Annotated in this window: 111 protein-coding genes, 8 tRNA genes, 1 other RNA gene and 1 pseudogene (2 of these 121 running past the window's edge); 55 read left to right on the forward strand and 66 right to left on the reverse strand. The window is 71.0% G+C overall.

The window, feature by feature from the left end; all coding sequences use genetic code 11:
• The 3 genes from AB5J54_RS20605 to AB5J54_RS20615 form a co-directional block, all read right to left on the reverse strand.
• Positions 1-453, reverse strand: the beginning of a protein-coding gene (locus tag AB5J54_RS20605) for a DUF5926 family protein (RefSeq protein ID WP_369145383.1). It extends 525 nt beyond the left edge of the window; only the first 453 of its 978 coding nucleotides appear in the window; its start codon is at positions 451-453; its stop codon lies off the left edge, out of view.
• 336 nt (positions 454-789) lie between these two features.
• Positions 790-1,392: an ATP-binding protein gene (locus AB5J54_RS20610; protein WP_369145384.1), complete on the reverse strand. Its 603-nt coding sequence runs from the start codon at positions 1,390-1,392 to the stop codon at positions 790-792.
• Between the two features lie 115 nt (positions 1,393-1,507).
• Positions 1,508-2,329, reverse strand: coding sequence for a glycerophosphodiester phosphodiesterase (locus tag AB5J54_RS20615; protein WP_369145385.1), 822 nt, complete (start codon positions 2,327-2,329; stop codon positions 1,508-1,510).
• A gap of 183 nt (positions 2,330-2,512) precedes the next feature.
• On the opposite strand from AB5J54_RS20615, the gene AB5J54_RS20620 reads away from it, so the two are divergent.
• The 14 genes from AB5J54_RS20620 (at position 2,513) to AB5J54_RS20685 (ending at position 15,267) form a co-directional block, all read left to right on the forward strand.
• Positions 2,513-3,973: a S1C family serine protease gene (locus AB5J54_RS20620; protein ID WP_369145386.1), complete on the forward strand. Its 1,461-nt coding sequence runs from the start codon at positions 2,513-2,515 to the stop codon at positions 3,971-3,973.
• 167 nt (positions 3,974-4,140) lie between these two features.
• Positions 4,141-4,227 (forward strand) — tRNA-Ser (locus AB5J54_RS20625).
• A 287-nt stretch (positions 4,228-4,514) separates the two neighbouring features.
• Positions 4,515-4,931 (forward strand): hypothetical protein, encoded by a 417-nt coding sequence (locus AB5J54_RS20630; RefSeq protein WP_369145387.1) that lies wholly within the window; start codon positions 4,515-4,517, stop codon positions 4,929-4,931.
• A 183-nt stretch (positions 4,932-5,114) separates the two neighbouring features.
• A complete protein-coding gene (locus tag AB5J54_RS20635; RefSeq protein ID WP_369145388.1) occupies positions 5,115-5,309 on the forward strand; it encodes an antitoxin in 195 nt (64 codons plus the stop codon).
• Positions 5,310-5,451: 142 nt separating this feature from the next.
• Positions 5,452-5,970 (forward strand): O-acetyl-ADP-ribose deacetylase, encoded by a 519-nt coding sequence (locus tag AB5J54_RS20640; RefSeq protein WP_369145389.1) that lies wholly within the window; start codon positions 5,452-5,454, stop codon positions 5,968-5,970.
• A 406-nt stretch (positions 5,971-6,376) separates the two neighbouring features.
• Positions 6,377-6,682, forward strand: a complete 306-nt coding sequence (locus AB5J54_RS20645) for a hypothetical protein (RefSeq protein ID WP_369145390.1) — start codon at positions 6,377-6,379, stop codon at positions 6,680-6,682.
• 206 nt (positions 6,683-6,888) lie between these two features.
• The gene (locus AB5J54_RS20650) at positions 6,889-8,055 is read left to right on the forward strand and encodes an acyl-CoA dehydrogenase family protein (protein WP_369145391.1); all 1,167 of its coding nucleotides are present in this window, start codon (positions 6,889-6,891) and stop codon (positions 8,053-8,055) included.
• Positions 8,052-8,984: a bifunctional MaoC family dehydratase N-terminal/OB-fold nucleic acid binding domain-containing protein gene (locus tag AB5J54_RS20655; protein ID WP_369145392.1), complete on the forward strand. Its 933-nt coding sequence runs from the start codon at positions 8,052-8,054 to the stop codon at positions 8,982-8,984. The genes AB5J54_RS20650 and AB5J54_RS20655 overlap by 4 nt, the downstream gene beginning before the upstream one ends.
• Position 8,985: 1 nt before the next feature.
• Positions 8,986-10,014, forward strand: coding sequence for an acyl-CoA dehydrogenase family protein (locus tag AB5J54_RS20660; protein WP_369145393.1), 1,029 nt, complete (start codon positions 8,986-8,988; stop codon positions 10,012-10,014).
• Between the two features lie 5 nt (positions 10,015-10,019).
• Positions 10,020-10,403 (forward strand): MaoC family dehydratase, encoded by a 384-nt coding sequence (locus AB5J54_RS20665; protein ID WP_369149411.1) that lies wholly within the window; start codon positions 10,020-10,022, stop codon positions 10,401-10,403.
• Positions 10,400-11,566 (forward strand): lipid-transfer protein, encoded by a 1,167-nt coding sequence (locus AB5J54_RS20670; protein ID WP_369145394.1) that lies wholly within the window; start codon positions 10,400-10,402, stop codon positions 11,564-11,566. Before AB5J54_RS20665 ends, AB5J54_RS20670 begins: the two co-directional genes overlap by 4 nt.
• A gap of 52 nt (positions 11,567-11,618) precedes the next feature.
• Positions 11,619-12,746 (forward strand): DUF1906 domain-containing protein, encoded by a 1,128-nt coding sequence (locus tag AB5J54_RS20675; RefSeq protein WP_369145395.1) that lies wholly within the window; start codon positions 11,619-11,621, stop codon positions 12,744-12,746.
• A 184-nt stretch (positions 12,747-12,930) separates the two neighbouring features.
• The gene (locus AB5J54_RS20680; protein WP_369145396.1) at positions 12,931-13,476 is read left to right on the forward strand and encodes a SigE family RNA polymerase sigma factor; all 546 of its coding nucleotides are present in this window, start codon (positions 12,931-12,933) and stop codon (positions 13,474-13,476) included.
• 138 nt (positions 13,477-13,614) lie between these two features.
• Positions 13,615-15,267 carry a long-chain fatty acid--CoA ligase gene (locus AB5J54_RS20685; protein WP_369145397.1) on the forward strand — a complete coding sequence of 551 codons (1,653 nt, stop codon included), beginning with the start codon at positions 13,615-13,617 and terminating at the stop codon, positions 15,265-15,267.
• A gap of 34 nt (positions 15,268-15,301) precedes the next feature.
• On the opposite strand, the gene AB5J54_RS20690 is transcribed toward AB5J54_RS20685, so the two are convergent.
• Positions 15,302-19,159 carry a PAS domain-containing protein gene (locus AB5J54_RS20690; RefSeq protein WP_369145398.1) on the reverse strand — a complete coding sequence of 1,286 codons (3,858 nt, stop codon included), beginning with the start codon at positions 19,157-19,159 and terminating at the stop codon, positions 15,302-15,304.
• A 114-nt stretch (positions 19,160-19,273) separates the two neighbouring features.
• Complete coding sequence (locus AB5J54_RS20695) at positions 19,274-19,699, reverse strand: SSI family serine proteinase inhibitor (protein WP_369145399.1); 426 nt, start codon at positions 19,697-19,699, stop codon at positions 19,274-19,276.
• A gap of 236 nt (positions 19,700-19,935) precedes the next feature.
• Between AB5J54_RS20695 and AB5J54_RS20700 the strand changes: the two genes are divergently transcribed.
• The 4 genes from AB5J54_RS20700 (at position 19,936) to AB5J54_RS20715 (ending at position 21,354) form a co-directional block, all read left to right on the forward strand.
• A tRNA-Ser gene (locus tag AB5J54_RS20700) sits at positions 19,936-20,026 on the forward strand.
• A gap of 321 nt (positions 20,027-20,347) precedes the next feature.
• A tRNA-Arg gene (locus AB5J54_RS20705) sits at positions 20,348-20,420 on the forward strand.
• A gap of 512 nt (positions 20,421-20,932) precedes the next feature.
• The gene (locus tag AB5J54_RS20710) at positions 20,933-21,172 is read left to right on the forward strand and encodes a DUF2188 domain-containing protein (protein ID WP_369145400.1); all 240 of its coding nucleotides are present in this window, start codon (positions 20,933-20,935) and stop codon (positions 21,170-21,172) included.
• Positions 21,173-21,177: 5 nt separating this feature from the next.
• A complete protein-coding gene (locus AB5J54_RS20715; RefSeq protein WP_366697423.1) occupies positions 21,178-21,354 on the forward strand; it encodes a hypothetical protein in 177 nt (58 codons plus the stop codon).
• A gap of 117 nt (positions 21,355-21,471) precedes the next feature.
• Here the strand turns inward: AB5J54_RS20715 and xerC are convergent, their stop codons facing one another.
• The 8 genes from xerC to AB5J54_RS20755 form a co-directional block, all read right to left on the reverse strand.
• On the reverse strand, positions 21,472-22,716 hold the full coding sequence (xerC, locus tag AB5J54_RS20720; protein ID WP_369145401.1) for a tyrosine recombinase XerC: 1,245 nt from the start codon (positions 22,714-22,716) through the stop codon (positions 21,472-21,474).
• Positions 22,716-22,898 (reverse strand): helix-turn-helix domain-containing protein, encoded by a 183-nt coding sequence (locus AB5J54_RS20725; RefSeq protein WP_369145402.1) that lies wholly within the window; start codon positions 22,896-22,898, stop codon positions 22,716-22,718. Before AB5J54_RS20725 ends, xerC begins: the two co-directional genes overlap by 1 nt.
• Positions 22,895-24,382 carry a replication initiator gene (locus AB5J54_RS20730; protein ID WP_369145403.1) on the reverse strand — a complete coding sequence of 496 codons (1,488 nt, stop codon included), beginning with the start codon at positions 24,380-24,382 and terminating at the stop codon, positions 22,895-22,897. Before AB5J54_RS20730 ends, AB5J54_RS20725 begins: the two co-directional genes overlap by 4 nt.
• Positions 24,383-24,528: 146 nt before the next feature.
• Complete coding sequence (locus AB5J54_RS20735; RefSeq protein WP_369145404.1) at positions 24,529-25,239, reverse strand: DUF2637 domain-containing protein; 711 nt, start codon at positions 25,237-25,239, stop codon at positions 24,529-24,531.
• Positions 25,240-25,285: 46 nt separating this feature from the next.
• The gene (locus AB5J54_RS20740) at positions 25,286-25,471 is read right to left on the reverse strand and encodes a hypothetical protein (protein ID WP_369145405.1); all 186 of its coding nucleotides are present in this window, start codon (positions 25,469-25,471) and stop codon (positions 25,286-25,288) included.
• Between the two features lies 1 nt (position 25,472).
• Positions 25,473-26,894, reverse strand: coding sequence for a cell division protein FtsK (locus AB5J54_RS20745; RefSeq protein ID WP_159312658.1), 1,422 nt, complete (start codon positions 26,892-26,894; stop codon positions 25,473-25,475).
• Positions 26,891-27,100, reverse strand: a complete 210-nt coding sequence (locus tag AB5J54_RS20750; protein WP_159312659.1) for a hypothetical protein — start codon at positions 27,098-27,100, stop codon at positions 26,891-26,893. Before AB5J54_RS20750 ends, AB5J54_RS20745 begins: the two co-directional genes overlap by 4 nt.
• Positions 27,097-27,456 (reverse strand): hypothetical protein, encoded by a 360-nt coding sequence (locus tag AB5J54_RS20755; RefSeq protein WP_159312660.1) that lies wholly within the window; start codon positions 27,454-27,456, stop codon positions 27,097-27,099. The genes AB5J54_RS20750 and AB5J54_RS20755 overlap by 4 nt, the downstream gene beginning before the upstream one ends.
• 188 nt (positions 27,457-27,644) lie before the next feature.
• On the opposite strand from AB5J54_RS20755, the gene AB5J54_RS20760 reads away from it, so the two are divergent.
• Positions 27,645-28,058, forward strand: a complete 414-nt coding sequence (locus AB5J54_RS20760) for a GntR family transcriptional regulator (RefSeq protein WP_369145406.1) — start codon at positions 27,645-27,647, stop codon at positions 28,056-28,058.
• On the opposite strand, the gene AB5J54_RS20765 is transcribed toward AB5J54_RS20760, so the two are convergent.
• Together AB5J54_RS20765 and AB5J54_RS20770 are read right to left on the reverse strand one after the other, a co-directional pair.
• The gene (locus AB5J54_RS20765) at positions 28,027-28,212 is read right to left on the reverse strand and encodes a hypothetical protein (protein ID WP_159312662.1); all 186 of its coding nucleotides are present in this window, start codon (positions 28,210-28,212) and stop codon (positions 28,027-28,029) included. The two genes, AB5J54_RS20760 and AB5J54_RS20765, sit on opposite strands and share 32 nt — an antisense overlap.
• A gap of 1,288 nt (positions 28,213-29,500) precedes the next feature.
• On the reverse strand, positions 29,501-30,409 hold the full coding sequence (locus tag AB5J54_RS20770; RefSeq protein WP_369145407.1) for a hypothetical protein: 909 nt from the start codon (positions 30,407-30,409) through the stop codon (positions 29,501-29,503).
• 119 nt (positions 30,410-30,528) lie between these two features.
• Here AB5J54_RS20770 and AB5J54_RS20775 point away from each other — a divergent pair, with 119 nt between their 5' ends.
• Positions 30,529-30,795, forward strand: a complete 267-nt coding sequence (locus AB5J54_RS20775) for a hypothetical protein (protein WP_369145408.1) — start codon at positions 30,529-30,531, stop codon at positions 30,793-30,795.
• 146 nt (positions 30,796-30,941) lie between these two features.
• Here the strand turns inward: AB5J54_RS20775 and AB5J54_RS20780 are convergent, their stop codons facing one another.
• From AB5J54_RS20780 to AB5J54_RS20800, 5 genes are all read right to left on the reverse strand, one after another.
• Positions 30,942-31,808, reverse strand: a complete 867-nt coding sequence (locus tag AB5J54_RS20780; protein WP_369145409.1) for a GNAT family N-acetyltransferase — start codon at positions 31,806-31,808, stop codon at positions 30,942-30,944.
• Positions 31,809-31,896: 88 nt separating this feature from the next.
• Positions 31,897-32,061 (reverse strand): hypothetical protein, encoded by a 165-nt coding sequence (locus tag AB5J54_RS20785; protein WP_164494953.1) that lies wholly within the window; start codon positions 32,059-32,061, stop codon positions 31,897-31,899.
• Positions 32,058-33,182, reverse strand: coding sequence for a radical SAM protein (locus AB5J54_RS20790; RefSeq protein WP_369145410.1), 1,125 nt, complete (start codon positions 33,180-33,182; stop codon positions 32,058-32,060). The genes AB5J54_RS20785 and AB5J54_RS20790 overlap by 4 nt, the downstream gene beginning before the upstream one ends.
• 193 nt (positions 33,183-33,375) lie before the next feature.
• Positions 33,376-33,705, reverse strand: coding sequence for a hypothetical protein (locus AB5J54_RS20795; RefSeq protein WP_369145411.1), 330 nt, complete (start codon positions 33,703-33,705; stop codon positions 33,376-33,378).
• Positions 33,705-33,905 carry a hypothetical protein gene (locus tag AB5J54_RS20800; protein ID WP_369145412.1) on the reverse strand — a complete coding sequence of 67 codons (201 nt, stop codon included), beginning with the start codon at positions 33,903-33,905 and terminating at the stop codon, positions 33,705-33,707. Before AB5J54_RS20800 ends, AB5J54_RS20795 begins: the two co-directional genes overlap by 1 nt.
• Positions 33,906-34,028: 123 nt before the next feature.
• Here AB5J54_RS20800 and AB5J54_RS20805 point away from each other — a divergent pair, with 123 nt between their 5' ends.
• A complete protein-coding gene (locus AB5J54_RS20805) occupies positions 34,029-35,375 on the forward strand; it encodes a hypothetical protein (protein ID WP_369145413.1) in 1,347 nt (448 codons plus the stop codon).
• Here the strand turns inward: AB5J54_RS20805 and AB5J54_RS20810 are convergent.
• From AB5J54_RS20810 to AB5J54_RS20830, 5 genes are all read right to left on the reverse strand, one after another.
• Positions 35,353-35,886: an NUDIX hydrolase gene (locus tag AB5J54_RS20810; protein WP_369145414.1), complete on the reverse strand. Its 534-nt coding sequence runs from the start codon at positions 35,884-35,886 to the stop codon at positions 35,353-35,355. The two genes, AB5J54_RS20805 and AB5J54_RS20810, sit on opposite strands and share 23 nt — an antisense overlap.
• Before the next feature lie 176 nt (positions 35,887-36,062).
• Entirely contained in the window at positions 36,063-37,556 is a 1,494-nt protein-coding gene (locus tag AB5J54_RS20815) for a hypothetical protein (RefSeq protein WP_369145415.1), read from the reverse strand.
• Positions 37,553-38,155 (reverse strand): hypothetical protein, encoded by a 603-nt coding sequence (locus AB5J54_RS20820; protein WP_362234951.1) that lies wholly within the window; start codon positions 38,153-38,155, stop codon positions 37,553-37,555. Before AB5J54_RS20820 ends, AB5J54_RS20815 begins: the two co-directional genes overlap by 4 nt.
• A gap of 916 nt (positions 38,156-39,071) precedes the next feature.
• A complete protein-coding gene (locus AB5J54_RS20825) occupies positions 39,072-40,265 on the reverse strand; it encodes an NAD(P)/FAD-dependent oxidoreductase (protein WP_369145416.1) in 1,194 nt (397 codons plus the stop codon).
• A 94-nt stretch (positions 40,266-40,359) separates the two neighbouring features.
• The gene (locus AB5J54_RS20830; protein ID WP_369145417.1) at positions 40,360-41,307 is read right to left on the reverse strand and encodes an RNA polymerase sigma-70 factor; all 948 of its coding nucleotides are present in this window, start codon (positions 41,305-41,307) and stop codon (positions 40,360-40,362) included.
• A gap of 122 nt (positions 41,308-41,429) precedes the next feature.
• Here AB5J54_RS20830 and AB5J54_RS20835 point away from each other — a divergent pair, with 122 nt between their 5' ends.
• Together AB5J54_RS20835 and AB5J54_RS20840 are read left to right on the forward strand one after the other, a co-directional pair.
• Positions 41,430-41,795, forward strand: coding sequence for a PH domain-containing protein (locus AB5J54_RS20835; protein WP_369145418.1), 366 nt, complete (start codon positions 41,430-41,432; stop codon positions 41,793-41,795).
• 124 nt (positions 41,796-41,919) lie between these two features.
• The gene (locus tag AB5J54_RS20840) at positions 41,920-42,747 is read left to right on the forward strand and encodes a BRO family protein (RefSeq protein WP_369145419.1); all 828 of its coding nucleotides are present in this window, start codon (positions 41,920-41,922) and stop codon (positions 42,745-42,747) included.
• A 26-nt stretch (positions 42,748-42,773) separates the two neighbouring features.
• Here the strand turns inward: AB5J54_RS20840 and AB5J54_RS20845 are convergent, their stop codons facing one another.
• Positions 42,774-43,175 carry a hypothetical protein gene (locus AB5J54_RS20845; protein WP_369145420.1) on the reverse strand — a complete coding sequence of 134 codons (402 nt, stop codon included), beginning with the start codon at positions 43,173-43,175 and terminating at the stop codon, positions 42,774-42,776.
• Between the two features lie 25 nt (positions 43,176-43,200).
• Between AB5J54_RS20845 and AB5J54_RS20850 the strand changes: the two genes are divergently transcribed.
• The 9 genes from AB5J54_RS20850 to AB5J54_RS20890 all read left to right on the forward strand — a co-directional run bounded on the left by AB5J54_RS20850 (position 43,201) and on the right by AB5J54_RS20890 (position 53,630).
• The gene (locus tag AB5J54_RS20850; RefSeq protein WP_369145421.1) at positions 43,201-44,067 is read left to right on the forward strand and encodes a DUF2797 domain-containing protein; all 867 of its coding nucleotides are present in this window, start codon (positions 43,201-43,203) and stop codon (positions 44,065-44,067) included.
• 85 nt (positions 44,068-44,152) lie between these two features.
• Complete coding sequence (locus tag AB5J54_RS20855) at positions 44,153-44,488, forward strand: antibiotic biosynthesis monooxygenase (protein WP_369145422.1); 336 nt, start codon at positions 44,153-44,155, stop codon at positions 44,486-44,488.
• Positions 44,475-45,398: an amidohydrolase family protein gene (locus AB5J54_RS20860; RefSeq protein ID WP_369145423.1), complete on the forward strand. Its 924-nt coding sequence runs from the start codon at positions 44,475-44,477 to the stop codon at positions 45,396-45,398. Before AB5J54_RS20855 ends, AB5J54_RS20860 begins: the two co-directional genes overlap by 14 nt.
• Before the next feature lie 73 nt (positions 45,399-45,471).
• A complete protein-coding gene (locus tag AB5J54_RS20865; RefSeq protein ID WP_369145424.1) occupies positions 45,472-46,215 on the forward strand; it encodes a response regulator transcription factor in 744 nt (247 codons plus the stop codon).
• Between the two features lie 6 nt (positions 46,216-46,221).
• Positions 46,222-47,709: a sensor histidine kinase gene (locus AB5J54_RS20870; RefSeq protein ID WP_369145425.1), complete on the forward strand. Its 1,488-nt coding sequence runs from the start codon at positions 46,222-46,224 to the stop codon at positions 47,707-47,709.
• 71 nt (positions 47,710-47,780) lie between these two features.
• A complete protein-coding gene (locus AB5J54_RS20875; protein ID WP_369145426.1) occupies positions 47,781-49,040 on the forward strand; it encodes a glycosyltransferase in 1,260 nt (419 codons plus the stop codon).
• Positions 49,037-51,256: an ArnT family glycosyltransferase gene (locus tag AB5J54_RS20880; RefSeq protein ID WP_369145427.1), complete on the forward strand. Its 2,220-nt coding sequence runs from the start codon at positions 49,037-49,039 to the stop codon at positions 51,254-51,256. The genes AB5J54_RS20875 and AB5J54_RS20880 overlap by 4 nt, the downstream gene beginning before the upstream one ends.
• Before the next feature lie 56 nt (positions 51,257-51,312).
• Positions 51,313-52,812, forward strand: a complete 1,500-nt coding sequence (locus AB5J54_RS20885) for an MFS transporter (RefSeq protein WP_369145428.1) — start codon at positions 51,313-51,315, stop codon at positions 52,810-52,812.
• Positions 52,813-52,847: 35 nt separating this feature from the next.
• Entirely contained in the window at positions 52,848-53,630 is a 783-nt protein-coding gene (locus AB5J54_RS20890; RefSeq protein ID WP_369145429.1) for a TetR/AcrR family transcriptional regulator, read from the forward strand.
• 81 nt (positions 53,631-53,711) lie between these two features.
• Here the strand turns inward: AB5J54_RS20890 and AB5J54_RS20895 are convergent, their stop codons facing one another.
• Together AB5J54_RS20895 and AB5J54_RS20900 are read right to left on the reverse strand one after the other, a co-directional pair.
• Positions 53,712-55,307, reverse strand: a complete 1,596-nt coding sequence (locus tag AB5J54_RS20895) for an MDR family MFS transporter (protein WP_369145430.1) — start codon at positions 55,305-55,307, stop codon at positions 53,712-53,714.
• Between the two features lie 14 nt (positions 55,308-55,321).
• The gene (locus AB5J54_RS20900) at positions 55,322-55,771 is read right to left on the reverse strand and encodes a MarR family winged helix-turn-helix transcriptional regulator (protein WP_369145431.1); all 450 of its coding nucleotides are present in this window, start codon (positions 55,769-55,771) and stop codon (positions 55,322-55,324) included.
• Between the two features lie 159 nt (positions 55,772-55,930).
• On the opposite strand from AB5J54_RS20900, the gene AB5J54_RS20905 reads away from it, so the two are divergent.
• On the forward strand, positions 55,931-56,164 hold the full coding sequence (locus AB5J54_RS20905) for a hypothetical protein (protein ID WP_369145432.1): 234 nt from the start codon (positions 55,931-55,933) through the stop codon (positions 56,162-56,164).
• Positions 56,165-56,323: 159 nt separating this feature from the next.
• On the opposite strand, the gene AB5J54_RS20910 is transcribed toward AB5J54_RS20905, so the two are convergent.
• Positions 56,324-56,920 (reverse strand): TetR family transcriptional regulator, encoded by a 597-nt coding sequence (locus AB5J54_RS20910; protein ID WP_369145433.1) that lies wholly within the window; start codon positions 56,918-56,920, stop codon positions 56,324-56,326.
• Positions 56,921-57,000: 80 nt separating this feature from the next.
• Here AB5J54_RS20910 and AB5J54_RS20915 point away from each other — a divergent pair, with 80 nt between their 5' ends.
• Positions 57,001-57,918 (forward strand): oxidoreductase, encoded by a 918-nt coding sequence (locus AB5J54_RS20915; RefSeq protein WP_369145434.1) that lies wholly within the window; start codon positions 57,001-57,003, stop codon positions 57,916-57,918.
• Here the strand turns inward: AB5J54_RS20915 and AB5J54_RS20920 are convergent, their stop codons facing one another.
• The 9 genes from AB5J54_RS20920 to AB5J54_RS20960 form a co-directional block, all read right to left on the reverse strand.
• Positions 57,919-58,707 (reverse strand): hypothetical protein, encoded by a 789-nt coding sequence (locus AB5J54_RS20920; RefSeq protein WP_369145435.1) that lies wholly within the window; start codon positions 58,705-58,707, stop codon positions 57,919-57,921.
• Positions 58,708-58,758: 51 nt separating this feature from the next.
• Positions 58,759-59,682: an RNA polymerase sigma factor SigF gene (locus AB5J54_RS20925; protein WP_369145436.1), complete on the reverse strand. Its 924-nt coding sequence runs from the start codon at positions 59,680-59,682 to the stop codon at positions 58,759-58,761.
• A 235-nt stretch (positions 59,683-59,917) separates the two neighbouring features.
• Entirely contained in the window at positions 59,918-60,766 is an 849-nt protein-coding gene (locus tag AB5J54_RS20930) for an RNA polymerase sigma factor SigF (protein ID WP_369145437.1), read from the reverse strand.
• A 214-nt stretch (positions 60,767-60,980) separates the two neighbouring features.
• The gene (locus tag AB5J54_RS20935; RefSeq protein ID WP_369145438.1) at positions 60,981-61,274 is read right to left on the reverse strand and encodes a Dabb family protein; all 294 of its coding nucleotides are present in this window, start codon (positions 61,272-61,274) and stop codon (positions 60,981-60,983) included.
• 9 nt (positions 61,275-61,283) lie between these two features.
• The gene (locus tag AB5J54_RS20940) at positions 61,284-61,448 is read right to left on the reverse strand and encodes a hypothetical protein (protein ID WP_177181689.1); all 165 of its coding nucleotides are present in this window, start codon (positions 61,446-61,448) and stop codon (positions 61,284-61,286) included.
• A gap of 461 nt (positions 61,449-61,909) precedes the next feature.
• Positions 61,910-61,994: transfer RNA gene (locus tag AB5J54_RS20945), tRNA-Ser, on the reverse strand.
• 55 nt (positions 61,995-62,049) lie between these two features.
• The gene (gene tadA, locus AB5J54_RS20950; protein ID WP_369149412.1) at positions 62,050-62,478 is read right to left on the reverse strand and encodes a tRNA adenosine(34) deaminase TadA; all 429 of its coding nucleotides are present in this window, start codon (positions 62,476-62,478) and stop codon (positions 62,050-62,052) included.
• Between the two features lie 101 nt (positions 62,479-62,579).
• Positions 62,580-63,116 (reverse strand): hypothetical protein, encoded by a 537-nt coding sequence (locus tag AB5J54_RS20955; RefSeq protein ID WP_369149413.1) that lies wholly within the window; start codon positions 63,114-63,116, stop codon positions 62,580-62,582.
• Positions 63,117-63,321: 205 nt separating this feature from the next.
• Positions 63,322-63,531, reverse strand: a complete 210-nt coding sequence (locus AB5J54_RS20960; RefSeq protein WP_051787381.1) for a hypothetical protein — start codon at positions 63,529-63,531, stop codon at positions 63,322-63,324.
• Between the two features lie 92 nt (positions 63,532-63,623).
• Here AB5J54_RS20960 and upp point away from each other — a divergent pair, with 92 nt between their 5' ends.
• Positions 63,624-64,259 carry a uracil phosphoribosyltransferase gene (upp, locus tag AB5J54_RS20965; RefSeq protein ID WP_017240523.1) on the forward strand — a complete coding sequence of 212 codons (636 nt, stop codon included), beginning with the start codon at positions 63,624-63,626 and terminating at the stop codon, positions 64,257-64,259.
• 8 nt (positions 64,260-64,267) lie between these two features.
• Here upp and AB5J54_RS20970 read toward each other — a convergent pair whose 3' ends face one another.
• Both AB5J54_RS20970 and AB5J54_RS20975 read right to left on the reverse strand, forming a co-directional pair.
• The gene (locus tag AB5J54_RS20970) at positions 64,268-64,894 is read right to left on the reverse strand and encodes a LytR C-terminal domain-containing protein (protein ID WP_369145439.1); all 627 of its coding nucleotides are present in this window, start codon (positions 64,892-64,894) and stop codon (positions 64,268-64,270) included.
• 112 nt (positions 64,895-65,006) lie between these two features.
• Positions 65,007-65,303: a type II toxin-antitoxin system VapB family antitoxin gene (locus tag AB5J54_RS20975; RefSeq protein ID WP_030209440.1), complete on the reverse strand. Its 297-nt coding sequence runs from the start codon at positions 65,301-65,303 to the stop codon at positions 65,007-65,009.
• Positions 65,304-65,400: 97 nt separating this feature from the next.
• Here AB5J54_RS20975 and AB5J54_RS20980 point away from each other — a divergent pair, with 97 nt between their 5' ends.
• Positions 65,401-67,014 (forward strand): helicase HerA-like domain-containing protein, encoded by a 1,614-nt coding sequence (locus tag AB5J54_RS20980; protein ID WP_369145440.1) that lies wholly within the window; start codon positions 65,401-65,403, stop codon positions 67,012-67,014.
• Here the strand turns inward: AB5J54_RS20980 and AB5J54_RS20985 are convergent, their stop codons facing one another.
• From AB5J54_RS20985 to AB5J54_RS21005, 5 genes are all read right to left on the reverse strand, one after another.
• Positions 67,015-68,568: a M28 family metallopeptidase gene (locus AB5J54_RS20985; RefSeq protein WP_369145441.1), complete on the reverse strand. Its 1,554-nt coding sequence runs from the start codon at positions 68,566-68,568 to the stop codon at positions 67,015-67,017. It lies immediately after the preceding gene.
• 115 nt (positions 68,569-68,683) lie between these two features.
• Complete coding sequence (locus AB5J54_RS20990) at positions 68,684-69,304, reverse strand: HhH-GPD-type base excision DNA repair protein (RefSeq protein WP_369145442.1); 621 nt, start codon at positions 69,302-69,304, stop codon at positions 68,684-68,686.
• Between the two features lie 42 nt (positions 69,305-69,346).
• Positions 69,347-70,282, reverse strand: a complete 936-nt coding sequence (gene pip / locus AB5J54_RS20995; protein ID WP_369145443.1) for a prolyl aminopeptidase — start codon at positions 70,280-70,282, stop codon at positions 69,347-69,349.
• Positions 70,283-70,310: 28 nt separating this feature from the next.
• Complete coding sequence (locus AB5J54_RS21000; RefSeq protein WP_369145444.1) at positions 70,311-70,880, reverse strand: RBBP9/YdeN family alpha/beta hydrolase; 570 nt, start codon at positions 70,878-70,880, stop codon at positions 70,311-70,313.
• 56 nt (positions 70,881-70,936) lie between these two features.
• Positions 70,937-71,587 carry a TetR/AcrR family transcriptional regulator gene (locus AB5J54_RS21005; RefSeq protein ID WP_369145445.1) on the reverse strand — a complete coding sequence of 217 codons (651 nt, stop codon included), beginning with the start codon at positions 71,585-71,587 and terminating at the stop codon, positions 70,937-70,939.
• 161 nt (positions 71,588-71,748) lie between these two features.
• On the opposite strand from AB5J54_RS21005, the gene wrbA reads away from it, so the two are divergent.
• Positions 71,749-72,357: an NAD(P)H:quinone oxidoreductase gene (gene wrbA, locus AB5J54_RS21010; protein WP_369145446.1), complete on the forward strand. Its 609-nt coding sequence runs from the start codon at positions 71,749-71,751 to the stop codon at positions 72,355-72,357.
• 76 nt (positions 72,358-72,433) lie between these two features.
• Here wrbA and AB5J54_RS21015 read toward each other — a convergent pair whose 3' ends face one another.
• Together AB5J54_RS21015 and AB5J54_RS21020 are read right to left on the reverse strand one after the other, a co-directional pair.
• Positions 72,434-72,721, reverse strand: a complete 288-nt coding sequence (locus AB5J54_RS21015) for a metal-sensitive transcriptional regulator (RefSeq protein WP_030685455.1) — start codon at positions 72,719-72,721, stop codon at positions 72,434-72,436.
• A gap of 80 nt (positions 72,722-72,801) precedes the next feature.
• On the reverse strand, positions 72,802-73,431 hold the full coding sequence (locus AB5J54_RS21020; RefSeq protein WP_369145447.1) for a TetR/AcrR family transcriptional regulator: 630 nt from the start codon (positions 73,429-73,431) through the stop codon (positions 72,802-72,804).
• A gap of 65 nt (positions 73,432-73,496) precedes the next feature.
• Between AB5J54_RS21020 and AB5J54_RS21025 the strand changes: the two genes are divergently transcribed.
• Entirely contained in the window at positions 73,497-74,894 is a 1,398-nt protein-coding gene (locus tag AB5J54_RS21025; protein ID WP_369145448.1) for a DHA2 family efflux MFS transporter permease subunit, read from the forward strand.
• Between the two features lie 12 nt (positions 74,895-74,906).
• On the opposite strand, the gene AB5J54_RS21030 is transcribed toward AB5J54_RS21025, so the two are convergent.
• Together AB5J54_RS21030 and AB5J54_RS21035 are read right to left on the reverse strand one after the other, a co-directional pair.
• Positions 74,907-77,012: a TerD family protein gene (locus AB5J54_RS21030; RefSeq protein ID WP_369145449.1), complete on the reverse strand. Its 2,106-nt coding sequence runs from the start codon at positions 77,010-77,012 to the stop codon at positions 74,907-74,909.
• 206 nt (positions 77,013-77,218) lie between these two features.
• Positions 77,219-77,635, reverse strand: coding sequence for a YciI family protein (locus AB5J54_RS21035; protein ID WP_369145450.1), 417 nt, complete (start codon positions 77,633-77,635; stop codon positions 77,219-77,221).
• Between the two features lie 145 nt (positions 77,636-77,780).
• Here AB5J54_RS21035 and AB5J54_RS21040 point away from each other — a divergent pair, with 145 nt between their 5' ends.
• The gene (locus tag AB5J54_RS21040; RefSeq protein WP_369145451.1) at positions 77,781-78,410 is read left to right on the forward strand and encodes a MarC family protein; all 630 of its coding nucleotides are present in this window, start codon (positions 77,781-77,783) and stop codon (positions 78,408-78,410) included.
• A gap of 9 nt (positions 78,411-78,419) precedes the next feature.
• Here AB5J54_RS21040 and AB5J54_RS21045 read toward each other — a convergent pair whose 3' ends face one another.
• Both AB5J54_RS21045 and AB5J54_RS21050 read right to left on the reverse strand, forming a co-directional pair.
• Positions 78,420-79,595: a winged helix DNA-binding domain-containing protein gene (locus AB5J54_RS21045; protein WP_369145452.1), complete on the reverse strand. Its 1,176-nt coding sequence runs from the start codon at positions 79,593-79,595 to the stop codon at positions 78,420-78,422.
• Between the two features lie 15 nt (positions 79,596-79,610).
• Positions 79,611-80,402, reverse strand: a complete 792-nt coding sequence (locus tag AB5J54_RS21050) for an alpha/beta fold hydrolase (RefSeq protein ID WP_369145453.1) — start codon at positions 80,400-80,402, stop codon at positions 79,611-79,613.
• A 225-nt stretch (positions 80,403-80,627) separates the two neighbouring features.
• On the opposite strand from AB5J54_RS21050, the gene AB5J54_RS21055 reads away from it, so the two are divergent.
• Positions 80,628-81,479, forward strand: a complete 852-nt coding sequence (locus AB5J54_RS21055; RefSeq protein ID WP_369145454.1) for a helix-turn-helix transcriptional regulator — start codon at positions 80,628-80,630, stop codon at positions 81,477-81,479.
• Between the two features lie 19 nt (positions 81,480-81,498).
• Here the strand turns inward: AB5J54_RS21055 and AB5J54_RS21060 are convergent, their stop codons facing one another.
• From AB5J54_RS21060 to AB5J54_RS21070, 3 genes are read right to left on the reverse strand one after another with little or no spacing between them, the layout of a single operon-like run.
• Positions 81,499-82,557, reverse strand: coding sequence for an aldo/keto reductase (locus AB5J54_RS21060; RefSeq protein WP_369145455.1), 1,059 nt, complete (start codon positions 82,555-82,557; stop codon positions 81,499-81,501).
• A 42-nt stretch (positions 82,558-82,599) separates the two neighbouring features.
• Positions 82,600-83,427 (reverse strand): alpha/beta fold hydrolase, encoded by an 828-nt coding sequence (locus AB5J54_RS21065; protein WP_369145457.1) that lies wholly within the window; start codon positions 83,425-83,427, stop codon positions 82,600-82,602.
• A complete protein-coding gene (locus AB5J54_RS21070; RefSeq protein ID WP_369145458.1) occupies positions 83,424-84,419 on the reverse strand; it encodes a DUF5937 family protein in 996 nt (331 codons plus the stop codon). The genes AB5J54_RS21065 and AB5J54_RS21070 overlap by 4 nt, the downstream gene beginning before the upstream one ends.
• 86 nt (positions 84,420-84,505) lie before the next feature.
• Here AB5J54_RS21070 and AB5J54_RS21075 point away from each other — a divergent pair, with 86 nt between their 5' ends.
• Complete coding sequence (locus AB5J54_RS21075) at positions 84,506-85,732, forward strand: MFS transporter (RefSeq protein WP_369145459.1); 1,227 nt, start codon at positions 84,506-84,508, stop codon at positions 85,730-85,732.
• Positions 85,733-85,742: 10 nt separating this feature from the next.
• Here the strand turns inward: AB5J54_RS21075 and AB5J54_RS21080 are convergent, their stop codons facing one another.
• From AB5J54_RS21080 to AB5J54_RS21090, 3 genes are all read right to left on the reverse strand, one after another.
• The gene (locus tag AB5J54_RS21080) at positions 85,743-87,998 is read right to left on the reverse strand and encodes an FtsX-like permease family protein (protein ID WP_369145460.1); all 2,256 of its coding nucleotides are present in this window, start codon (positions 87,996-87,998) and stop codon (positions 85,743-85,745) included.
• Positions 87,995-88,672 carry an ABC transporter ATP-binding protein gene (locus AB5J54_RS21085; protein WP_369145461.1) on the reverse strand — a complete coding sequence of 226 codons (678 nt, stop codon included), beginning with the start codon at positions 88,670-88,672 and terminating at the stop codon, positions 87,995-87,997. The genes AB5J54_RS21080 and AB5J54_RS21085 overlap by 4 nt, the downstream gene beginning before the upstream one ends.
• A 61-nt stretch (positions 88,673-88,733) precedes the next feature.
• Positions 88,734-89,147, reverse strand: coding sequence for a hypothetical protein (locus AB5J54_RS21090; RefSeq protein ID WP_369145462.1), 414 nt, complete (start codon positions 89,145-89,147; stop codon positions 88,734-88,736).
• 587 nt (positions 89,148-89,734) lie between these two features.
• Here AB5J54_RS21090 and AB5J54_RS21095 point away from each other — a divergent pair.
• A pseudogene (locus AB5J54_RS21095) lies at positions 89,735-90,930 on the forward strand (IS110 family transposase).
• An 8-nt stretch (positions 90,931-90,938) separates the two neighbouring features.
• Here AB5J54_RS21095 and AB5J54_RS21100 read toward each other — a convergent pair.
• Both AB5J54_RS21100 and AB5J54_RS21105 read right to left on the reverse strand, forming a co-directional pair.
• The gene (locus tag AB5J54_RS21100) at positions 90,939-91,265 is read right to left on the reverse strand and encodes a DUF1269 domain-containing protein (RefSeq protein ID WP_369149414.1); all 327 of its coding nucleotides are present in this window, start codon (positions 91,263-91,265) and stop codon (positions 90,939-90,941) included.
• 170 nt (positions 91,266-91,435) lie between these two features.
• Positions 91,436-91,523: transfer RNA gene (locus AB5J54_RS21105), tRNA-Ser, on the reverse strand.
• A 118-nt stretch (positions 91,524-91,641) separates the two neighbouring features.
• On the opposite strand from AB5J54_RS21105, the gene ffs reads away from it, so the two are divergent.
• The 6 genes from ffs (at position 91,642) to AB5J54_RS21135 (ending at position 100,139) form a co-directional block, all read left to right on the forward strand.
• Positions 91,642-91,740: signal recognition particle sRNA small type (gene ffs / locus AB5J54_RS21110), an RNA gene on the forward strand.
• A gap of 57 nt (positions 91,741-91,797) precedes the next feature.
• A complete protein-coding gene (locus tag AB5J54_RS21115) occupies positions 91,798-93,942 on the forward strand; it encodes a DNA polymerase III subunit gamma and tau (protein WP_369145463.1) in 2,145 nt (714 codons plus the stop codon).
• Between the two features lie 61 nt (positions 93,943-94,003).
• Complete coding sequence (purD, locus tag AB5J54_RS21120; protein WP_369145464.1) at positions 94,004-95,254, forward strand: phosphoribosylamine--glycine ligase; 1,251 nt, start codon at positions 94,004-94,006, stop codon at positions 95,252-95,254.
• A 280-nt stretch (positions 95,255-95,534) separates the two neighbouring features.
• Entirely contained in the window at positions 95,535-97,508 is a 1,974-nt protein-coding gene (locus AB5J54_RS21125) for a hypothetical protein (RefSeq protein ID WP_369145465.1), read from the forward strand.
• 182 nt (positions 97,509-97,690) lie between these two features.
• Entirely contained in the window at positions 97,691-99,151 is a 1,461-nt protein-coding gene (locus tag AB5J54_RS21130; protein ID WP_369145466.1) for a N,N-dimethylformamidase beta subunit family domain-containing protein, read from the forward strand.
• An 88-nt stretch (positions 99,152-99,239) separates the two neighbouring features.
• Positions 99,240-100,139 carry a phosphoribosylaminoimidazolesuccinocarboxamide synthase gene (locus AB5J54_RS21135; RefSeq protein WP_369145467.1) on the forward strand — a complete coding sequence of 300 codons (900 nt, stop codon included), beginning with the start codon at positions 99,240-99,242 and terminating at the stop codon, positions 100,137-100,139.
• 44 nt (positions 100,140-100,183) lie between these two features.
• Here the strand turns inward: AB5J54_RS21135 and AB5J54_RS21140 are convergent.
• From AB5J54_RS21140 to AB5J54_RS21155, 4 genes are all read right to left on the reverse strand, one after another.
• Positions 100,184-100,259: transfer RNA gene (locus AB5J54_RS21140), tRNA-Gly, on the reverse strand.
• A 133-nt stretch (positions 100,260-100,392) separates the two neighbouring features.
• Positions 100,393-100,465: transfer RNA gene (locus AB5J54_RS21145), tRNA-Gly, on the reverse strand.
• An 84-nt stretch (positions 100,466-100,549) separates the two neighbouring features.
• Positions 100,550-100,621 (reverse strand) — tRNA-Gly (locus AB5J54_RS21150).
• A 134-nt stretch (positions 100,622-100,755) separates the two neighbouring features.
• Positions 100,756-101,097 (reverse strand): Lsr2 family protein, encoded by a 342-nt coding sequence (locus AB5J54_RS21155; RefSeq protein WP_369145468.1) that lies wholly within the window; start codon positions 101,095-101,097, stop codon positions 100,756-100,758.
• A gap of 365 nt (positions 101,098-101,462) precedes the next feature.
• Here AB5J54_RS21155 and purS point away from each other — a divergent pair, with 365 nt between their 5' ends.
• Genes purS through purL form a run of 3 tightly spaced genes read left to right on the forward strand, consistent with a single transcriptional unit; the run spans position 101,463 to position 104,652 of the window.
• On the forward strand, positions 101,463-101,708 hold the full coding sequence (gene purS / locus AB5J54_RS21160) for a phosphoribosylformylglycinamidine synthase subunit PurS (RefSeq protein ID WP_015035032.1): 246 nt from the start codon (positions 101,463-101,465) through the stop codon (positions 101,706-101,708).
• Positions 101,705-102,403, forward strand: a complete 699-nt coding sequence (gene purQ, locus AB5J54_RS21165) for a phosphoribosylformylglycinamidine synthase subunit PurQ (protein WP_369145469.1) — start codon at positions 101,705-101,707, stop codon at positions 102,401-102,403. Before purS ends, purQ begins: the two co-directional genes overlap by 4 nt.
• A complete protein-coding gene (purL, locus tag AB5J54_RS21170; RefSeq protein ID WP_369145470.1) occupies positions 102,403-104,652 on the forward strand; it encodes a phosphoribosylformylglycinamidine synthase subunit PurL in 2,250 nt (749 codons plus the stop codon). Before purQ ends, purL begins: the two co-directional genes overlap by 1 nt.
• A gap of 60 nt (positions 104,653-104,712) precedes the next feature.
• On the opposite strand, the gene AB5J54_RS21175 is transcribed toward purL, so the two are convergent.
• On the reverse strand, positions 104,713-105,123 hold the full coding sequence (locus tag AB5J54_RS21175) for a nuclear transport factor 2 family protein (protein ID WP_369145471.1): 411 nt from the start codon (positions 105,121-105,123) through the stop codon (positions 104,713-104,715).
• A 68-nt stretch (positions 105,124-105,191) separates the two neighbouring features.
• Here AB5J54_RS21175 and AB5J54_RS21180 point away from each other — a divergent pair, with 68 nt between their 5' ends.
• The 4 genes from AB5J54_RS21180 (at position 105,192) to purM (ending at position 109,682) form a co-directional block, all read left to right on the forward strand.
• Positions 105,192-105,980 (forward strand): sterol carrier family protein, encoded by a 789-nt coding sequence (locus AB5J54_RS21180; protein ID WP_369145472.1) that lies wholly within the window; start codon positions 105,192-105,194, stop codon positions 105,978-105,980.
• Positions 105,981-106,018: 38 nt separating this feature from the next.
• Complete coding sequence (locus AB5J54_RS21185; protein ID WP_369145473.1) at positions 106,019-106,828, forward strand: META domain-containing protein; 810 nt, start codon at positions 106,019-106,021, stop codon at positions 106,826-106,828.
• 215 nt (positions 106,829-107,043) lie between these two features.
• Positions 107,044-108,570, forward strand: coding sequence for an amidophosphoribosyltransferase (purF, locus tag AB5J54_RS21190; RefSeq protein ID WP_369145475.1), 1,527 nt, complete (start codon positions 107,044-107,046; stop codon positions 108,568-108,570).
• A 44-nt stretch (positions 108,571-108,614) separates the two neighbouring features.
• Positions 108,615-109,682: a phosphoribosylformylglycinamidine cyclo-ligase gene (gene purM / locus AB5J54_RS21195; RefSeq protein ID WP_369145476.1), complete on the forward strand. Its 1,068-nt coding sequence runs from the start codon at positions 108,615-108,617 to the stop codon at positions 109,680-109,682.
• Positions 109,683-109,823: 141 nt separating this feature from the next.
• On the opposite strand, the gene AB5J54_RS21200 is transcribed toward purM, so the two are convergent.
• Both AB5J54_RS21200 and AB5J54_RS21205 read right to left on the reverse strand, forming a co-directional pair.
• Positions 109,824-110,078 carry a DUF3073 domain-containing protein gene (locus AB5J54_RS21200; RefSeq protein ID WP_041130340.1) on the reverse strand — a complete coding sequence of 85 codons (255 nt, stop codon included), beginning with the start codon at positions 110,076-110,078 and terminating at the stop codon, positions 109,824-109,826.
• A 312-nt stretch (positions 110,079-110,390) separates the two neighbouring features.
• Positions 110,391-110,621, reverse strand: the end of a protein-coding gene (locus AB5J54_RS21205; RefSeq protein WP_369145477.1) for a Leu/Phe/Val dehydrogenase. Its footprint extends 861 nt past the window's final position; the window shows 231 of its 1,092 coding nt (coding positions 862-1,092); its start codon lies off the right edge, out of view — the gene reads right to left on this strand; it ends in the stop codon at positions 110,391-110,393.

A 110,621-nucleotide genomic window follows, 5' to 3' on the forward strand; every position in this document is an offset into this window, starting at 1 on the left:
CGCGGGGACGGGGGTGCCCGGCTCCGCCTCCAGGGCGCGCTGGAGGGTGTCCGCGAGGTCGCGGGCCAGGTCGCCGGAGGTGGAGTCGTTCTGCAGGGCGAGCAGGACGGAGCCGTCGTCGCGGCGGAGCGCCGGCCACGCCATCGGCAGCACGGTCGCGAGCGTCACGGACGGCACGCCCTCGGGCAGCCCGCCCTTCAGGGTGAGCGGCACGGTCGCGGCCGGCACGAGCTCGCGCAGCGCGACCCAGTCGCACTCGCCGGGCAGCCCCTCGAAGGGGCGCTGGACGAGCTCGGTCACGGCGTGCGCGGCGGCCCGGCCGTGACACGCCTTGTAGCGGCGGCCCGAACCGCACGGGCACGGCTCGCGCGCGCCGACGACCGGGATCTCCCCGCTCGTGACCTGTGCCTGGCCGGCCTTGCCGGCCTTCGTCTGGGGGCGCTTCTTGGCCATGGTGTGGCTTTCTCCCGATCGCGGCTGTGCTCTGAGTGCGGTGCTGTACCGGGCGCGAGCCTAGCCGCACCGGCCGCCGGGGCCGCTCAGGCGGGGCGGCGGCCCGGTGCCGGCGGGGGCGTACGAACGTCCGCGCGCCCCGGTGCGGGAGGGGCGTAACGGGTGCCACGGGTACGGCCGGATCGGGGCTGTCGTACGGGTGCCACGGGTACGCCCGGATCGGAGGTGTTGTACGGGTGCCACGGGTACGCCCGGATCGGGGCTGTCGTACGGGTCGGGCGGGTCTTCCCCGGACGCCCGGGTACGGCGTACCCCGGCGCCCGCCTTCCCCCGCCGTCAGTCCAGATCGTCGTACGCGTCCAGGAAATCGAGGCCCGGGCCGCCTCCGACGCGTGCCGCGAAGTCCTCGCGCCGGTGTCCCTCGGTGACCACGACCCAGACGGTGACCTCGCCGGTCGCGCTGTCCCGTACGCCCCAGTCCTGGGCGAGCGCCCCGATGATGTTCAGCCCGCGGCCGCCCCGTGCGGTGACCGAGGGCGTCGACGGAACGGGCCGTGTGGGACCACCGCCGTCCGTCACCTCGACCCGCAGGCCGCCCGCAGGGTCGACCCGCCAGGCCGCCCGTACATCGCCTTCGCCCCGCTCCGCGTGGCCCAGCGGCCTGCCGTACCGACAGGCATTGCTGAGCAGCTCCGAAAGGATCAGTACCGCGTCGTCGACGACCGATTCGGCCACCCCGCTGCGGAACAGCTCGTCCCGCAGCCGGTGTCGCGCCTCACCCACGCCCGCAGGGCCATGGGGTACGGCCATGCTCGACGACGTGGGCACCTCCTGTGCCACCACCAACGCCACCCCCGAGACCTCCTTTGCCCCACGCCACCGTGTGGATGCCCCAATGGCCTGGACCGGAAACCGGCCAATCCACGTGTGATGAGGCACTCGTGACGATCGCGTACGCACGGAACGCGCCGGTGCACACCCTGTAAGGCCTGTTATCCCCTGTGACGGACGGGAAAAGTGGGACGCGGGAGGCGTTTCGGACCCGGCCCGGAGGTCAGTCGCGGCCCAGCTGGGCGAGCACCTGCTTCGGGCGGTTGGTGATGATCGCGTCCACGCCCAGGCGCTCGCAGAGCTCGACGTCCTCGGCCTCGTCCACCGTCCAGACGTGCACCTGGTGGCCGGCCTTCTGGAGCCGCAGGATCACCGCGGGATTGTGCCGGACGATCCGGATCGACGGGCCCGCGATGCGCGCGCCCGCGGGGAGCCGCCCGTCGCGCAGCCGGGGCGAGACGAACTGGGCGAGCGAGACCGTGGGCAGCGTCGGCGCTGCGGCGGCGATCCGGTGCAGGGAACGGGCCGAGAAGCTCATGACGCGTACGGGCGAATCGGCGGGGGACGCGGGCGCGTCCAGGCCGAAGCGCTTGAGGAGCTGGAGCAGCCGCTCCTCGACCTGGCCCGCCCAGCGGGTGGGGTGCTTGGTCTCGATGGCCAGCTCGACCCGGCGCCCGGCGTCGGAGACCAGCTCCAGGAGCCGCTCCAGGGTGAGGACGGAGGTGGATCCGGGGTCTCCCCAGTCGGGGATCTCGCCGGAGTCGTCCCGGCCCTTCCAGGTCCCGAAGTCGAGGGCGGCGAGATCGGCGAGTTCGAGCGCGGACACGGCGCCGCGGCCGTTGGAGGTGCGGTCGACGCGCCGGTCGTGGACGCAGACGAGGTGGCCGTCGGCGGTGAGCCGGACATCGCACTCCAGGGCGTCGGCGCCGTCCTCGATGGCCTTCACATAGGCGGCCAGGGTGTGTTCCGGTGCGTCCTCGGATGCTCCGCGGTGGGCGACGACCTGGAGGGGGACGCGGTTCGGGTGCTGCCGTGCGTGAGTCACCGCGTCATGGTGCCATTGGCGGGGTGGCGCGGGCACCCCGAACCTGTCCGTTCTGTCCGTATATAAAGGATGGGGGGTGAACGCACAGCTCCGCCTTACAGCGGCCTGACGTCCTGTGGGAAAAGCTGGTGCAGCACCCCGGAGCCACCTAGGTAACCGCGCCGTCGACGAGGAGAGCGAGCTGTGAGCACCGAGAACGAGGGCACGCCGGACCCGGCGGAGCAGGCTGCCCCGTCCGCCCCTCCGACGCCTCCCGTACCCCCGAAGGACGCGCCGCAGGAGGCGCCCCAGCCGGCCTCTGCGCCCCAGCCGGCCTCTGCGGCCCAGCCGACCCCCGCACCTCAGCCGGTCTCGCAGGCGGACGAGCCGACGACGGTCCAGGCCCCTGTTCCGGCCGCGCCCCCCGCCCCGGAGCCGCCCGCCGCCGTGGCCCCCGCCCCCGCCCCCGCCGGTGGCTGGCCGCCGCCCCCGCCGGCCGTCCCGGCCTGGGGCACCCCGCATCCCCCCGTACCCGAGGCGCCGCGCAGACGGACCGGCGGCCTCGTGGCGGCCGTGCTCGTCGCCTCGCTCGTCGCGGGCGGCATCGGCGGCGGCATCGGCTACTGGGCGGCCGAGCGCGGCGACAACGGCTTCAGCTCGACCACGGTCTCCTCCGGCCAGGCCCCCGCGTCCTTCAAGCGCGACCCGGGGACGGTCGCGGCGGTCGCGGCGAAGGCCCTGCCGAGCGTGGTCACCATCCAGGCCAAGTCCGGAGCCCAGGAGGGCGAGGGCGGCACGGGCACGGGCTTCGTCTACGACCAGGAAGGCCACATCGTCACCAACAACCACGTGGTGGCGTCGGCGGCGGACGGCGGCACGCTGTCCGTGACCTTCTCGGACGGCAAGACGTACGACGCGGAGGTCGTCGGCCGGGCCGAGGGCTACGACGTGGCGGTCCTGAAGCTGAAGGACGCCCCGAAGGGCCTGACGCCGCTGCCGCTCGGGGACTCCGACAAGGTGGCGGTCGGCGACTCGACGATCGCGATCGGCGCGCCCTTCGGCCTGTCCAACACCGTCACGACGGGCATCGTCAGCGCCAAGAACCGCCCGGTCGCCTCGGGCGACGGCTCCGGCGGCAGCAACTCGTACATGAGCGCGCTGCAGACGGACGCCTCGATCAACCCGGGCAACTCCGGCGGACCGCTGCTCGACGCGAGCGGTGCGGTGATCGGCATCAACTCGGCCATCCAGTCGACCAGCGGCGGCTTCGGCCAGTCCCAGGCCGGCTCGATCGGCCTCGGCTTCGCGATCCCGGTCAACCAGGCGAAGAACGTGGCCCAGCAGCTGATCAGGACGGGCAAGCCGGTGTACCCGGTGATCGGCGCGACCGTGAACATGAACGAGAAGGGCCAGGGCGCGACCATCGCCTCCCAGGGCACGGGCGGCACGGCCTCGGTCACGCCCGACGGCCCGGCGGCCAAGGCCGGGCTGAAGGCCGGCGACGTGATCACGGGCTTCGACGACCACCAGATCGACAGCGGCCCGACCCTCATCAGCGAGATCTGGACGCACAAGCCGGGCGACTCGGTGAAGATCACCTACGAGCGCGACGGCAAGACCGCGACGGCCACGGTCGTCCTCGGCGAACGCACCGGCGACAGCTGACACCCGGTGTCCGGGGCTGAGGGGGTACGGCGATGCCGTACCCCCTTTTCCCCGACGTGCCGTTCGTCGTCGGATGACCCCGCGGCCGGCCTGTGGTCGGGGCTTCCATGACGGGGGTGGTCAGCCGGTAGGCTGTAGCCGCTCCGCGCCAGGTGAGGCGGGGCGAGGGTGGGTTGCCCGAGCGGCCTAAGGGAACGGTCTTGAAAACCGTCGTGGCAGCGATGTCACCGTGGGTTCAAATCCCACACCCACCGCAAGGTGAAACGGCCCCTGACCAGGTAGATCGGTCAGGGGCCGTTCTCGTGCCCGCTGCACGTGGGTTCGGCGCAGCCGGGTAGGGACTCGGGGAAGCGGCGTGGCGCCGCAGCGGCTGAGAGGAACGGGCGCACATCCGCGTGTGGAGCCGTAGACGGAAGGCCGCGATCTATAGGTTGGGCGGGTGCACCGCCTTTTCCGATGGCCTCGCAGATCCGACCACACTCGGTCGGCATCGCGGGCGGACCATGCAGGAGCCGTCTACGGATCGCTCCTTGCGGCTTCGGTGATCGCCACGGCCAGCGCGGTCGGTGACTTCCCGCGCGTTCAACTCATCGTTCTGCTTCTCGTGACGGGCGCGGTCTTCTGGGCGGCCCATGTCTATGCGCATCTCGCCGGCGAACGACTGGTCGGTCTGCCCGTCGGCTGGCCCGAGGTCCGACGGGCCGGACGGCGCGAGTTGCCCATCATCGAGGCGGCCGTGCTGCCGGCGGCGGCCTTGGCGGTGAGCCCACTCCTGGGGCTCGGGCCGAGCGGCGCGGGGTGGCTCGCACTGTCGGTCGCGGCGGCACAGCAGTTCTCCTGGGCCCTGTTCGGAGCCCTGAACGCCGGTGCATCCCGCACCCAGGCGGTCATCGAGGGCCTGGTCAACCTGGTCTTCGTCCTGCTCATCGTGGCGGCGAAGGGGGCCCTCGCGCACTGACGGGGTCCGACCGGGGCCACGCCTGACCGCTACCGGCAGCGCCCGGGGGAGCGCTCGTGGAGTCTCTGCGTGGCGTGTGCGCTGGTCACAAGGGGTGCTCCTGACGAGGAGCGCCTCTGCGGATGCGGTTCCGGCGGTGCGCCGCGATGCTGGAGGGGCTGGAACAGCGGCTAGGAGGCCAGGATGTCTGTGCTGGACAAGCTCAAGGGAATGCTCAAGGGCCACGAGGACCAGACCTCCCGGGGCATCGACAAGGCCGGCGACATGGTCGACGAGAGAACGCAGGGCAAGCACGCGAAGCACGTCGACACGGCCCAGGAGAAGCTCAAGGAGCAGCTCGGAGGCCAGGGGCAGGACGCGCCGCCGCCGCAGCAGTGACCGCACATGTCAGGAGGGGTGCCCCGGGTCTTCCCGGGGCACCCCTTCCGGTTTCCGGGTCCGTTTTTCGGTGGCCGGCGGGGGCCCGGGGCCGCTTGAATCCGGCGATCGGAGACGGACGGCTTCAGGAAGGGCCCTTCTCGTGGTGCGCATCGTGCTGGTCCAGGGAGACATCACCGCCGAGGCGGCGGACGCGGTGGTCAACGCCGCGAACTCCTCTCTGCTCGGGGGCGGCGGGGTCGACGGGGCCATCCACCGCAAGGGTGGTCCGGAGATCCTCGCCGCCTGCCAGGAGCTGCGCCGCTCGCACTACGGCAAGGGCCTGCCGACCGGGCAGGCCGTGGCGACCACGGCGGGGCGGCTGCCCGCCCGGCATGTGATCCACACGGTCGGGCCGGTCTGGTCGCGGGACGAGGACCGCTCGGAGCTGCTGGCCTCCTGCTACCGCGAATCGCTGCGGGTCGCCGACGAGTCGGGGGACCGTACGGTCGCGTTCCCGGCCATCTCGACCGGGATCTACGGCTGGCCGATGGCGGACGGCGCCCGGATCGCGGTGGAGACGGTGCGGGCGGCCCGTACGGAGGTCGAGGAGGTCCGCTTCGTGCTCTTCGACGCGGTGGCGTACGGGGCGTTCGAAGCGGCCTTGGGAGAGGCCTCGTAGCGTCGAACACCTTGTCCCTGTTGGATTTTCTCTTCGATTTCTGCGGGGTGGGGACGCGCCGTGGCGTCCTTCCGGGAGAAGGATCGGCGGAAAATCTGCCGGAACGCTTCCTCCCTTGCCGCGCACCGGCCCTGCCGCCCCCGCACCGCGCGCGGGCCCCTCCACCCGTGTGAGCTGGGACTTTCTTCGTACTGCCGGGGTTTATCGGCTTGTCCTCACGCTTGCGGGGGAATCGGCCGCTCCGGGGTGGTTCGCCGGGGATTCGGTGGGCAACTCTGGATTCGCGACGTCGAGCACGACGACCGAGGCGGTCGGCCAACTGCCTTGGACATGGCCGTACTTCAGAGCAGTTCCATAGAGCAGTTCCGTGCACCAGCAGCAGCTTTCAGTTCCCGGAGGAACAGACATGGCAAGCATCCGTACCGCCCGCATCCTCGCCGCCGCCGCCGCCCTGCCCCTCGCCGCCGCGCTCTTCACCGGGGTGGCCCAGGCCGACAACGGAGGTTTCGCGGACGACGGATCGAACACGAGCGTCGCCACGATCATCGGCAGCGGCGTGGGCGGGGCCAACCTCGGCAACTCGACCACGACGCAGCAGGTCGCGACCGGTTCCGGTGCCTCCAACCAGAACAACACCGCGAGCGTGAACGGCTCCGCCTTCACGCACATCGACCAGGACAACAACGTGGTGAACTTCCACCCGTGGTGGTGACCGGCAGTGCGGACTCCGGCCCGACGGGGGGCGTGACCGTGGTGTGAACGACGGCCTGTGCGCCGGTACTTCGGTACCGGCGGGCGGGCCGTCGCGTTTTTGCGCGCGGGCGCGTGCGCGGCCCGGGGGCGTCCTCGACCTTGACAGGCGCACGGAATCTGACGGACAGTCAGAAACCTCAGTCGTCCCACCGGGAGGCCGTCGCCGTGCACCTCGCCCCGACCGAGCGGCAGCTGCGGCTGCGCGCCGAACTCCGCGCGTACTTCAGGGACCTGATGCCCGACGGCCCACCGCCCGCCACCGACACGGCCGCCCAGCGGCGGCTGCTGCGCCGGATCGGCGCCGACGGGCTGCTCGGTCTCGGCTGGCCCGAGGAGTACGGAGGGCAGGGCCGCGGCCCCGACGAGCAGTTCGTCTTCTTCGACGAGGCGTACCGCGCCGGCGCCCCCGTCTCGATGGTCACCCTCAACACCGTCGGACCCACGCTCATGGCGTACGGGACCGAGGAGCAGAAGGCCTTCTTCCTGCCCCGGATCCTGCGCGGCGAGGCCGTCTTCGCCATCGGCTACAGCGAGCCCGAGGCCGGGACCGACCTCGCCTCCCTGCGCACCCGGGCCGTGCGCGACGGGGACTCCTGGCGCATCGACGGGCAGAAGATCTTCACCTCGAACGCCCAGAACGCCGACTGGATCTGGCTCGCCTGCCGCACCGACCCCGACGCGGCCCCGCACCGCGGCATCTCCATCGTCCTCGTCCCCACCGACTCCCCCGGCTTCTCCTGGACCCCGATCGAGACGGTGGGCGGGCTGACGACGACCGCCACGTACTACGACGGGATACGGGTCCCCGCCGGCAACCTCGTCGGGCCCGAGCACGGCGGCTGGGGCCTCATCACCAGCCAGCTCAACCACGAACGGGTCGCGCTGGCCGCGATCGGCATGCAGGCCGAGGACTTCTTCGCGGCCGTCCTCGACCGGGCGCGTACCCCCGATCCGGTGACGGGCAGGCGTCGCATCGACGAGCCGTGGATCCGGATCCGGGCCGCCGAAGCGCATGCCCGGCTGGCCGCGACACGCCTTCTGAACTGGCGCCTGGTCGGTGACGTGGGGGCCGGCCGGCTGGCCCCGGGGGACGCGAGCGGCGTGAAGTTCGCGGGCACCGAATCGGCGGTGGAGGTGTACCGCATCTGTCAGGAGATCGCGGGCGGGCCGGGAACGGTGCGAGCGGGATCGCCGGGGGAGTTCGACGGCGGTGAGCTGGAGCGCATGAACCGGGCCGCGCAGATCAACACCTTCGGGGGAGGAGTGAGCGAGGTGCAGCGCGAGATCGTCGCGAGGATGCGGCTCGGCATGAAGGCGAGGGGCAGGCGATGAGCGGTACGGAGCGGACGGCGGAGGACGCGCTGTACGAGCGCCTCGCCGCGTACGAGGGCCGGCCCGCCGCCGTCGGGGGCACCGGGAAGGACCCGGTCAACCTGCCCATGATCAGGCACTGGTGCGAGGCGATGGGGGACACCCACCCCGCCTACGCGGGGCCGGACGCCGTCGCGCCCCCCACCATGCTCCAGGCGTGGACGATGGGCGGACTCTCCGGGCACACGGACCGGTCGGCGGCGTACGAGGAGCTGTTCGCCCTCCTCGACGGCGCCGGATACACCTCGGTCGTCGCGACCGACTGCGAGCAGGAGTACCTGCGGCCGCTCCGCCCGGGCGAGGAGATCGGCTTCGACACCGTCATCGAGTCCGTGTCGGCGCGCAAGACCACGAAGCTCGGCACCGGGTACTTCGTGACGACGCGGACGGACGTCCGCGCGGACGGCGAACTCGCGGGCACCCACCGCTTCCGCATCCTCAAGTACGCGCCCGCCGGCCGGCCGTCCCGGGAGCCGCGGAAGCCCCCGGCCCGGCGGCCCAGGCCCGTGGTCAACCGGGACAACGCCGGCTTCTGGGAGGGCGTGGCCGCGCACCGGCTGCTGATCCAGCGCTGCGGCGACTGCGCGAGCCTGCGCCTCCCCTGGCTGCCCGGGTGCGCCGACTGCGGCTCGCGGGAGTGGGACACGGTCGAGGCGAGCGGGGCCGGGACGGTCTTCTCGTACGTGGTGATGCACCACCCGTCCTTCCCGGCTTTCGATCCCCCTTACGCAGTGGGACTGATCGAACTCGCCGAGGGCGTACGCATGATCAGCAACGTGGTGGGCGTGCCGTACGACAAGGTGCGGATCGGAATGCCGGTGCGGCTCGAGTTCCAGCGGGTCGACGAGGAGCTGGAGCTTCCCGTCTTCCGCGCGGGAGGGGAGGACTGACATGGACTTCACCCCCACCGAGGAGCAGGAGGCCGCCCGGGAGCTCGCCGGGCGGATCTTCGCCGACCTCGCGACCCACGAGCGGCTCCGGGCAGCCGGTACCGGCACGGACGCCGAGCTCTGGAAGGCGCTCTGCGCGGCCGGACTCCCCGGCGCCGTCGAGGAGACCGGCCTGCTCGGCCTGGTCCTCCTCCTGGAGGAGCAGGGCCGCAGGACGGCGCAGGTGCCGTTCGCCGCGAGCTGTGCGTACGGGATCCTCGCCGTCGGCCGGCACGGTACGGAGGAGCAGCGCGCCCGGCTCCTGCCCGGCCTCCGCGACGGGACGACGGTGATGACGGGGGCGCTCCCGGCACCGGGCACGGTCACGTCGGGTCCAGGGGGACTGAGCGGCGTCGTCGACTGGGTGCCGTGGCTCAGGGACGCCACCCACGTCCTCGTACCGGACGAGGACCGCGCCCTGTGGCTGGTCCGCGCCGAGGACGCGGCCGCCGTCGAGGCCGTCGAGCTCACCGCGCCCTGGGCCGCCGCCCGGCTCGTCCTCGACGGGACACCGGGGGAGCGGCTCGGCGGCACCGGGGCCCACGACGACGTGCTCGCCGCCGCGCGGACCGCCTTCGCCGGGCTCCAGGTCGGAGTGTGCGCCGGGTCCCTCGCGAGGGCCGTGGAGTACACCTCCGTACGGGAGCAGTTCGGGCGGCCGCTCTCGACCCACCAGGCGGTGCAACTGCGGGCCGCCGACGCCCATATGGACACCGAGGCCATCCGGGTCACCGCCTACGAGGCCGCCTGGCGCTTCGACGAGGGGCTCGACGCCACCGGGGCGGCGCTCACCGCGGCCTGGTGGGCCTCCGAGGCGGGCAAGCGGGTCGTGCACGCCGGACAGCATCTGCACGGCGGGATGGGCGCGGACCTCGACCACCCCGTCCACCGGCACTTCCTGTGGGGCCGGCAGCTCGACGCCTACCTGGGCTGCGGCACCGAACTCCTCGCCGAACTCGGCGACCTGCTCGCGGAGGGGGACCTGTCATGAGCCCGGTGAAGCCCGGTGACGCACTGCCGCCGCTGCGGATCCCGATCACCCGCACCCTGATCGTCGCCGGGGCCCTCGCCTCACGCGACTACCAGGACGTGCACCACGACGCCGAGCTGGCCCGCGAGAAGGGCTCTCCGGACATCTTCATGAACATCCTCACGACCAACGGGCTCGTCGGCCGGTACGTCACCGACCACTTCGGTCCCCGGTCCGTCCTCCGCGGAGTCGCCATCCGCCTCGGCGCCCCCAACCACCCCGGAGACACCATGGTCCTGACCGGGACCGTCACCGAGGTGGACGGGGACACGGCGCGCGTCCGGGTCGTCGGCGCCAACGGGCTCGGACACCACGTCACCGGCACGGTCACCGTGGAGGTGACCCGATGAGCGTCCGCGGCAGGGACACGCTCGGCGGGCGGGCCGCCGTCGTCGGCATCGGGGCGACCGAGTTCTCCAAGGACTCGGGCCGCAGCGAACTCTCCCTCGCCGTCGAGGCCGTGCGCGCGGCCCTCGACGACGCCGGGCTCACCCCCGCCGACGTCGACGGCCTGGTCACCTTCACCATGGACACCAACCCCGAGATCACCGTCGCCCAGGCGTCCGGCATCGGCGAGCTGTCCTTCTTCTCCCGCGTCCACTACGGAGGCGGCGCCGCCTGCGCCACCGTGCAGCAGGCCGCGCTCGCCGTCGCCGCCGGGGTCGCCGAGGTCGTCGTCTGCTACCGGGCGTTCAACGAGCGCTCGGGGCGCCGCTTCGGCTCCGGGGTCACGCAGCGCGAGCCCTCCGCCGAGGGCGCCGCGCTCGGCTGGCAGCTGCCCTTCGGGCTGCTCACCCCGGCCTCCTGGGTCGCCATGGCCGCCCAGCGGTACCTGCACACCTACGGGCTGACCCCGGACGCCTTCGGGCACGTGGCGGTGACGGACCGGCGGTACGCGGCGACCAACCCCGCCGCGTACTTCCACGGGAAGCCGATCACCCTCGCCGACCACGCCGCCTCGCGCTGGATCGTCGAGCCGCTCCGGCTCCTCGACTGCTGCCAGGAGACCGACGGCGGCCAGGCGATCGTCGTCACCTCCGTCGAGCGCGCCCGCGACCTGCCGCGCCCGCCCGCCGTGATCCTCGCCGCGGCCCAGGGCGCCGGCCGGAAACAGGAGGCCATGACCAGCTTCTACCGGGACGAGCTGACCGGGCTGCCGGAGATGGGGGTGGTGGCCCGGCAGCTCTGGCGGACGTCCGGGCTCGCGCCCTCCGACATCGACGTGGGCATCCTCTACGACCACTTCACCCCGTTCGTGCTGATGCAGCTGGAGGAGTTCGGCTTCTGCGGGCCGGGGGAGGCCGCCGACTTCGTCGCGGCCGACGCGCTCCCGCTGAACACCCACGGGGGGCAGCTCGGCGAGGCCTACCTCCACGGGATGAACGGGATAGCGGAGGCGGTGCGGCAGATCCGCGGCACCTCGGTGAACCAGACACCCGGCGCGGCCCGGACCCTGGTCACGGCGGGCACGGGGGTTCCCACGTCCGGGTTGATCCTGGGCACGGACGGCTGAGGCGACGGCCTGAGCGGTGGCCGGGCGGGGCGGGTGGATCTTCACTCGCGCCATGAGCACTCGTACGCCGCCCGCATCCGAAGCCGCCCCCACGCACGTCCCGGCCCCGCCGTCGGTACCGGTCCGCCCACGCTCCACGCCGCCTCCCGGGGCGCGGACCGTGATCGCGGCGGTGCTGGTGGCGCTGGCCGGGACGACCCTCCTCCACACCCCGCCCGCGGCCACGGCGAGAGCGGAACGCCCACCCGCAACGACGACACCCGACACCACCGCGGTCCTCGCCGCCCCCGGGCCCGAGGCCGGCAGGGGCTCCGCCACCGCGCCGCGCGCCCTCGCCGCTCAGGCCGCTCCCGGCGCGCCCGCCCCGGCGGCTCCCGCGGCCCCCGCCCTGGCCGGCGCGCCCGTGCGGTTCGCGGGCAAGGCGTTCGACACCTGTGAGGCGCCGTCCCTCACCGTGATGAAGGCCTGGCGGGGGTCGCCGTACGGGGCCGTCGGGATCTACTTCGGCGGGCGCGGGCGGGGCTGCCCCGTACAGAAGGAGCTGACCCCCGCCTGGGTCGCCTCCGCCCACGCCATGGGCTGGCGGCTGCTGCCGCTCTTCGTCGGCTCCCAGGCCCCGTGCGTGGACTCCCTCGCCAAGCGCCGCTTCGCCATCGGCAGCGCGCCCGCGACCCAGGGCACCAAGGAGGGCGGCGACGCGGTACGGGCCGCGAAGGCCCTCGGGATCGGTACGAGCAGCCCGCTCTACCTCGACATCGAGGCCTACCGGCGGGGCGACGCGAGCTGCGCCGCGACCACCCTCGCCTTCGTCCGCGCCTGGAACCGGGAGGTGCGGCGGCTCGGCTACCTCCCCGGCTTCTACAGCAGCGCCGACACGGGGGTGCGGGACATGGAGACGCAGCGGAGGGCGGGGACGAAGGACCTGCCGGACGTGATGTGGTTCGCGCGCTGGCGGGGCCAGCCGGCGCTGCTCACCGAGTCGGTGCTGCACCCGGACGCCTGGACGCCGCACGCCCGGATCCACCAGTACGCGGGGAACGTCACCGAGACGTACGGCGGGCGCACCCTCGCGATCGACCGCAACGCGATGGACGCACCGGTCGCCCGCGTCACCGCCCCCGCCAGGTTCACCACCCGCGTCCCCGTCCCCCTGTCCTTCGTCGCGGGTGGACGCCCCTGAGGAGGACCGCCGCGCCCGGTGACCCTGCCGGGGAGGGCCTTCGACGCCCCTGACCCTGAGCCGGGTGACCCCGGGCCTCCACCCAGAGGAGGTGGAGCCATCCCCACCCCTACAACCTGAGGCGGACGGCGGGTCGGGACCTGGGGCCGATCCGCCGGGTCCCGTGCCCTCCTAGCGTGGAGTCATGACTCCGCCACCCTCTGGCCCCGTCTGCGCCGGTGCCTCGCAGTACGCGTCGTACCCGACCTTCACCTCGTACGTGCGGGCGCGTGGACCCGTGCTCCTGCGCACCGCGCGCTCCCTCACCGCCAACCCCTCGGACGCGGAGGACCTCCTCCAGACCGCGCTCGCCAAGACCTTCATGGCCTGGGAGCGCATCGAGGACCACCGCGCCCTGGACGGCTACGTCCGCCGCGCGCTGCTGAACACCCGTACGTCGCAGTGGCGCAAGCGCAAGGTCGACGAGTTCGCCTGCGAGGAGCTGCCCGAGCCCGCCGGTCTCCCGGAGCCGGACCCGGCCGAGCGGCAGGTGCTGCACGACGCGATGTGGCGCGCGATCCTGAAGCTGCCGGAGCGGCAGCGCCAGATGGTGGTCCTGCGGTACTACGAGGACCTCAGCGAGGCCCAGACGGCCGAGGTGCTCGGGGTGTCGGTCGGCACGGTCAAGAGCGCGGTGTCCCGGGCGCTCGGCAAGCTCCGCGAGGACCCGGAGCTGACGCCCGTACGGTAGCCGCGGAAGGACGACAGACCACTTCCGCCAGTAATCACTGGCAATTTACGTACTCTCGGGTAGTGACATACCGCGCGGTACGTGCGCAGAATCTCCACACCCCATCTGCCCACGTAGCGCCCACCGGGAGGACGCCCCGTGTACAGCACCATGCAGGACGTACAACTGACCGTGAGCCGCATCCTCCAGCACGGGATGACCATCCACGGAAAGTCCACCATCACCACCTGGACGGGCGAGCCCGAGCCGCAGCGCCGCACGTTCGCGGAGGCCGGAACACGCGCGCACCAGCTGGCCCACGCCCTGCGCGACGAACTCGGGGTCACCGGCGACGAGCGCGTCGCCACCCTCATGTGGAACAACTCGGAGCACGTCGAGGCCTACTTCGCGATCCCCTCCATGGGCGCGGTCCTCCACACGCTCAACCTCCGCCTGCCCCCCGAGCAGCTGGTGTGGATCGTCAACCACGCCGCCGACCGGGTCGTGCTCGTCAACGGCTCGCTGCTCCCCCTCCTCGCCCCGCTGCTCCCGCACCTGCCGACGGTCGAGCACGTCGTCGTCGCGGGCCCGGGCGACCGCTCCCTCCTCGACGGCGCCGCCCCGCGCGTCCACGAGTACGAGGAGCTGATCGCCGGCCGCCCGACCTCGTACGACTGGCCCGAGCTCGACGAGCGCACGGCCGCCGCCATGTGCTACACCTCCGGCACCACCGGAGACCCGAAGGGCGTCGTCTACTCGCACCGCTCGATCTACCTGCACTCCATGCAGGTGAACATGACCGAGTCGATGGGCCTCACCGACAAGGACACGACCCTGGTCGTCGTCCCGCAGTTCCACGTCAACGCCTGGGGCCTGCCGCACGCCACCTTCATGACCGGCATCAACATGCTCATGCCGGACCGTTTCCTCCAGCCGGCCCCGCTCGCCGACATGATCGAGCGCGAGAGGCCGACCCACGCGGCCGCCGTCCCCACCATCTGGCAGGGCCTGCTCGCCGAGGTCACCGCGAACCCCCGCGACCTCTCCTCGATGACCCAGGTCACCATCGGCGGCGCCGCCTGTCCGCCCTCCCTCATGGAGGCGTACGACCGGCTCGGCGTCCGCCTCTGCCACGCCTGGGGCATGACCGAGACCTCCCCGCTCGGCACGATGGCCCACCCGCCGCACGGCCTCACCCCGGAGGAGGAGTGGCCGTACCGGGTCACGCAGGGCCGCTTCCCCGCCGGTGTCGAGGCGCGCCTCGTCGGCCCCGGCGGCGAACGCCTCCCCTGGGACGGCGAGTCGGCGGGCGAGCTGGAGGTGCGCGGCACCTGGATCGCGGGCGCGTACTACAACGGCGTCGACGGCGAACCGCTCCGCCCCGAGGACAAGTTCAGCGAGGACGGCTGGCTCAAGACCGGCGACGTCGGCGTCATCAGCCCGGACGGCTTCCTGACCCTCACCGACCGCGCCAAGGACGTCATCAAGTCGGGCGGCGAGTGGATCTCCAGCGTCGAGCTCGAGAACGCCCTCATGGCCCACCCGGAGGTCGCCGAGGCCGCCGTGGTCGCGGTGCCGGACGAGAAGTGGGGCGAGCGTCCGCTGGCCACCGTCGTCCTCAAGGAGGGCGCGACGGCGGACTACGAGACGCTGAAGGCCTTCCTCGCCGACGAGGGCGGCGTCGCCAAGTGGCAGCTGCCGGAGCGGTGGGCGATCGTGCAGGCGGTGCCGAAGACGAGCGTCGGCAAGTTCGACAAGAAGGTCATCCGCAAGCAGTACGCGGAGGGCGAGCTGGACGTCACTCGGCTCTGATGCACCGAGGCCGGCACCAACTCGCCCGAGGGGGCTAGTTGGTGCCGATCTTCGCGAGCAGGTCGACGATCCGCGCCTGCACCTCGGCGCTGTTCGAGCGCTCGGCGAGGAACAGGACCGTCTCGCCGGACTCCAGCTTCGGCAGCTCCTCCTCGACCAGGTCGGCCGAGGTGTAGACGACGAGCGGAGTGCGGTTCAACTGGCCGTTCGCGCGCAGCCAGTCGATGATCCCGGCCCGGCGTCGGCGCACCTGCATCAGGTCCATCACCACCAGGTTCGGCCGGGTCTGGGTGGCCAGCATGACCGCCTCGGTGTCCGTCTCCGCCTGCGCGACCTGCATCCCGCGCCGCTCCAGGGTGGCCGCGAGCGCCTCCGCGATCGTCTCGTTCTCCTCGATCAGCAGGACCCGCGAGGGGTGCTGCTCGCTGTCGCGGGGCGCGAGCGCCTTGAGGAGTACGGCCGGATCGGCGCCGTACGCCGCCTCCCGCGTCGCCTGCCCGAGCCCGGCCGCGAGCAGCACCGGCACCTCGGCGGCGACGGCCGCCTGACGCAGCGACTGCAGGGCCGTACGGGTGATGGGCCCGGTCAGCGGGTCGACGAAGAGCGCGGCCGGGAAGGCGGCGATCTGCGCGTCGACCTCCTCGCGGGAGTGCACGATCACCGGCCGGTAGCCGCGGTCGCTCAGCGCCTGCTGGGTGGTGACGTCGGGCGCGGGCCAGACGAGCAGCCGGCGCGGGTTGTCGAGGGGCTCCGGGGGCAGCTCGTCGTCGACGGGACGCGGGGCGGGCCGGTTGGCGACCTCGACCGCGCCGCCGGGACCGTCGAGCGGCTCGGGCCCCTCGGCGGAGCCCTCGGCGGGCGCTCCTATGGCGTACGCGCGGCCCTCGGCCGGGGTGTCGTGCGGCGAGGGGGCCGGGGCGGTCGGCTGCGGATGCGGCCGGGCCTCGACCGCCGCGGCCGGCGGGTCGAGCTCGGGCGGAGTGGCGAGCCTGCGCCGCCGCCCGGAGCCGTGGGAAGGCCCGGCGGGCGCGGCCGGAGCGGGCGCCGGGGCCGGGGCCGGCGGGACGAACGGAACGCCCTGCCCGAGGGTACGGACGCTGAACGCCCGCCCCTGGGTCGAGTCCTTCGACACGGCCGCCGGCATCGGCAGCTCGGGAGGCAGCGGTACGGAACCGGTGCCGGAACCCGTGTTGTTCTGCGGCACGGGCTGGGGCGCGGACTGGGGCGTCGGCCGCGACGCGACCTCCGGCTGCGGGACCGCCACGGCCCGGCGCCGCCCGGTCGGCTCGACCGGGGACGCGGCCTGCGGATGGGCCTGCGGATGGGCCTGCGGGTGGGCCTGCGGCGGCGTGTGGCCGTCGCCCGGGACACCTCGTACGGCCTCGTGCTGTCCCTCGTCGGAGACGGGCAGCGGACCGGGCACGGCCGTCCCGGGATCACGGTCGGCATCGGCGGGCGGCAGCGCGAACGGCGTACGGGGCCCGGCCTCGGCCGCGGCGGCCCGCTCCTGCGCGGCGGCCAGCGCGCGCCGACGGCGCCCGCTCGGCTGCGCCGGAGCCTCTTCGGAGGCGACGGCTGGCAGGGCGCGGGCCAGGGCGGGAGCCCCGTTCGGCTCGACGGCGACGCCCTGCGGCGGCACGGCGGCGCCGAGCGCGGCACGCCCCTGCGCGCCCTCGGCGGCCGTCACGACGGAGCCTTCGGCGGGCCGGCCCCGACGGCGCCCGGTGGGCTCGACGGGGGCGTCGACGGCGGCGTTCTGCTGGGCGGGGATCAGCTCGGCGGCCTCTCCCGTACGGGCACGGCGACGCCCGCTCGGCTCGGCACCGCCCGGCACCTCGCCCTCGGGCGCGACGGCACTCTCCAGGAAGGCATCGGTGGACCCCCGCCGAGCCCGCCGCCGCCCGCCACCGGAGGCCTCGGGGGCGGGGTCGAGGGCGATGGCGGCACCGGGGGTCCCACCGGGAGCGACGACGGATGCCGAGTCGGCGGGGACATGCCCGGAGCCCGGAACGGGACCGGAGGAGGCACCGGGAACGGGCACAGCACCGGAGACAGGCACCGGACCGGAGACGGAGGCCGGGACGGGGCCGGCGGCGAGGCCGAGCCCAGCGGCCGTGCCCATGGCCGTCGCCGTGCCTGCCCCCGTGTCCGTCCCCGAGGCCGTCCCCAGGTCCGTCCCCGTGTCCGTTCCCGGGGTCAGGCCCGGGTTCGGGCCCCGGTCATGGCCCGGGTTCGGGCCCGAGGCCTGGGCCGGGAGGGCGAGGGCCTCGCGGCCGCCGGAGGGTGCGTCGTTCCGCGGCGGAGAGGGGACCGTGCCCCGGCCCGCGCCGAGCGGCACCTCGAGGACGTACGCGCCGCCGCTCGTCCCCGGTACCTCGTGGGTCTGCACGACGCCGCCGTGCGCCGCCACGATGCCGCGCACGACGGGCCCGTGCACGGGGTCGCCGCCCGCGTACGGGCCGCGGACCTCGATCCGTACGACGTCACCGCGCTGGGCGGCCGCGACGACGATCGTGGAGTCGCTCGGGGTCCGCTCGGCCTTGCTCTTGCCGGTCGCGTCGACGCCGGCGACGTCGGCGACGAGATGGGCGAGCGCGGTCGTCAGGCGGGCCGCGTCGACCTCGGCCTCGATGGGCGGCGCGTGCACGGCGAACTGGGCGCGGCCGGGCCCGATGAGCTCGACGGCGCCGTCGATGCCGCCGGCCACGATCCCGTCGAGCAGCACCACGGCCTTGTCGAGCTCCTCGGCACCGGCGTCGAGGCGCTGGTAGCCGAGGACGTTGTCGACGAGGGCCGTCATCCGGGCGTACCCGGCGGCGAGGTGGTGCAGGACCTGGTTGGCCTCGGGCCACAGTTGCCCGGCGTCGTCGGCGGCGAGGGTGCCCAGCTGGGTGCGGAGCTCGTCCAGGGGGCCGCGCAGCGACTCGGCGAGGACGGCGGTCAGCTGCTCGTGGCGGGCGGCGAGGGAGGCGTACTTCTCCGCCTGGGTCTCGCGCTCGGCGGCGTGCCGCTCGGCCCGGTCGGCGAGCTCCGTCGCGTGCCGCTCGGCGAGCTGGGTGAGCTCGGCGGCGTGTTCCTCGACGAGCTGCTCGTACGGCCTGCGGTCGGTGAAGGTCATCACCGCGCCGACGAGCTGGTCCCCGTCGCGTACCGGAGCGGTCGTCAGGTCGACCGGGACCCGCTCGCCCTTCTTCGACCACAGGACCTGGCCCCGGACCCGGTGCTTGCGCCCGGACTTGAGGGTGTCGGCGAGCGGGGACTCCTCGTACGGGAAGGGCTCGCCGTCGGCGCGCTTGGCGAGGATCAGCGGGTGCAGCAGCTGGCCGCCGAGCTCGCCGGCGCGGTGGCCGAGGATCTGCGCGGCGGCGGGGTTCACGAGGACGACCCGGCCCTCGGTGTCGGTGCCGACGACGCCCTCGGCCGCGGCGCGCAGGATCATCTCGGTCTGGCGCTGCGAGCGGGCGAGTTCGGCCTCGGTGTCGAGGGTGCCGGTGAGGTCCCGCACGACGAGCATGAGCAGTTCGTCGCCGGTGTAGCCGCCGTACGAGTCGTAGGCCTCGCGGCCGTCCTCCAGGCTGGCGCTGGTCACCTCGACGGCGAACTCGCTGCCGTCCGTACGGCGGGCGATCATCCTCGCGGGCTTGGTACGGCCCCGCTCGTCGGCGCCCTCGGGGCGGCGCATGGAGCCCGGGATGAGGCGCGAGTCGAAGCTCGGCAGCAGATCGAGCAGCCCGCGCCCGACGAGCGCGGTGCCGGGCGTCTCGAACATGCCGAGGGCGATCGTGTTGGCGTTGACGACCGTGCCGTTGCAGTTGACGAGCACGAGGCCGTCGGGGAGGGCGTCGAGTATGGCTGCGAGGCGAGCAGCGCCTCGGGATGGCCTGCTGCTCACGACGACGCTTCCTCCCTGACGCACTGCACGTGCTTGCCTATCGGCCGGCCGGCCCCATCTTGCCCCTCGGGCCGCAGCCTGTCACTGAGGGGAGTCTAAGGGAGCCTCCGGCCGTCATCCCCGGACAAGGGGAAGCAGCGGCTCCAGATTCTGCCAGCGGTCGATCTCGCACCCATTTGCCCGGGAGAAGCGGGCGTCGACCTTGCGGCCCTGCCAGGTGCCGGTGACGTGGGCGAGCGCGGGCCCGCCGTAGACCTGCGTACACATCTGGTCCTGGGGGACGGGCAGGAACGGGTCACCGCCTTCCTCCGCCAGCCGGTCCAGGCGCTTGCAGGCGTTCTCGGCGGCCGGGTGGTTGCCCTTGGCGCGGTCGCCACAGGTCAGCTCGAAGGTGCCGTCGGCGTCCGGATGGCCGCTCTTCTCGACCGTCACGGTCAGCGTCTCGGGCGACGAGAACAGGTTCAGCGGCGGAAGCGGGCCGAGGCCGGCGGTCCCGACGGCGGCGGTGGCGAGGGTCGAGAGGACGAGACTGCGCAGCATGCGGATCTCCAGAAGCACGGGGAGTACGACGGGCGCGGGTGCACAGCGCGCCCGCCCCCTCTAACGCTCCGGGCGCCCCGGCGTTGCGCAACCGGGGTGCGCCGGGAGGGGCGGACTCGGTCGGGCAGGGCTTTGCTCTGGACCCCGGAGGACTAGTACGGTGAGAATCGATTGGTGACAGCCGGTTCGCCTGTGTCATCATCTGCACGCACCACCCGCGTATGCGCGAGGTGCATGGAGGCGTCGCCTAGTCCGGTCTATGGCGCCGCACTGCTAATGCGGTTTGGGTCTTAAAGCCCATCGAGGGTTCAAATCCCTCCGCCTCCGCCCCACACCGAAGCCCCGGCCTCCAAGGCCGGGGCTTCGGCCGTTCCCGGACCACTCCACGGCCGAGCTCCCCGGCCGACTTCCACCTCCGAGCCCCGAAGGTGTGACCCCGGTCTCTTTCCCCGCTTTTTCACCCCGCACGCGGGGTCGGCGCCAGCCCGCCCCTCACCCCTCGCCGCGCCCCCATCCTGGCGTTTTCGCAGGTCACAAGGGGTGGGGGGAATGGATTTCACATGACGGCGGGACTCATGTAATGTTCTTCCTGTCGCCGGGACAGCGGGCCGAAAGGGCCGGGGGAACGGAGACAAAAACTAAAAACAAGCACTCGTAGCTTAACGGATAGAGCATCTGACTACGGATCAGAAGGTTGCAGGTTCGAATCCTGCCGAGTGCACAGCAGGCCAGAGGCCCTCAGGAGAGATCCTGAGGGCCTCTGTCGTATGTCGTGACGGCAGTGATTGACGGCAACCGTTCCGATCGCGCCGGTCCCCTCGCGGAGTGAGGGGTGATCCGCCGGTCGGCGTCATGTGGACTCCCTCCCCTCGTTTACGGCGCCCGTGATCGGCAAGGCTCCGGCGTTGTTGAGCCCGGGGCGGCCCTACTGGGCCATCCGGGTTGTCGGTGGGTGTCGGTACTCTGGTGTTGGGCTCTGCCGGAAACACAAGATGTTGTGGTGCTCTGACGTACTCCATGGCGCATGTTGGGGTGTCTTGCTTGCTGACGGGTCATCCGGGGTGCTTCACTTGATCCGCCAAACCAAAACAGGCCCCATCCGGGGCCCAACTTGGGGTTGGGCGCACGGCAATGGGGCCTGATGCGTTGGTCGCGCCTTGGGACCTTATCGCCCTCTCTTGGTTCCTCCAAGATGGGCAGCCCGGCGCGTCCGGCTCCGGAAACGGATGTGCCATGGCAGACCGGCCCAACACCCGGGATGTGTCCAAGCGAGACGATGGCTGGGCGGTGACGAAGCCTGGGGCCGAGAGAGCCAGTGCGGTCCTGCCGACTCAGGCAGCGGCAGTCGCTCGTGCCAAAGAGATCCTGGCCAACGACGGCGGCGGAGAGCTTCGCGTTCGCGGCAAGAACGGCCAGGTGCGGGAGCAGAACACCGTTCCGCCGGGGAGTGACCCGAAGAAGTCGAAGGGCTGATCGCGATGGGCAAGTACGTGATCAACAAGGACTTCAGCGAACAGCGTGAGGTTGAAGCCGCCGGCTTCAAGACCGTTGGCGACTTCATCGACTTCTACACGGTCGATGGCGACGGTGACATCGTCGTGACGCTCAGAATCCGGTCCGCTCGGGTGGAGACGATTGACCTGATCAGCGGCTGACTCAGGTAGGCCGTGCTGAGTCGGAGCCCTCGCCAACGCGGTGAGGGCTCCGACTCGGGATGTGCGAAACCACAATGGATTCCAGTGAGGGCCTCGGTTTCGCCTCCATCCACTCACTCACTTCATGTCATCGTCCTTCCGTAGGGCTTGGCCGAGGCGGTCGAAGGCGGAGCGCTGGGAGTCCAGCCGCACGAAGGTGTAGATGTCCATGGTCACGCGGATCGAGCTGTGGCCCAGAACCTCCATGATCATGCGGGCATCGGCACCCTGTTCGTGGAGCAGGGACGCGCACGTGTGGCGCAGGTCGTGGAAGCGGACCTTGCGGACGCCGGCGCGGACGGACAGGGCCTCGAAGGACCGGTTTAGATTGCGCGGCTCGATAGGGGTCCCGTTCTTCGTCGTGAAGACGAGGCCCTTCCCCGTCCCCTTCCAGTTGTGACCCGCGGCCTTCTGGTCGGCGATCTGCTGGACGCGCTGGGCACGGAGCGCGGTCACGCATTCGGCCGGCAGCGCCACGCGCCGGGCCGAGCGCTGGGTCTTCGGCGCGACGATCAGCAGCTCGCCGCCCACACGCTGAAGAGCCTGCCGGACGGTCAGAACCCCGTCGAGAAGATCCACGTCCGACCAGCGCAGGCCCAGCAGCTCACCCCGCCGGAGCCCGATACGGACCGCCAGCTCGTACGCGGCCCAGAGTCGGTTGTCCCGGGCCGCCGTCAGGAGCCGACGCCCTTCCGCGGCGGTGAGCGGTTCGATCTCGCGCTTGGTGCCCATGCTCAGCTCCACGTTCCGGGCCACGTTGCGGGGCAGCTCGTCCTCCCGCACGGCGTGCTGGAGGGCAGCGCGCATGATCACCAGCAGGAAGCGCACGGTCCGGTCCGAGGGGAGCTTCTTGCAGCACTTGCCGAGGGCGCAGCAGCGCCGCTTGTGATCCGGCCGCTTCTTGTCCTTCCCCTGTGCACAGCACTGGCAGGTGGCCGCCGTCTTCATGAGGAAGGCGCGGATGTCACGGGCGGTGAGCCGGACCAACTTCTTCTTCCCGAACTCCGGGGTGACGTAGTTCCGGACGAGGGATTCGTAATTGACGTAGGTCGTGGGGCGGACCTTGGTCTTGGCTACGCTCGCCAGCCAGTACGCCAGGTACTCGGCGATCGTCATCTTGTTCGTGGCCACCGGAAGGCCGCTGAGCGAGTCGGCCTTGAGCTTGGTCAGCTTCTCGTGCGCCTCGTCCCAGGTCTTGCCGTAGACACTGCGGCGCTTGTACGTGCCGTCTGTCGTGAGGACGTATGCACTGCCCTCCCAACGGCCATCCTTGCGCTGGTAGATGGTGCCCTCGTTGTTGGGGTTCTTCTTCGGCTTGGCCATCAGGCTGCTTCCTGTTCCGTGCGGAGGGATACGTAGGCGTCCAGCGCGGCTTCGCTGATGCGGCGGCAGCGGCCGATCTTGAAGGAGGCGAGTTCGCGCGAGCGGATCAGGTTGTGGACCTTCCAGCGGCTGATGCCGAGACGCTCGGCGACCTGGTCCACGGTGAGTACGGCGGTCGTCATGCAGGCACCAGCCCTTCGTGCTTGAGACGTGTGGTGTGGGCTATGTCGTGGCGGACCTGGGCGGCGAGGAGTTCTTCGCCGGGGCGGTAGCCGCTGCTGAGGTAGGTCCAGGAGGAGGTGGTGACGAGCGTGGTGCTCTCGGCAGTGGCGGGAAGGCCGGCGCGCGTGCGGGCGGCTTCCGCCTTGGCCAGTCGCCAGGCGCGGCGTACGTCGCGGAGGGCGCCGAGGGTGGTGGAGTAGGCGCGGGACTTGCTGGAGAAGTGGCCGCGGAAGCCGAGCATGTGGGCCCACTTCCAGAGCTTGAGGTGGGCGAACTCCGGAAGGTGGCCGAGGGCCCAGGCCGTACGGATCATCTGCCGTACGTGCTGCTGGATGGGCAGGTCCTTGATGGGTTCGGCCTGTCCGGTGCCGTCGCAGTCGGCGCACACGTCGTGGAAGCCGTCTGGGCCGCGTACGTAGCCGCGTCCGGTGCAGGGGCGGCACATCAGGGTGCGGTCCACGGTGCCCGTGCCTTCGGCGTTCTTGGTGGCGTACTTGGCGACGTATCCGGCGACCTTGGCGTCGGTGTACTCGGCAACGCGAGCGTCGGTGAGTTCGCCGTCGCCCAGCGCGGTGATGGGGTCGACCTTGAACCGGCGGCCCCAGGCGATGACGCGTTCACCGATGGCGTCGGACTCGACGGTAAGCCGGGCACGCTCGACGGCCAGGCCCACGGCGGCGCTCAGGGCGGCAAAGGTGGCCCAGGGTGGGGGCGGCGCGGTGTGGCCGGCGGGCCCGTCGAAGCGGATCACGGCGTGGAAGTGGACCAGGCCGCGCTTTTGGTATTCGGCGACCTTGGCGAAGGAGATACGCAGGGAGTCGTTCAGCGCCTTCTGCGTCATGCCGAGGTGTTCGGCCAGGGCGCGACGCATGTAGGTGGTGAAGCGCGCCCAGAGCTGCCCGGCGTGGGCGTTCCAGAGCACGGCTCCGGAGTAGTCGTAGGTGGCCGGGTTCAGCGGAGTGCCGAGTTCGGGGGCGTCTTCGGCGTGGGTGTCACCGCAGGCGCACGGGCGGGGCTGTCCTCCCTTGGCGGTGGGGCGGTTGTGGACGGGGCCGAAGGAGGGGGCAGTGAGGGTGACGAAGGCACGGGGATGGTCGCGGACGGTCTCAGCGACGTTCTTGCCACCGGACAGTCCGGCCTTGATCAGGTGGTAGGTGTCGGCGGCGTAGACACGGGAGCAGGCGGGGCAGCGGGAGGAGCGGCGATTGCCGCAGGTGGTCAGCAGGCGTCCGGACGGTTCATCTTCGGAGCGGTAGGCGCGGACCACTTCTTTGGTGGCCGGGTCGGTGGTGATGGTCCAGCCGTAGAGGTTGACGGGGCTGGTGCAGCCGCGCAGGTCGCGGACCTGCTGCTGCACGCGGTCAAAGTCATGGGTGTTGGCCAGTTCGATCAGGTCCCGCAGGCTGGGGCTGATGATGTGGCGCAGGTCGAGGTGGCGGCGCATGAGTGGCGGGGTCTCCCTTCTGGCGCGAGGGTGGGGCCTGCGGGCAGCAGTGATCAGCGCTCGGACTGCTGCCCGCAGGCATGACGGGTCGGCCCAGGGGCGGGCGAGGGCGGGAAGCGTCGGGAAGGCCGGCGGAGGGGACGGCGCTACAGGGCGGCGTGGAGGGCAGTGGCCATGGGCAGGCCGATGCCGAGTCGCCTCTTGAGCTGGTCCGCGGAGATGGGTTCGCCGTGTTCGGTGTGATGGGACGCGGCGATGGAGCGCGCTTCGGTCAGCAGCGGCTCAGGCACCTTGACCGCAGGCGCAGACACGGCTGGGGCCGGCGCCACGGGAGCCGGGGCGGTGACTGGGGCCGGGGCCGCAGGCGACGGGGCGGGTTCCGTAGCGACGGAGGCCGGGGCGGGCTCGTGAGCCGGTTCCGTGTCGTCAGCGGGAGCCTGGTCGGCGGCATCGGTGCCGACCGTGTGGAAGGAGCGCAGGAGCTGTGGGCCGACCGCTCCCCAGCCGAGGAGCAGCACCGGGGCCACCGCGTCGACAGCGGCGCGGCCGTAGTGCTGGGCGGCGATGGGCTCGGCGATGTTGAGGGCCAAGGTCAGCAGTCCGGAAACGTGCATGAGACGCGTGGCCGCCTTCATCTGCTCGGACGGGACGCCGCGCAGGGAGAGGTAGCGCAGGGCGACCAGGAGCCCGACCACGGACAGGTCGACCATGGGGGCGATGAGGGGCGCGATGGGGGCGGGGACGCCCAGGCGCAGGGCCAGGGCCCAGACGTTGCCGAAGGAGAAGACGAACGCCAGGGCGGCGATGATGCCCATGACCACGGTCACGGTGCGCTGGGTGATCCGGTCCTCAGACATGGGGAGTTCACCTCCTTTCGGGTGTTGGTGGGGAACCGGTGGGTGGTCAGGGCGTGGGGGCGAGGCCGGCCCGGCGGGCGACGCTCGGGCCGAGGTAGGTTTCCAGGACCCGCCGTTCGTGGGCGTTGGCGACGCGGTAGGCGGCGATGCCGATTCGCGCGGCGCGGTCGAGGTCTCCGGCGGTGATGGCCTTGCGCATGTGGCAGATGTAGATCCTCATGTGTCGGCGCATGTCAGGCCGCCATGGCGGGGGGTTCGGGGTCCTCCTTGGTGAGGTCCACGACCGTCCGTCCGGTCAGGTCCTCCAGGAGCCGGGCCGGGTGCTGCACGAGGTGGGCGGTGGCTTCGGCGACGCTGGTGGCGTCTCGGTCAGCGACGTAAGGGGTGCGGATGCGGATGAAGCCGGGGCGGCCGTGCTGGGACATGACCGCGACGCCGACGTAGGCGGGGTCCTGAAGGGTGACCGGGCTGGCGTCGGGCCATTCGCGGATGTCGTCACCGAGCGCGGCCACGGCGGCATCAGCGGTCTTCTGCGCGAACGACAGCCCGACCGGGCACACGTCGCGGATGAAGGTGGGGATCGCGTCTCCGGTGGTCTTCTGCGTGGTCAGGAAGGTCATGAATCCGACCGAGCGGCCCTTCTTCACCAGGTCCTCCACCAGGCGGGCGTTCTCCGCCGCGAGCGCGGCCAGCTTCTTGGTGGCCGGGTCGGAGCCCTTGTGGTCGCGGAAGTAGGTGTGGGCCTCGTCGATGATGACGACGATCAGCGGCCAGTCTTCCGAGGGACCGACGTGCCACATGTTCTTCACGCCCAGCACGCGGCGGATGCTCGCGGAGCGGGCACGGCGCAGCTCCACCAGCTCCTTCAGCTTCTTGTTGGCCTCCTCCAGGTCGTCCCCGCAGAACTCGAAGGCCCGCTGCACGAGGTCGGCGTAGTCGCCCTCATAGGCGTGGGAGACCTTGCCATCGAAGAAGACGAACTGGATGGCCGGCGAAGGTGCCCAGTCGCACACCAGCCGGTTCACGCATGACGTCTTCCCGAAGCCCGGAAGGCCGCCCATGGCCACCCCGGGGACCTCCTTCAGGGGCACGACCACGGGCATGCCGTACTCGTCCACCCCCAGTTCCCACACCGCGTACTCCTCCGGCGGGCGGCCGGTGGGCTCGTGAACGGTCGGCACGATCAGCGGATCCACCCGCACCCCGCGCAGGGTCACCTGCCCCGGCTTGTCTCCCGGCAGCGCGGACACGCGGGCCATGCGCCACGCATCCGCCAGATAGGGAGTGGCCTTCTGGAACTCCGCCAGGCCAACGCCCGGCAGACAGGTCGCCTGTGCGATCACCCCGTACTCGTCATGCGTGACCTTCAGAGCGGGGACCAGGACGCGGGGCTTGGGCGGCTTGCCGTCCGAGTTCGACAGCGAGGCCAGCGGGGTCGGCATCTTGTCCGTGGCGCACAGCTTCAGCATCTGCGCGAGCCGCTTCCAGGTCCGCCGCACGCGCACGGCCTGCCGGATGGAACGCCGGGTCATGGCATCGGCCCGCAGGTAGCGCACCACCCACCACACCGACCAGCCGACCAGCACGGCCAGCGCCATGCCGACCACCAGGGTGCCGTAGCCGAAGGCCCCTCCGGTCGGGTCGTTGTCCTTCATGTGTTGCTCTCCTGAAAGTCGTAGAGAAAGGCCGCGAGAGCCGTTTCGAGGGCCGCCCGATCCGAGGCGGTGAGGCGGGGGAAGCCGTAGCCGACGAGCACGGCTGCCACCGAGTTGATGAGGGAGTCACTGATCCGGGCATCCGGCCCGGCGCAAGGCAGTGGGTAACTGCGCTCGACGCCGGACCGGAAAGCAGTGCTGCTCACGCCGCCTCTGCGGCCGACTCCGGGACACCGACCAGGTTCAGGCGCTCCGCGCGGTAGGCGATGCCGTCCGAGAGCGATCCGTTGAAGATCCGGGCCCACGGCGTGGCGAACAGCTCCACCGGCATGACCGGCACACCCGGCTTGAGGCCGTTCGGGAGGCCGGTCTCCGGAACGGTGATCTTCATCGCCTCTGCGCGGTCCTCTTCCATGAAGAAGAGGGTGATCGTGAACAGCTTCGCGCCGGTCTCCCGGTCCACGGCGAACTGGGTCTTCTCGGCGTCCGCGTACTTCGGCACCGGGAGGTTGCCGGTCATGAACGACGAGGACGGGAGCAGGCCAACACGGATACGAGCCATGGGTGTTACGTCCCTTCGGTAGGTGCTCCACCGGGGTGGCGAAGCGAGATCAACGGTGCACTACCCGCCAAGAGTGCGTCAAGCGCTTAGCGCACATCGCGCCTAGGTTGGGGTGAGCCTCTGGGAAAACGAGGAGGTGCAACAGGGTCTTACTGCGGTAGACGGGCCAGGCCCGCTACCCTCGGGCTATGAAGCTGCCCAAGGACTCCGACACCCCGCCATACCGCTTGGTCGCCGAGGAGCTGCGGCGGCAGATTCGGTCCGGCCGGCTCAAGCCGGGTGAGCGAGTCCCTTCGTCTCGCGACCTAGAGGCGACCTACGAGATCGCGAACATGACCGCGCGATCCGCCCTGCGCATGTTGCGCGACGAAGGGCTGATCAACACCATGCCCGGCCGGGGCAATTTCGTCGCTGACCCCCTGCCGGAGGCCGACCCGAAGGCCGGCGCTCCCGAGGTCGCAACCGGCGGGCAGATGCCCACGCGGGAATACGTTGAACTGTCCGAACGGCTGGATGCCATAAATGCCAGGCTGGACGCTCTGTTCCAGGTCTTCGGGCAGCTCGGTGGCGTCACTGAGGCGAAGAAGCCGCCGAAGAAGTAGCGCGACCGCTTTCGAGCAGCCGGCGTGCCAAATCTTCGAGCCGCGCCACCTTGTCTTCAACTTCCTTGAGCTTCACCGCTATCAGTGCTGCCTCGTGCTCGTTCATTTCCACCCGTTCGCTGTCGTGCCGTTGTTGCATGTCGAGATCAGCCAACCGCCGGGGGCTTGCCCGAAGGCTTGCCCAGCGGTCATCCGCCACCGGATGAGGGCTTGCCCGTGCCGCTCGGCAAGCCGTCAACGCGGCTGTTGAGTCAGGTCTACCGACCGGACCGGACAGGTGCGAGAGCCCCGACTCAGCGCTCCCGCCGGGCGGGCAGAAACCTTCCTTCGCGTTCCGCCACACGGGACCGCGCCTTTTCTGTGCGCTCATGACGCTCGTCCTTCCAGCCGTCCGGGTAGTGCATCAAGGGTCTGGAGAAACGCCGGTTTGGGTAACCGGCGATCGTCGGCTATGTTTCGCCGCCCCGTCTTGAGAGGCACCCATAGAGGTCGGTTTTTCGGGTCGCGTGTGACCTGCAATCGATGTGACGCCGTTCACTTCTAGCCCCTTCTGTACCTAGCGCCTCCGGGTCTTCCGGAGCGCGCGAAGCAGATCACCGAAAGCGGACACCTTCGCCGCGACGAGCGACCCCCTCGCTTCCTACAGGTACGGAAAAGCCCTCCGGTGTGACGACGCCTCTTGTGACCTGCTCCATATAGGTCAGGTGCGCCGCCCGCTTTTCCGCAGGCCCCAACCATGCGCCAGTCACCCTGTGGATAGATTCTGCCGATCTCGCAAACAGACGGGTGCGAAACGGGCTATCGCTATGAGTACCGGGTGAAACGTGGCAAAACAGCTCACTCCCTGCTAGCCGAAGCGGCCGAAGGGGTGAGCTGTCCAAAGTTTCTTTACTGGATCAAGGCGGCCCGCTGGCGCGGGCCGCGCGGCGCGGCGGCCCCAGGCCGCCGCTGGCTCCATGTCTCCGCCACCGCCTGCGACGGCCCCCGCCCGCTCGCGCCGCAAAAGCCCGAGGAGCGGGCAGCCAGACCTGCGAAGAATCCCGCCAGCCGTCCCACGGCGAGCACGGCTGGCAGGAGCGAGGCGCTCGCCAAGTCCGCATCGGTCACTGCGGATTGCCGCCCCACCAGCTGTTCCCGGTGGCTGGCCTGCTGTCCATCCGTCAGGCGGGGCTGGTGACAGCGCTCAGGCTGCAACGTGGCCGAGACCGTAACGGATTGGGGAAGCGTGGCTGGGGCCGGTGGGGGGTTGCTGGAGGCACACGTGGCGGGTGCTTGTTCGGCGCACCCGCCGTCGTGGCTGATTTTCTGTGGCTGAGGTCGCCAACGGCATGGGTCGGCTGTAGGGGCTCGCGCTTCGTGGCACACGCCGGGCAGTAGCGGTCCTCCAGTGCAGTCGAGCACGCCCTTCCGCAGTACGACTGGGATCCGGTCCTACGCCGCGATCAGTCCGCTCCGGGAGGCTGTCCCATCGCCTGGGCGCTGACCGTAGCGGTGACCTTCGCCCCGGGATAGCGCCCCTCCAGCTCCTTGACCAGGCTCTGCACCCGGCGGGGGGTCTCCCCCGGGCTGACGCCCCGCAACACGGGAAGTGGCGGCGATTCCTCGCCGTTGGACCAGGACCCTTCGATGACCAGGTCCGGGCCGATCATCCGGGATCCTCGTTCCCGAGCCTCTTGGACCGCCCAGTCCGGCGGGGCCGTTCTCGACACCCTCAAGGTCAGGACGCGGCCGGCGTACCGTCCTTCTCGGACGGGCTCGGGAATCGCTGGCTGCGCGCGGCGCGGCTCCAGTGGGTGTCCGCGGCCGATCGGCCACAGCCTGGGGGCGTGAAGCTCGCTGATGTAGGGCTGGAGGTACGGCCTGCCGGTTTCTGGGTTGGTGGTCTTACGGGCCTGCTCGATCCAGCGCTCGTATTTGCGGGAGGGCTGCGCACGCTCACCCTCGGCTTCCACCAGAGGGAGGTCGTAGACCTCCGAGATAGCGCGCTTCGGGGAGAGGCCAAGCTTGAGCGCGTAGTTGTACATCGTGCCGATGGTGGCGGCCCGCAACTGCACACCGTCCGTCTTCTTCTTGTGCGGTGTTGGAAGGGCCAGGGAGACCACCCAGATCGAGCTGCGGGGGAGTTCCTTGGCCGCCTCAGCCGCCTTCCTGATGCGCCGGACCAGTTCGGGGTCGTCGGTCGGTCGCCGGGCGTTGCTCCGGGTCCGAGGAGGCGGGATGTCCCGGACGGTGCGCGCGCTCCAGGTCGACCAGTCGATGTCGACCTCTATCACCCACCCCGGCCACCCGTAGAGATTCCGCAGGGTGACGCCGGTCTCGGTGAGGTCCATCTCGATCTCACCGAACCCCATGCCGAATGCCATACGGCCACTATCTCGCAAGCCCTCGTTCAGCACCGTCCCGGTCGTCCGGAGAACACCCCCGATTTTGTCGGGCAGGATCTCCCGACGATCGCAACGATGCTCGTGCCATGACCAACAGCAGCTCCACTCAGACGCCTTCCGCCCAGCCCCAGCAGTCCTACCCGGCTCCCGCAGGCCCGGCTGCCGCGGCCCTGGTCCCTCTCCTGATCCTGCTCTTCGTCCTCGTCATCCTCATCATCGGAGCCGGCCTGCTCTACGTGACGATCGCGCACCCCTCGCTCGCGACCCCGCTCACAGTCGCGGTCGCCGGCGTAACCCTCGTCATCACGATCGTGGGTGCGATTGCCGCCTTCCTCGCCATCGCCAGGAGGTAGATTCCCGGCCCACAAATGGTGGGTTCTCACCACCACAGCAAACGAGCGAGCCCCTGGGACCGCGAACCGGTCCGAGGCTCGCTTCTGCTGCTTTGCCATCAGAGCGCCTCCTTCTCACAGACCAGAGAAGGCGGCGCGGCCCGGAGCTATGCGGCTGTGGTGTCGGTGAAGCCGAGGGAGGTGAGTCCTTCGGTCTGGCAGAGGTGGTCGGAGGGGCCGTCGACTTCGGTCTGGAGGAGTTGGTAGGCGGCGCCGTGGGATTGGCCCCAGTGCATGGCGGCCCGCCACAGGACACGCCCGAGGCCCTGGCCTCGGGCTTCGGGCAGGACGGCGAAGTACTGGGGCATGAGCTGGGGGCGTCCGATGGCGTCGGGCTGGATCTCCATGGGGCCGATCGCGCCCACGATGCGGTCCTCGACGGCGGCGGCGAGGACCGGGCCGCACCGGCCGGCCTGCATCTGGGTGTGGAGGAAGGCCAGGCCATCGCCCGCCATGGCCTCGGCGAACGGGGCGAAGGTCTCCTGCACGCTGGTCGGCCAGGCGGTGACGGGGTGGACCGGACTGTCCGGGGCGGGGCAGGGGCCAGCGGTGAAGTCCTTCAACTGGATGCGGGTACCGCGCGGGTGTGCGGTCCCGGGGCCGAGGGGGCGTACGACCCGGGCGTTGACCACGTCATGCGCGGCGGCGAGCTTGGTTGCCAGCTCGGCGGCCTCATCCACGAGGCTGTCGCGGAGCCCGTAGGCGAAGACCTTCACAGTGCCGCGTCCGCGCCGAGTCAGGGTGGGGATGAGGGTGTGCTCGGGCTGGTGGACCACATCCTCGCGGAGGACTTTCTCGTCCTTCTCACCACCCCAGCGCCGGTCCTTGTCGTAGGGCAGGAAGCCCCCGGTGTCGGCCGCTCGCAGGGTGTCCTCGAAGAGGTCGACGGTCAGGGTGTCGGGGTGGACGGGACCGAGAGTCGGCACGATCGGTGCGGCCAGTTGGGGCCGGAGCCAGTCCCAGCGGAAGAACATGAGCGGCACCCTAACGGTGAGCCGGTCAGGGCTCAGGCCCCGACGCGAGCACGCCGGGGCCTGAACGGAGTTGACCGGATCGTGTCGGTCAGTGGGGGTTGTCGTCCCCGGCGTCGCAGGAGCACTCTGCGCTCTCCACGATCACGTCGAGGTCCTGGACGGCGGTGATCGACGCGGTTGCGACGGGTGGGGCGGCGCGGCGGGCCGAGGTCGGCGGGCCGGGGAGGATGGTCACCGGTACGGGCGGGGTCATGAGGCGTTCTCCTTGTCTCCGTGCTGGCAGTAGCTGTGCAGCGGCGCCTTCGCCTCCTGGTAGTGCTTGGCCAGGGGGCGGCAGACCCGGCAGGTGCCGGACAGGGCGCAGCCTTCGCACCCACCGGTGCGAAGCATGAGGCGGTCGGCGATGGCGCCGAGCCGGGTGAGGCCGTCGATGCCTTCGGCCATCAGGTCGATCTGGTCGTCGCGCCCGACCTTGCAGATCGAGACCTTTGCGTGCGGGTCGGCGTGGAAGAAGGTGTGTCCCGCGTTGCAGCCGGCGAACGGCTTGCGCTGCCGCAGGTGGGCGGCGGACTGGGCGAGCAGCGGCTCTCCGCCGCCGTAGATCGTGGGCGTCATGTTCGTGTACGCGTGGTTCTCGACGTTCCACTCGTCGGCGAGGGCGGCCATCTCGTCGGCCTCGGAGGCGTTGTCCTCGGTCACCACGACGTTGATGCGCAGAGGAAGCCCCGCCTCTCGCGCCGCGTCCATACCGCGCCGGAACGCCTTCCACGCCCCACGGCGCTGGGTGAGCGTGTCGAAGGACTCCTCGCTCGCCCCGTACATGCTGACCACCAGCCGGTAGGGCGGGCAGTCGCGGAAGAGCTTCAGGAGGTCCGGACGCCAGAGCAGCGAGCCGTTGGTGGAGATGGTGAGCATCATCCCGGCCTGCCAGGCGTAACGGTAGGCGCCCTGGAAGTGGGGGTCCATGGTGGGTTCGCCGCCGGTGATCTGGAGCCAGAGGACGCCTGCCTCGCGCATGATGTCCAGCAGCCGCACCTTGTCCTCCCAGCCGAGGCCGGAGAAGGGCCGCTCGCCGAGGTAGCAGTGCCTGCAGCCGAAGTTGCAGCCGAGGTTGATCTCCCAGGAGGCCCGGCAGTAGCCGTACGGGGACGGCTCGCGCACCAGCACGGTGCCCTGTGCGGTCTGGCCACCCAGGTCCAGGCCCCACACGTCGGCAGCGGTCTGCACCGCCCAGACGGGAAGCGACTCACCGTCAGTGGCGGCCTGGCGCAGGCCCTCGTAGTGGTCGGGGGAGATTCGGGCGCCGGCCCTTGCTCCCGGTTTGAGGAGAAGGTGTCCGTCGAGGAACGGGGAGGCGATCAGAGCGTGGGCCATCGGTGGCCCTCCTTCCGGATCACGGAGCGGGACAGCGCACGGGGCCCCTGGCGGCCGGCGCGGCAGTGGATCTCGCCCAGCCCGTTGCAGGTGCCGCAGGTCTTGCCGGACGAGTTGGCGCCGCTGCCACCGCAGTCCCCGCACTGTTCGTTGCGAGGCGAGCGAGGGCGCCGGGGCTTGTGCGGGCTTGCGATTAGCTGGTGCACGAGACCTCCTCCAGGGCGTCTTCCCAGGTGTGCTGCTTGGCGTGGTCGGCGAACAGACAGCAGCCCTCGCCGTCGGGCCCCGGGGCGGCCACTGGACAGTCCGGCAGTACGACGAGTTCCGCCTCGTTCGTCCCGTGCCAGCGGAGCCACAGTGCGGTCCCGTACGCCCCGGCGTCGGTGAGGAGACCGAAGTGCTGACCCCCGTCGTGCGCGGACAGCTGGCACTGCACTGCCCTGTCGATGTACGGGGCGGCCGACTTCTCCCGCGCTTCCCGTGCCAGGTCGAGGGGCACCTGGCGCCAGTGCACGCACTGCATCACGACACCATCCGGAAGGACGCGACGGCGTTCTGGGCCTGCTTCGAGCACCGGGGACAGACGCACGGCGGGTAGCGGCCCGGGTTCTCCGGGACCGCCGGGTCCTCGCCCACGCGTACCTCTGTGCGAGGTCCCCACGTCTGGCCGGAGTCGCGGGAGACCCGCAACGTCATCCGTACGTCGTCCTGTCCGTTCGTCATGGCCATGAGCATCGCGATCCGCGGGACCGGCCAGAAAGGCCAAGCGGATTACCCAACTTGGGTAACATCACCCTCGGTTCACCAAGTGCAGCGATCCGTAGTCCTCATGCCGGAGCGTGCCCGATGCCCGAGCCATCTCGCTCGAAGGAACTCCCGGTCAGCCTGCTCACGGACCCAGTGATGATCGAGGCATGCCAGGCCAGAGACTTCGGCCGCATCTTTCAGCTGGTCAAGGCACGAGCAGGCATCTATCCGTCGATGGTCGCGCGCCGCTGCGACCTGACCCCGAGCCGCGTGGGCGAGGTGATTGCCGGACGGCGGCAGTTGCTGCACATGGACGTGATCGAACGGATCTCGGATGGACTGCGCATCCCCGGACATATGCTCGGACTTGCCCGACGCTCCTGGGAGACGCCGCCCAGCCTGACGGTCACGCCCCGTGAACCGGTCGAGGTGCCGACCTCAGCCGTCGAACCACTGGCCGCCGGACTACCGGGGGCGGATGTCGACAGCATTCTCGCCCTGGCGGCCGAGCGGGATCTCAGCCCATCGACACTGGACGCGCTGCACTCGTCGATCGCGGACTACTGGCGCCGGGACGACGAGCACGGCGGCGAGACCTTACGGCCGGCGGTCGTCGGCCAGCTCCGCTACGTTGTCGACCTCCTCAAGGAGCAGCGTCCGGCTCCTTTACGGGACGGCCTGCACAGCATCGCGGCCGAGCTGGCCCGGCTCACCGGATGGACCTATTTCGACGCCCGCCAGTACAACCAGGCACGCGCCTACTTCACCGAATCCCTCGGCCTGGCCAAGGCCATCGACGACCGCCAGTTCATGGCCAACGTCCTCGCCTGCATGAGTCTCCAGGCCACCTACCAGGACAAGCCCGGCGACGCCCTCGCACTCGTCACAGCCGCCCAGGATCAGGCCCGAACGGCTGGGGGGACGACACCGCGCGTGCTGGCCATGCTCGCGATGCGCGAAGCCTTCGCCCACGCCACCCTCGGCAACCACGGCGCGACCCACACTGCGATCTCGGAAGCCCACACCCAGTTCGGACGGATCGGTGCCGGCGATCCGGACCCGGCCTGGGTCGCCTACTTCGACGAACCGAAACTGATCGTGGACACCGGCATCGCACACGGCCGCCTGGGCGAAGCCGCCCTCGCCGAACCCCTCATCGCGGACGCCCTCCGCCGAGAACACCATACGAACCACCGAGGCCGCGCCTTCCACGCCTTCTGGCTCGCCCGCACCCAGCTCCAGCGCGGCAAACTCGACGAGGCATGCCACACGGCCATGGACGCCCTGGCCCCGGCGGCGGCCGTCAGCTCGCAACGAGTCGCCGGCCACCTCCGGGAGTTCTACGAACAGCTGGAACCCTTCCGCCGCGAACCGGCCGCAGCGGCGTTCGAATCCCGGCTCCGGGAAGTGCTGCCCCGTCAGATCAGCGGATCGCCTCATCCATGAGCACGTAGAGCAGCCCGACGAGGGAGCCGCTGCTGACGATCTCGCGCCGGTCGATCATGCCCCGCACGTCGGCCAGCGGGATCCACTCGATCCGATCCGACTCGTTCTTCTCGGTCGGCGGCCCCTCGTACGTCGCTCCATCGGCCCGGAAGACGTGGTGCTGGGAGTCGGTGATGCCGTTCGCCGGCTCCGCATAGATCAGCGGCTTGATGGGGCCGGGACGCCAGCCGGTTTCCTCCAGCACCTCACGGGCAGCCGCGTCGGTCGGCGTCTCGCCCTCCTCGACCAGACCCATGGGCAGTTCCCACGCCCAGGCGTCCGTGATGAAGCGGTGCCGCCACATCATCAGGACCTCGCGCCGCTCGTTCACGACGGCGGCCACGGCCAGATGCCGAAGCTTGACGACGTGGTGCTCCCAGCGGTTCCCGTCCGGCGTCTCGACGTCGGTGAGCCACAAGTTCACCCAGCTGTTCTCGTAGATCGGACGTTCCCCGTGGATCTTCCACTGCATCGCTGCGGCCCCTCTCGATCGACCTCCAGCATCGCAGAACGAACCTCGAGGACAGCAGAGTTCGGCGACTTAGCGTCGATCTGACCAATAGAGGTGGCGCCTACTCACAACTGCGGCGACCTTGGCTTTGATCACCCCACCGGGAGGCGTGTCTGATAAGTACCACTTCCTCCCGTTTACGGTTCAATATCAGGTCGTGCACCGTCGTCATCCCCGTGCTGAAGGGAACGCGGTGACTCGATGAGATCCTCCAATTCAAACAGAGTGGGCTCCCGTTGGTGTTCGAAGTAGCTCCGGGTGACTTCGTCCAGTTCTTGGCACTCTTCCGGTGTCAGGGAAGTGAGCAATGTGAGGGCGGCCGGGGCAAGTGCGCCCAACGGGAACTTGGCTGCTGTCCTTCCCTTTCCGGTTCTGCTGGGGAAATCGCAGACCAATGGGCGGGAGCCCAAGAGGGAAGCAACCGCGGTTTGCACGTAAGCGGTAGAGCTGAAAGTCCTTGAAAGGTTCAGTAGATCCTCGTCGTGGGAAATGTCATCCCTGTTGACAGTTGCATAGGAGACCGTGCGTGTAGGAGTTGCAAGCTCGAGCTCATTGATCGGGATTCTGCGCTGCTCTGCGCGACGCAATAGCTCTTCAAGGGAGATTCCATCCCCCTCTTGAGCCTCGATTTTCAACTCGTCTACTTTGCTTGCAAAGTAGGTTACAGATCGAGGGCTGCGCAGGCAGAGCATGTCTCGGTCGAGCGCCCAGCGGAACTCTCCGCCCTCAGTCTCGCTCAATTCATGCTGGCGATCTAGGATTCGGCATGCTCTTGCGTGCAGCACATCAAGGTTGCTTCCGATTAGGTACTGGAGGTTTTCGGAGTCTCCCTCTATGCGCAAGCGGGATACTGACTCCAGAGTCAATGGGCGTCCGATCCTGCGCCAGAACTCAAAGTCGTTGATCGGCGGCAAGTCGAGCAGAAATTCGAGAGCTGTGCCGTCGAGGTCTCCAGCTATGTCCTGTTCGCCAGGAAAATTCGCTGGCGTTCCCCCCGAGCCCACCCAGACGGCACCGAGGAAGCGCAGGAGGCGCGCAGTTCGGCGCTTGTCAAAGTGGCCAGAGATCTGGGCAACTGCGGCGCCGGTGGCTGCCGAATCGAGACGCTGTGCACCACTGAAGCCGGCCGCGACACTAGAGGCCATGACCTCCGCTTCTCTTTCTGTCAGAAGGCCGCGGCCTCCCTGGAGAACTGCGCTTGAAGCTAGACCAATTACCGGATCCGTACGGCGGCTCTGAATCAGCACCTCCATCCCGCGCGAGTCGGCCAGGAGGGTGTCGTCTGTTCGTTCAGCCGCTGCTTGAGTGCTAGCGCTGATTACGTCTTCGTTGACAGGGTCCAAAGCGAAAACGATTGGGTCATGCTTACGGATTGCGTCGACGTCGTCACGCAGGACATCAGGGCGAGTGTCTGACTTAAGGAAGACGAAGCGCTCGCGCTCGTTCGGCCAGGACAGTACTAGATCTGGAGCGAAGCTGTGGTTAAAGAAATCTGTCTTCTTTACGGTCGCGCGAGTGTCTGTTTGTGATAGTTCGTGGGCAACGACGCTCTTGATCCGGTTGACCGCATCGCGGGGGTCTGGGCTCTCGAATGCGGCATGCAGGGCGTTAGAGAATTCGCTGACTGTCACCGGATCCCCTCCAGTACCTCATTCTTCTGGATGAGGGAACGATGCTCGCGCGTTATCACGAGCTTCTCCTGCTTCTCCGACAAGACGATCATCCAGAGTCGGTCTGCGACCCACGCCACGACTTCGTCGTCGATGTGTGAGCTTACTTCCTCAGGTGGTATTTCTCCAAATACATCCGCGCTGTGCTTGTGGAGCGCTCGTTCTATCCATTCCTTGGAGAGGAGTTTGTTCCAGTCCTGGACGTTGAAAGGGCACCAAGTGATCCACATGAAATGATCGACGTAGCACTGTGGATTGCTGGCGATCACATAGCACTTGGCTAGGTAGCTGAGGTAATGGGTGCCCTGATCTCCTGGCGTTGAATATTTCTTACATTCCGCCATGAAGATGTCATTGTCGAACTCTCCACCGCACAGGAGGCCGCCAAGGTCCAGGGAGAACTGTGTCTGCTTTCCGCTGGGCCATTTGAACGTCATGCGACGGCTCCACTTGGGGTCCGTGTTGGTCCAAGACGCCTTGACGCGCGTGGTGGCCTCCAGCCACTCCTTCGCCCGTCTGGCGCCGTCAGCGCCGATTTCATGCAGATCCTCTCCCGGCATGTTGTGACCATACGTGCTGGCCGCTGCGCACGGCAGGGGGTTGGTTGCATCGCGTTGTCAGTTGGTCAGGTTGTTCTTTGATGACTTCCTATCGCTATGGCCTGTAACAGTCTCACTGTGGCTGGAAAGCGCCGTATGGCTGTGAACTGTTGCCTTCTCGAGGCGTCCTGTAGGTCAAGATCGACGCGAATCAGGATCGATCCCGTCGGCCACGCCACCATCGCCGGATACGGGCAGCCGGCCTGCGCCATGCATCGAAGAACTCGTCTACCTCGCGGCCGAGCTTTGTGCCGAAGCCGAGGGTCAAGCTGAGCAGGCCAAACACCGCCAGGGTTCCGAGAGTGAGCTCGTTCAACGCCTCGTCCTTCTAACAAGGCCGGACGGAACGGGCGTGCTCAGTCCGGCCACCAACAGGTGACGAACTGAGATCACGCCGGCGCAGCGACTCAGGGTGGTGCGCCCGGATGCAGACCGGGGTCTTCCCTTTATGCGTGGGTCACAGGCCCGTGGGTGCTCTCCCACAGAAGAGGTGCGGCAAACCCCTGGGCCGTCACCGGACAACCCCGAGCGGGCCCAACTGGGCCCCACCTCCAGCACCCTTGCGGGTGCCCACTGCCACCGGGCTGCCGCCCGGCAGCCAGCACTCTAGCGCCAACCTGCGGTTCGCAAAGGGGAGTCGTATGTTTGGGGGTGCCTCAGGACACTTGTGACTTTGCGGCGTGACGGCAGCGGTGACGGCAACGACGGCACACGGCCGCGGGTGACCACTACCGCGAGCAGCCAAGGCTGGCGGCTCTTGGGGCCTCTCCTTGTGCGCTGCCCGATCCTACGGATCAGAAGGTTGCAGGTTCGAATCCTGCCGAGTGCACACAGACAAGAGGCCCGGACGAGAGTCCGGGCCTCTTGCGTTGTGGGGTCAGGCCGTGGCGTTGGCCGGGGTCGGGGTGGGGGTGGGGAGGATGTGGCGGCGGCGGGTCGGGATGCCGAGCTTCGGGTTGGCCACGCCCCAGGCCGCGCCCTTGCAGACCAGTTCCTTGTAGCCGGCGGCGAGGCGGCCCGTCAGGGCTGCGCGGACCGAGCGGTCGTCGGCGGTGACGTACTGGATCAGGCCTTCCCTGCGGCCCAGCGAGATGCACTGGTTGAAGTAGCGCGGCTGCGTCTTCGGGAGCTTTCCGCCGGTCAGGCGGGCCGTGATGGCGTCGGCCGCCTGCCAGGCCATGGGGGTGCCCGAGGCGCACGACATCCGCAGCGGCTTGTCGCCCGGGCCCATCGCCAGGGCCGCGTCCCCGACCGCGTACACGTCCGGGTGCGAGACCGAGCGCATCGTGCCGTCGACCACGATCCGGCCGTCGGCGAGCTCCAGGGAGGTGGCCCGGGCGATCGGGTGCACCGCGAAGCCGGTCGTCCAGATGGTGACCGCGGCCGGGACCGTGTCGCCGTCGGCCGTGGTCACGCGGTCCGCTTCGACCGTCGTGACCTCGGTGTGCTCGCGCGTCGTGATGCCGAGGCCGGTGAAGACCCTTCGTACGTGCTGCCTGCCCTTGTCCGAGAGCCAGTCGCCGAGTCCGCCGCGGGCCGCGAGCGTGACGGCGAGGTCCGGGCGGGCCTCGGCGATCTCGGTGGCGGCCTCCAGGCCGGTGAGGCCGCCGCCGACGACGACCACGGACTGGCCGGCCTGCAGGGCGGCCAGGCGCTCGCGCAGCCGGAGCGCTCCGGGGCGGCTGGAGATCTCGTGGGCGTGCTCGGCCGTGCCGGGGACGCCCTGGGGGTTCCAGCCGCTGCCGAGGGCGTACACGAGGGTGTCGTAGGTCAGTTCCTCGGCGGCGCCGGTTCCGGACGTGACGGAGACCGTCTTCCGGTCGGCGTCGACCGCCGTCACCTTCGCGAGCTTCAGCTCGACGCCCGTTCCCGCGAACATCTCGCTGAAGGGCCGGGGCGTGAGCTCCTGGCCGACCGCCAGCTGGTGCAGGCGGACGCGCTCGACGAAGTCGGGCTCGGCGTTGACGAGGGTGATCGCGACGTCCTCGCGGTGGAGCTGCTTGGCGAGGCGTCCGGCGGCGATGGCTCCGGTGTAGCCGGCTCCGAGGACGATGATCCGGTGCTGCTGCATGTGCCTGCTCCTGTCTCGCGCGGTGTCGACCCTTGAACCGGGCAGCCCCGCGATTCCTGACAGGAGCGTGGTGTGATCTGGGTCACATGGAAAGTTAGAAGGCTGCTTGCAGGAGGGGGGCTCCGTGATTCGTCTTCGCCCAGTGCCTCGTCGCGCGCTCCAGCTTGTCCGGGTTCACCTGGTTCCGGAAGGCGGTGATGCCCTCTGCCGTGACCTCCAGGCACATGATGCCGACGACCCGGCCGTCGAGCACCGCGACCACGGCGGGGACGCCGTTCGCGGTCGTGGCGTAGACGTCGGGCGAACCGCCGATCACCTTGCGCTTGGCGATACCGGGCTTGAACAGGCCCCGCATGAACGTCGCCACCGCGAGCGCGCCCTCGAACGCCTTGGCGCGCGCGGGGACCTTGCCACCGCCGTCGCCGATCGCGACGGCGTCGCCCGTGAGCAGCCGTACGAGCGGCTCGGTCCGGCCGCTGGTGGCCGCCGCGAGGAACTCCTCGACGATCCGCCGCGCCTCCGCCTCGTCGATCTCGGTGCGGGCCTTGCCGTCGGCGACGTGCTTCTTGGCGCGGTGGAAGATCTGCTGGCTGGCCGCCTCGCTGATGTCGAGGATCTCGGCGATCTCCCGGTGCGGGTAGTCGAAGGCCTCCCGAAGGACGTACACCGCACGCTCGTTGGGGGAGAGGCGCTCCATGACGGCCAGGACGGCGTACGAGACCGATTCGCGCTGCTCGGCGGTGTCGGCGGGGCCGAGCATCGGGTCGCCGACGAGCAGGGGTTCGGGCAGCCATTCGCCCACGTAGGTCTCGCGGCGGGCGCGGGCCGAGGTGAGCTGGTTGAGGCAGAGGTTGGTGAGGACCTTCGTCAGCCAGGCCTCGGGGACCTCGATGCGGTCGACGTCGGTGGCCTGCCAGCGCAGGAACGTGTCCTGTACGGCGTCCTCGGCCTCGCTCGCCGAGCCGAGGAGGCGGTAGGCGATGGCCTCCAGGCGGGGCCGCGAGGCCTCGAACCGGTCCACGTCGCTCATGGTCAGAGGCATGGTCCGGATCCTAGTCCGGGCGGGTGCGCGAGGGCAGGTCGCCCACGGCCGTAGCGGGCTTCACGGGGCGGGAGTTAGGGTCGGATGATCTTTCTTTCTGATCCGATGTGGGGGTTTGGGGCATGGCGCTCTTCGGGAACGCACACAAGATCGATCCGGCGCAGGCGCAGCAGGACTTCGCTCGGCTGCTCGGCCAGGGGGAGCAGGTGCACGCCGCGTACCTGCTGATCCGCGACACGATCTTCTTCACCGACCGGCGGCTCGTGCTCGTCGACAAGCAGGGGATCACCGGCAAGAAGGTCGAGTACCACTCGATCCCGTACCGCAGCATCACGCACTTCGCCGTCGAGACGGCCGGCACGTTCGACCTGGACGCCGAGCTGAAGATCTGGATCTCCGGCAGCCAGCTGCCGGTCCAGAAGACCTTCACCAAGGGCGTCGACATCTACGAGGTGCAGGCGATCCTCACGCAGTTCGTCGCCAAGTAAGCAGGTCGAGGGGAGGGTTTTTGGGGGAATCCCTGAAAACCCTCCCCTTTTGGGTGAACCTGTCTGATTTGCATGTCAGTTGAATATGCCCTCGGCCTAGCTTGCGTGGCGGAGGTGATGATCGATGGACGCGATCGACATCGATGACCTGGCGTACGTCGCCACCGGAGCGTGCCTGCGGCGGCTGACCGCGCCGGACGGCACCCACTGGTTCCCGGTGGTGGACGTGGCGAGACGGCTGGGGTACGCGGGGACGCGGGAGGCGCTGCGGACCGTGGCGCTGCCCGAGGAGTGCCTGGCGGCCGCGCGGGACCTCGGCGGGGGCGCGGGCTTCCCCGGCCGGTCCACCGGGATCCGGGCGTCGACGCGGATGGTGAGCCTGGAGGGGCTCGTCCAGCTCGTCGGGGCCTGCCGCAGACCGGAGGCCGGGCCGTTCCGGGCGTGGACGGCGGGGGTGGTGGCGGCGGTCCAGCGATACGGCGGATACGGCCTCGAACCCTCGCCGGTGCACGCCGGGTACGTGCTGCCGCCGGAGCTGGTCGACGTCCTCGTACGCCTTGAGGGGCGCTTCGACGAGCGGGCCGCCGCGTATGCCGAGCACGCCGAGTACGCGGAGCTGCTCCGCGAGACCCGGCAGAGCCTCTCCAGGGTCGCCGACTCCCTGGAGCGGCTCGCCGTGCCCCGCCAGCGCACCGGCGCCGCCGTCGCCCTCACTCCGCAGGAGCTCGTCGAGTCCTGGGCCATCACCGGGGACATGCGGACGGTGGCCTCCTGCCTGGCCCCCGCGCTGGTCCGGGGCGGGGTGCGCTACCGGCCGCAGGACGTCACCCGCCGCACGGGCCTCTCCTGCGAGCGCGTCCGCGACTGCGTCCGCCTTCTCCTCGAACGCGGCTGCATGCGCGAGGTGGGCAGACCGGCCCCGGACGGGACCCGCATCTACGTGCTGCCCTGAAGGGCCGGGCCGGCTGGGACCCGCATCTACGTGCTGCCCTGAGAGACCTGGTCCACCGCCACCACCTGGTACGCGTCCTCGTACACGATCCGGCCCGGGTCCGCCGACTCCAGGCGTACGCAGGGCACGCCGTGGTCCCGCAGGATGCGCAGGTACGGGGCGACCCGGGCCAGCGCCTCGGTCGCCGTCGGCCGGAACCAGGCGGCGGCCCCCGGGTTCACCGCCGGGTCGTAGACCGTCGGGTCCACCGTCGTCGGGTTCGGGAAGTGCGCGTCGTACCAGTCGTTCGAGGCGCGCCAGATCCTCCACTCCTCGGGGGAGAGCCGTCCCTCCCGGGCCAGCGCGTTGGCGAGGCCGAAGACGCCGGGGTGGTGGCCCCGCGGGCTGCGGGTCGGGGACTGGAAGCGGATGTGGCGGAGACTGGACACCGGAGCAGGGTAGAGAGGTGGGCGCGTGGAGTGGTGGTGCCGGGGGATCGGCTGGGGCGGCGGCGTGCCCGGGCTCCGGTGGCGGGGCGGGCGCGTCAGCACGCTCACGTACGGGCAGCGGCTCGCCTTCCGGGCCGTCGGGGTCCGGCGGTGTCCCGGGGCCCGCGGCAATCCCTGCCCCCTGGAGGCCGTCGTCCCGGGGCGGGCCACCGGCGGGCGGTGTCCGGAGTGCGCGCGGCTCGACCGGGCCCATTCCGTCGCGGCCGACACCCTCGCGGACGACCCGCAGCCGTACCGCGTCTACCTGGCCTGGTTCGGGCCCGGCATGACCAAGGTCGGGATCACCGCCGAGGCCCGCGGCGAGGCCCGGCTCCTGGAGCAGGGGGCCGTCGCGTTCAGCTGGCTCGGCCGGGGTCCGCTGATGGCCGCCCGCCGCACCGAGGAGGTCCTGCGGCAGGCGCTCGGCGTGCCCGACCGGGTGGCGTACGAGCGCAAGCGGGCCGCCCGGCACGCCCTGCCGCCGGCCGCGGACCGGGCCCGCGAGGTCGAGGAGCTGTACCGGAGCGCCCGGGCGGTCGGCGGCTGGACGGAGACCCTGGAGCCGCTGGAGTTCGCCGCGCGCGACCACGTGGAGGCCTTCCGCCTCGCCGGGCTGCCGCCGCTCGACGGCACGGTCGCCGAGCTCGTCGGCGGCGGCGTCGTCACCGGGCGGCTGCTCGCCGCGGCCGGTCCCGATCTGCACCTCCTCGCCCCCGACGGGCGCTGTCTCGCCCTCGACACCCGGCTCATGGGCGGCTGGATCCTTGAGGCCGCCGGGGCGGACGAGGACTTCTCGGTGCCGGTGACGGCGGTGGCCCCCGTGGTCGAGACCGCCCAGGAGGGGCTGTTCTGAACCCCGGATCCTCCTTCGTAAAGTCTTGGATCCCTTTCCCCGGCCGCCGTGGACATCCCGCCTCCGCCCCGGCGAGGGTGATCACATGACCCCGAAACTGGTGGCGGGCCTCGAACCGCCTTACTACACCGCTGTCTTCACCTCGATCCGTCCCGACGCCCCCGAGGGCTACGCCGAGACCTCCGCCCGGATGCAGGAGATCGTCCGGGAGATCCCCGGCTTCCTCGGCTACGAGTCCGCCCGCACTCCCGGCGGCATCGGCATCACCGTCGCCTACTTCCGCGACCTGGAGTCCCTCGACGCCTGGCGCCTCCACACCGAGCACCAGGCCGCCAAGGCGCACGGCCGGAAGCACTGGTACGACAGCTACAGCGTCCACATCGGCAAGGTGGAGCGGAGCTACGGCTATGAGCGCGAGTGATGCAGGAGGGCTCCCCTGTGCCCCCGAACAGCTCGCGGGCGACCCCGAAGGGCTGCTGACTCGGCTCGGGCTCCCCGGGCTCGTCGACGTGCACACGCACTTCATGCCGCAGAACGTCCTCGACAAGGTCTGGGCGTACTTCGACGCCGTCGGGCCCCTGACCGGCGTCGAGTGGCCCATCACCTACCGCGAGGAGGAGGAACGCCGGCTCGCCCTCCTGCGCGGGTTCGGCGCGGTCGCCTTCACCGCGATGCTCTACCCGCACAAGCCCGGCATGGCCGCCTGGCTGAACTCCTGGGCCGCCGACTTCGCCGCCCGCACACCCGACTGCCTGCACACGGCGACCTTCTTCCCCGAGCCGGGCGTCGACGCGTACGTCCACCAGGCGCTCGACGCCGGGGCCCGGGTCTTCAAGGTGCACCTCCAGGTCGGCGGCTTCGACCCGGGCGACCCGGCGCTCGACGCCGTCTGGGGGACGCTCGCCGACAGCCGTACGCCCGTCGTGGTCCACTGCGGCTCCGGCCCCACCCCGGGCAACTTCACCGGCCCCGGGCCCATGGGGCGGCTGCTCGCCCGCCATCCCCGGCTGCGGGTGATCGTCGCCCACATGGGGATGCCGGAGTACGGAGAGTTCCTCGACCTCGCCCAGCGGTACGAGGACGTCCACCTCGACACCACCATGGCCTTCACCGACTTCAGCGAGCGGCTCGCGCCCTTCCCGGAGAACGAGCGCAAGCGGCTCCTCGACCTCGGCGACCGGATCCTCCTCGGCTCGGACTTCCCGAACATCCCGTATCCGTACGTCCACCAGCTCCACGCCCTCGAACGCCTCGGGCTCGGCGACGACTGGCTCCGGCGCGTCCTGTACGAGAACGGAGCCGCGCTGTTTCACGTGAAACACGTCCCGTGACCCCGGGGCCTTTCTCAGGGAATTCACAGGAAAGGGAAAGAGGCCTCTCAGCGGCGGCCGACACCGTGGTGCCATGACCGTCACCACACGCCGCACCGGCACCCACGCCGACATGCTCCGCGCCGACGGAACCGCCGTCCGGGTGCTCGTCGTCGACGACGAGGCCTCGCTCGCCGAGCTGCTCTCCATGGCCCTGCGCTACGAGGGCTGGCAGGTCCGCAGCGCCGGGGACGGGGCCACCGCGCTCCGCTCCGCGCGCGAGTTCCGGCCCGACGTCGTCATCCTCGACATCATGCTCCCGGACGTCGACGGGCTGAACCTGCTGGGGTCGATCCGCCGCGAGCTGCCCGACGTACCCGTGCTGTTCCTGACGGCGAAGGACGCCGTCGAGGACCGCATCGCCGGGCTCACCGCCGGCGGCGACGACTACGTGACCAAGCCCTTCAGCCTGGAGGAGGTCGTGGCCCGGCTGCGCGGCCTCATCCGCAGGTCCGGGGCCGCGCAGACGCGCAGCGAGTCCCTGCTCGTCGTGGGGGACCTGACCCTCGACGAGGACAGCCACGAGGTCACCCGGGGCGGCGAGTCCATCCACCTCACCGCGACCGAGTTCGAGCTGCTGCGCTACCTCATGCGCAATCCGCGCCGGGTGCTCAGCAAGGCGCAGATCCTCGACCGGGTCTGGTCGTACGACTTCGGCGGCCAGGCCAACGTCGTCGAGCTCTACATCTCCTATCTGCGCCGGAAGATCGACGCGGGCCGCCCGCCGATGATCCACACCCGGCGCGGGGCCGGGTATCTGATCAAGCCGGGGGAGTAGGGGACCGTGCTGCGTGGCGTACGGCGGCCGTGGTCGCTGCGGACCCGGCTCGTCGTGTCGGCGGTCGCGCTGATCGCGGTCGTCGCGGCGGTGATCGGCACGGTCACGACGATCGCGTTCCGCTCGTACCTGTACGACCAGGCCGACGAGCAGGTGCGGGCCGTCTCGAACCGGGCCGCCGGGCCGCCGATCGCCATGGGCGCGCCCGATCCGGTGCGGAGCCGGGACCCGCTCGGTTTCGTCGTCGATCGCGGCGTGCCGAACGGCACGCTCGGGGCCGTGCTCACGGGCGACGGCGTCTCCTCCGCCGGATATCAGGCGGAGACCGAGGACAGCGGTGCGTACGGTGTGCACTTCCGGGTCGAGAAACTCGACGAGGCCCAGACGGCCGCCCTCGCAGCCGTCCCCCGGGACGGCCGGCCGCACACCGTGGAACTGCCCGGCGGCCTCGGCTCGTACCGGGTCCAGTACTCCGCCGGGGCCCACGGCGAGTTCCTCACCGGCATCCCCCTCACCGAGGTCGAGGACGCCCTCTCCACCCTCGTCCTCGTCGAGCTGAGCGTCACCGGCGCCGGGCTGGTCGCCGCCTCGCTCGCCGGGACCGTGCTCGTCCGGGTCGCCCTCCGCCCGCTGCGGCGGGTCGCCATCACCGCCCGTCAGGTCGCCCGGTTGCCCCTGCACAGCGGGGAAGTGGCGCTCCATCAGCGCGTCCCGGAGGCGGAGGCCGATCCGCGCACCGAGGTCGGTCAGGTCGGCGCGGCCCTCAACCGGATGCTCGACCACGTCCACTCGGCCTTCGACGCCCGCCAGCAGAGCGAGACCCGGGTGCGGCAGTTCGTCGCGGACGCCAGCCATGAGCTGCGCACCCCGCTCGCCTCGATCCGGGGGTACGCGGAGCTCACCCGGCGCGGCCACGAGGAGTGCGGACCCGACACCCGGCACGCCCTCCTCCGCATCGAGTCCGAGGCCACCCGGATGACGGGCCTGGTCGAGGACCTCCTGCTGCTCGCCCGGCTCGACGCCGGCCGGCCCCTCTCGTACGAGACGCTCGACCTCGTCCCGCTCGTCGTGGACGCCGTCAGCGACGCCCGCGCCGCCGGACCCGACCACCACTGGCGCCTCGAACTGCCCACGGCCGCCGCGGTCGTACGGGCCGACGGCGCCCGCCTCCAGCAGGTCCTGGTCAACCTCCTCGCCAACGCCCGCACCCACACCCCGCCCGGCACCAAGGTCACCGCGCGCGTCCGTACGGAACCGGCGGCGGCGTTCGTCGAGATCGAGGACGACGGCCCCGGCATCCCGCCCGCGCTGCTCCCGGCCGTCTTCGAACGCTTCGCGCGCGGCGACGCCTCCCGCTCCCGGCACGCCGGATCCACCGGCCTCGGCCTCGCCATCGTCCGCGCGGTCGTGCTCGCCCACGGCGGAGAGGTGACCGTCGAGAGCGCCCCGGGGCGGACCGTCTTCACCGTCCGGCTCCCCGTGAACCGGGCCTGACAGCAGGACTCACAGGCGGGCCACAGGCTCATCACACAGCCGTGACAGCGGGGCCCGGGAGTGTCCCTGTCATGCGAACCCAAACCCTCGGGGAAGCCCTTCCCGCCCGGGATCACCTGCCGGTGAACGTGGCCGGACGGCCCGTCCTGGACGTGGTCGTCCCCGTCTACAACGAGGAGAAGGACCTGGAGCCGTGTGTCCGCCGGCTCCACGAGCACCTCCTCCGGACCTTCCCGTACGGCTTCCGCATCACCGTCGCCGACAACGCCTCCACCGACACGACCCCCGACGTCGCCGCCGGCCTCGCCGCCGAGCTGCCCGAGGTGCGCTCCGTCCGGCTCGAACAGAAGGGCCGCGGCAGGGCGCTGCGGACCGTGTGGTCGGCCTCGGACGCGCCCGTCCTCGCCTACATGGACGTCGACCTGTCCACCGACCTCAACGCGCTGCTCCCGCTGGTCGCGCCGCTCATCTCCGGCCACTCCGACCTGGCGATCGGCTCCCGGCTCTCCCGCTCTTCGCGGGTGGTGCGCGGGCCGAAGCGGGAGTTCATCTCGCGCGCCTACAACCTGATCCTGCGCTCCTCGCTCGCCGCCCGGTTCTCCGACGCGCAGTGCGGCTTCAAGGCCATACGGCGGGAGGTCGCCGAGCGGCTCCTGCCGATGGTGGAGGACACCGGCTGGTTCTTCGACACCGAGATGCTGGTCCTCGCCGAGCGGGCCGGGCTCCGCATCCACGAGGTGCCGGTCGACTGGGTGGACGACCCCGACTCGACCGTCCACATCGTGCGGACCGCCACCGACGACCTCAAGGGCGTCTGGCGGGTGGGGCGGGCCCTCGCGACCGGTTCGCTGCCCCTCGACCGGCTCGCCCGGCCCTTCGGCGACGACCCCCGGGACCGTGAACTGAACGGTGTGCCGGGCGGCCTCGCCCGCCAGCTCGTCGGCTTCTGCGTGGTCGGGGTCCTGTCCACGCTCTTCTACCTGGCGCTGTACTCGGCCTTCCGCGTCGGCGTCGGCCCGCAGCTCGCCAACGCCGCCGCCCTCCTCGTCTCCGCCGTCGCCAACACGGCGGCCAACCGGCGCCTCACCTTCGGCGTACGGGGCCGGGACCGGGCCGTCCGCCACCAGGCGCAGGGGCTCGTGGTCTTCGCCATCGGCCTCGCCCTGACGAGCGGTTCGCTCGCCGCCCTCGGCGCGGCGACCGGCGATCCGGCGCACTCCACCGAGCTCGCCGTCCTGATCGTCGCCAACCTCGCCGCGACCGTCCTGCGCTTCCTCCTCTTCCGGCTCTGGGTCTTCCCGGACCGCGCCTCAGCAAGGAACGAACGATGACCACTCCGCCCACCGCCGTCCACGCGGCGCCCCGCAGCGGCCGACTGGCCCGGCTGTGGCGCGGCCGCGCCGAGGACGCCCCCTGGGTCCGGCCCGCCTTCCTCGGCCTGCTCGCCGCCACCGCGCTGCTCTACCTGTGGAACCTGAGCGCCTCCGGTTACGCCAACTCCTTCTACTCCGCCGCCGTCCAGGCGGGCGGCGAGAGCTGGAAGGCCTTCTTCTTCGGCTCCCTCGACGCGGCCAACGCCATCACCGTCGACAAGCCGCCGGCCGCGCTCTGGCCGATGGCCCTGTCCGTCCGCCTCTTCGGGCTCGGCTCCTGGCAGATCCTGGTGCCCGAGGTGCTCATGGGCGTGGGCACGGTCGCCGTGCTCTACGCGGCCGTCCGGCGCAGGTTCGGCGCGGGCGCGGGCCTGATCGCGGGCGCGGTCCTCGCGCTCACGCCGGTCGCCGCGCTGATGTTCCGCTTCAACAACCCGGACGCGCTGCTCGCGCTCCTGATGACGGTCGCGGTGTACTGCGTCCTGCGCGCCCTGGAGCAGGAGGCGGGCAGCGCGAGGTGGCTCGTGTGGGCGGGCGTGGCCTTCGGTTTCGCATTCCTCGCGAAGACCCTCCAGGCCTTCCTGATCCTGCCGCCGCTCGCCCTCGTGTACGGGGTGTGCGCGCCCGGCGGCCTCGGCCGGAGGCTCGGCCGGCTCGCCCTGGGCGGGCTTGCGATGCTCGTCTCGGCGGGCTGGTGGGTGGCCGTGGTCGAGCTGTGGCCGAAGTCCTCCCGTCCGTACGTCGGAGGCTCGCAGAACAACAGCTTCCTGGAGCTGACCTTCGGCTACAACGGCCTCGGCCGCATCAACGGCAACGAGGTCGGCAGCGTCGGCGGGGGCCGGGGCGGCGCCGGCCGGGTGGCGGAGAACATGCCGGCCGGGATGGAGCCGCCCGTCCGTGCGGGCGGCGGCTGGGGCGAGACCGGCATCGGCCGGATGTTCAACGACCAGATCGGCGGCCAGATCTCCTGGCTGCTCCCGGCCGCGCTGCTGCTGCTCGTCGCCGGGCTCGTGGTGACCTGGCGGGGCGCGCGTACGGACACGGCGCGCTCGGCGTTCCTGGTCTGGGGCGGCTCGCTGCTGATGACGACGGCCGTCTTCAGCTTCATGGCCGGCATCTTCCACGAGTACTACACGGTGGCCATGGCCCCGTACGTCGCCGCCCTCGTCGGCATGGGTGCGGCGGTGCTGTGGGAGGAGCGGACCCGGTTCCTCGCCTCCGCGGCCCTCGCCGCCTCGGTCGCGGTGACGGCGGTGTGGGGCTGGACGCTGCTCGGCCGTACGCCGGACTGGCTGCCGTGGCTGCGCTGGGCGGTGCTGGTCGCCGGGTGCGCGGCGGCGCTCGGGCTGCTGCTGGCGCTCCGCGTCCGAGGGGCCGACCGGCGGTTCGGCCTCGCGGCGGCGGGCCTCGGCCTCGCGGCGGGCCTCGCGGGCCCCTTCGCGTACACCCTGGCCACGCTGGCCGACGGGCACCAGGGTTCGATCGTGACGGCGGGCCCGTCCGGCGCGGCGACGGGCGGCCGTGGCCCCGGGATGCGGGGCGGCACCCCGATGTTCGTCCTGTACGGCCCCGGGCCGGGCGGCCAGGGCGCGGGCCAGGGCCAGGGCGCGGGCCAGGGCGCAGGCCAGGGCATGGGCCAGCCGCCCGGCGGCGGCCAGGCCCCCGGTGGTCAAGGCGGTCAGGCCCCCGGCGGCCAAGGCGGTCAGGCCCCCGGCGGTCAGGCCCCCGGTGGTGGGCCCGCGCAGCTCCCCGAGGGTGTCCGTCCCGGCACCGTCGGCGGCCTGCTCAACGGGGCGAACGTCGGCACCGAGGCCAAGCGGAAGCTCCTGGCCGGCGCCGACGACTACACCTGGGTCGGCGCGGCGATCGGCGCCCAGAACGCGGCCGGCTACCAGCTCGCGACCCAGAAGCCCGTGATGGCGATCGGCGGCTTCAACGGCAGCGACCCGTCACCGACCCTCGCGCAGTTCAAGCAGTACGTGGCCGAGGGGAGGATCCACTACTTCATCGCCTCGGGCGGCGGCTTCGGCGGCGGCTTCGGGGCCGGCGGAAGCAGTGCGCAGATCACCTCGTGGGTGGAGTCCACGTTCGAGAAGACCACTGCCGACGGCGCCACCTTCTACGACCTGACCAGGGAGAAGCAGCCCCGCGAAAATAACCCCTATACAGCGTAAGGGAGCTCCTATACGGTGTACGAGCCTTGGCCTCGTACACCGTATAGGAGTGTCGTATGACAACCCCCGCCCGCCATCCACAGCGCTGGCTCATCCTCGGCGTCATCTGTCTCGCCCAGCTCACCGTCCTGCTCGACAACACCGTGCTCAGCGTCGCCATCCCCTCGCTGACCTCGGAGCTCCACGCCTCCACCACCGACATCCAGTGGATGATCAACGCCTACTCGCTCGTCCAGTCCGGCCTGCTGCTCACCGCGGGCAACGCCGCCGACCGCTACGGCCGCAAGAAGCTCCTCGCCGCCGGCCTCGCGCTCTTCGGCCTCGGCTCGCTCGCCGCCGGCCTCGCCGGCTCCACCGCGCAGCTGATCGCCGCCCGCGCGGGCATGGGCGTCGGCGGCGCACTCCTGATGACCACCACCCTCGCGGTCGTGATGCAGATCTTCGACGATTCCGAGCGGGTCAAGGCCATCGCGCTCTGGTCCACGGTCGCCTCGCTCGGCTTCGCCGGCGGCCCGCTGATCGGCGGCGTGATCCTGAACCACTTCTGGTGGGGAATGATCTTCCTGATCAACATCCCGGTCGCGGTCGTCGCCCTCGTCGCCGTCCTCAAGCTCGTCCCGGAGTCCAAGAACCCGCAGGGCGAGCGTCCCGACCTGCTCGGCGCGCTGCTCTCCACCATCGGCATGACCGCCGTCGTGTACGCGATCATCAGCGGCCCCGAGCACGGCTGGCTCGCCGCGCAGGTCCTGGTCCCCGCCGGGATCGGTGTCCTCGGGCTCGGTGCCTTCGCCCTGTGGGAGCTGCACACCCCGTACCCGATGCTCGACATGCACTTCTTCCGGAACCAGAAGTTCATCGGCGCCATCGGCGGTTCGATCCTGGTCGTCTTCGGCATGGGCGGCTCGCTCTTCCTGCTCACCCAGCACCTGCAGTTCGTCCTCGGCTACGAGCCCCTCGAAGCCGGTCTCCGGATGGCGCCGCTCGCCCTGACGATCGTCGGCCTCAACCTGACCGGCGTCGGCCCCAGGATCGTCATGAAGCTCGGCACCCCGCCCACCGTCGTCCTCGGCATGACCCTGGTCGCCGCGGGACTCACCTCGATCGCGCTGCTCGGCGGCGGCACGGACGGCAGCTACTGGGGCATGCTGCTCGGCCTGGTCCTGATGGGCGTCGGCATCGCCGTCTCCTCCCCGGCCATGGCCAACGCGGTGATGAGCGCGATCCCGCCGGAGAAGGCGGGCGTGGGCGCCGGCATCAACGGCACCCTGGCCGAGTTCGGCAACGGTCTGGGCGTCGCCGTCCTCGGAGCCGTGCTCAACGCCCGCTTCGCCGCCCTCGTCGCCGTCACCGCGACCTCCCTGCCCGCCGCCCTGGCCGCCGCCGGCGGCGAGGCCGAGCGCCGGCAGATCTCGGACGCCTTCGCCTCCGGCCTCCAGACCAGCCAGCTGGTCGGCGCGATCGCCGTCTTCGCCGGCGGTCTGCTCGCGGCGGCCCTGCTCAAGCGGGCCGAGCGCACGGAGAAGGCAGTGAACACCGAGCAGCCGGTCGCTGCCTAGCATGGTGACGGACCGCTGACAGACGGAGGAACGCGATGGTCAAGGCAGCCGATCGGGCCAAGAACCCGGCGCGTTCCAGCGTCTGGCTGGAGAAGAGGGCCGCTCGCAGCGGCGGCGGCCCGGCCGGGCTCGACCGGGACCGGATCGTGGCCGCCGCCGTCCGGATGCTCGACGAGGAGGGCCTGGCCAAGCTGTCGATGCGCAAGCTCGCGACCGAGCTGAACGTCACCGCGATGTCCCTGTACTGGTACGTGGACACCAAGGACGACATCCTCGAGTACGCCATGGACAGCGTCTACGGGGAGATCGACCTCGCGGCGGTCGACGCCGCCGGGAGCTGGCAGGAGCGGATCCGGCTGCTCGCCCTGGACTACCGGCGGATGCTGGTCCGCCACGGCTGGATGTCGCCGAGCGCGGGCCAGTACCTGAACATCGGCCCGAACTCGATCGCCGTCGGCCAGAAGATCCACGACACGGTCGCGGAGACCGGCCTCTCGCTCGACCGCCGGCCGAGCGCGATGTCGGCGGTCTTCCAGTTCGTGTACGGCTACGGGACGATCGAGTCCCAGTTCGGCCGGCGCGCGGCGGAGGCCGGGATGTCTCAGGACGAGTTCTACGTCGACTCGGTGAGCGCCTTCCGGGACGACCCGGACCTCACGGAGCAGATCGAGGGCCTGAAGGAGATCCTCGACGAGCGGACCTCGCACGACAGTCTCAGCGAGATCTGGGACCGCGACTTCGGCTACGCCCTGGACGTCCTGATCGCCGGCATCGAGGTCATGGTCGCGCGCGAGGCCGCGGGCGACACGGAGAAATGACGGAGCGGCGGGCCGTCCCCTGCCCGCCGCTCCGTACCGGACCCGGCCGCGCCTCCGCTCGAAGCGCGTCCGGGAGCTTTTTTACTCGGCCTCGGCCTTCGCCGTGTTGCTCTTCAGCGCGACTTCCTTGATGAACAGCGTCACCACGAAGGCCAGCAGTGCGAACGGCGCCGAGTAGAGGAAGACGTCCGCGACACCGTGCCCGTACGCGTCCTCCATGACCGTACGGATCGGGGCCGGCAGCTTGTCCATGTCGGGGATGCCGCCGCCCGAGCCGCCCTTGCCCAGGGCGGCCGCGGCCTTCGGGCCGAGCTCGGCCAGGCCTTCCTTGACGTAGTCCGTGACCCGGTGGGCCATGACCGCGCCGAGCGCCGAGACACCGATCGCACCGCCCAGGGAGCGGAAGAAGGTGACGACGGAGGAGGCGGCGCCGAGGTCGGCGGGTGCCACCTGGTTCTGGGTGCAGAGCACCAGGTTCTGCATCATCATGCCGAGGCCGAGGCCGAGGACCGCCATGAAGAGCGCGATGTGCCAGTACGCCGTGTCGTAGCGGATCGTGCCGAGCAGGCCGAGGCCGCCGGCGGCCAGGGCGCCACCGCTGACCAGCCACGCCTTCCAGCGGCCGGTCTTGGTGATGACCAGGCCGGAGACGGTGGAGGAGATGAACAGGCCGCCGATCATCGGGATGGTGAGGACGCCGGACATGGTCGGCGACTCGTTCCGCGCGAGCTGGAAGTACTGGCTGAAGAAGACCGTGCCCGCGAACATCGCGACGCCCACGGCGAGCGAGGCGAGCGAGGCGAGGGTGATCGTCCGGTTGCGGAAGAGGCGGAGCGGGATGATCGGCTCGCTCGCCTTGGACTCGACGAGCACGAAGACCGCGCCGAGGAGGACCGAGCCGCCGACCATGGCGGCCGTCTGCCAGGACATCCAGTCGTACTTGTCGCCCGCGAAGGTGACCCAGACGAGGAGCAGGGAGACGGCGGCGCTGATGAAGAAGGCGCCGGCCCAGTCGACCTTGACCTGGCGCTTCACGACGGGGAGCTTCAGGGTCTTCTGCAGGACGATCAGGGCGATGATCGCGAAGGGCACGCCGACGTAGAAGCACCAGCGCCAGCCGAGCCAGTCGGTGTCGGTGATGACGCCGCCGAGCAGCGGGCCGCCGACGGTGGCGACGGCGAAGGTCGCGCCGAGGTAGCCGCTGTAGCGGCCGCGCTCGCGGGGGGCGATCATCGCGGCCAGGATGATCTGGGAGAGGGCGGTCAGACCGCCGACGCCGACGCCCTGGACGACACGGCAGGCGATGAGCATGCCGGTGCTCTGCGAGAGGCCGGCGACGACCGAGCCCGCGACGTAGACGATCAGGGCTATCTGGACGAGCAGCTTCTTGGAGAAGAGGTCGGCGAGCTTGCCCCAGAGCGGGGTGGTCGCGGTCATCGCCAGGAGGGCGGCGGTCACCACCCAGGTGTAGGCGGACTGGCCGCCGCCCAGGTCGGTGATGATCTGGGGGAGGGCGTTGGAGACGATCGTCGAGGACAGGATGGCGACGAACATGCCGAGCAGCAGCCCGGACAGCGCCTCCATGATCTGCCGGTGCGTCATCGGGGCGGTCTCGCCGCCACCGCCGGTACCGGTGACGCCGTCCCGCGCACCGGTGTCGGGCGTGGTCGTAGCCATGAACTTCCTTTTTCTCAAGCGTGGTGGGCCTGGGCCCGGCAGTCCCCGAAGGATTCGCGGAGGCGGACCAGCAGGTGGGTGAGGAGTTCGACGTCGTCGTCGGACCACTCCGAGAGGTGGCGGGAGAAGGCCTCGGTCACCCGGCGGTCGAGCTCGCCGAGCATCGCGTGGCCCGGTTCCGTGAGCCGCAGGATGCGGGAGCGCTTGTCCTCCGGGTCGGGCAGGCGCTCGATCCAGCCGTGATCCACGGTGTGGGCCACATGGCGGCTGCACACGGACATGTCGACGGCCATGAGTTCGGCGAGGCGGCTCATCCGCATGTCGCCGTGGTGCTTGACCAGGGCGAGCACGGCCGCCGAGCCGCCCTGGCATTCGACGGGCAGGACACGGGCGAGTCCGCGCTTCACGGCTCCGATCGCACTCACCGAGCGGGCGAGTTCCTCGTACCTGTTCCGTGTCGCCATCGGGCACCCCCGTCCATCTTGTTGCTTAGGGCAACCATAGAGATGGATGGTTGCTTCAGGCAAACTAAATCGGTCAAACGGCGCTAAAGAATCGGTAAAGGTGAAGGGGTGGTGCCGGGGCTTGGGCCCTCCACCCGGACTTCGCTAGGGTCCTGGCCCATGGCACACAACCCCCAAGCACCGTACGGCCAGGGCCAGCCCCCTCAGGGTCCCGAGGGCTACGACCCCGCCGGCAGCACGCAGATGTTCCGCGCCTTCGTCGACGAGGGCACCCCGCAGCGGCAGCAGCCGCAGGTCGCGGCCGCGTCGGGCGGCCCCCGGGTCGGCCTGATCGTGGGCGTCGTCGCCGCGATCGTCGTCCTGGCGGCCGTCGCCTGGCTGGCGCTGGGCTGACCACCGCTCCGTACCCCCGCAGAGGTGGGCCGGTCCGCAGCACGCGGACCGGCCCACCTTTTTTACGTGCTCACGGGTCTACGTGTTTTACGTGCTCGCGGATCGACGTGCTCGCGGATCGACGTGCTCGCGGACCTACGTGCTCACGGAATTACTTACTCACACGGAATCCAGGGCGGGCGCGAGCACCGCGAAGGCCTCCTTGATCAGCCCGCCGGGATCCTCGACGCCCTCGCCTTCGCCCTCGCTCCACCGGTGCAGTACGGCGTCGAAGGCGGCGAGCGCCATGCCCGCCGCGAGCCGCGGGTAGAGGTCGGTCCCGGGATCGCGTCCGAGCCGGGCCGCCAGCTCCTCCGTCAGCTCCTCGCGCCAGCGGGCCTGGTGCTCCAGGAAGCGGGCGAGCAGCGCGGGCGTCCGCAGGATCAGCCGGACCACCGGCAGCGCGCGCTCGGCGTGGTCGTCGCAGACCGCCAGCGGTACGGAGACGGTGTGGAGCAGCGCCTCGGACGGCCGCTCCCCGGCGGGCCGGGCGGCGAGCCCCGCGCGCATGTCGGCGCCCATGCCGGCCAGGAACTGGACGACCACGTCCTCCTTGGACGCGAAGTACCGGAAGAAGGTCCGCTTGGAGACCCCCGCGGTGGTCGCGATCTCGTCGACGGTCACCGCGTCGAAGCCACGGAGGGCGAGCAGCTGGAGCGCCGCCTCGGTGAGCTCGGTCGCGACGAGCTGGCGTTTGCGCTGGGCGAGGGTGGTCACGGATCGATGGTACGCGGTGACTTCCGTGTCATCCAGAGCCGTGCTTGACACTCGGTGACACGAACGGCAACGTGTGCCGTATGACTGAGAAGCAGCGCTGGACCGCCGACCTGATCCCGGACCAGACCGGGCGGGTCTTCGTCGTCACCGGGGCCAACAGCGGCCTCGGCCTCGCCACCACGCGCGAGCTCGCCCGCCGGGGCGGCCGAGTGATCCTCGCCGTGCGGGACGAGGAGAAGGGCCGCCGCGCCGCCGAGGCCCTGGGCGCCGACGCACGCCTCCTCGACGTCCGCCCGCTCGACCTCGCCGACCTGGACTCGGTCCGGGCCTTCGCCGACCGGCTGCGCGCGGAGCACCCGCGTCTCGACGTTCTCGTGAACAACGCGGGCGTGATGGCGCCGCCCCGCACGCTCAGTGCCCAGGGCCACGAGCTCCAGTTCGCGACCAACCACCTCGGTCACTTCGCGCTCACCGGCCTGCTGCTCGACCTGCTCGCCGCCGGGACGGACCCGCGGGTGGTCACGGTCAGCTCGATCAACCACCGGCAGGGCAGCCTCCGCTTCGACGACCCGAACGGTGAGCGCGGCTACGCGCCGATGACCTACTACAACCAGTCGAAGTTCGCGAACGCCGTCTTCGGCAAGGAGCTGCACCGCCGGCTGACCGCGACCGCGAGCCCGGTCCGCAGCGTGCTCGCCCACCCCGGCTACACCGCGACGAGCCTCCAGACGAAGGACACCTCGGGCCTGGCGAAGCTGTTCTTCGGGCGGATCGGCAATCCGCTGCTCGCCCAGCGCCCGGAGCGGGGCGCGCTGCCCCAGCTGTACGCGGCGACCGATCCGTCGGTCGCGGGCGGCGAGTTCATCGGCCCGGACGGCATGGGCGAACTGCGGGGCGCCCCGACCCGCGTACGCCTCTCGGACGCGGCGGCCGACCCGGCGACGGGCCGCCGGCTGTGGGAGCTCTCGGAGGGCCTGACGGAGGTGCGGTACGTGTGATCACCGCCAGGTGGCGGTGACCTCGCGGGTGTCGACGCGCATGCCGAGCGGCACCCGCCAGGAGTCCACGCACACCGTGTACGTCTGCGTCCGCGCCGTCCCGGCGGCGATCGGTGCGGGCAGCGGCTGACGGGAGTCGAACGTCCCCCAGTCGGTGCCGAGCAGCCCGATGATGTGCGTCGCGAAGCCGACCGTGCCCGAAGTGGCGGCGGTGCCTCCGGTGTTGCGGAAGGTCACGGTGACCCGCTGGCACCAGCGCCGGTCGCCGTCCGCGAGGCTCGGCGCGGAGACGGTCAGCACGGCGGGCCCGGGCGGGGTGGTCGGCGTGGGTGACGGTGGGGGTGTGGCGGGGGCCGTGGGGCCGGGTGTCGTGGAGGGGGTACGGGGCGGGGTGCCGCTGCCGCCGGTGCCGGGTGCGGCCGTCGGAGCCGTACCCGATCCCGTACTCGACCCCGTACGGGAAGGTCCGGAGGTCCCGGAGGTCCCGGAGGTCCCCGGCGTCCCGGAAGGGCCCGGAGAGGCCCCTCCGCCGCCCGCGGAAGGCGTTCCCGGGCTCCCGGGGCTCCCCGGGGCCGCGGGCGACGGGGACGACGTGCTGGACGTCGTCCCGCTCTCCGAGGGCTCCAGGGGGACCAGGGTGACCACGCCCGAAGGGGCGACCGCGCCCTTCGGGGAGGGGCCGGCGCCGACCGCCGCGTACCCCTCGCCGTCTCCTCCGCCACCGCAGGCGGTCAGCGCCCCGCCGAGGCAGAGCGCCACCGCCGCGAGTCCCGGCTTCCTTCGCCTCATGCGCCCCAGTCTGGCTGACGAGCCGTCAACAGGGCAGTGGTTTGGGGGAAGTCAGTCGGAGATGAGGCCATCGCGCAGCTGGGCGAGGGTGCGGGTGAGGAGGCGCGAGACGTGCATCTGGGAGATGCCGACCTCCTCGCCGATCTGCGACTGCGTCATGTTGGCGAAGAAGCGGAGCATGATGATCTGCCGCTCCCTGGGCGGCAGTTTGGCGAGCAGCGGCTTGAGCGACTCGCGGTACTCGACGCCTTCGAGGGCCGTGTCCTCGTAGCCGAGGCGGTCCGCGAGCGAGCCCTCGCCGCCGTCGTCCTCGGGCGAGGGGGAGTCGAGCGAGGAGGCGGTGTACGCGTTGCCGACGGCGAGGCCGTCGACGACGTCCTCCTCCGACACCCCGAGCACGGCGGCGAGTTCGGGGACGGTGGGGGAGCGGTCGAGCTTCTGCGCGAGCTCGTCGCTGGCCTTGGTGAGGGCGAGGCGCAGCTCCTGGAGCCGGCGCGGGACGCGGACCGACCAGGAGGTGTCGCGGAAGAAGCGCTTGATCTCGCCGACGACGGTCGGCATCGCGAACGTCGGGAACTCCACGCCCCGTTCGCAGTCGAAGCGGTCGATCGCCTTGATCAGGCCGATGGTGCCGACCTGGACGATGTCCTCCATCGGCTCGTTGCGGGAGCGGAAGCGGGCCGCCGCGTAGCGCACGAGGGGGAGGTTGAGCTCGATGAGGGTGTCGCGGACGTAGGTCCGCTCCGGGCTGTCGGTGGCGGCGCCCTCGGTGTCGAGGGCGCGCAGCCGCAGGAACAGGGAGCGGGAGAGGGTGCGGGTGTCGAGGGCCCCGGGCGCGACCGGCAGCGGCGGCGGCGCGGTCTCGGCGGTCGCAGCGGTCTCCGCGCTGTCGGTCGCGGTCGGCGCCGTCGTCTGCGCGGGCACGGGAACGGGCGTGAGCGTGAGCACCTTCGAGCTGCCCAGTTCTGTGGACATGCCACCCCCTTGAGGTCGCGGACGGTCGCGGTGGCCGCGACCATCTGAGGAACGCAGCCTCCACCTGAATACCGGCGGCGGGGCTGCGGCAAACTCGGTTCCAGCAGAATGTCACATGTCGGCAACACGCTGTAGTGACTTGTCGACACGGCGAGGTTGCATTTCCGCAGGAAACAAGGGGTGTACGGCATTTGGGGTGCCGGAGAACTGCTCCGAACCGGTCTACCCGTTCTGGTTACGCCTCGATCCTGTTTGCGGATCTCAAGCGGGCGAAGCTGCGGGCGAGGAGCCTTGACACATGCATCTGGGAGACGCCGAGCTCCTGGCTGATCTGAGACTGGGTCAAGTTGCTGTAGTAGCGCAGCATCAGGATCCGCTGCTCCCGCTCGGGCAGCTGGACGAGCAGGTGGCGGACGAGGTCGCGGTGCTCGACGCCGGCCAGGGCGGGGTCCTCGTAGCCGAGCCGGTCGAGCAGTCCGGGCAGCCCGTCGCCCTCCTGCGCGGCCTCCAGGGAGGTGGCGTGGTACGAGCGGCCGGCCTCGATGCAGGCGAGCACCTCGTCCTCGCCGATCCGCAGCCGCTCGGCGATCTCCGCGGTCGTGGGGGAGCGGCCGTGAGCGGTCGTCAGGTCCTCGGTGGCGCCGTTCACCTGGACCCAGAGCTCGTGCAGCCGGCGCGGCACGTGCACGGTCCTGACGTTGTCGCGGAAGTACCGCTTGATCTCGCCGACGACCGTGGGCATCGCGAAGGTGGGGAACTGCACGCCCCGGTCGGGGTCGAAGCGGTCGATGGCGTTGATCAGGCCGATGGTGCCGACCTGGACGACGTCCTCCATCGGCTCGTTGCGGGAGCGGAAGCGGGCCGCCGCGTACCGCACGAGCGGCAGGTTGGCCTCGATGAGGGCCCCGCGGACCCGGTGGTGCTCGGGGGTCCCTGGTTCCAGGTTCTTGAGCTGCCCGAAGAGCACCTGGGTGAGTGCCCGGGTGTCGGCGCCCCGGCTGCTCTGCGGCCGGGGCCGCGGGGTGTCCGCGGCTCCGCCCGCCTCGTGCTGGGGCGGGACCTGAGGCGCTGTACTGGCCGGCACGTTCACGCCACCCCTTTGGCTGGTCTTGCTGGTCGACTGGGTCAACTACGGTCAACTCATCCATCAAAAGCGGTCATAGCATCACAAGACATGTCCACTGTGTGCAAGCACCGCATAGTGACGTGTTGAGGGCATGTTGGCGGAAAAAGGGGAGGTCACGCACGGAAAAGGCCCCCCGCCGCGACGGCAGGGGGCCTCGGGGTGAAGAGGAGGACTAGAAGGCGTAGTCCGCGATCACCCAGGTAGCGAACTCGCGCCACTGGGCGACACCCGCCTGGTGCGCGGGGTGGTCGAGGTAGCGCTGGAGCGCGTCCTTGTCCTCGACGGCCGAGTTGATGGCGAAGTCGTACGCGATCGGCCGGTCCGTGATGTTCCAGTCGCACTCCCAGAAGCGCAGCTCCGGGATCTGCTCGCCGAGCGCGCGGAACGCCTCGACGCCGGCGACCACACGCGGCTCGTCGCGGTCGACACCGTCGTTGAGCTTGAAGAGGACCAGATGGCGGATCACGGAAAGCTCCTAGTTGACGAGTTCGGTCATGAACTGACCGACTCCCTGGGCGGCGCTGGAAATGCCCTCGAACCCTACCTGCACCAGATCGGCCGCCCGGGCCGGGGAGGTGACGATCGTGTACAGCACAAAGACCACGACCGCGTAGAGCGCGACCTTCTTCGCTTGCGCCATCTGCCCAGCCCTCCCCTGTTCCCCCGCCTGTTCCCCCGCCGTACGACCGCGCCACTCTAACCGAGGCTTTATGGACCAAGGGCCCGGCGATCGGGGCCTTTCGCCGCCCCCGGAAGAGTGACGGGCGAGCAGTATGGATGTCGAGCCCGGCGGATCTGGCAGGAATCCGGGGGGCTCCTGGAACCGGCCCGCACTGCGGGGTCCGCGCCGCATGCTTCCCCCCTGACTGCGGCACGGGCTTGCAGGTCCGGTTCTCATCGGGGGGAGCGGCTTGTCCCCCCGATGCCGTTCCCCCCGTCCTACGTGAGAAGGCCCCGGCCGCGCCACGCGCGCGGACCGGGGCCTTTCCCGTGTGCGGGCCGGGGCCTTCCTCCCGTGTGGGGGCCGGGGCCAATCCCGCGCACGCAGGAGGAGATACGCCGAAGGGCCCGGCGCTGATGCGCCGGGCCCTTCGATCGAAGCGGTAGCGGAGGGATTTGAACCCTCGGTGACTTGCGCCACACTCGCTTTCGAGGCGAGCTCCTTCGGCCGCTCGGACACGCTACCGAGAGAGAGCTTAGCCCAACTTGGCCCTGCGATGAAATCCGTATCCCGCCGCAGGTCAGCGGGCGCGGAAGAAGGCGGTCAACTGCTCGGCGCACTCCTCGCCGAGGACGCCCTGGATCACCTCGGGGCGGTGGTTGAGCCGGCGGTCCCGCACGAGGTCCCAGAGCGAACCGGTCGCGCCCGCCTTCTCGTCGAGCGCCCCGAACACCACCCGCTCGACGCGCGACTGGACGAGTGCGCCGGCGCACATCACGCACGGCTCCAGGGTCACGACGAGCGTGCAGCCCGTCAGCCGCCACTCGCCGGTCACCGCGGCCGCCCGGCGCAGGGCGAGCACCTCGGCGTGCGCGGTGGGGTCGCCGGTGGCCTCCCGCTCGTTGTGCGCGCGGGCGATCACGGCGCCGTCCGGCCCGAGCACGACCGCGCCGACCGGTACGTCACCGGCCGGCCCGGCCGCCTCGGCCTCGGCGATCGCGAGCCGCATGGCGTCCCGCCAGGGGTCCCGTACGGGGTCGGTCGTGGACCGCGCCGTGGCGTCGCCCGTCGCCTCGCCCGGCGCGTCGGGAACAGGTACCGCGGGTGCCACTAGCGGACGGCCTCCAGGACGTCCGCGGCGCCCAGCGCGTCCGCGATCTCCGTGAGCGCGTCGGTGTCGAGGGCCAGCAGGTCCTCCGCCGACATGCCGAGGTCCGCCAGGATCAGCCGGTCGCCCACCGGAGCGGCCGGGACGGCCTCGGCGGCGACAGAGCCCGCCTCGTCGTCCTCGTCCTCGTCGGCGACCGTCGGCTCCCCGTCCTCGGTGCCGTCCAGGTCCAGCGTCTCCAGGTCGTCGACCAGGTCGTCCAGATCGTCCCCGAGGAGCTCCCGGGTGAGCATCTCCCCGTACGAGGAACGGGCGGCGGCGGCCCCGTCCGAGACGTAGATACGAGGGTCTTCCTCACCCTCGATCCGGACGATCCCGAACCACGCGTCCTCCTGCTCGATGAAGACGATCACCGTGTCGTCGTCCGAGGCCTCACGGGCGAGCTCGGCCAGATCCGACAGGGTCTCCACGTCGTCGAGCTCCGTGTCGCTCGCTTCCCACCCGTCTTCGGTGCGCGCGAGCAGTGCGGCGAAGTACACCTGACTCTCTCCCACTGATCAGAGGTGTGACGTTCCGGCGGCGCGAGCCTGATGCCCCGCCCAATCGGCATCGTGACAGATACGACGCCGTCAGGAGAGGTCTTCGGCTCTTGCGTCGTGCATCAGTCTGAACGACCCCGCGATCGGGCGGGCGTGCGACCCCGGCGCACGAAGGGGGCGCACAGCGGATGATCCGTCCGGGACCTCACCAGCGGAAGGTCCGCATGCGCATCGCCTGGCGCATCCGGGCGGCCCGGGCGCGTCGCGGCTGCACGCGCTCGCGCAGCGCCTTGGCCTCGTTCAGCTCGCGGAGGAACTGGGCGCGGCGCCTGCGGCGCTCCGCGTCGGTCTCCGGTGCCGGCGTGCGGGCCGCCCCCTCGGCGGCTTCCTCGGCCGGTTCTTCCAGGTCGGGCATCGGCCACACCACCCCATCGCTGGGTCCCTGTGCCCCCACTTTGCCCCGGTGGCGTGGGTCGACGCCAGTGCGCGGCGGGCTACTGTTGAGTCATGCGTCTCCACGTCGTCGACCACCCCCTGGTCGCCCACAAGCTCACCACCCTGCGCGACAAGCGCACGGACTCCGCGACCTTCCGCCGTCTCGCCGACGAGCTGGTCACCCTGCTCGCCTACGAGGCCACCAGGGACGTGCGGACCGAGCAGGTCGACATCGAGACCCCCGTCACGCCCACGACCGGCGTGAAGCTGTCGCACCCGCGTCCGCTGGTGGTCCCGATCCTGCGCGCCGGGCTCGGCATGCTCGACGGCATGGTCCGGCTGCTCCCGACGGCCGAGGTCGGCTTCCTCGGCATGATCCGCAACGAGGAGACGCTGGAGGCGTCGACCTACGCGACGCGGATGCCGGAGGACCTCTCGGGCCGCCAGGTGTACGTCCTGGACCCGATGCTGGCGACGGGCGGCACGCTGGTCGCGGCGATCCAGGAGCTCATCAAGCGCGGCGCCGACGACGTGACCGCGGTCGTGCTCCTCGCCGCCCCGGAGGGCGTCGAGGTCATGGAGCGCGAGCTCGCGGGCACGCCGGTGACCGTCGTGACGGCCTCGGTCGACGAGCGGCTCAACGAGAACGGCTACATCGTCCCGGGCCTGGGCGACGCGGGCGACCGCATGTACGGATCGGCCGAGTAGAAGGACCCCTAACGGCAGGGCTTCACCGCGGGCGCGGGCTTGGTCAGGGCGACCAGGGCCGCGTCCGCCGTCGCCTTCGGCGACAGCGTCTTGAACGCGGTCCCGATGATCAGGTCCACGTCGGCCGTACCCCGGGTATCGGTCTTGGTCGTGGCGCCCGCGAGCTGGGTGCCGAGGACCGAGAAGGCGCCCTTGGTGGCCGCGGGCGCGCCGAGCAGCAGTCCGGCGCCCGTGACCTTCTTGTCGTAGGCGGTGGGCGCGTTCCCCACCTTGCCGATCTTGAAGCCGCGCTTCTTCAGCTCGTCCGCGGTCGTCTTCGCGAGTCCGCTGCGCGGGGTCGCGTTGTAGACGTTCACGGTGATCTGCGCGGGCTTGGGGAGGGCGGCGGCCGCGGGGGTCGGCTTGGGCGCGGGTTTGCAGTCGGCCTGCTTCCCGGCCGTCGTCTTCGTTCCCCCGTCGCCGGAGAAGACGTCGACGAGCTGGAGCGTCCCCCAGCCGGCCGCGCCGAGCACGACCACTGCGGCGGCGGACGCGAGGACGATCCTGCGCCGGCGGTGGGGGCGGCGCATGCGGGGGTAGACATCCCCCGTGATGCGGTACTTACCGCCCATGCCGGGGGGAGTGAGCATGCTCATGAACGCAGCGTAATGCCGCCCGTCGGCGATGCCTACTTGATGATCATGTGATCGCGTCCGGATGGGGGTGAACTGACCCCGAAAGGCTCAGCGGGCCAGGGAGCTCGACGGCTCAGTCGAGTTCCAGGACGCGGGCGTGGAGCACCTGGCGCTGCTGGAGCGCCGCGCGGACGGCGCGGTGCAGTCCGTCCTCGAGGTAGAGGTCGCCCTGCCACTTCACGACGTGCGCGAAGAGGTCGCCGTAGAAGGTGGAGTCCTCGGCGAGCAGGGTCTCCAGGTCCAGCTGGCCCTTGGTGGTCACCAGCTGGTCGAGGCGGACCGGGCGCGGGGCGACGTCCGCCCACTGCCGGGTGCTTTCCCGGCCGTGGTCGGGATACGGCTTTCCGTTTCCGATGCGCTTGAAGATCACACGGAAAGCCTACCGGGCGAGCGGCTCCCGGCGCAGCCACGCGACGGCAGTGGGATGCTGGTGCAAACCGTGACAAAACCGAAATTGGGGTGCCGTCATGAGCGTCAGCGAGCAGCCGCCGGAGACCGGAACGACCGGGGCGGCCCCCGCCTCCCTGGCGGGGCCGGCCGCCGGGATCGCCGCCGGGTACGCCTTCGACGGACCGGCACTCGAACTGGGGGCGCTGCTCTGGGACGGCGTCTGTCACCCGGAAGCGGGCATCCGGCTCCCGCTGCCGGTGCTCAACCGGCACGGTCTGGTCGCCGGGGCCACCGGCACCGGCAAGACGAAGACGCTCCAGCTGATCGCCGAGCAGCTCTCGGCGAACGGCGTGCCGGTCTTCCTCGCCGACATCAAGGGCGACGTCTCCGGCATCTCGGCGCCCGGCCAGGACGGCGCGAAGGTCCGCGAGCGCGCCGGGCAGGTCGGCCAGGAGTGGCAGGCGCGCGGCTTCCCCTGCGAGTTCTACGGGCTCGGCGGCACCGGCCCCGGCATCCCGGTCCGCGCCACGGTCACCAGCTTCGGTCCCGTCCTGCTCTCCAAGGTGCTCCAGCTCAACCAGACGCAGGAGCAGTCGCTCGGCCTGATCTTCCACTACGCCGACTCCAAGGGCCTGGAGCTGATCGACCTCAAGGACCTGCGGGCGGTGGTGGCCTTCCTGGTCTCGGACACCGGGAAGGCCGAGCTGAAGGGCATCGGCGGGCTCTCCACGGTGACGGCCGGGGTGATCCTGCGCTCGATCACGGCCTTCGAGCAGCAGGGCGCGGGGGGCTTCTTCGGGGAGCCGGAGTTCGACACGAGCGAGTTTCTGCGGACGGCGGCGGACGGGCGGGGGATCGTCTCGGTCCTTGAGCTGCCGGCCGTGCAGGACAAGCCGCAGCTGTTCTCGACCTTCCTGATGTGGATGCTGGCGGACCTCTTCAACGACCTGCCCGAGGTCGGCGATCTGGACAAGCCGAAGCTGGTCTTCTTCTTCGACGAGGCGCATCTGCTCTTCGGCGGGGCCTCGAAGGCGTTCCTGGAGTCGATCACGCAGACGGTGCGGCTGATCCGCTCGAAGGGCGTCGGGGTCTTCTTCGTGACGCAGACCCCGAAGGACGTCCCCTCGGACGTGCTCGGGCAGCTCGGCAACCGGGTGCAGCACGCGCTGCGGGCCTTCACGCCGGACGACGCGAAGGCCCTGAAGGCGACGGTGCGGACCTTCCCGAACTCGCCGTACGACCTGGAGGAGGTGCTGACCGGTCTCGGTACGGGCGAGGCGGTGATCACCGTACTGAGCGAGAAGGGCGCCCCGACCCCCGTGGCGGCGACCCGGCTGCGGGCCCCGGAGTCGCTGATGGGGCCGGTCGACGCGGCGGCGCTGGACGCGGCGGTGAAGGGTTCGCCGCTGTACGGGCGGTACGCGGAGGCGGTGGACCGGGAGTCGGCGTACGAGAAGCTGACCGCCGAGCAGCGGGCGGCGGAGGCGGCGGCGCTGGAGGCGGCGGCCGCGAAGGAGGCGGAGAAGGCGGAGAAGGCCGGGGCGAAGGCTCCCCGACAGAAGGAGGAGCCTTCGCTGGCCGAACAGGTGGTGGGCAGTGGGATCTTCACGTCCCTGGCCCGGTCGATCGGCACCCAGCTGGGCCGGGAGATCAGCCGCTCGATCTTCGGGACGGCCCGTCGGAGGCGCTGACTAGAGGGCGACCTCGTCGTGGTCGCCGTGCAGGCCGCCGCCGCTGCCCGCGTCGCCGGTGGTCGGGGTGGAGACGACCGGCTTGCGCAGGGACGAGAGGTCGTGGGCGTAGGTGCCCACGGCGTGGGCGATGACGTCGATGTTCACGTCGAAGGCCGTCATGTCGATGTTGCTGATGTCGTCGCCCTTGGCGTGGTAGTTCACGTCGTACGCGACGCCCGCCGTGCCGCCGAACTTGGCTGCCTGGGCGGCGGTCTTGATGCCCTCGGCGCCGGTGAAGGTGCCGCCGGAGGGGATGCCGACCTTGATGAACGGGCCGTAGTCGGAGCGGCCGGTGAAGTCGGTGCCCTCGTGCGGGACCCCGCTCCGGTCCATGAACTCGGTGATGTCGCGCTCCAGTTGGGCGGAACCCTCGGGGCCGGCGCCCGCGCCGACGCCGTCCGAGTTGTCGCCGTCGTACACGAACAGGCCGTAGTTCGGCGAGGCGATCATGTCGAAGTTGAGGTAGAGCTTGATCTCCTTCTTGTCGAGCGCGGTGAGGCTGTTGACGTAGTGCTCGGAGCCGAGGAGACCGACCTCCTCCGCCGACCACCAGGCGAAGCGCACCTTGTTGCTGACCTTGTCCTTCGACCGGGCGAGCTCCAGGGCGGTCTGCAGCAGACCGGCGGAGCCGGAGCCGTTGTCGTTGATGCCGGGGCCCGCGGTGACGGAGTCGAGGTGGGAGCCGAGGACCACGGTGTTGGCGGCGTTGCCGCCGCGGGTCTCCGCGATGACGTTGTGGGTGGTGCGCTTCTCCTGGAGCTGGCGGATCTCGAAGGAGAGCGAGACCGGGCCCTTGGCGAGGTCGGCGGCGAGCTGGGTGCCCTCGGCCAGGCTGATCCCGCCGGTGGGGATCGCACCGGACTCCGGGGTGCCGAGGGTGCCGGAGAGGGCGCCGTCGACGTTGTTGTAGACGACCGCGCCGACGGCGCCGGCCGCGGCGGCGTTCTGCTGCTTGATCGCGAAGGAGCAGACGCCGCGCTTGATCAGCGCGATCTTCCCGGTGAAGGTGCCGGTGGCGAAGTCGCCCGGCTCGCAGCCGGTGGAGCCGTCGGCGTCGACGGGCACGGCGGCGAGCTCGGCGGTGATGCCGCCGACCGGGGTGGACTTCGTGTACGTCATGGCCTTGATGTCGAGCGCCCGGGGCGCGGGCGCGACGACGGAGGCCTTCTCGGCGAGCGTCTGGGTGTAGATGAAGTCGAACTGCTGGTAGCGGACGTCGTATCCGGCCTTCTTGAGCTGCGTGTACACATAGGCGGCCGAGGCGTCGTGGCCGAGCGTGCCGGCCGCGCGGTTGCCGCCGGCCGAGTCGGCTATCGCCTGGAACTTCTGCAGGTGCTTGTAGGCGTCCTGGGCGGTGGTTTCGCGGACCAGCTTCTTCGCCAGCCGGGCGGCATCGCGGGCGGGCGCGGCCGCCGGGTCCTGTCCCGCGGTGGCGGGGGAGGCAAGGACCAGCGGGGTGGCGAGGGCGGCGGCGGCGAGGACGGCCGCGGCTCGGCGCTGGGATGCGTTCACAGAAGTCCTTCCCGATACGGACGAGGTTGAGGGGAAGCTAGCGATCTCGGGGGCATTCTGTGAACAGATCCGTCACGATTCCTGTCAGGTCAAACAGGAATGAAATGTGGAATTATCAATTCCCGCCCGGCTGGCTGCCTTTCGCCGCTTTCGCGGCCTTGGCAGCCGCCTTCATCTCCTGCTTGTGCGCGCGGACCTTCGCGAGCGACTCGGGACCGGTGATGTCGGCCGCCGAACGGTGGCAGTTCTCCTCGCCGTACGGTCCGGCCGCCTCCCGCCAGCCCGTGGGCCGCACCCCGTACTGCTTGCCGAGCAGGGCCAGGAAGATCTGCGCCTTCTGCTTCCCGAAGCCGGGCAGCGCCTGGAGCCGCGCGAGCAGTTCCTTCCCGGTCGCCGCGTCCGCCCAGACGGCCTCGGCGTCGCCCCCGTACTCCTCGACGAGGAACTGGCACAGCTGCTGGATCCGGTGGGCCATCGAGCCCGGGTAGCGGTGCACGGCCGGCTTCTCGGAGAGCAGCGCGGCGAACTCCTCCGGGTCCCGGGCGGCGATCTCGTGCGCGTCGAGGTCGTCGTGGCCCATGCGGGTCGCGATCGTGTACGGACCGGAGAAGGCCCACTCCATCGGGACCTGCTGGTCGAGGAGCATGCCGACGAGCGCGGCGAGCGGCGACCGGCCGAGGAGCGCGTCGGCCTCCGGCTGCTGGGCGAGATGGATCTCGGGGGCCTGGGGACTCATGGACCGATCATCACGCGCACGCGTGGCGCCCGCCCGGTGGATTCACCCCTTCGCGAACCGGTCGAGGGCCGCGAGGACGAGCTCCCGGGTCTCCTCGCCGCCCAGGTGCCCCGCCTTCTCCACCACGTGCAGCTCGGCGTCCGGCCAGACGCGGGCCAGCTCCCAGGCGGTGGTGAGCGGCCCGCCCATGTCGAGCCGGCCGTGGATCAGGACCCCGGGGATCCCGGCGAGCCGGTGCGCGTCGCGGATCAGCGCGCCCTCCTCCAGGAAGGCGCCGTGCGCGAAGTAGTGCGAGCAGATCCGCACGAAGCCCAGCCGGGTGTCGTCGACCCGGTCGGTGTACGGGGTGCCCATGCCCTCCTGCGACAGGACGGCGTCCTCCCAGGCGCACCAGTCGGCCGCGGCCTTCTCCCGTACGGCCCGGTCGGGGTGGTTCATCCGGGCGGCGTACTCCCCGACCAGGTCCGCCGAGTGGTCCACCCCCGCCCGGAAGCGCTCGTGGGCCTCGGGGAAGAAGCGGCCGACGCCCTCGTACAGCCAGGCGGTCTCGGAGCGGCGGGTGGTGGTGACGGCCGCGATCACGATCTCCGACACGCGCTCGGGGTGCGCCTCCGCGTACGCCAGGATCAGCGTGGAGCCCCAGGACCCGCCGTACAGCAGCCATGTGTCGATGCCGAGGTGCTCGCGCAGCCGCTCCATGTCGGCCACCAGGTGCGCGGTGGTGTTCACGGACATGTCGGCGGCCGGGTCGCTCGCGTGCGGGGTGGAGCGGCCGCAGCCCCGCTGGTCGAAGAGGACGACCCGGTACGCCTCCGGGTCGAAGTACCGCCGGCTGCGCGGGGAGGAGCCGGAGCCCGGCCCGCCGTGCACGACGAGCGCGGGCCTGCCGTGCGGGTTCCCTGAGACCTCCCAGTGGATGCGGTTGCCGTCGCCCACGTCGAGCAGGCCCTGGTCGTACGGTGCGGTCTCGGGATGCATCCGGCCGACGCTACCGGGCGTGCCGGTGCTACGGCGCGAGGTTTTTCCGCACCCGTACGGCCGGGTCCTCGCACCACTCCAGGAGCGAGGGCCACTCCCCGTACCCCGAGTCCGGGTTGAGGTGCTCGCCGTCCGGTACGAGGTCCAGGTCGAGGCCGAGCGGGATGCCGTAGTGCAGGTCGGCGCCCTCGGGGCAGTACGGGTCCCCGTCCCCGTACACGAGCCGCGCCTTGAGTCCCGCCTCCGTCAGGTCGAGGCCGTCGGCGAAGGCGGCGATCTCCGGGATCGAGGCGGTGACCTGCGGGGACGGCGGGGCGACCAGGAGGACCCGGTCGGCGTCCGGCCGCCGCTCCCCGGCGCGCAGCCACAGCAGCACCGAGAGGCTGTGCGCGAGGACCACGAACTCCCCCTCGGCCGGGCGCCGGCCGTGCTCCTCCAGGGCGTCGAGCCAGGCGTCGAGCTCGGGCGCGTCCGGCTCGGGCAGCTGGGGGTAGCGGACCTCGTGGCCGCGCTCGCGCAGCTCCCCGGCGAGCCAGTGCTGCCAGTGGGCGGGCGGGCGGCGGTTCTGGAAGCCGTGCAGGATCAGGTACGTGGTCATGGCGTGATCTTGCGACGGCGGGCGCCCGCCGTCCATGACCGTCCGCAGAGTGGCCCCTAGTTCCGCAGCGTCAGCAGGTCCCGTATGCCGGCCTTGAGGCGGTCGGCCGGCAGGTCCTGCTCGACCGTCAGGTGGTGCATGACGTCGGGCGAGAACGGCGCGAGCGCCAGGTGCGCGAGGAGCGTGCTGTCGCTCCCCGGCCTGAGCTGTCCGATGAGCAGGGCCATGTGCGTGTGCATCACCCGGTAGGCGCCGCTGTGGTAGCGGGCGCGGGGCGCGGCGGAGTGCGCGGCGAGCAGCAGGGCGCGCTGTGCGGCGACCCGGTCGACGAGCGCGTCGAGGAAGGCGTCGAGGCGTTCGGCGGCGGGGGCGCCGGGGCCCAGCGGGGGAGGGCCGCTCATGTACGCCTCCTGGAAGCGGCGCTCGCGCTCGTCGAGGAGCGCCCACAGGAGCTGGGAGACGTCGCCGAAGCGGCGGTAGACGGTGCCGACGCCTATGCCGCTGGCGTGGGCGACCTGGTTCATGGTGACGGCGTCGGGGCCTTCCTCGGCGACGATCCGGGCGGCCGCGTCGAGGATCCGGCGCCGGTTGCGGGCCGCGTCGGCGCGCTCGGGGGCGGGGGCGTCGACGGTGGGGAGCAGGCTGAGTACCGGCACTGCCGCCCTGTCTCCGGACCGGTCTCCGGGCTGGGGGTTCTCCGTGCTCATCTGCCGACTCCTGTTCGCTGAGCCCCGTTCCCCCGTCGGTCGCTTTCTGATGCGAGCATACCTGTTGCCCTTGCGAAGCGGATAGCAATCCGCTTAACCTCGGACCAGGAACCGGAAAGCAATCCGCTTCGCTCGTCGAGTTCGGCTGAGGAGAGTCCACCATGTCCGTCAAGGTCGCCGTCATCTACTACTCGGCCACGGGATCCGTGCATCAGCTCGCCCAGGCCGTCGCCGAGGGCGCCGAGAAGGCCGGCGCCGAGGTCCGGCTCCGCCGGGTGACCGAGCTGGCCCCCGACGCCGCCATCGACGCGAACCCGGCCTGGCGCGCCCATGTGGACGCCACCGGTGACGTGGAGGTCGCCACGCTCGACGACCTGGAGTGGGCGGACGCGTACGCCCTCGGCTCGCCGACCCGCTTCGGCAACGTGGCCGCGCAGCTCAAGCAGTACGTCGACACGACGGGCGGGCTCTGGCAGCGGGGCGTCATGGCGGACAAGCCCGCCACCGCCTTCACCAGCGCGCACAACGTCCACGGCGGCAATGAGTCGACGCTGCTCGCGCTCTACAACACCTTCCACCACTGGGGCTCGGTCATCGTCTCCCCCGGCTTCACGGACCCGGCGGTCTACGCGGCCGGCGGCAACCCGTACGGCACCGCGCACCCGGGTGCCAACGGCGCCCCCGGCGAGGAGGTCCTCCAGGCCGCCCGCTACCAGGGCGCGCGCCTGACGCGCATCGCGAAGCGGCTGAAGGGCCTGGCGGAGGACTGACGTCCTGAGCGTCTGCCGACACAGAAGTGCCCCCGGGGAACCGTCCCCGGGGGCACTGTCGCCTTCTCCCGCTCTGCTAGGCGAGGGAGAGGAAGAGCTTCTCCAGCCGGGCGCGCATCGCCTCGGGGTCCTCGCCGTTCTTGCGGCCGCCCTCGATGTCGGTCAGGCACTGCTGGAGCCCGGTCGCGATGATCGCGAACCCGGCCCGGTCGAGGGCGCGGGAGGCGGCGGCGAGCTGGGTCACGACCTCCTCGCAGTCGCGCCCCTCCTCGATCATCCGGATCACGCCGGAGATCTGGCCCTGGGCCCGGCGCAGCCGGTTCAGGACCGCCTTGAGCTCGGCGCCCGCGAGATCGAGTTCCACTGTCACTCCTCCACAGATACCCCAGGGGGTAATTTTACTCCCCGGCGAGGGGTTCCGTCGAAGTCCAAGGATGACACCTGTCAGGGCGTGTAACGGCGGAGGAACATCTCCACCCCGTCGACGACGAGCCGCTCGCTCAGCTCCTCGGTGAGCTCCGTCCCGTACTGCTCGAACACCATCTGCGGGAAGACGAGCAGCGAGTACAGCTGGAGGACCGCGACCTCCAGGTCGGGGATCGTGAGCCGGCCCCGGTCGGCGAGGGTGCGCAGGGCGTCCGCGACGGCGGGGTGGTGGCCGGCCGGTCCGTGGGCGTGCCAGGCGCGGCCGAGCTCGGGGAAGCGGTGGAGCTCGGTGGCGACGAGGGTGCGCAGGGCGCGGCCCTCCTCGTCGGCGCGTACGGCCCGCGCCCAGGCGCGGCCGGCCTCGGTGAGGGCGGCGCGCAGGTCCTCGGCGTCGGCGAGCCGGGAGAGGTCGGGCCCTTCGGTGTCCCCGAGGGGTTCGTCGAGGGCGCCGGCGACGACGGCGGTGAAGAGGGCTTCCTTGCTGCCGAAGTGGTTGTAGACGGTCACCTTGGAGACGCCCGCCTCGGCGGCGATGGCGTCCATGCCGACGCCGAAGCCCTCGCGGAGGAAGAGGTCGCGGGCGGCCCGTACGACGGCCTGCCGCTTGCGGGCGGCGCGGGCGCCGGAGGGCGCGGGCTTGGAATCCATGCGGGGGAGCCTACCAACCCAACTGTACCGTTGAGTTCAACTGTACTGTGCCGTACAGTTCAGTTATGTCGACCGACCTCGCCCCTGCCGACGTCCACGCACGCCGCTGGACGGCCCTCGCGCTGATCTGCGCGGCCCAGTTCATGCTGATCCTGGACGTCACCGTCGTGAACGTCGCCCTGCCCGCCGTCGCCGCCGATCTGGACCTCGGGCGTACGGCTCTGACCTGGGTGGTCACCGCGTACACCCTCTGCTTCGGCGGCCTGATGCTCCTCGGCGGACGGCTGGCGGACGCCCTCGGCGCCCGCCGGACCCTCCTCGCGGGCCTGGCCCTCTTCACCGCGGCCTCCCTGGTCTGCGGCCTGGCCCCGAACGCCACCGTCCTGATCTCCGGCCGCATCGCGCAGGGCACAGGAGCCGCCCTCCTCTCCCCGGCGGCCCTGGCCCTCGTCACGACCACCTTCCACGGCCCGGAACGGGCCAGGGCCCTCGGCGTCTGGGCGGCCGTGGGCGGCACCGGCTCCGCCGTGGGCGTCCTCCTGGGCGGCGCCCTCACGGCGGGCCCGGGCTGGCCGTGGATCTTCTACGTGAACGTCCCGACGGGCCTGGCCCTCCTGGCGACCCTCCCGAAACTCCTGCGGAAGGACACGCCCACCGAAGGGGCGGTGCACCTGGACGTCCCAGGAGCCCTCCTGGTCACCACGGCCACCGGCGCACTCGTCTACGGCCTGGTCCGGGCGGGCGACGACGGCTGGACGGCGCCCGGGACGCTACTGCCCCTCCTGGCAGCGGTCGCCCTTTACCGGCTGTTCGCGGCGACGGAGCGACGAACCCGCACGCCCCTCATAGACCTCCGCATGCTGACCCGACGCCCGGTCGTCGCGGGCTCCGTCCTCATGCTGGTCGCGACGGCGCTCCTGATCTCGTTCTTCTTCCTGGGCTCGATGCGGCTCCAGCGGGTCCACGGCCTGGACGCCTTCCGCACCGGCCTCCTCTTCCTCCCGGTCGCGCTCACCACGGCGATCGGCGCCCACCTCGGCTCCCGCCTGGTCACGACGGCCGGCCCGCGCGCCTGCGCGGCCGGCGGCATGGCCCTGGCGGCGGCGGGCTGCCTGCCGCTCGCCTTCCTGACCCCGACCACCGACCCCTGGACGACCCTCCTGCCGTCCCTGGCGACGGCCGCCCTCGGCCTGGGCGCGGTCTTCGTCACGGCGACCACGACGGCCCTCGGCCTGATCCCCACCCACGAAGCCGGCCTCGCCTCGGGCATCGTCAACACCTTCCACGAGGTCGGCGGCACCATCGGCGTGGCCGCGACCTCCACCCTCGCCCTGGGCCCGACGGGCTTCACCACCACCTTCACCGCCTGCACCCTCACGGCCACCGCGGCAGCCCTGACGACCCCCCTCCTCATCCCCCGCGGCAGACCCCGCCTCTCGGGCGGGGCCCACGGGGTGCACTGAGGACGACCGGGCTCACTCGCTCCCGGAAGGAGCGGCGGCGGACCGTGCCCGCGGCGCCCGCCGCTGCTCGAACTGGCCGAGATGCGTGACCACCGAGCCGTAGAAGCGGTCGACCGCCTCGTCGATGCTGCGGATGAAGCCCGACTCCGTACTGCCCCGGCTGTTCCCCATGCCCTTGAAGAGCGACAGCCGGAAGCCCGTGATGACCGCACCGTCCCTGCTGTCCTTGGGCAGCAGATCACCCGGCTCGGGCCGCAGCCGCTCCAGCGTCCCCCGGGGCCCGCTCCGGCCCTCCAGGAGCGTTTCCACATGCAGGTCGGCGGGGGCGTCCTCCAGGACCCGCAGGAGCCGCTTCGCGACCGAGAGCGGGTAGGCGCCCTCCGGGGCGGGCACGTCGATGGACGTACGGATCTTCCCGGTGCGGAGGTCCGCGGTGAGGGACAGGATGCTCTGCGCGCCGTCGACCCGCAGCTCCGCGGAGAGCTTCCCCTCCTCGCAGAGCCGGTCGGCCAGCTCCGTACGCCGGGACTTGGGGTCGGTGCCGCGCCTGGCCCGCTGCACCGGCAGGGTCTTCTGCCCGAGCTCGCCGCCCAGCCGCAGACAGACCTGACGGATCAGCCGCTCCCAGCTCTCCACGACCTCCACCGCGCGGGGGTCGCCCTGGCACAGGGTCTCGGCGTCGATCCCGTTGCGTACGGGCACCCAGGACGGACCCATGTTCTGGAAGCCGTGACAGCCGGAGTTCTCGTGCTGGAGGTAGTGGAGCAGCTCCTGGAGGAGCCAGGCGTGGGCGGCGTTGCCCACGCCTTCGTGCCGGATCAGCATCTGGGCCTGGTGGGCCACTTCGGCCCACGAGAGGTGCCAGAGCGAGACCTTGTGCTTGCGCCGGCCGTCCGTCTTGACCTCGACGAGCGGACTGCCCTCCAGGGCCACGTCGTTGGACAGGGTGATGACGGCCTCGTACCCGCGACGGGCCGCGATGTCCATGTAGTTCTGGACCTGCTCCGACTTCAGCGGATTGCCGTTGGTCTTGGTCTCGACGAGCGCCGTCCAGAGCTTCCCGGCCCGCTCCGTCCGGATGACACCGTCAGGGCGCTTCGGGCTGTCCCCGTGAGGGAGCGACACCTCGGTGAAGGTCTGCATCCGGCCCGCGGGCGCCCCGAAACCGGCGGTGAGGCGCCGGCCGAACTCCGGGACCTCCGCCATCACCGAGAGCAGCACCGAGGTCGCGCGCACCTCGCGCTCACGGTCGCTCTTGTACGAGGGGACGGGGAAGAGCCGCGCGGGCTTCCAGCTGTCGTTCTCGGCCAGGGACTTCTTCGCGGCCTTGGGGAGCGTGACCTTCTTCTTGGCGGTCCGCGCACCACGTCGCCGGGCGGGTGCGGGCGTCGCACCGGCCGCGGAGGAGGCGGGGGCGGCGGACTCGGGTCCGGACTGCGCGGGGATGAGGGCGGGGCCGGCGGCCTGCGGACCGGGTGCCGCGGCGGGGTCCGCGGAGGGGACGGCGGCGGCGGGTTCTCCCTGTCCTGCCCCGGTCTCGCCCTCTTCCCCGGTCTCCCCTTCCTCGGTCTCGTCCCCTTCGTCGACGGTGATGCCGAAGTCGGTGGCGAGTCCGGCGAGTCCGGTCTCGTACCCCTGTCCGACGGCACGGAACTTCCACTCGTCGTTCCGCCGGTAGAGCTCACCGAAGATGAACGCCGTCTCGATCGTGGCGTCCTCGATGGAGAAGCCGAGCAGCGCCTCGCCCGAACGGTCGGAGACCGTCATGCGCAGGTCGTCCAGATCGCCGAAGCAGCCGCCGTACTGGCTCGCCGCCACCACGATCGTGGTGACGTCCTCGGGGATCGCCGTGAGGTCCAGGCTGATCCGGTCCTCGCTGCCGTTCTCCGTCGGGACCTTGCCGAGCAGCTGCACGCTGCCGTCCTCGGCGGCGGGGTGGTTGTAGAAGTAGAAGTCGGTGTCCCCGCGTACCTTGCCACTGCCGTCGACGAGCAGCACCGAGACGTCCGCGTCACCGTCTCCCGTCGCGCTGCTCCAGCTCAGACCGACGACGACCGCGCCGGTGTCTTCGCTGAGGGTGGCCAGCCCGATGTTGGCTCCCTTGGACATCTCGTGCATGTGTCCCCCCGGACCCTCGCGATGTGTTGTGCGCCCCGGGGGAACCGTAGCGTCCGCAACGAAAGGTCGGGGAGGAACTGTGAAAGTCGGACGAACATGGGGGGCTGGGGGCTGGGCGTGTCGGGAGCGGCTTCGTGCGCGTGCGGCCGGGAGAAGCCCCGAGCGGCCTCGTGCGGCGTGTTCGGGGCTTCGCGTCCGGCCGGGACTCAGTCCTGGCTCGGGCCCGTCTCGTCGATCGGGCGGATGACCACCGGGTAGTCCGGGGAGCCGGGCGGGACCGGGCAGCGGGCGACCTGGGCGGCGATCTCCGTGACGCGGGCCAGGGAGTCGCAGTCGAGGACCCAGTAGCCGGCGAGGACCTCCTTGGTCTCGGCGTACGGGCCGTCCGTGACGACCGGCTCGCCCTGGGCGTCCACCGTGACGAAGCGGGTCGTGGACGGGGCGGCGAGGCCCTGGGCGTCTACCATCTCGCCGCGCGCGGAGACGTCCGCGTTGATCGCGTTCATGTGGTCGAACATGGCCTGGAGCTGCGTCTTGTCCCACGCGGGGTACCGCGCCGAGCCGCGGCCCGTCATCGCCTCGTAGTCGGCCTGCGCTCCCTGGACCATCACCAGGTACTTCATGACGTCCTCCTCGTCGATCTCTGCGATTACTGCCTCTCGCAGCAGAGTCGGAGCCGGGCCGCCGTTCTCGACACCGCGCGGACGGAAACCGGGAAAGCCGGAGAAATCACTCGACCGCCCCATGGCGCCGGTCAAGATCTGCGATGTGAACGCACTCACCTTCTCCGCCGCCTTCATCGCCTTCTTCTCCGTCGTCGGACCCCCGAAGGTGCTCCTCGCCTTCGCCGGCCTCGCCCAGGTCCACGACGTCCGCCAGCTGCGGCTCATCGCGCTCATCTCCTCCGGCGCGGCCGTCCTCGTCGGGCTCGTCACCGGCATCACCGCGCCCTGGCTGCTCGACCTCTTCCACATCAGCACACCCGCCCTCCAGCTCGCGGGCGGCGTCATCTTCTTCATCTACGCCGTCGGCCTCGTCCTCGGCCTCCACCTCGGCTCCGACGGCACCCACCAGGACTCCCCCGACCTGGTCAGCGGGGTGCGCGAACTGCTCATGCCGTACGTCGTGAGCCCGCTCGCCATGACCGCCGTCCTCATCGAGGCCGCCGCCCGCGACTCCGTCAGCTGGCGCTCGACGGTCGTCGGCGCGTACGTGTCCGTCATCGCCCTCGACCTCGTCTGCGTCCTGCTCCTCACCCGGATCCTGCGCCGCACCCACCACGCCACGATCGAGCTCCTCGGCCGCCTGCTCGGCCTGCTGCTCGCCGCCGTCGGCGTCGACCTGGTCCTCGACGGGCTCTACGACCTGGGAGTGCCCGGCCTGGGCACCCGCCATTAGACGACCCGGTCAGGAGCCGCTCAGCTCCCGCTCCAGCGGCGTCCGGAAGCGGGGCGTCACCCGTACGTCCCCCAGCCACCCCGCGAGCCGCTCCTCCTCGGCCCCGATCGCCCGCTCCGCCTCCGCGCCCACGTCGGCCAGGAGCCGGCGGGCGAGGGAGCCGTCCGGGCGCTGCGCCCAGCCGCCGACGATCCGGCCGTTCCACCACACCGTCGGCCCGACGTTCCCGCTGCGGTCGTACAGCGCCGCCCGGTACTCCGGGTCCAGGTACCAATCACGCCCCCGCCACCCCATCGCCGTCGGGTCGAGCGCGGGCAGCAGCGCCGCCCACGGTTCCGGCTCCGGTACGGGCCCGAGGTCCTCCGGCAGCACGAAGGCCGCCCCCTCCGCGACCGTCACCCGCACCGCCCCCACCGCCGCGAGCGCCTTGCGGACGTCCGTGACCTTCCACCCCGTCCACCACGTCAGGTCCGCCTCGGTCGCCGGCCCGCACGCCCCGAGCCACCGCCCGAGCAGCTCGGCCCGCGCCTCCGCCGGATCCTGTACGGGACGGGCCTCGGCGGTCGCCCACCGGAAGCGGCTCGACGTCCACGAACCCTGCGGCCGGCCCCGTACGATCCGGCCCTCCATGCCCAGCACCCGCAGCACCCGGCTCGCCACGGACTGGACCCCCTCCTGACGGGTCCCCGGCCCGTACACGTACGTCGACCTCAACCTCGGTACGGCCTCGCCGAGTTCGGCCCCCGTCGCCTCGCCCCGCGCGCCCAGCTCGGCGAGGACGAGCCGCTCGGTCTCCGCCAGCCAGTCCCCGTCGAAGGCGCTGCCGGCCGCCAAGTGCTTGAGGAGCGTGGTCCGTTCGCGGACCGCGGCCGCTTCGGTCGTCGAGGCCTGGACGGCGGTGGCGAGGGAGGACGGGAAGACGAAGACCGTGTGCCGCATCCCGTGCATACGGACCAGGGACCCGTCCTCGTACAGCGCCCGCTCCACCGCCGCCACCGGCTCGACGCCCTTCGCCGACCGCGCCGCCACCGCGAGGAACACGCTCGCCGGATCCGTCGCGTGCAGCGCCACCAGCGCGCCCCCGACCTCCGCCGCGGACCCCGCCCGCGCGCCCCCGGCCAGCCGGTGCCGTACCCCGAGCCGGGCCCGCCGCTCGGCCGCGTCGATGAACCTCGTGTCTCCCATGGGCCCCATGATGAGTCAGGCCCCCAGGAACTCCGTCACCGTCTTCACGAACTCGTCCTCCTTCTCGAAGAACATGACGTGCCCGGCGTCGATCTCGGCGTACGTGCTGCGGGCGATCGCCGCGTGCAGCTCCCGGCTGTTCTCCACCGGGACGGTCGCGTCCTGCGTGCCGCCGATGACCAGCGTCTCCGCCGTGATCCGGGGCAGCAGCCCGCGGATGTCGACCCCGAGGTCGAGCGCCACGTGCCGCAGGGTGCCCGGGGTGGGCGGCATGTTCGGGATGAGCGCCTCGACGCCCTCGCGGCCGATCCCGTTGAGGAAGTCGCGGCTGAACCCGGTCATCGTCACGCTCCGCCCGAACCCCGCCGGGTCGTACGCGCCGAGCCGCTGCCACAGCGTGAACAGGTTCCGCAGGTACTCGTCGCCGTCGGTGTACGCCCACCCCGCCACGAGCACGAGGCGCTCGACCAGGTCCGGACGGAGGGCGGCGACGGCCGCCGACACCGGGGCCCCCATCGAGAACCCGAGCAGATCGACCGGGCCGGTGCCCGCGTCCTCGATGACCGCGACGATCTGCGCGGCGAGCGTCTCGACGGTCAGCGGGCCGCCGTCGTCGACGGTCCGGTCGGCGCCGGACAGGTCCAGGGTGATCACCCGGCGGCCGGCCGTGAAACGGGGCGCGGTCCGGCCCCAGTTGATGACGGCGCCCCCCGAGCCGGTGCCATGGACGAGGAGGAGGGCGGGGCCGGCGCCCGAACCCTCGATGTCGTAGTGGACGCGGGCGGTGCCGACGGTGACGGTGGCCATGATCTGTGCTCCCGGTGGTGAACCTGCTGGGGCGGCCCCTCCGGCGGAGGCGGTCGCTGCCTGACACCGAGGACTCTGCCGACCACCGAAAGCCGACGGGAGAGCCCTTCCGACCCTGGGACCGGGAGTCCCTGGATACGGCCCCGCCCCGTCCCCCGGGGCGGCGCGACCCGGGGACCGCCGGTCCCTGGATACGGCCGCCCGCACACGGCACCATGATCCGGCATGACGATCGACCGCCGTGAACTCGCCGACTTCCTGCGCCGTTCCCGCGAGCGGGTCCGCCCGCAGGACGCGGGCCTCCCGGCCGGGCCCCGCCGCCGCACCCCCGGACTGCGCCGCGAGGAGGTCGCCCAGCTCGCGGGCATGTCGGCCGACTACTACATCCGCCTGGAGCAGGCCCGCGGCCCGCAGCCCTCGCCGCAGATGCTCGCCGCGCTGGCCCGCGCGCTGCGCCTCGACACCGACGAGCGCGACCACCTCCACCTCCTCGCCGGCCACCGCCCGCCGGCCGGCGCCACGACCGGCGACCATGTCGCACCGGGCCTGCTGCACCTGCTAGACCAGCTGGACACGACCCCCGCGCAGGTCCTGAGCGACCTCGGGGACGTCCTCGCGCAGAACGCGATGGCCCAGTCCCTGCTGGGCGGGGTGTGCACGGTGTCGGAGCACGGACGGAACGTGGTCTGGCGCTGGTTCGCCGACCCGGCGGCCCGTACGGCGTACCCGGCCGAGGAGCACGCGTACTACAGCCGCCTCCACGTCGCCGACCTGCGCGCGGCCGTCGGCCGGCGCTCCGGCGACCCGGCCGCCACCCGGCTCGTGGAGCGGCTGCGCGGGGCGAGCGAGGAGTTCACGGAGCTGTGGGAACGGCACGAGGTGGCGGTCCGCCGGCACAGCCGGATGCGGGTCGCGCATCCGTTGATCGGCGCGGTCGACCTGGACTGCCAGGTGCTGCTCGCCCCGGAGGGCGAACAGCGCCTCGTCCTCTTCACCCCGCCGCCGGGCACGGACGCGGGGGAGCGCCTGGCACTGCTCCGGGTGGTGGGCACGGAACAGTTCACGCCCAGCTCCTAGGCCGTAGAAGCCTCGCGGCTCACCCGGCGGCCCGCTCGCCCAACGGCCGCCGCCGCAGGGTCGGATCGGTCAGGTAGGGCGGCCGCCAGGCGCCGTCCGGCTGGTAGAGGTTGGTCCCGGGCGGCACGATCGCGTCGATCCGGTCGAGGGTCTCGTCGGTGAGGACGACCGTCGAGCCCTTGAGCAGCCCTTCCAGCTGCTCCATCGTCCGGGGGCCGAGGATCACGGACGTCACGGCCGGGTGCGCGGCGGCGAAGGCGATCGCCAGCTCGGGCAGGGAGCATCCGATGGACTCGGCGACCTCGACGAGGGCCTCGACGGCGTCGAGCTTGGCGGCGTTCACGGGCAGGGAGGGGTCGAAGCGGTGCGGGGTGAGCGCGGGCCGCCCGCTGGTGAGGTCGATCGGCCGGCCCTTGCGGTACTTGCCGGTGAGGAAGCCGGAGGCGAGCGGGCTCCAGGTCAGTACGCCCATCCCGTACTTCTGGGCGGTGGGCAGCACGGAGGCCTCGACGCCCCGCGCGAGCAGCGAGTAGGGCGGCTGCTCGGACCGGAACCGGCGCAGCCCGCGCCGCTCGGCGACGGCGTGGGCCTCGACGATCTCCTCGGCGGGGAAGGTGGAGCAGCCGAAGGCCCGGATCTTCCCCTGGCCGACGAGATCACCGAGAACATCGAGGGTCTCCTCGACATCGGTCCGGGGATCGGGCCGATGGACCTGATAGAGGTCGATCCACTCCGTCCCGAGCCGCTTGAGGCTGTTCTCGACGGCGAGCGTGATCCAACGCCGGGAGGAACCGCCCTTGTTGGGTCCCTCGCCGCCCATCGGGAAGTACACCTTGGTGGCGAGGACGGTCGCCTCACGGCGCCGGGGGTCGCGCAGCGCCTTGCCGACGATCTCCTCGGACTCGCCGGCCGAGTACATGTCGGCCGTGTCGACGAAGTTGATGCCCTGGTCGAGGGCTGCATGGATGATCCGTACGGACTCCTGGTGGTCCGGATTGCCGACCGCCCCGAACATCATGGTGCCGAGGCAGTAGGTGCTGACGTCGATCCCGGTCCCGCCGAGTACCCGATAGCGCATGCGCGCACTCTAGGGAGTGGAGTGCACTCCAAGGCAAGGGCTTCAAAGCCCTTGCTGCCGCAGGAAATCGAGAATCAGCCCGCCCAGCAGCTCGGGCCGCTCCAGATGCACGTCGTGCCCGGCACCGGGAAGGCCGACGCCGTGCAGTCCGGGCCGCACCCGGACCATCTCCGCGTACTGCTCACCGCCGATGATCCCGCCCTCGCCGAGCACGACGAGTCCGGGACAGGCGACGGCGGCCCACTCCGCCCAGAATTCCCGCCGGGCGTTCTCGTCGAGGGACCGCTCCATGACGTCGGGGTCGAAGCGCGGCCAGAGCCCGCCGTCGCGCTCTTCGAGCCCGTCGGCCCAGCCTTCTCCGACGGCCCGCCGGCCGTTCCCCAGGTAGGCGACGGCCGCCTCCCGCGAGGGGAACGGCACCGGCCAGGCCCGTAGCCAGCCGCCGATCTGCTCGGGCAGGCCGGGCTCGGGCTCGCCGGGCCCGGCCTCGACGAGGACGAGCGCGCGCGGCAGGCCGGGGTGGGCGGCGGCGGTGAGGAGCGCGGTGTGCCCGCCGAGCGACTGCCCGATCAACAGGGGCCGTACGAGGCCGAGTTCCTCGACGACGGCGACGGCATCGGCGACGTACGCGGCCCGGGAGACGTCCGCCGGGAGCCGCTCGCTGCGGCCGTGCCCGCGCTGGTCGAGGGCGACGACCCGGTGCCCGGCGTCTTGGAGCAGCCGGGCGAGGGCGTCCCACTCGCCGGAGTGCCCGGCGAGTCCGTGGAGGAGGAGGGCGTCGGGCCCGGAGCCGCCCCAGTCGCGGCAGGTCAGCCGTACATCGTCACGTACGAGAACACGCTCGGTCCAGGAAGGGGAAGAAGAGCTCATCCGGTCATGATCCCCGGTGGGTGGAGGAGTTGGTCGGCGACGGCGGTGCGGGCGTAGAGGACGGAGCGGCCGCTGCGGTGGGCGGTGACGAGTCCGGCGTTGCGGAGGGCGATGAGGTGCTGGGAGACGCCGGCGGCGGACATGCCGCAGTGGGTGGCGAGCTGGGTGGTGGAGGCGGGGGTGTCGAGCTCGGTGAGGAGCAGGGTGCGGGAGCGGCCGAGGACGGCGGCGACGGCATCGGTGGCGGCGGTGGTACGGGGTTCCCAGACGCTGCCGAAACCCCGTGCCGGATAGGCGAGTTGAGGCGGATCGGGATGTACGGAACGGGTGAGGACCTGGGGGTACGCGAAGACGGAGGGGATCAGCAGCAGCCCCGACCCGGCCTGGTCGCGGGTGATCGCGCAGTGCCGTCGTACGAGCCGCAGCGTGCCGTCGTCCCACCGTACGGTCTCGTGGAGCTCGCTCAGGACCCGCGCCGAACCGTGCTCGGCGACCTGCCGGGCCCGGTGGAAGACATCGGCCTCCAGGACCTTCTGGATGCGGGCCCAGTAGGGGGCGAGGGCGAGCTCCCAGTACGTCTCGATCTCGTCGGCGACCTTGGGAAGGACGGCCGCGGGATCCTCCCGCAGCGCCCGGAGCCGGGCCGCGTCGGCACCCTTCCCCTCCAGGGTGTCGAGGTCGTCGATCACGTCCTCGGCGAGGGAGCGGCGGATGGCGTCGAGCTCGGCGTCGAGGCTGGGGAAGGGCCCGGCGGGGGTGGGGTTGAGGAAGTCGGCGAGGTAGCCGCGGGCGGGGACGAGGGCGGCCAGCCAGCCGCGATCGAGGCCTGCGCGGACGAGCCGGGGCCGGACCTGGGCGGCCCAGCGGCGGTGGGGGGCGGAGTCGCGATGGTGGACGACGATGCGGTAGCTGGTGACGACCTCCCACATGGGGGAGACGGCGAAACGGGTCTGGGCGAGGTCGGCGGCGGAGAAACTGAGCCCGGCTTCCATGCGTGCCACGTCCTGGGGTCGGCGAATGGATTCGCTCTGACCTTAATCATTGGAGGGCCGAGGAGCCGGAAGAACAAACTCCCCCCATGCCTCCTTCCACACGCACCTCCACGTCGGCGACGTCCCTCTCTGCCTTCCGGGGTCTCCCGCCCGTGGTCTGGACGATCTTCGCGGGAACGATCGTCAACCGTCTCGGCTACCTGGTCACGCCGTTCCTGGTGTTCTTCCTGGCCTCGCGGGGAGTGACGGGCGGGGAATCCACGTACGTACTCGGCGCGCTCGGCGCGGGCAACCTGATCGGCCCGGCCGTGGGCGGCATCCTCGCCGACCGCATCGGCCGCCGTCCCACGATGCTGATGGGCCTGATCGGCGCGTCGGCGGCGCAGGGAGCCCTCTTCCTGGCGCCGGGGGTGTGGACGATGGCGGCGGCGTCGCTGCTGATCAGCGCGGCGGGCAGCCTGGTGCCCCCGGCGGCGTACGCGCTGCTGGCGGACGCCGTCGACAACGAACGGCGCCGCCGCGCGTACGCCCTCTTCGGCTGGGGCGTGAACATCGGCACCGCGGTGGCGGGAGTCCTGGGCGGCTATCTGGCGGCGCAGGGGTACTGGCTCCTGTTCGCGGTCGACGCGGGCTCGATGCTGCTGTACGCGCTGGTGGTGGCGGTACGCATCGAGGAACCGAAGCAGGAGACGCCGCAGAAGCAGGCGAAGGACGGCATCGGCTACGGCGTGGTGATCCGGGACCGCCTGGCGATGCTCCTGCTCCCCCTCTTCGGCGTGCAGCTCTTCGTCTACTCCCTCACAGAGGTGGCGCTCCCGCTCGCGGTCCGCGACAGCGGCCTGTCGCCGGCGGTGTACGGGGCGATGGCGGCGGTCAACGCGATCATGGTCGTCGCACTCCAGCCCTTCGCGACGGCCTGGCTGTCCCGACTGCCGCAGCTGGCGGTGCAGAGCGCGGGCAGCGCGCTGATCGCACTGGGAGTGGCGCTGACGGGCCTGGCGCACAGCGTCATGGGCTACGCGTTGTCGGTGGTGATCTGGTCGCTGGGCGAGGTGGTGGTCGCGGGCATAGCGGCGAGCCTCTTCGCGAACCTGGCCCCGGCCCACGCCCGGGGCCGCTACCAGGGCGCGTTCAGCTGGACGTGGGGAATGGCCCGCTTCGGGGCGCTGACGCTGGGGGTGACGGTGTACACGACGCTGAGCCCGGCGACCCTGTGGTGGACGGCGCTGGTGGCGGGCACGGCGACAGCGGCGACGACACTGACCCTGAAGACCCGCATGGAGCGCCGCGCCACCCACACCCTGGCGGCCTGAAGACCACGAACTAATCGCGCTGAATGTGCTCGGGATCGATGTGACGCCGGACCATGGGCACGGAGGCGACCGCGGCGGCGAGCATGACCCCCAGCGCGGAGGCGAACAGCAGGGGCAATCCCTCCCAGTCCCAGTGCACCTCACCACCCCCGGTGATCAGATAACTGGACTCGGCAAGCCACCCGGTGACGATGGCGGCCCCCAACCCCACCACCAACGGCAACAACACCTGCACCACCTGCACCACCCGCAAGGTCCCGGCCCGAGCCCCCAACAAGGCCAGCGCAGTCACCTGCCCCCGCCGCTCCATGGCCCGATCGGCCACAGACACGACGAACGCAGACACCCCGATCACCAACCCGAGCACCATGCCGACGACCAGCAGACTCCGAATCACGGTCAGCTGAGCGAGGGATCCGATCACAATCCCCACGGGCTCGACGGAAGCGGTCGGGGCAACGGCCCCGATCCCGTCGAGAACGGAGCGGACGGTGTCGGGGTCGGAAGGACTGACGAGAACGAAGCGAGCGCCTGCGAGCTGAGTGCCTTGGGGGAGGAAGGAGGGGGGGATGAGGAGGCTTGGCCCGGCGAACTCCGAGGGATCGTAGGCTCGAACGGTCACAGAGTCCTGCGGGACGGAGACAGTCAGCTTCCGCCCGCTGTCGAGCAGGAACATGAAGTCGCTGCCGGTGCGGGCGTCTTCGTCGAAGAGGAAGGTCGGATTGTCGATCCGCAGCACCTTGTTGTCGACGCACCCCTGCGTCGCCGCGGTGAAGGCAGCCAACTGAGCGCACGTTGCAACGACGGCTTCGACCCTGGGTAGAGCCTCCTCAACGGTGGCCACCCAGGATTCGGCGATCAGGCCATGGGCCTGCACTCCACGCACAAGGGTCATCTGCGTGCGCTGCTGCGCACTCAACTCCGAAATTGGAAGGCTGTATTCCTGGACCGGAGTCGTTCGCCGACTGACCTGGTCCAATTCGATGAGCACCCCTTGTGTGAGTGAGGCACCGAACACCAGCAGGACGAGACCGGTGACCACCCGCAATGCGCTGCCCGGATCGACTTCTGTCCGTCGCATGGCCAGGGACATAGGCAAGGATTTCGACACTGCCCCCAGGCGTTGTGAGAGCCACGATGTGATCGGCGCCAGCCCGAACACGAGCCCTGCCCCAGTCATCAGCACAGCGGTGGGAACCAGAATTGCGCTGCCGGACCCGCCTGACGGATCCCGCCCCATTGCACTGAGCAGGCAGTATCCGCCGATGACTCCGAGCCCAGGGATCAACAGCAGCATCCCGTACTTCTTTGGAGGCTTGCTCTCTCCGGTTCGGCGCACGTTGATGGGTGACTGGGCTGCCCGGCGCGCGCTGAACTGGCCGACGACCCACGCGAGGACCGGACATCCCAGCAGGCATACGGCGATGGTCACCCGCTCGGGCCGCCCGTCGGCCGGGTACCAGTGCAACCCGGGCAATCCGACCCGCGCCATGACTTCGTTGACCCCGAGATATCCGATGAGCCCAACCGCTGCCCCGACGAAGGCGGCAACCACGCTCTCTCCGGCATTGACCCGCAACGTGTCCTTCATGCTGAGGCCGATGAGCCGAAGCGCGGCAAGCCGGCGCGCACGGGACTCTCCGGAGAGTCGCGCGCAGACGGAGAGGAAGATGACGAGAGGGAGCAGCACGATGCAGCCGATAGTGAACCGCAGGATGTCGAGAGTCGATGGTTCGATGAGCTCGTGCTGCATGTACTTGGTCCCGAAGTGCCCGAGGGGTGCCGCCTGGGTCAGCCCATTCGGACTGGTGCCGATGTAGGCGTACAGCTCGTCGGGACCTGCGAGCCCCGCCGGGGCGATCGTGCCGGTCACACGGCCGGGTACTAGGCCCGCAGCGCGTGGGTTGGCAGCCAGGATCTCGCCCAGCTTCGGCGAAACGATCGCCTCGCCTGCGCGGGGGAGTCCCTTGATTCCCGGAGGAACCGGCAATGGCCCAGGGCCGGTGCGAGCGATGAAGATCCGTCGCAGTGGCTGTGAACCATAGGGGTCCAGGAATTCTTGGTAAACGGCATTGTTGTTCTTCGCGGACTGCACCGATCGGAGCGTCACCCGGGCATCGCTGGCAGCGATGATCGTCGGAATGGTGAGTGCGGCGGCCAGGCAGGCAACGCCAAGGGCGGATCCGAGCGCCATCAGGAGGAACCGGACCTGCGCCCTGCGCCCGCTGCGCCACAGCAGGCGCATGCCAAGGATGAACGCGTTCACACGGCCACCCGCTGGACCAGCACACCGTCCGACATCGTGTACTGGGTATCGGCCTTCGCAGCGACATCAGCATCGTGGGTAACGATGACAACAGCGGTCTTCTGCCGGCGCGCCAGCTGAAGGAACTCGTCCAACACAGCCGCTGCGTTGGCGCTGTCGAGCGCTCCGGTCGGCTCATCGGCGAACACCACGTCCGGCCGGTGGACCAGGGCCCGCGCAACTGCCACGCGCTGACTCTGGCCTCCCGACAGTTTCGACGTCCTGCGCCGTAAGAGATCGCCCATTCCGAGCCGTCCCAGCACCTGGCCGGCCATGGCGTGGGCATGGGACTTACTGATCCCGGCGAGCCGGAGGGGAAGGGCTGCGTTCTCCTCGACGGTCAGTTCCGGCAGCAGTTCCCCGTACTGGAAGACGAACCCGAGTCGCGTGCGACGCAGGGCACTGAGCTCTCCGTCAGGGAGAGATGAGAGCCGTTCTCCGTCGAAGGTCACCGTGCCGTTGGAGGGCGGCAGGACCCCGGCGAGGCAGTACAGCAGGGACGACTTGCCTGACCCACTACTGCCCATGATGGCGGCGACTTCACCGCGCTTGAGCGTGAAATCGGCACCGGTGACCGCCTGCTGCGTGCCGTAGAAGAGATCCACGCCCTCGGCGTGGAGGATGACGTCCTTCAAGGTGCGCACTCCTATGGGAGCGGGAGCCGCAAGTGTGCGGCTCCCGCGCAGATCGACTGCCCTACGGGCGCTTGAAGTGCTTCGTCGGAGAGCAGTTGTCAGGGTGCAAGGAGCCGCGGTTCTGGCATACGCGCACCTCTGCCGTATTCGTGTACCGAGAGGCGCCATCGTGGACGAGCTTGTCGATCCAGACGGTCTTCTTCTGCACCCCGTCGAAGCGATTCCAGCCGTAACCGTGCACCTTCACCTGCAGGTAGACGTTGTGGTTGTCGTCCAGGCCCACATCACGCAGCTTGCCCGTGATGTGGAATGCACCCTGCTGTACCTCTGCGGGCTCCCACTTGTACCTGCCCTCCGCGAAGCGTGCTCCGGTCGTCTTGAAGAGCGCCACGTTGTGCCACGAATCAGCCGCCGCAACCCCCATCCCCCCGAAGAACAGCCCCGCTGCCACCGCTGCCGTTGCCAACTTCCTCATTGGTCGCCCCTAGTTGAGTCGAGTGTGCCGACTGGTCATCACAGAAAGTATCGGCATCACTACAGACCGGATGGAGAAGGAACGTACCTCCGGCCGATCACCCCCCTATCCAGTGAACGACCCCCTCCAGGCGCCTCGTTCAGCCCTGAGGGCCACTTCTGTGGCGTGAGGGCCGTTCGATGACGGGGGTCGGTGAGGCGCCCGCGCGTCAACAGTCGTCCACCCGCGCGTCAAAGCGCGCCGAGCGCGATGGCCTGCGGCGTCCGTGCCCGAACAGCACGACGGGCGGACCGGTCGGCAGGCTTGGTCGCCTGGTCGACCTGTCCGCCCGTGGGGGCCGGCTCGGGGCCTCAGCCGGCTCTACCGTCTTGATCGGGTTGATCGAGCCATTCGTAGGGTTGGGTCGCCCAGGGGTGCTGGGTGTGGCTATCAGTCGGCTGCCGACTCGTGGCTGTCCTCGCTTCGCCGCCCAGCGCCCCACGACGACTCGGCCGCCGATGAGGAAGTGCGAACAAGTCGCTGTGTAGAGCAATGCCGGCGAGGTCGTCCGTGGCACGAACCGTACGAGCGAGCACGTCAGGAGCGCGATGAGCCGGATATGGGCGGGGATCGATAGCGGCAAGGGCCACCGTCACGGCCTCGTCCTGGACGCGGAAGGCAAGACGCTGCTGTCGCGGCGGGTCGCCAACGACGAGCCGGAGCTGCTGAAGCTGATAGGTGACGTCCTGGACGAGGCCGACGGCCGCGAGGTCACATGGGCGATTGACATGACCGGCGGTGAGCCGGCGCTGCTGCTGGCCCTCCTCGTCGGCCATGGTCAGGAGATCCTCTACATGCCCGGTCGTCTGGTGAACCGGGCTTCCGACGGTTACCGCGGCGAGGGCAAGACCGATGCCCGCGACGCCTACGTCATCGCCGATCAGGCCAGGATGCGCCGCGATCTGCGGCCCATCCGGCCCGGTGACGAAGCCGCCATCGAACTCAAGCTGCTGACCGGCCGCCGGTCCGACCTGGTCGAGGACCGCACCCGTGTCGTCAACCGCTTGCGCGGCACACTGCTGAGCATGTTCCCCGGCCCTGGAACGGGCCCTGGACGTGACCAACACCGGCCCGCTCAGGCTGCTGACGGGCTACCAGACCCCGGCCTTGATCCGCCGCGCCGGCATCGCCCGGCTGACGAAGTGGCTGGCCCACCGCAAGGTCCGCAACGCGAGAGTTCTGGCCGAGACGGCGGTCGAGGCTGCCGAGCGGCAGCACACCTCCGTCCCCGGGGAGAAGACCATCGCGAAGCTGGTCCACACCCTGGCCGAGGAGGTGATGGCCCTCAACGCGCAGGTTTCCGAGATGGACAAGCATCGAGGGCCGGTTTCGCGAGCACGAGCTCGCCGACACACTCCTGAGCGTCCCCGGCATCGGATCGACCCTCGGTGCCGAGTTCCTCGCCGCCGTCGGCGGCGACCTGGCCGAGTTCGACTCCCCCGACGCCCTGGCGGCCTTCGCCGGCGTCGCCCCAGCACCGCGTGACTCGGGCAAGGTCAGCGGCAATCTCCACCGGCCGATCACCTACCACCGAAGACTCCAGCGGGTCTTCTACACCTCCGCCCTCGTCAGCGTCCGCTACGACCCGAACTCGCGGAAGTTCTACGACCGTAAACGCGCCGAGGGGAAGAAACACGTCCAGGCCGTGCTCGCCCTCGCCCGCCGACGCGTCAACGTCATCTGGGCCCTGATCCGTGACCGACGGTGCTACGAAGTGACACCACCGGTCACGACGGACGCTTGACAACAGCATTAGGAAGCGAAGACCTCGCGGAGCTTCGACTCCTTCTCGCTGTCCAGGTTCGAGTGGATCAGCTCCGTGTGGCCGCCCGGGAAGGCCTCCCGTACTCGTTCGACCACGGCGTCCTGCGTCACCTTCGCCTTGACCGAGTCGATGAAGTCGTCGTCGATGCCCACGTCGTCCATCTTCCCGCCCAGTGCTCCGGCCGCCGCCCCGACCGCCGCGCCGAGGAGCGGCATGAAGAAGAGGAGGCCGAAGAGCATGCCCCAGAAGGTGCCGGAGAGGGCGCCAGCCTCCAGAAGCTCGCCGTACGGCGCTCGGCAACAGGTATGGCCCAGTAAATGCGGTTCGGGTTAAAGGTGCATCTTTGGGGTGATTTGTCAGTGGCGGGTGGGGCGTCGTGGGGCGAGCTCGTAGGCGTGATCACCGATGCGCACTGACAGCAGGAAAAGTCGAAGGGCCCCACCGCGAACGGTGGGGCCCTTCGACAACGTGCCCGGTGAGGCACTGGCGGAGGATACGAGATTCGAACTCGTGAGGGGTTGCCCCCAACACGCTTTCCAAGCGTGCGCCCTAGGCCTCTAGGCGAATCCTCCGTGGAGAACATTACATGACCGGAGAGGGTGCTCGCGCACACGATTCCGGGTGGGGGTCCGGCGAAGGGTGCAGGTCGGTGGGGATGGCCGGGGCGGGGCTCGGATCGGGTACGCTGGGCGCAGCCCCTCACGCGGTGCTATCTGACTGAACTCCCCCAGGGCCGGAAGGCAGCAAGGGTAGGTCGGCTCTGGCAGGTGCGTGGGGGGCGCTTGCGTTCCCCGGGCGCAGATCGTTTTTCCCGGGTTGTCGGTGGGCGCCTATAACCTCGTATACGTGTCGTCTCTCGCGCTGTACCGCCGCTATCGCCCCGAGTCCTTCGCCGAGGTCATCGGGCAGGAGCATGTCACCGACCCGTTGCAGCAGGCCCTGCGGAACAACCGGGTCAATCACGCGTACCTGTTCAGCGGGCCGCGGGGGTGCGGAAAGACGACCAGCGCGCGCATTCTCGCGCGGTGTCTGAACTGTGAGCAGGGGCCCACGCCCACCCCGTGCGGTGAGTGCCAGTCCTGCCGGGACCTCGCGCGGAACGGGCCGGGGTCGATCGACGTCATCGAGATCGACGCCGCCTCCCACGGTGGTGTGGACGACGCCCGTGACCTGCGGGAGAAGGCCTTCTTCGGGCCCGCCTCCAGCCGGTACAAGATCTACATCATCGACGAGGCCCACATGGTCACCTCGGCGGGCTTCAACGCCCTCCTGAAGGTGGTCGAGGAGCCGCCGGAGCACCTCAAGTTCATCTTCGCCACGACCGAGCCCGAGAAGGTCATCGGGACCATCCGGTCCCGGACCCATCACTATCCCTTCCGGCTCGTGCCGCCGGGGACGCTCAGGGACTATCTGGGCGAGGTGTGCGGGCGCGAGGGCATTCCTGTCGAGGACGGGGTGCTGCCCCTCGTCGTGCGCTCCGGCGCCGGTTCCGTGCGTGACTCGATGTCCGTCATGGACCAGCTGCTCGCCGGCGCCGCCGACGACGGTGTGACCTATGCCATGGCGACGTCTCTTCTCGGATATACGGACGGGTCCCTGCTCGACTCCGTCGTCGACGCCTTCGCGGCCGGGGACGGCGCCGCCGCGTTCGAGGTCGTCGACCGGGTCATCGAGGGCGGCAACGACCCTCGGCGGTTCGTCGCCGACCTCCTGGAGCGGCTGCGGGACCTCGTGATCCTCGCCGCCGTGCCCGACGCCGCCGAGAAGGGGCTCATCGACGCCCCCGTCGACGTCATCGAGCGCATGCAGGCGCAGGCGTCCGTGTTCGGCGCCGCCGAGCTCAGCCGTGCCGCCGACCTCGTGAACACCGGACTGACCGAGATGCGCGGCGCCACCTCGCCCCGGCTCCAGCTGGAGCTGATCTGCGCGCGCGTGCTGCTGCCCGCCGCCTTCGACGACGAGCGTTCCCTCCAGGCGCGGCTCGACCGGCTGGAGCGCGGGGCCGCCGCCGCGCCCGCACCCGCGCCCGTCTTCACGCCCGGACCCCCGGCGTCCGCCATGGGGTACGTGCCCGGGCCCGAGGCCCACACCCCGATGGCCCCGCCCCCGCCCGCCCCCGCGCCCGCCCCCGTGCAGCAGCCGGCCCCCGCGCCCGTGCAGGAGCAGCCGGCCCCCGCCGCCTCCCGGCCCGGTGCCTGGCCCGGTGCCGCCGCCCCCGGCAGCGGTGCGCCCGGCGCCTGGCCCGGCGCGTCCGCACCCGCGGCGCCCGCCGCCCCGGCCCCCGCGCCCGTACAGGCGCAGCCCGCGCCGCAGGCCCCCGCCCCGGCCTCCGGCGGCGGGGACACGGCCCAGGTGCGGAACCTGTGGCCGCAGATCCTCGACGCCGTGAAGAACCGGCGCCGCTTCACCTGGATCCTGCTCAGCCAGAACGCCCAGGTGGCCGGGTTCGACGGCACGACCCTCCAGCTCGGCTTCCTCAACGCCGGCGCCCGCGACAACTTCGCGAGCAGCGGCAGCGAGGACGTCCTCAAGCAGGCCCTCGCCGAGCAGTTCAACGTGAACTGGAAGATCGAGGCGATCATCGACCCCTCGGGCGGCTCCGCGCCCCCGCCCGCCGCCACCGGCTTCGGAGGCGGTTCCGGTGGGTCCGGCGGCTCCGGCGGCTCCGGCGGCGGTTTCGGCGGATCCGGAGGGGGCTTCGGCGGTGGCGGTCGGCCCGCCGCTCCCGCGCCCGCCTTCCAGCAGGCCCCGCCGTCCGCCCCCGTGCAGGCGCAGTCCGCCCCTGCCCCCGCCTTCCCGCAGGCCCAGGCGTCCGCCCCGGCGCCCGCTCCCGCGCCCGCGTACACGCCCCCCGCGCCGCAGCCGGTGGCGCCCGAGGACGACGTGCCGGAGGAGGACGATCCGGACCTCGTCGACTCCGCGCTCTCCGGGCACGACCTGATCGTGCGCGAGCTCGGAGCCACGGTTGTGGAGGAATACACGAACGAGTAGGGGCGTCTCGCTCGGTGGCCCGCACAAGGGGCATGCCGCCACGCGGGCTACCCTGGCAGGCGTGAAGGTCCTCGTCATCGGCGGCGGCGCCCGCGAACACGCCCTGTGCCGCTCTCTCTCCCTCGATCCCGACGTCACCGCTCTGCACTGCGCGCCCGGCAACGCCGGAATCGCGGAGGTCGCCGAGCTGCACCCCGTCGACCAGCTGGACGGCGCGGCCGTCGCCGCGCTCGCCACCGAGCTGGGCGCCGAGCTCGTCGTCGTCGGCCCGGAGGCCCCGCTCGTCGCGGGTGTCGCCGACGCCGTGCGCGCGGCCGGCATCCCGGCCTTCGGCCCGTCCCAGGAGGCGGCGCAGCTGGAGGGCTCCAAGGCGTTCGCCAAGGACGTCATGGCGGGTGCGGGGGTTCCCACCGCTCGTAGCTACGTCTGCACCACGCCCGCCGAGATCGACGAGGCGCTCGACGCCTTCGGCGCTCCCTATGTGGTGAAGGACGACGGTCTCGCCGCCGGCAAGGGCGTCGTCGTCACCGAGGACGTCGAGAAGGCCCGGGCGCACGCGCTCGCCTGCGAGCGCGTCGTCATCGAGGAGTACCTGGACGGCCCCGAGGTCTCCCTCTTCGCGATCACCGACGGCACGACCGTCCTCCCGCTGAAGCCCGCGCAGGACTTCAAGCGCGCGCTCGACGGCGACGAGGGCCCGAACACCGGTGGCATGGGCGCCTACTCCCCGCTGCCCTGGGCCGACCCGAAGCTGGTCGAGGAGGTCCTGGAGACCGTCCTGCAGCCGACGGTGGACGAGCTGCGCCGCCGCGGCACCCCGTTCTCCGGCCTGCTGTACGCGGGTCTGGCGATCACCAGCCGTGGCGTGCGGGTCATCGAGTTCAACGCGCGCTTCGGCGACCCCGAGACCCAGGTCGTGCTGGCCCGTCTGAAGACCCCGCTCGCGGGCGTCCTGCTGCACTCCGCCAACGGCACCCTGGACGACCAGGCCCCGCTGAGCTGGAGCGACGAGGCCGCGGTCACCGTTGTCGTCGCCTCGCACAACTACCCGGACATCCCGCGCACCGGCGACCCGATCGAGGGCCTGGACGAGGTCGCGGAGAAGGACGCCCCGCACGCGTACGTGCTCCACGCCGGTACGAAGCGGGACGGCGAGGCGATCGTGAGCGCCGGCGGGCGCGTCCTGTCGGTCACCGCCACCGGTTCGGACCTGGCGCAGGCCCGCGAGCGGGCGTACGCGGCGGTCGGCCGCATCCGCCTTGACGGTTCGCAGCACCGGACGGACATCGCGCGGAAGGCCGCCGAGGCCTGATCCTTCTTGATTCCGGCCGATTTCGCCGGATTCCACTTGTGGCCGTGTGGTGCGGAACCTGTGCACCACACGGCCACATCTGCGCCATCACCTTTACCCAAAGCCATTCCATCGAGTGACGGCTCGGCCATACGGATGACGCCCGCCACAGCCCCAACTAGGGTGCGGCGAAGGCATTCCGGCACTTGGCCCACCGGCATTGCGATGTCAGTGGCGGGTGCCACAGTGGGGGAGTGAGCAACACCGCCACAGGCAGTCCCGTCGAGGGCAGGAGGGGGTGATGAACGGCGTGTCCGGTACCGGTTCCGTTGTCGGCGAGGAGTGGGGTGCGCGCGCCGCGCGCTCCCGGGCCCTCGCCGTCCTCCGCGTCCGCGGCAGGGCACTGGGCCTCGCGGTGCTCCCCGCCGCGGTGGCCGTCGTCCTGTACGCGGGCGGGGTCACCGGCCACTTCACCGGAGCGGGCTGGGACTCGGCCCGCTGGGTCGTGACCGTCCTCGCCGTGCTCGTCCTCCTCGCCGCCGCGGCCGTCACCCTCGTCGTCGCCCGGGCCCGTCCCGCGGCCACGCCGACGGTGGAGCTCGCCGAGACCGCGGCCCCCGATCTGTACCGCCTCGTCCGCGACCTGGCCGACCGGCTCGGCGTCCCGGCACCCGCCGCGATAGCCCTCACGCCGGACTGCGACAGCTGGCTGGAGGACCGCACCCACCGGGCCCACCGCCTGCACCGCACGTCCGGCGGCGACGGCGCCCCGGTCCTGGTCATAGGCTCACCGTTCCTGTGGTGGATGCGCGTCGGCGAGCTGCGGGCGGTCCTCGCCCCCGTCGTCGCCGGTACGGGACCGGCCGCCCATCCCGACATAGCCGCCGCCCGCCGCTTCGTCCGCGGTCTGGACGCCGCCGTCGCCGTGCCCCGGGACCCCGGCCTCGACCCGATCCGGCGGCTCGGCGCCCATGGCGTCGGGCAGGTCGCCCGCGTGCTGCTGCGCGCCTGTCGCGGGCACGCCGCCGAGATGGAGCGCGGGGTGGCCGCCGCCGGCTCGGAGCGCGCCCAGGCCGTGGACTACGGCGTACGGATCGTCGCCCAGGAGCAGGTCGGCCTGGCCTACGCGGGCTGGGACCGGCTCCTGACCCGGGTCGCGCTGCCCGCCTGGCGCATGGGCCGCTGGCCCGCCAAGCTCGACGCGGGCGTGGTCTCCGCCCTGACCGAACTCTCCCGTCGCGACCGGCTCGCGGAGGGCTTCTCCTCCCGGCTCGGCGAGCGCCCCGCCTGCGATCTCCTGGAGGAGCCCGGCGCCGTCGACGAGGCCACCTCGCTGCTCGCCGCCCGCCTCTTCCACGGCGGCCCCGCCGAGCCCGGCCCCGACTGGGCCCCGGTGGAGTGGAGCCAGTACCCGGAGGAGGTCGTCGACCGGAAGTGGCGCACCGACGCGGCCCGGCTGCACCAGGTCCTCGACGGCCTGGGCGTGGCCGGGGCCTCCGGAGGCCGGGCCTCCGGCGAGGCGGGCCCGACGCTGACCCGCGTGATGGCCCACCTGGCGACCACGCCGTCGGGGGCGGCTTCCACCGGAGCGGCTTCCGACGACGCGGCCCCCACCAGAGCGCCCTCGACCGAGGAGGCCTCCACCGGAGCGCCCTCCACCGAGGAGGCCTCCACCGGAGCGCCCTCGACCGAAGAGGCCCCCACCGGAGCGGCCCCCACCCGAGAGGCCCCCACCGGCGCGGCCCCCATCGAAACCTCTTCCGCCGGAACCTCTTCCGCCGGCGAAGACGACGACGAGCCGGTCAACCCCGCCGCCGAGGCGCTCGCCGGAGCGCTCAGCGCGCTGCTCGCGCGGGAGGAGGCCGCCCGGGAGGCCCGCGTGGCCGCGGCGGCCGAGACCGCCCGCTCGGCCGGGAAGGGCCGGACGACCGGGAAGGGCCGCAAGGCCGAGAAGGGCCCGACGGCCACCCCGCACGTGGCCGTCAGCGGCCCCGACGGACCCCTGCCGCTCTTCCCGCTCCAGCCGCCCCGTACCGGCCGTGACCTGCTCGCCGACCACGTGACCGCGATGGTCTGCTGTGCGGCCGTGGACACCGCCGAGGCCACCCCGGGACTCGACTGGCTGGACGGACCGGCGCTGCTCGTCGGCGGCGAGCGGGCGGCGGACCTCGGGCCCCGGGTCCTCGCCCTCGTCGAGGACGGCGACCCCGAGCCCCTGCGGGCCTGGCTCGCGCTCACCGGGGTGCGTCCGGAGAAGCCCGTACGCCTGGTCTGAGGGCGACCGGACGAGCGAGAACGCGGAGTCCGGGCTTCCACTCTCGTCAATTCACGACGAACGGTGACGGAGTGCGTGCGTTATGTGATGTGCTGGAGACCGGCACTGACAGAGGCACGAAGACAGAGGCACGAGCCACAGGCACTGACCGGCCGACCGGGGGAGTCGAGGGAGGGGCGCACATGGGGGCGGAGCAGATCAGACGGTGGGAGTCGGGTGCGCTCGCGCACGCCGTCTCCGATCCCTTCGGCCAGGGCCCGCTGCCCTGGCTGCGCGGTTCGGAGAACTACTTCGACGACACCGGTCAGATGGTCCCCTGGTACGCGGACGAGGTCCTGGCCCGGGGCGGCACGGGCGGCCCGCGCACGGCCGACGACGTCCGCCGCCAGATCAAGGGCTTCGCGTCCGACGGGGCCGTGGCACCGGGCGAGTCGATCGACTTCCACATCACCGTGGACCCGCCGCAGCAGTTCTCGGTCGACGTCTACCGGATCGGGCACTACGGCGGCGACGGCGCCGCGAAGATCACCACGAGCCCGCGTCTCTCCGGGATCGTCCAGCCGGCCCCGCTCACCGCCGACCGCACGGTCTCCTGCCACCACTGGTGGCAGTCCTGGCGGCTGCAGGTCCCCACGTACTGGTCGATCGGCGCGTACGTCGCCGTCCTGACCACCGCCGACGGCTACCGCTCCCACATCCCCTTCACGGTCCGCGACAACCACCCGGCGGATCTGCTCCTCGTCCTCCCGGACGTGACCTGGCAGGCGTACAACCTCTACCCGGAGGACGGCCACACCGGCGCCAGCCTCTACCACGCCTGGGACGAGGACGGCCGGCTGCTCGGCGAGGAGGAGGCGGCCGTCACGGTCTCCTTCGACCGCCCGTACGCGGGCGCGGGGCTCCCCCTGCACGTCGGTCACGCCTACGACTTCATCCGCTGGGCCGAGCGCTACGGCTACGACCTGGCGTACGCGGAGACCCGTGACCTGCACGCCGGCAGGGTCGACCCGAGCCGCTACCGGGGTCTCGTCTTCCCGGGCCACGACGAGTACTGGTCGGCGCCGATGCGCCGGACCGTCGAACTCGCCCGCGACCAGGGCACCTCGCTCGTCTTCCTCTCCGCCAACACCATGTACTGGCAGGTGGAGCTCGGCCCTTCGCCGTCCGGGGTGCCGGACCGCCTCCTCACCTGCCGCAAGCGGCGCGGCCCCGGCCGCCCCGCGCTCTGGCGCGAGGTCGACCGGCCCGAGCAGCAGCTCCTCGGCATCCAGTACGCGGGCCGGGTGCCCGAACCGCACCCGCTGGTCGTACGGAACGCCGACCACTGGCTCTGGGACGCCACCGGCGCGGGCGACGGCGACGAGCTCCCGGGCCTGGTCGCGGGCGAGGCCGACCGCTACTTCCCGCGCACCGCGCTCCCGGAGCACCAGGGCCGCATCCTGCTCTCCCACTCGCCGTACCAGGACAGCGAAGGCGCCCTGCGGCACCAGGAGACGAGTCTCTACCGGGCTCCGTCCGGGGCCTGGGTCTTCGCGTCCGGCACCTTCGCCTGGTCGCCGGCGCTCGACCGGCCGGGCCATGTCGACTCCCGGGTGCAGCGCGCCACGTCGAACCTCCTCGACCGCATCTGCAAGAGGGAGTGAGCGCGGGCTCACAGGGTCCGACGGCGGGATCCGTCCCCATGTGCGAGAGAATCGGACACGCTCCTGGATCAACCTACGCGGAGGAACCGTGTCCGGATTCGTAGAAAAGCCCGAGCCTGTCCAGGTCCCGGGCCTCACCCATCTCCACACGGGCAAGGTCCGCGACCTGTACCGGAACGAGGCGGGCGAGCTCGTCATGGTGGCGAGCGACCGCATGTCGGCCTACGACTGGGTGCTGCCCACCGAGATCCCCGACAAGGGCCGGGTCCTCACCCGGCTCTCGCTGTGGTGGTTCGACAAGCTCACCGACCTGGTCCCGAACCATGTGATCTCCACCGAGCTGCCGGCCGGCGCCCCCGCCGACTGGGAGGGCCGCACGCTGATCTGCAAGTCGCTGGACATGGTGCCGGTCGAGGCCGTCGCCCGCGGCTACCTCACCGGCTCCGGCCTGCTGGAGTACGACGAGTCCCGTACGGTCTGCGGCCTCGCGCTCCCCGAGGGGCTGACGGACGGCTCCGAGCTGCCCGCCCCGATCTTCACCCCGGCCACCAAGGCCGCGGTCGGCGACCACGACGAGAACGTCTCGTACGAGGAGGTCGCCCGCCAGGTCGGCGCCGAGACCGCCGCTCTGCTGCGCCAGACGACCCTCGCCGTCTACTCCCGGGCCCGGGACATCGCCCGCGAGCGCGGCATCATCCTGGCGGACACGAAGTTCGAGTTCGGCTTCGACGGTGAGACGCTCGTCCTCGCCGACGAGGTCCTCACCCCGGACTCCTCGCGCTTCTGGCCGGCCGCCGAGTGGGAGCCGGGCCGTGCCCAGCCCTCGTACGACAAGCAGATCGTGCGGAACTGGCTGACCTCGCCGGCCTCCGGCTGGGACCGCAAGAGCGAGCAGCCGCCGCCGGCCCTGCCGCAGGAGGTCGTGGAGAAGACCCGCGCCAAGTACATCGAGGCGTACGAGCTTCTCACCGGCACGAGCTGGAGTTAGGGAACGAGAAAGCCCCCGGTCGATTCGACCGGGGGCTTTCTTCATGGAGCGGACGACGAGATTCGAACTCGCGACCCTCACCTTGGCAAGGTGATGCTCTACCAACTGAGCCACGTCCGCATGCGCCGTAGCGCGCTGCTAACTATACCCAACCTCGGAGGTGCTCGTGACACACCGCCGTGTGGGTTCCTTCACACCCTCCGGGCGCACGACAAAGGCCCCGGTTCCTGAGAACCGGGGCCTTTGCTCCCTGAGCGGACGACGAGATTCGAACTCGCGACCCTCACCTTGGCAAGGTGATGCTCTACCAACTGAGCCACGTCCGCATTGCTACCGGTCAGCTTTCGCTGCTCGGTGCGAGCACTACTCTACCTGATCCACCGGAGTGGTCGGTAACGCGTTTCTCGCAGAGCGGGTGACAGGGATCGCACACTGCGCCTTCCCCCTGGAAGGGGGCTGTTCTGCTACTGAACTACACCCGCACGCTGCTGGGGACTTGGCTTTTCGGCCTCGCCCCTCGGCGTGATCCAGACTCTAGCGGATCAAGGGGGGTGTCATGCAAATCGGCTCGGCGCGAGGCGCGGACCGCCCTCGTGGCACCCCTGCGCGCCGCTCCTCAGCTCGCCGCGCGGAAGGCCTCGTAGACGCGCTTCGGGATCCGGCCGCGGGCGGGGACGTCCATCTTGTTGGACTGGGCCCAGGCGCGGACCGCCGCCGGATCGGGGGCGAGGGCGGTGTGGGTGTACGAGTCGGCCGGGGCGCTCCGGCGGCCCGCCGCCCGGACCGGGATCTTGCGGCCGGCGGCGAGGTAGGGCGCGAGGGCCTTGCGGAGTTTCTTTGCATTGGCAGCATTCAGGTCGATCTCGTACATCTTCCCGTCGAGGCCGAACGCGACCGTTTCAGCCGCTTCTCCGCCGTCGATGTCGTCGGAGAGAGTGACCACCACACGCTGAGCCACGGATATCGGTCCTTTCCTGCGGCTGCCGGGGTCGATGGAGCGCTTGTGGCGCCCCTGACGTGCGGCGATGCCGACCGTACGGCTGTGCCGGGACAATGCTGCTTTCTTCTGGATTCCTTTGTACAGCGGTAGGCGTCGCATTGTGAAGCCCTGTCAATTGTTTCAGCGTGTCCCGGTGCAATGCGGTCCGCAATATTTCACGCGAATTTTGTGCGGAGTGCGTGCCGGGCGGGGGGAACGCGTTCGTGCGGCGCGCGCCGTCCTGAACCGGGCTTTTGTAGGATCCTTCAGATCTCTACCCGCGTAGAATTTGGAGGCAGGTACGCTGAGGGAACCGCCCACGCAACACACCACCGGGAGTGCCAGTGGCACGCGTCGTAGTCGACGTCATGCTCAAGCCGGAGATTCTCGACCCTCAGGGGCAGGCGGTGCAGCGTGCACTGCCTCGCCTGGGATTCGCCGGAATCGCCGACGTCCGTCAGGGGAAGCGCTTCGAGCTGGAGGTGGAGGGACCGGTCGACGACGCCGCCCTCGCCCGCATCCATGAGATGGCCGAAACCTTCCTTGCCAACACCGTGATCGAAGACTTCGTCGTGAAGGTGGAGTCGTGACCGCACGCATCGGCGTCGTCACGTTCCCCGGAACGCTCGACGACCAGGACGCGCTGCGTGCCGCCCGCCTGGCGGGCGCCGAGCCCGTCTCGCTCTGGCACCGCGACAAGGACCTCAAGCAGGTCGACGCCGTGGTCCTGGCCGGCGGCTTCTCCTACGGCGACTACCTGCGGGCCGGAGCCATCTCCCGCTTCTCGCCGGTGATGGAGACCATCATCGAGCAGGCCAAGGCGGGCATGCCCGTCCTCGGCATCTGCAACGGCTTCCAGATCCTCACCGAGGCCCATCTGCTGCCGGGCGCGATGCTGCGCAACAACCACCTCCACTTCATCTGCCGCGACCAGAAGCTGCGGGTGGAGAACGCGGAGACCGCCTGGACCTCGGACTACACCGAGGGCCAGGAGATCGAGGTCCCGCTCAAGAACATGGACGGCCGGTACGTCGCCGACGAGCGCACGCTCGACGAGCTGGAGGCCGAGGGGCGGGTGGCCTTCCGCTACCTGGCCCGCGAAGCTGATGGATTCGGTAACCCCAACGGCTCGCTGCGCGACATCGCGGGCATCACCAACGCCGCGGGCAACGTGGTCGGCCTCATGCCGCACCCGGAGCACGCCGTCGAGCCGCTGATCGGCACCGGCAAGACGGACGGCCTCGGTTTCTTCACCTCGATCCTCAAGAAGCTGGTCAACGCCTGATGAGCCTCGACACCGTCAAGCACGCGAGCGAGACGCCGGACAGCGAGCAGCCCTGGAAGGAGCTCGGCCTCAAGGAGGACGAGTACGCGCGCATCCGCGAGATCCTCGGCCGCCGTCCCACCGGCGCCGAGCTCGCCATGTACTCCGTCATGTGGTCCGAGCACTGCTCCTACAAGAGCAGCAAGGTCCACCTGAAGCAGTTCGGCGAGAAGACCCCCGAGAACGACGCCATGCTCGTCGGCATCGGTGAGAACGCGGGCGTCGTCGACGTCGGCCAGGGGTACGCGGTCACCTTCAAGGTCGAGTCGCACAACCACCCCTCGTACATCGAGCCCTACCAGGGCGCGGCCACCGGCGTCGGCGGCATCGTCCGCGACATCCTCGCCATGGGCGCCCGCCCGGTCGCGGTCGTCGACCCGCTGCGCTTCGGCGCGGCCGACCACCCCGACACCAAGCGCGTGCTGCCCGGTGTCGTCGCCGGCATCGGCGGCTACGGCAACTGCCTGGGCCTGCCCAACATCGGCGGCGAGGTCGTCTTCGACTCCTGCTACCAGGGCAACCCGCTGGTCAACGCCGGCTGCATCGGCGTGATGAAGCACGAGGACATCCACCTCGCCAAGGCCTCGGGCCCCGGCAACAAGGTCATCCTGTACGGCGCCCGCACGGGTGGCGACGGCATCGGCGGCGTCTCGGTCCTCGCGTCCGAGACCTTCGACGACACCAAGCCCACCAAGCGCCCCGCAGTCCAGGTCGGCGACCCCTTCCAGGAGAAGCTCCTCATCGAGTGCACCCTGGAGATCTTCCAGGAGAAGCTGGTCGCGGGCATCCAGGACCTCGGCGGCGCCGGGCTCTCCTGTGCCACGTCCGAGCTGGCCTCCGCCGGTTCCGGCGGCATGCGGGTCGACCTCGACAAGGTGCACCTGCGCGACGCGACGCTCTCGCCCGAGGAGATCCTCATGAGCGAGTCGCAGGAGCGCATGTGCGCGATCGTCGAGCCGCAGCACGTCGACCGCTTCCTGGAGATCTGCGAGAAGTGGGACGTCATCGCCGTCGTCATCGGTGAGGTGACCGAGGGCGAGCGCCTGGAGATCTTCTGGCACGGCGAGCAGATCGTCGACGTGCCGCCGCGCTCCGTCGCCCACGAGGGCCCGACCTACCACCGGCCGTTCGCGCGTCCGGACTGGCAGGACGCCCTCCAGGCCGACGACGCCGGCAAGCTGCCCCGGCCGCAGAACGGCGCCGAGCTGAAGGACCAGGTCCTCAAGCTCGTCTCCTCCCCGAACCAGGCCTCGAAGTCCTGGATCACGGACCAGTACGACCGGTTCGTGCAGGGCAACACGGTCCTGGCGCAGCCCGAGGACGCGGGCATGGTCCGCATCGACGAGGAGACCAACCTCGGCGTGGCCATGGCGACCGACGGCAACGGCCGGTACGCCAAGCTCGACCCGTACACGGGCGCGCAGCTCGCGCTGGCGGAGGCGTACCGCAACGTCGCCGCCTCCGGTGCGAAGCCGCTGGCGATCTCGGACTGCCTGAACTTCGGTTCGCCCGAGGACCCGGCCGTGATGTGGCAGTTCGCCGAGGCCACCCGTGGTCTCGCGGACGGCTGCCTCCAGCTCGGCACCCCGGTCACCGGCGGCAACGTGTCGCTGTACAACCAGACCGGTGAGGTCGCCATCCACCCGACGCCCGTCGTGGCCGTCCTCGGTGTGATCGACGACGTCAACCGCCGCACCCCGATCGCCTTCGCGGAAGAGGGCCAGCTCCTCTACCTGCTCGGCGACACCAAGGAGGAGTTCGGCGGCTCGGCCTGGTCCGAGGTGATCCACCAGCACCTCGGCGGCATGCCGCCGGCCGTGGACCTCGACCGGGAGAAGCTGCTCGGCGAGATCCTGATCTCGGCCTCGCGCGACGGCATGATCGACGCGGCGCACGACCTGTCCGACGGCGGTCTCGTGCAGGCGGTCGTCGAGTCCTGCCTGCGCGGCGGGAACGGCGCGCGCCTGGTCGTCCCGGAGGGCCTGGACGCCTTCACGTTCCTCTTCAGCGAGTCGGCCGGCCGTGCGGTCGTCGCCGTCCCGCGCAGCGAGGAGCTCCGCTTCACCGACATGTGCGGTGCGCGGGGTCTGCCGGCGACCCGGATCGGTGTCGTCGACGGCGACGCCGTGGACGTGCAGGGCGAGTTCGCGCTCTCCCTCACGGAGCTGCGCGAGGCGCACGAGGCGACGATCCCGGGCCTGCTGGCCTGATCGTCCGTACGCATACGGTGTGAGCCCCCGTCCTGCCAGGGCGGGGGCTTTCCGCTGCCGTCAGTCGTCCAGGGACAGGAAGGCGTCGAGTTCCTCGATGTCCTCGACACACTCGTCGATGTCGGTGGCCTTGCCGCCGACGAGGGTGAAGAAGAGGGCGCCGCGCATTTCGATCCCTCGGTCGCCGTGCTCGGCGAACCACTTGTGGGTCGAGATCACATGGCCCCGTCCGTCGGGGAAGATGCCGTCGAGTTCGACGCGGAAGGTGCCGCCGGTGTACTCGAACATGTCCTGGTACATGGCGAGGACGTTGTCCCGGCCCTTGAAGTGCCCGCCGAACCGGGTGGTGCCGGGCGAGTGGTGGGTGCAGTCACTGGTCAGCAGCGCGCCCAGTGCCTCCATGTCGCCCTTGCTGAACGCTTCGTAGCCCTGCCGCACGCTGGCGGCGTCGGGGTGCTCGTGATGGGTCATGGTCCCGTCACTGCCTTTCGCGAAGGACCTGCCCCCCTCTCTACCAGTCTCGGGGCTAGCCTCGGCCCATGCCACCTGCCAAGAAGCGCACCCGCAGCTACGACTCCGCCAAGACCCGGGCCGCCGTTCTCGCCCAGTTCGGCCACGTACGGGAGGCGGTGGCCGCGCTCACGCCGGAGCAGCTGGCCGGGCCGACCCGGCTGGGGGAGTGGACGGTACGGGACCTGGTGGGGCACTTCTCGATGGTGCTGGGCTCGGTGGTGCGGTACCTGGAGGCGCCGGAGCCCGCGGCGCGGGAACTGGCCCTGCTCGACTGGCCCTTGGCCACGGTCACCGCGGCGGCCCGGATCGACGAGGACACCCGGGCGGTGGACACGGGCGACCCGGTGGGGCTGCTCGCGGCGACGGCGGCCCGTTACGAGGAGCTGGTCGCCGTCGCTCCCGACGGGCGGCTGGTCCCGGCCCGCTTCGGGGCCATGACCCTCGGGGACTTCCTCGTGACCCGCACGGTCGAACTCGTCGTCCACACCGACGACCTGAACGCGGCGACCGGCGCCGGCGCCCCGTACGACCGCCAGGCCCTGGCCGCCTGCACCCGGCTCCTCGCCGACACGCTCGCGGTGAAGGCCCCCGGCGGGGCGGTCGAGGTGCGGATCCCGCCGTACGCGGTGGTGCAGTGCGTGGAGGGCCCCCGGCACACCCGGGGCACCCCGCCGAACGTGGTGGAGACGGACCCGCTGACCTGGATCCGGCTCGCGACGGGCCGTACGGAGTGGGCGGCGGAGCTGGACGCGGCGCACGTCGGCGCGAGCGGGGAGCGCGCGGATCTGAGCGGCCTGCTCCCCCTGATGGGCTGAGCCCGGAACCGTACGGGTGGCCGTTCCGTCCCACCGGCATGCCGAAGTCACGCGCACGCGTCCTCCTGGTCCCCCTCCTTCTGCTCACCGCCTGCGGTACGGAGTCGGGCGCCGGTTCCGGTGGAGCGGACACCGTCTCCCCGGACCTGCCGGTCGCCGGCACGCACTGGACGGTGGACGCCGTCACGGTCGATGGCCGCAGGTCCGCCGGGCCCGACGGGGCGCGGGTCGACTTCGAGGTCGGTCGCGTGCGCGGGAACACCGGCTGCAACACCTTCGGCGCCGGCGTCGTGCTGAAGGGCGACGCCCTCACCGTCACCCAGGACGAGGTGACCGAGATCGGCTGTCCCGCCGACCGGCGGCTGTTCGAGACGGAGTTCCTGAAGGCCTTCTCCGGCCCCCTGAAGGGGACGCTGAAGGGCGACGGCCTGCGGTTGGCGTCGACGGACGGGCGCAACGTGCTGGAGCTGACCACCGAGCCGGCCGTCCCGCTGCGCGGCACCACCTGGAAGATCGACGGGCTGGTCTCGAAGGAGACGGCGTCCTCCCTGCCCGCCGGCAGCGGCGACAAGGCGCGGTTCGTCCTCGGCGCCGACGGCCGGATCACCGGCAATCTCGGCTGCAACGACTTCTCCGCGACCGCCCGGCTCGACGAGAAGACCCGGACGCTCACCGTCGAGGGCCCGGCGGCGACGACCCGGATGATGTGCACGAGCCCGGAGATGAAGCTGGAGACGCGGCTGTACGAGCTCCTCGACGGCCCCCTCACCTATCGGCAGAACCACCGAACCCTGACCCTCACGGACGCGTCGGGGGAGGGCCTGACGGCGACCGGGACCGCCCGCTGAGCTGCCGCTGATGCGGCGTCCGTCACATCGCCGGACCGCCCCGGGCCTGGTACGAGCGTCCGCTCGCCCGGGCCCGGGGGGCGGAATCCCTTACCCCGCCTGCTTCGTGGGCCTCTCCAAGCCACAATCGATCAATTCGTGTGATCGCACGAGTGCGGGCACCCCCGCTTTTCCTCAATTCGGACCAGTGGTCGAGCCCGTCTACACTCGGAAACGTGCCACGCGGAGACGGTCGACTCAATCACGATCTGCTCCCCGGTGAGAAAGGCCCCCAGGACGCTTGTGGCGTCTTCGGTGTCTGGGCTCCGGGTGAAGAGGTCGCAAAGCTCACGTACTTCGGGCTCTACGCCCTCCAGCATCGGGGTCAGGAATCCGCGGGAATCGCGGTAAGCAACGGCTCCCAGATCCTCGTCTTCAAGGACATGGGACTTGTCTCCCAGGTCTTCGACGAGACTTCTCTCGGTTCCCTCCAGGGTCATATCGCGGTCGGTCACGCCCGCTACTCGACCACCGGGGCATCCGTGTGGGAGAACGCGCAGCCGACGTTCCGGGCGACCGCCCACGGCTCGATCGCGCTCGGCCACAACGGCAACCTGGTGAACACGGCGCAGCTCGCCGAGATGGTCGCCGACCTGCCCAAGCGGGAAGGCCGCACCACTCGTGTGGCGGCCACCAACGACACGGACCTCCTGACGGCGCTCCTCGCCGCGCAGGTGGACGAGGACGGCGAGCCGCTCACCATCGAGCAGGCCGCCGCGAAGGTCCTCCCCGACGTCCGGGGCGCCTTCTCCCTCGTCTTCATGGACGAGCACACGCTCTACGCGGCCCGTGACCCGCAGGGCATCCGCCCGCTGGTCCTCGGCCGTCTGGAGCGCGGCTGGGTGGTGGCCTCCGAGTCCGCCGCCCTCGACATCTGCGGCGCCAGCTTCGTCCGCGAGGTCGAGCCGGGCGAGATGATCGCGATCGACGAGAACGGCATCCGTACCTCGCGATTCGCGGAAGCGAAGCCCAAGGGCTGTGTCTTCGAGTACGTGTACCTGGCCCGCCCGGACACCGACATCGCCGGCCGGAACGTGTACCTCTCCCGCGTGGAGATGGGCCGCCGCCTCGCGAAGGAGGCGCCGGTCGAGGCCGACCTGGTGATAGCGACGCCGGAGTCCGGCACCCCGGCCGCCATCGGCTACGCCGAGGCCTCGGGCATCCCCTTCGGCGCCGGCCTGGTGAAGAACGCCTACGTCGGGCGCACCTTCATCCAGCCCTCCCAGACCATCCGCCAGCTGGGCATCCGGCTGAAGCTGAACCCCCTCAAGGAAGTCATCAAGGGGAAGAAGCTCGTGGTCGTCGACGACTCGATCGTCCGCGGCAACACCCAGCGCGCGCTGGTCCGGATGCTCCGCGAGGCCGGTGCGGCCGAGGTCCACATCCGGATCTCCTCGCCGCCGGTCAAGTGGCCCTGCTTCTTCGGCATCGACTTCGCGACCCGCGCGGAGCTGATCGCCAACGGGATGTCGGTCGAGGAGATCGGCAAGTCGCTGGGCGCGGACTCGCTCTCGTACATCTCCCTTGAGGGGATGATCGAGGCGACCACGATCCAGAAGCCGAACCTCTGCCGTGCCTGCTTCGACGGCGAGTACCCGATGGAGCTGCCGGACCCCGAGCTGCTCGGCAAGCAGCTCCTGGAGACCGAGCTGGCCGCCGGTCCGGCCGCCACCGCGGCCTCCGACGCCCTCCGTCGCCCGTAAGACCCCGCTGCACACCCGCAGTACGACACGAAAGCTCTGAACCCATGTCTCAGACCACCGGTGCCAGCTACGCGTCCGCGGGCGTCGACATCGAAGCGGGCGACCGCGCCGTCGAGCTCATGAAGGAGTGGGTGAAGAAGACGCAGCGCCCCGAGGTCCTCGGCGGCCTCGGCGGTTTCGCCGGCCTCTTCGACGCCTCCGCCCTCAAGCGCTACGAGCGTCCGCTGCTCGCCTCGGCGACCGACGGCGTCGGCACGAAGGTCGACATCGCCCGCCAGATGGGCGTGTACGACACGATCGGCCACGACCTGGTCGCGATGGTCATGGACGACATCGTCGTCTGCGGCGCCGAGCCGCTCTTCATGACCGACTACATCTGCGTCGGCAAGGTCCACCCCGAGCGGGTCGCCGCCATCGTCAAGGGCATCGCCGAGGGCTGCGTCCTCGCCGGCTGCGCCCTGGTCGGCGGCGAGACGGCGGAGCACCCGGGCCTGCTCGGCCCGGACGACTTCGACGTCGCCGGCGCGGGCACGGGTGTCGTGGAGTACGACCGGCTGCTCGGCGCGGACCGTATCCGTACGGGGGACGCGGTCATCGCCATGGCGTCCTCGGGCCTTCACTCCAACGGGTACTCGCTCGTCCGGCACGTGGTCTTCGACCGCGCCGGCATGACCCTCGACCAGCGGGTCGAGGAGCTCGGCCGGACGCTCGGCGAGGAGCTCCTGGAGCCCACGAAGATCTACTCGCTGGACTGCCTGGCCCTCACCCGGACCACGGACGTCCACGCCTTCAGCCACATCACGGGCGGCGGCCTGGCCGCCAACCTGGCGCGGGTGATCCCGGACGGCCTGCACGCCACGGTCGACCGTTCGACCTGGACGCCGGGCGCGATCTTCGACCTGGTCGGCAAGGCCGGTCAGGTGGAGCGCCTGGAGCTGGAGAAGACCCTCAACATGGGCGTCGGCATGATGGCCGTCGTGCCGGCCGAGTCCGTGGACGTGGCCCTGGCGACCCTGGAGGACCGCGGGGTCGAGGCCTGGGTCGCGGGCGAGATCACCGAGCGCGGGGCGCACACGACGGGCGCTGAGCTGGTCGGGGACTACGCGAAGTAGTCGTTCTCGGACGTACGAGGCGGGGCGCTCCTGGAAAGGGGCGCCCCGTCGGCGTATCCGCGCGCGGTGGGGCTGTCAGCGTGCGGACAGCACAGAAACCCGGCCGGGTGACCCCGGTCCGGGTTTCGGTGATTCAGAAGGTCAAGCGCGACGCGGGGACGCGCTCGGACCGGACTCGTCGTCCTCGTCCTCGTCGTCCGTGTTGTAGAGATCCGCGTACTGGGCGTACGGGTCGTCTTCCTCGTCGTCGTCCTCGAACGGCTCGCCATTCGGCGGCTGGCTCGAAGTCGAAGCGCCCAGCTCATTGGCCAGACGCGTCAGGTCTGTCCCGCCGCTGCTGTACTTCAGCTGGCGGGCGACCTTGGTCTGCTTGGCCTTTGCCCGGCCGCGCCCCATGGCTCGACCCCCTCGGTGACGGGGCTCGTCGGCCCCAGAGTCTTGACACGCGTTCATGATTCGGAACGGACTCTCGGTAGAGAGACCGGTCCGTAGGGCTTCAACGGTACCTGTTTCCGTGGGTCTACGGTACGCCGCGCGCATCACATACCCCGGTACAGAACCTTCGAGGTGCCCTTTCCTCGCTGGTCAATCGCGATTTTAACCTCTTCTTGAGGGCCGACCCGCCGAGGGGCGTGAGGGAAGTCTCTCCACGGGTGTCCCGTGGTCGCCCCGCGGCGGGCCGGTCCTCCGTGCTTCCGGGGCCGGGGATCAGGCGCGGCGGGCGTCCGCCATGCGCTGCTCGGCGATCCGGTCGGCCGCCGCGGCCGGCGGAATGCCGTCCGCCTTCGCACGTGCGAAGATCTCCAGGGTGGTGTCGAAGATCTTCGTCGCCTTGGCCTTGCAGCGGTCGAAGTCGAAGCCGTGCAGCTCGTCGGCGACCTGGATCACGCCACCGGCGTTGACCACGTAGTCGGGCGCGTAGAGGATGCCGCGCTCCTC

The sequence above is a fragment of the Streptomyces sp. R44 genome (assembly GCF_041053105.1).
Lineage (GTDB): Bacteria > Actinomycetota > Actinomycetes > Streptomycetales > Streptomycetaceae > Streptomyces.

Coding starts and splice junctions, on each gene's coding strand:
- AB5J54_RS20900 (WP_369145431.1), bottom strand. CDS start 55,771: ATGGCGACACGGAACAGGTACGAGGAACTCGCCCGCTCGGTGAGTGCG.
- AB5J54_RS20920 (WP_369145435.1), bottom strand. CDS start 58,707: ATGAGGCGAAGGAAGCCGGGACTCGCGGCGGTGGCGCTCTGCCTCGGC.
- AB5J54_RS20925 (WP_369145436.1), bottom strand. CDS start 59,682: ATGTCCACAGAACTGGGCAGCTCGAAGGTGCTCACGCTCACGCCCGTT.
- AB5J54_RS20875 (WP_369145426.1), top strand. CDS start 47,781: ATGCGAACCCAAACCCTCGGGGAAGCCCTTCCCGCCCGGGATCACCTG.
- xerC (WP_369145401.1), bottom strand. CDS start 22,716: ATGGCCAAGCCGAAGAAGAACCCCAACAACGAGGGCACCATCTACCAG.
- AB5J54_RS20835 (WP_369145418.1), top strand. CDS start 41,430: ATGGCGCTCTTCGGGAACGCACACAAGATCGATCCGGCGCAGGCGCAG.
- AB5J54_RS21130 (WP_369145466.1), top strand. CDS start 97,691: ATGGGGGCGGAGCAGATCAGACGGTGGGAGTCGGGTGCGCTCGCGCAC.
- AB5J54_RS20760 (WP_369145406.1), top strand. CDS start 27,645: ATGAAGCTGCCCAAGGACTCCGACACCCCGCCATACCGCTTGGTCGCC.
- AB5J54_RS20780 (WP_369145409.1), bottom strand. CDS start 31,808: ATGTTCTTCCGCTGGGACTGGCTCCGGCCCCAACTGGCCGCACCGATC.
- AB5J54_RS20730 (WP_369145403.1), bottom strand. CDS start 24,382: ATGCGCCGCCACCTCGACCTGCGCCACATCATCAGCCCCAGCCTGCGG.
- AB5J54_RS20885 (WP_369145428.1), top strand. CDS start 51,313: ATGACAACCCCCGCCCGCCATCCACAGCGCTGGCTCATCCTCGGCGTC.
- AB5J54_RS20710 (WP_369145400.1), top strand. CDS start 20,933: ATGGCAGACCGGCCCAACACCCGGGATGTGTCCAAGCGAGACGATGGC.
- AB5J54_RS20840 (WP_369145419.1), top strand. CDS start 41,920: ATGGACGCGATCGACATCGATGACCTGGCGTACGTCGCCACCGGAGCG.
- AB5J54_RS20655 (WP_369145392.1), top strand. CDS start 8,052: ATGAGCGGTACGGAGCGGACGGCGGAGGACGCGCTGTACGAGCGCCTC.
- AB5J54_RS21175 (WP_369145471.1), bottom strand. CDS start 105,123: ATGACCCATCACGAGCACCCCGACGCCGCCAGCGTGCGGCAGGGCTAC.
- AB5J54_RS20860 (WP_369145423.1), top strand. CDS start 44,475: ATGAGCGCGAGTGATGCAGGAGGGCTCCCCTGTGCCCCCGAACAGCTC.
- AB5J54_RS21030 (WP_369145449.1), bottom strand. CDS start 77,012: ATGCACGAGATGTCCAAGGGAGCCAACATCGGGCTGGCCACCCTCAGC.
- AB5J54_RS21060 (WP_369145455.1), bottom strand. CDS start 82,557: ATGCGCTATCGGGTACTCGGCGGGACCGGGATCGACGTCAGCACCTAC.
- AB5J54_RS21050 (WP_369145453.1), bottom strand. CDS start 80,402: ATGGCCACCGTCACCGTCGGCACCGCCCGCGTCCACTACGACATCGAG.
- AB5J54_RS20820 (WP_362234951.1), bottom strand. CDS start 38,155: ATGCCGGGAGAGGATCTGCATGAAATCGGCGCTGACGGCGCCAGACGG.
- purM (WP_369145476.1), top strand. CDS start 108,615: ATGTCTCAGACCACCGGTGCCAGCTACGCGTCCGCGGGCGTCGACATC.
- AB5J54_RS20980 (WP_369145440.1), top strand. CDS start 65,401: ATGAGCGTCAGCGAGCAGCCGCCGGAGACCGGAACGACCGGGGCGGCC.
- AB5J54_RS20830 (WP_369145417.1), bottom strand. CDS start 41,307: ATGCCTCTGACCATGAGCGACGTGGACCGGTTCGAGGCCTCGCGGCCC.
- AB5J54_RS20865 (WP_369145424.1), top strand. CDS start 45,472: ATGACCGTCACCACACGCCGCACCGGCACCCACGCCGACATGCTCCGC.
- AB5J54_RS21200 (WP_041130340.1), bottom strand. CDS start 110,078: ATGGGGCGCGGCCGGGCAAAGGCCAAGCAGACCAAGGTCGCCCGCCAG.
- AB5J54_RS20800 (WP_369145412.1), bottom strand. CDS start 33,905: ATGACGAACGGACAGGACGACGTACGGATGACGTTGCGGGTCTCCCGC.
- AB5J54_RS20855 (WP_369145422.1), top strand. CDS start 44,153: ATGACCCCGAAACTGGTGGCGGGCCTCGAACCGCCTTACTACACCGCT.
- AB5J54_RS21180 (WP_369145472.1), top strand. CDS start 105,192: ATGCCACCTGCCAAGAAGCGCACCCGCAGCTACGACTCCGCCAAGACC.
- tadA (WP_369149412.1), bottom strand. CDS start 62,478: ATGCGGCTCGCGATCGCCGAGGCCGAGGCGGCCGGGCCGGCCGGTGAC.
- AB5J54_RS20785 (WP_164494953.1), bottom strand. CDS start 32,061: ATGACCCCGCCCGTACCGGTGACCATCCTCCCCGGCCCGCCGACCTCG.
- AB5J54_RS20810 (WP_369145414.1), bottom strand. CDS start 35,886: ATGCAGTGGAAGATCCACGGGGAACGTCCGATCTACGAGAACAGCTGG.
- AB5J54_RS20745 (WP_159312658.1), bottom strand. CDS start 26,894: ATGAAGGACAACGACCCGACCGGAGGGGCCTTCGGCTACGGCACCCTG.
- AB5J54_RS20895 (WP_369145430.1), bottom strand. CDS start 55,307: ATGGCTACGACCACGCCCGACACCGGTGCGCGGGACGGCGTCACCGGT.
- AB5J54_RS20990 (WP_369145442.1), bottom strand. CDS start 69,304: ATGAGTCCCCAGGCCCCCGAGATCCATCTCGCCCAGCAGCCGGAGGCC.
- AB5J54_RS20915 (WP_369145434.1), top strand. CDS start 57,001: ATGACTGAGAAGCAGCGCTGGACCGCCGACCTGATCCCGGACCAGACC.
- AB5J54_RS20825 (WP_369145416.1), bottom strand. CDS start 40,265: ATGCAGCAGCACCGGATCATCGTCCTCGGAGCCGGCTACACCGGAGCC.
- AB5J54_RS20670 (WP_369145394.1), top strand. CDS start 10,400: ATGAGCGTCCGCGGCAGGGACACGCTCGGCGGGCGGGCCGCCGTCGTC.
- AB5J54_RS21090 (WP_369145462.1), bottom strand. CDS start 89,147: ATGAGGAAGTTGGCAACGGCAGCGGTGGCAGCGGGGCTGTTCTTCGGG.
- AB5J54_RS20675 (WP_369145395.1), top strand. CDS start 11,619: ATGAGCACTCGTACGCCGCCCGCATCCGAAGCCGCCCCCACGCACGTC.
- AB5J54_RS21020 (WP_369145447.1), bottom strand. CDS start 73,431: ATGGATTCCAAGCCCGCGCCCTCCGGCGCCCGCGCCGCCCGCAAGCGG.
- AB5J54_RS20960 (WP_051787381.1), bottom strand. CDS start 63,531: ATGCCCGACCTGGAAGAACCGGCCGAGGAAGCCGCCGAGGGGGCGGCC.
- AB5J54_RS21035 (WP_369145450.1), bottom strand. CDS start 77,635: ATGAAGTACCTGGTGATGGTCCAGGGAGCGCAGGCCGACTACGAGGCG.
- AB5J54_RS20740 (WP_369145405.1), bottom strand. CDS start 25,471: ATGCGCCGACACATGAGGATCTACATCTGCCACATGCGCAAGGCCATC.
- pip (WP_369145443.1), bottom strand. CDS start 70,282: ATGCATCCCGAGACCGCACCGTACGACCAGGGCCTGCTCGACGTGGGC.
- AB5J54_RS20905 (WP_369145432.1), top strand. CDS start 55,931: ATGGCACACAACCCCCAAGCACCGTACGGCCAGGGCCAGCCCCCTCAG.
- AB5J54_RS21070 (WP_369145458.1), bottom strand. CDS start 84,419: ATGGAAGCCGGGCTCAGTTTCTCCGCCGCCGACCTCGCCCAGACCCGT.
- AB5J54_RS21000 (WP_369145444.1), bottom strand. CDS start 70,880: ATGACCACGTACCTGATCCTGCACGGCTTCCAGAACCGCCGCCCGCCC.
- AB5J54_RS21185 (WP_369145473.1), top strand. CDS start 106,019: ATGCCGAAGTCACGCGCACGCGTCCTCCTGGTCCCCCTCCTTCTGCTC.
- AB5J54_RS20890 (WP_369145429.1), top strand. CDS start 52,848: ATGGTCAAGGCAGCCGATCGGGCCAAGAACCCGGCGCGTTCCAGCGTC.
- purL (WP_369145470.1), top strand. CDS start 102,403: ATGAGCCTCGACACCGTCAAGCACGCGAGCGAGACGCCGGACAGCGAG.
- AB5J54_RS20755 (WP_159312660.1), bottom strand. CDS start 27,456: ATGGCTCGTATCCGTGTTGGCCTGCTCCCGTCCTCGTCGTTCATGACC.
- AB5J54_RS20660 (WP_369145393.1), top strand. CDS start 8,986: ATGGACTTCACCCCCACCGAGGAGCAGGAGGCCGCCCGGGAGCTCGCC.
- AB5J54_RS21045 (WP_369145452.1), bottom strand. CDS start 79,595: ATGGGAGACACGAGGTTCATCGACGCGGCCGAGCGGCGGGCCCGGCTC.
- AB5J54_RS21075 (WP_369145459.1), top strand. CDS start 84,506: ATGCCTCCTTCCACACGCACCTCCACGTCGGCGACGTCCCTCTCTGCC.
- AB5J54_RS21025 (WP_369145448.1), top strand. CDS start 73,497: ATGTCGACCGACCTCGCCCCTGCCGACGTCCACGCACGCCGCTGGACG.
- AB5J54_RS20680 (WP_369145396.1), top strand. CDS start 12,931: ATGACTCCGCCACCCTCTGGCCCCGTCTGCGCCGGTGCCTCGCAGTAC.
- AB5J54_RS20775 (WP_369145408.1), top strand. CDS start 30,529: ATGACCAACAGCAGCTCCACTCAGACGCCTTCCGCCCAGCCCCAGCAG.
- AB5J54_RS20880 (WP_369145427.1), top strand. CDS start 49,037: ATGACCACTCCGCCCACCGCCGTCCACGCGGCGCCCCGCAGCGGCCGA.
- AB5J54_RS21055 (WP_369145454.1), top strand. CDS start 80,628: ATGACGATCGACCGCCGTGAACTCGCCGACTTCCTGCGCCGTTCCCGC.
- AB5J54_RS20645 (WP_369145390.1), top strand. CDS start 6,377: ATGGCAAGCATCCGTACCGCCCGCATCCTCGCCGCCGCCGCCGCCCTG.
- AB5J54_RS20715 (WP_366697423.1), top strand. CDS start 21,178: ATGGGCAAGTACGTGATCAACAAGGACTTCAGCGAACAGCGTGAGGTT.
- AB5J54_RS20790 (WP_369145410.1), bottom strand. CDS start 33,182: ATGGCCCACGCTCTGATCGCCTCCCCGTTCCTCGACGGACACCTTCTC.
- AB5J54_RS20725 (WP_369145402.1), bottom strand. CDS start 22,898: ATGACGACCGCCGTACTCACCGTGGACCAGGTCGCCGAGCGTCTCGGC.
- AB5J54_RS20635 (WP_369145388.1), top strand. CDS start 5,115: ATGTCTGTGCTGGACAAGCTCAAGGGAATGCTCAAGGGCCACGAGGAC.
- AB5J54_RS20805 (WP_369145413.1), top strand. CDS start 34,029: ATGCCCGAGCCATCTCGCTCGAAGGAACTCCCGGTCAGCCTGCTCACG.
- AB5J54_RS21005 (WP_369145445.1), bottom strand. CDS start 71,587: ATGAGCACGGAGAACCCCCAGCCCGGAGACCGGTCCGGAGACAGGGCG.
- AB5J54_RS21065 (WP_369145457.1), bottom strand. CDS start 83,427: ATGAGCTCTTCTTCCCCTTCCTGGACCGAGCGTGTTCTCGTACGTGAC.
- upp (WP_017240523.1), top strand. CDS start 63,624: ATGCGTCTCCACGTCGTCGACCACCCCCTGGTCGCCCACAAGCTCACC.
- AB5J54_RS21125 (WP_369145465.1), top strand. CDS start 95,535: ATGAACGGCGTGTCCGGTACCGGTTCCGTTGTCGGCGAGGAGTGGGGT.
- AB5J54_RS20770 (WP_369145407.1), bottom strand. CDS start 30,409: ATGGGGTTCGGTGAGATCGAGATGGACCTCACCGAGACCGGCGTCACC.
- AB5J54_RS20940 (WP_177181689.1), bottom strand. CDS start 61,448: ATGGCGCAAGCGAAGAAGGTCGCGCTCTACGCGGTCGTGGTCTTTGTG.
- AB5J54_RS20795 (WP_369145411.1), bottom strand. CDS start 33,705: ATGCAGTGCGTGCACTGGCGCCAGGTGCCCCTCGACCTGGCACGGGAA.
- AB5J54_RS20970 (WP_369145439.1), bottom strand. CDS start 64,894: ATGAGCATGCTCACTCCCCCCGGCATGGGCGGTAAGTACCGCATCACG.
- wrbA (WP_369145446.1), top strand. CDS start 71,749: ATGTCCGTCAAGGTCGCCGTCATCTACTACTCGGCCACGGGATCCGTG.
- AB5J54_RS20735 (WP_369145404.1), bottom strand. CDS start 25,239: ATGTCTGAGGACCGGATCACCCAGCGCACCGTGACCGTGGTCATGGGC.
- AB5J54_RS20695 (WP_369145399.1), bottom strand. CDS start 19,699: ATGCTGCGCAGTCTCGTCCTCTCGACCCTCGCCACCGCCGCCGTCGGG.